We start from the raw sequence: 115,343 nt of genomic DNA, 5'->3' as shown, positions 1-115,343 counted from the left end.
TTTAAAGAAAGCGGCTGATGATCCATTGCAATGACAGGAAGAGAACGATCCGTTTCACTCGCTAAATCGAAAAAGCTGTATCGGTTTTTGTCCGTCTTGTCTTTTCTGCCTATTAAATACAAGCTATCACCTATGTTTAACACTTCATCCATTAAAATAGGGATGTTCATTTCTTTCATTCTTTCCACAAACTGAGGGATCTTCCCGCCGTAATACTCATGGTTTCCCAAAATTCCATACGTGCCTAAAGGCGCTTTGAGCTGCTTCATCATAGAATCCATTTCTTTCTTAAAGAATACATGGGGATCATCGTCAATAATATCTCCAGGAAGTAAAATAAGATCCGGCTGTATCTTTTGTACATGAGTGATTAACCGCTGCAAATGTTTTTTGCCGGACAATGTGCCAAAGTGCATATCAGATGCTACAGCAATGCGAAGGTTTTTCCGATTCGTCTTTTTAGCAAGCGAAATCGTGTATTTTCTTACCACAGGACTGTAAGCATTATACGTACCGTAAGCAAAAATGAATAAAAAAGCGGCAATTATGAAAAATCCAATTGAATCGATAGCTGTAGAAAGCGAAGCGCCTAGAAGAGTAAGAATATATACGGCTAGATTACTTATAGGAAGCAAAAGCACCGAATATTGAATAAATCCTAACCAGTACGATCCCACAATTTTAAATATGCTCACTTGTTGAAACGCACGACTGATGATAAAGGAATAAGCAAAAAAGACAACGATTACCGTAAGAATCCATTTGTTTTCCACTTCAAACATTGTGTGAAGCCACATCCAAGCGTTCCATCCGATGTACAAAACGAATAAATTATATAAAATAACAACTAAAATAGACCTTACTAACACACTTACTTTCATACGCTAACCTCTTTTCTTTCATCCGTAATTCCACTATAGCTCATTTTTATTGCTTCAACAAAATTTTATCTCTTCTTCTTATCAATAAAATTTTTGCTTGTCACACAAACGAAAAAACACACCTATAAAACAAGGTGTGTTTTTTATATTAATGATGGTGATGCGCGTGGTGAAGGCTGCTAATCACAAATTCAGGCTCTGGAACGTGGAAATATTGAATCCATACGCCTTCTAAAAATTTCTCGCGTTTATCTAAAACGATATCGATATCTTTATCTGTTTTTACGATTTCATCATGTTCAGTCGGCTTATCGAATTTCCAATCATAATGCGCGTGATCACCGTGGTCGATAGTTACATATACACGAATCATTTTTCCTTGACCTTCTGGGCTAGCCAATGCATTTTTTAACACTTTTGCTGCGTTTCGATTAATTTTTACTTCCATTTTGAAAACTCCATTCTGTAACTTGGTATGTAACGTATTTTCGCAAACTTAAACGAAAAAGAGAAATTTTTTGCCTGACGCTCCGGATAGAGTTGCTTCATTCCAACGTAATACGCTACACTACATAAATGAGCGAAAAAGGAGCGTATGATGAATGAGGATCGTTATTTTAGGTGACACTCATATTCCAAAAAGAGCGAAACATTTTCCGAAAAGACTCCTAGCCGAACTGAAAACAGCTGATGCTATTATTCATACGGGAGATTTTCAAACGATAGATGTATACAATGACCTGCGTGTGTTTGCTCCTGTACACGGCGTGATTGGAAATGTAGACAGTGAAGAGCTTCAGCAAATACTTCCATCTTCGTTACTTCTTTCGTTTGGCGACGTTACGATTGGCGTAGTCCACGGTCATGGCAAAGGAAAAACGACTGAAAAACGTGCACTTTTGGCATTTGAACATGAACAAGTAGACGCAGTGATTTTTGGTCATTCTCACATTCCTGTTCATAAACAAATTGGTGATATTACGTTGTTTAATCCAGGTTCCGCTACTGACAAACGGCGGGAAAAGCAATTTTCGTTTGGACTTCTGTACATACAAAAAAACACGCTGCGTTTTGAACATGTTTTTTACGATTCTAAAGACTAAAACAAGAGAGGACTCTTGTTTTAGTCTTTTTACGTTGTATGGTCTAAATGAGCAATATACTCGTGAAGCTTATTTTCTTCGTAATCATTTAAGTCATGCATCGGAATAACCTGCTGAGTTTGAGGATTCGTTCCTCTTACTTCCGCAATTTTTACTCCTTCTTTATAGATATTAAAAATATCTTTTTCTTCCCCGCGCTGAACCTTTTCTGTTTCAAACATTGAAAAAGACTTGCTGTTTTTACTTTCTTCCATTAAAATCACCTACTTTTTTTATCGTACTCTTATCTTTTCACACCCATTGTTAATTATGTATACACTCGATGACTAAAGGAATATGAAGTCTTGCCGATAGAAAGAAAGTGCACGATCACTTTTAACTACGGAGAGAGAGGCTACATAGCATGGAGAGAGTAAGAAAAAAAAGGTCCCTTAATAACTTTAAGACAAAGCTGGGGCTAGCATTTGCAGCGATCTTATTAGTGCCATCTGTTACGATAGGTGTATCAGCTTACATAACAGCGAAACATGAAATTGAAAACCAAATTATTAACACAGCACAGCAAAATGTACAGTCCATTAATTCAGTGATTGACGATACCATTGGACCAAAAATTCATGATGTAGAGTTTTTTGCATCAGTGGTAAACAACGAGCGCTACAATGAAAAAGATATGGCTACTTTAAGCAAAGATTTTAACTTATATGCTTCGCTTCATCCAGAAGCCGTCAGCATTTTTACAGGAAATCAGCAGGGGAAGTTTATTCAATCGCCTAAAAAAGTGCTACAAGCAGGCTATGATCCTAGAAAACGAGATTGGTACAAGCTAGCCATACAAAACAAAGGAAAAACAGTTGTCACTGAACCTTATCCATCAGCCTCTACAGGTCAGACCGTTATTACTGTAGCGAAAACATCGGCGGATGGCACAGGGGTTATTGCTTTGAATTTAGATATTAGCCGCATTAATAAAGCTGTCAGCAAAGTAAAAATCGGAGAAAAAGGATATCCATTTCTTTTAGATGGAGAAAGAAAATATATTGTTCACCCTACGGAAAAAGCAGGTACAAAAGCGACAGATTCTCTTTTTGACAAGCTTTATGCAAAGAGCTCTGGGTCTTTTGAATATACCTTTAACGGGGATGAAAAAAAGATGGTCTTTACGACAAATAAAACAACAAACTGGAAAGTTGCAGGCACTATGTATTCATCAGAAGTTAGTGAAGCTGCACAGCCTATCTTTTACAAAACACTATTTATTATTGTAGCTTGTCTGATAATCGGGAGTCTTACCATTTTTATGGTGTTACAATCGATTATTAAACCGCTCAAACAGCTTAAGAATCAGGCTCTGAGCGTTAGTGAAGGAGATCTGACAACAGCGATTACCGTCAATTCAAAAGATGAAATCGGCGAGTTAGGGTATGCTTTTAGTCAGATGCAAAACAATCTTCGCACATTAATTCAAAATGTTGAAATGAGTGCAGAGCAAGTGGCCGCTTCTTCAGAAGAGCTAACGGCCAGCTCACAGCAAACGAGCGCTGCGACTGAACAAGTATCAGTTGCGATACAAGAAGTGGCTTCTAGCGCGGAAAAACAAACGGCTGTTATTGACCAAAATGCAGCTTCTTTAGATGAGATTGTTCAAGGAGTTTCTACCATTGCCAAGCGTACAGAAATTGTTTCTCAGCTATCAAATCACACAACGTCTGAAGCTGTAGAAGGGGGAAAAGCCGTGAGAGAAACGGTCGAACAAATGGAATCCATTTCTCAATCCGTCGAGCTGTCTAATACAACAATTCGTACTTTGTTTCAACGTTCAAAAGAAGTTGGAACCATTTTAGAAGTAATCAGCGGCATTGCTGCTCAAACAAATTTACTAGCCTTAAATGCTGCAATCGAAGCGGCACGAGCTGGAGAACATGGAAAAGGATTTTCCGTTGTAGCAGCGGAAGTGAGAAAGCTGGCAGAACAATCACAAGTGTCCGCGTCTCAAATTTCTGAGCTTATTCAAGCTATTCAACAAGATACTCAGGAATCTGTACATACAATGGAGCAAGTTACAAACAAAGTTGAAGAAGGACGAACAATATCACAAACGGCTATTCAAAAATTCGAACAAATTCTAAGCAGCATGAATGAAACGACTCCGCAAGTTGAAGAAGTGGCTGCGACTGCTCAGCAAATTTCAGCAGCGGTTGAAGAAGTGGCTCGTACAGCAGGTGAAATGGCGATCCTTGCTAAAGGAAATGCAGCTACATCTGAAGAAGTGGCCGCATCAACTGAAGAACAGCTGGCTTCAATGGAGGAAATTGCCGTTTCCGCACAATCTCTGTCTCAAATGGCAGAACAATTAACAGCGCTCATTAGCAAATTTAATTTGTAAACTTTCGTCAAATCGTCATAGACCTCTTTTATATTGGAAAAAGTAGAACATACACATATGAAAGAGGTGACAGTATGATGGAGCAAACAAAAATGACCTTTGAGCCAGCTTCAATTAACGATGATATGCATGCGAAGCTGAAACAGCTAGAAGAGCAGTTTCAACAAACGTTAGGAAAAAGAGTAGCTTTAGTTGCATACGAAGCTGAAAAATAAAGAAACAAAAAAAGAAAAGACATTAGGTCTTTTCTTTTTTTGTTTCAATAAGGTTAACATACATTAAATTACAAGTTTTTTTCATATACTTTCTCAAAATGAACTATAACTAAGTGTAAAATTACACTTTTTTAGTGTTATTTCACTTTTAATATGGTATAATTTCACAGAAATAAAGAAAGGAGCTTACAGTTTAGAATGAAGAAAAACGTGTTGTTAGGAACTTTTTTATCTTTTTATCTAGTAGGTTCATATGCCTCCTATCATATTTATAAACAGCAGCAAAGCCATCCTGTAACGGGGGATGTTGCTCGGCTTCTTCCTACAAAAGTCAAAGAAATAAAGCATGGAACAACTGAAAAACAGCTGAAAGATTGGGTGAAAACCGCTTCACAGCATCATGAAAAAATAGCGATTGCAGGCATGCAGCACAGTCAAGGAGGGCAGACGTACTATCCGAATGCTATTTTACTTGATATGAAGCAGTACAATAAAATTATAGATTACAAGCCACGTCAAAAAGAAATTACGGTTCAAAGCGGGACAACGTGGAATGATATTCAGCAATATATACACAAAGACGGTCTTGCTCTTAAAGTTATGCAATCACAAAATATTTTTACCGTTGGAGGTTCTATTAGCGTGAACGTACACGGCAGAGATATTCGATACGGTTCTTTAATGGATACGGTAAAATCTATGCGTCTTTTGCAGGCCGACGGATCTATTATCGAAATTAGCCGAACAAAACATCCTGAGCTATTTTCTTTAGTAAACGGAGGCTACGGGTTATTTGGAGTCATTTTAGATGTGACGCTTCGTTTAACGGACGATGAATGGTACGAAGATGAAATTATCCGCTTAGATTATAGACAGTATACAGCGTATTTTAAAAACTACGTACAGCATAACCCAGACGTTCGTATGCATATGGCGCGTATTTCTATTTCTCCTAATCAATTGCTAACAGATATGTACGCCACAAACTATCGCTTATCTTCTCAAAATACTTCTACTGTAAACGAACCGCTCAAAACAGAAAAAATAGTGGCGCTTCCTAAATTTATGCTAGGGCTATCTCGTTACAGTGACTGGGGAAAAGATATGCTGTGGGAAACGCAAAAGGCTTATTTCTTAAGACAAAATGGCCGGCTTGAAACAAGAAATAATGTTATGCGTTCTGAAAGTGATTTTATGGAATACGAAAGTGTTAGCCGGACGGAAGTTTTACAGGAATACTTCGTTCCGGTTGATGAATTTGCTTCTTACATCGATGATTTACGCGAAGTGTTAGCAACAGAGAAATTAAATTTACTGAACATTACGGTTCGCTATGTAGAAAAAGACAATAAAGCCGTCATGTCTTATGCAAAAGACGACATGTTTGCTCTCGTTTTACTTATTAACCAGAAAAAAGATCATCAAGGCATGGATGATTCACAAAGAGTTGTCAGAAAAATGGTGGATGTAACGCTGCAGCATCAGGGAAGCTATTACTTGCCTTACTACAGCTACCCAAGCAAGAAGCAATTAGAAGAGGCTTACCCTCATACAACCGCCTTTTTTAATTTAAAAAGAAAATATGATCGGAACGAAACGTTCGTTAATTTATTTTATAAGGAGTATGGAAAATGACGTACAAACAACTCTTACACTCACAAAGCCTGATGATTACCGCAAGTAGTATTGTTTTTCCTTTTTACCTGTTACTGCTTCGAAATCTTGGCGATAGTTATTCACAATTTGGCTTAGCTTACGGAATTTTCGCTTTAACCGCAGCTTTGAGTCACCCTTTAATCGGTTCATGGAGTGACAGAGTAGGAGAAAAGCGCTTGCTCATTTTATATACGTTTGGGATGGCGGTTGTTATGCTTGTGATTCCCGTTCTATCAACTATTACGCAGGTGTATATCATTCAAGTTATAATGGGTCTACTTGGAGCTCTTCAAAAAACAGCAGAAAAAATAGCGTTATCTAGGCAGACAGATCGTGCTCATACGGGAAAACAAGTAGGACACTATCATTTATGGACCTCTATATGGGCAGCTTTAGCCGTGATTGCAACAGGGTATATCATTGATTTTCTTACAATCGGTAGCCTTTTTTACATCACTTCGTTTATGTATGTAGCGGCAGGGGTATTAATATGGCAAAAACCAAAAACAGTCGAGCTTGAACGCCACCATTCGCTGTAAAAGCGTAGCAGGTCACTTGAATTTTTTAGTTCGTATTATAAGATACTATAAAAAATTTATGTTCTCCCGATATAAGTACTGAAAGGAGAAACGTTTATGCAAGGTATAAGTATATCAGGGCAAGATGCATGGTCTTCTATTATAGTATCGTTCGCTATTTTCATCATTATATGGGGTCTGATTCCAGGCTTAACTATAAAGTATGTATGCAAAAGTCAAACGCTAGGTATAGCCAGTTTTTTTGTTGGTATTGCCTATGGGGTTAAAGCAGGTCATTTCCTTATTTAAATACGATTTGGTGTAAGTAAGGAAGCTTGGACCGCTATTAGCTAAGTGGGAATCCCTTTTGTTTCCTGTTATTTTTTTAGAGCAATTCTCCATAATAACGGTTAAAAAGGTGAATCCGATGACAGATAACAATGTTGGGTTTGGAGTTAGCGGAGGCGAAGAGACGAGAAAAAAATCTACTGTTTCTAGTGAAGCTCCTATATCTAATGATGTACAACAAAATCAGAAACAAGATAACTACGAAAAGCTTAGCCACCAACTAAATTCATTATCTGATGATGAATTTAGAGCAGATCGTGATGAAGATTAAGGGTTTCCTATCAAAAAAGAATATTTAAATTAAATAAAGTATTATGAAAGTAAACTAATTGGATTCCATGACTTTAACGTGATAGCATTAACTACTGGTACAAACATACCACTTGACTATTTTGACATGCTATTTTGTCAAAGTTCTTAGTTATTTCTTTGATAACTGAGAATCCATTTGTAACCTTTAAGTAGAGATATAAAGGTAATCCTTCACTTTAATAAGTGAAGGATTTTTTTTATCCTTTCGTAATGGTTTTGCGATTGCTTGGATTAATGAGGATAAAGCAGATACATTGTATACAATGTAAACGTCGTCATGTATAATGTAATTTATTCTTAGTTGAAAACTTGAATAAGCAGGGGAGACATACTCGAGATAAGCGGAGGCATACACCAGTGTCTAAGAAAATACATGATTTTAATGATATTATCCGAAAGCTGCGCAAAAAACTTTTTGGAAAAGGTCCAGAACGAATTCATACTGTATTTGTTCAAAATATGGCTATTTCAACTTTGTACGGCAACTTAACGCCAGCTGAACAATTTATCGCGAGAACAACCGAAGGTAAAGAGACAGTACATATGGCAAGAACGAAGCTTATTCAAAACCTTTATGCTTCATCTCCTCCAGAAGGACTTGAAGACTTGTTAGGAGCTAAGCTGGAGTACTTATTTTCTGATATCAAAGTAGAAGAAGATATCGCTGTTTCTGTGTTTGTGTTTAAAACCAATATTCAGTAGAACAACGTAAAATACATAATTTAATTAAATGAAAGAGAAGTAGGATCTGCTTGTTTTTTATTTGATTTTATTATAGATAATGATGACTGATATACTGTAAAGAAAGTGCAGGATTATTAGGCAGCATTCAAAAACCTTGTGTAAAAGGTGTTTTTGAGTGCTGCCTTTTTTAGTTAAGGAGGAGTTTTATGGCATTTCACAAGCCGGATAAAATGTTAAACATCGCTTTAGAAGCGGGGATTTCAAAAACGAAGCTATCTCTTTCTTCCATTCTCATGCTTGGGTTTTTAGGAGGCGCGTTTATTGCGTTTGGTTTTTTACTAGATGTGCGCGTGATTGGTAATTTACCAGCTGAATGGGGAAGTTTATCGAATCTTTTAGGAGGGGCCGTCTTTCCTGTAGGTCTTATGCTGGTCGTACTTGGGGGAGCGGAGCTTATTACAGGGAATATGATGTCTGTTTCCATTGCCCTGTATGCAAGAAAAATTTCACTTCGTCACTTGCTTCATAACTGGTTTTTGGTCACGCTTGCTAACTTTTTAGGTGCCGCATTTATTGCATATTTCTTTGGACATATTGTAGGTTTAACAGAAACAGGGCCTTTTTTAGATAAAACGGTAGCCATTGCTCAAGCTAAAATTGATGATTCGTTTTTTAAAACGCTTATTTCTGCTGTAGGCTGCAACTGGCTTGTATGTTTAGCTATTTGGCTTTCATACGGCGCTGACGATGTTACGGGGAAAATTCTTGGGATTTGGTTTCCGATTATGGCATTTGTTGCGATTGGCTTTCAGCACGTTGTAGCCAATATGTTTATTATTCCCGCCGCTATTTTTGCAGGTCATTTTACATGGATTGATTTTATTGCAAATATTATCCCTACCTTTATTGGAAATATGATAGGAGGAGCTGTATTTGTAGGTCTTATTTATTTTTCTTCTTATCAACAGAAACAAAAAGAACAATTAAAAAAAGCTTCTTAAGCGGTTTTATCAGTTGTCATTTAAAAAAAGCAGTCTCTTAGTAAAGAGGCTGCTTTTTTGATAATGAAAGGTGAAAAAATATACTTTTAACAATTTATGTATTATAACATATAAAACAATTAAGGTTCGGTAAATGTTCAAGTTCGCTTTTCTATTTTCATAATAATATTATGGTTAACTAGATGGCAATGAATACATTCGCAAGGGAGAGAAAGAAAGAGTGAATATTGGTATAGGATTGATTCTGCTATCTGTTGCACTACTATTTCTTATATCAGGAATGTTTTTACGCAAAAAGAGAAAAAAGGTATGTAGCAACGGTTTGTTAATCGCAGGAACATTGATTTTATCAGCAGGTCTATTATTAATCACTGGTTTATATGATCCGTATGCAAATCATATTTAATAACTTACTAACGGAGAGTGAAGAAATTGAAGTTCATGTTTGCTGTTTTATTGATTATACTTGGCAGCATTTTAGTTGGGTTGACTAGTAACAGCTTAGGCGCGACAGGTAATAACATCATGCATTTAGCTGGAATTGGGTGCCTTATAGCAGCTATTTTTATAGTAAAAGGCAAAAAAGATACTAAACGCCGTACAAAAATGGAATGCGATGTTTAATCACGTATTCTTTTTTTGATGTGAGCAGTTTTAGACCTTTGTCGTCCACTTTTTCTTACAATTATTATAAAATAGAAAGTAACAGCGATACATACAGCAGTAAGGTGGTATTTAACAATGAAACACTCGAACAAAACAATCGGTATCGTAGCGCATGTCGATGCAGGAAAGACAACGTTTTCCGAACAGCTTCTTTATCATACAAAAAGTATTAAACAGCGAGGAAGAGTTGACCACAAAGACTCCTTTCTTGATACTCATACGATTGAAAAAGAACGAGGAATTACGGTATTTGCCGATCAAGGAACTTTTTCTTATAACGGTTCTACTTATTATTTAATTGATACGCCGGGCCACGTCGATTTCTCACCTGAAATGGAACGTTCTATTCAAGTGATGGACTATGCGATTGTTATCTTAAGTGCAGTAGAAGGAGTCGAAGGCCATACAGAAACCGTTTGGCAGCTGCTTCAAAAACATCGTGTGCCCGTATTCTTTTTCATCAATAAAATCGATCGTGTAGGAGCAGATCCTGAACGTGTTATAAACGATATTAAACATAACTTAACCCCCGATGTTTTTGACATAACGTCAGAGCTTATAGATGGCTCGTTAAGTGAGGAACTTATTGAATTTATAGCTGAAAAAGATGAAGAGCTTCTAGATGCATTTATGGAAGGTAAGAATGATCAAGCTTATTGGAGAGCCGCTATGCAAAAGCTTATTCAAACCAATCAGCTTTTCCCGTCTGCGAGTGGTTCAGCTTTACAAGACATCGGCATTGAAAGTTTTTTAGAGAAAGTTGATTTGCTAACGGAAACGCGCTACTCGAAGGAAGAAGCATTTTCAGGTCGTGTATATAAAATTCGGCACGATGAAAACGGCATGCGCATCACGTTTATCAAAGCTCTAAGCGGGACAATGCAGGTGCGTGATGAAGTCGCCTATGAAAAAAACGGAGAGCTATACGAAGAAAAAATCACTCAAATTCGTGCTTATAACGGACGTCCATTTAAAAACGTAAATGAAGGTTCAGCTGGCGAACTTTTTGCGGTTACAGGGTTGTCTTCAGCATCGATTGGAGACGGTCTTGGAACATTAAAAGAAAGCCCCTCCTACGAACTTTTGCCTACGTTAAAATCAAAAGTTGTTTTTGAGCCTTCTGTTCATCCAAAAGAAGGAATTAAACTTTTTCAATTATTAGATGCTGAAGACCCTTCTTTACATGTGACGTGGGAAGAAAGGACTCAAGAGCTTCATATTCATGTGATGGGAGCAATTCAGCTAGAAGTCCTCGAAAAACTGATAAAAGAACGTTTTAATATAAACGTACAGTTTGAAGAACCAGAAATTTTGTACAAAGAATCCATTCAAAATACAGTGATGGGCTACGGACATTTTGAACCGTTGAAACACTATGCAGAAGTTCATTTGAAAATAGAAGCAGCGGAACGAAACAGCGGAATTACTTTTGAAAATGCTTGTCACACCGACGATTTATCCGCGGGGTATCAAAATCTAGTCCGTCAGCATATATTTGAAAAGCCGCATCATGGTTTGTTAACGGGTTCACCTATTACTGATATAAAAGTGACATTATGTACCGGACGAGCTCACAACAAGCATACAAGCGGAGGAGATTTTAGAGAAGCAACGTACCGTGCACTGCGACAAGGGTTAGAAAAAGCAGAAAATATTGTGCTAGAACCGTATTATGATTTCAAAATTAAAGTGGATATTGATCAAATGGGAAGGGTATTAGCTGATGTTCAAAGCGCACACGGTCGTTTTGATTCTCCTGTAACAACCGAAAACAAAGCGATTATTACAGGAAAAGTTCCTGTTGCTACTTTTATGAACTACGGTTCGACGCTAGCATCTTTTACGCATGGAAAAGGAGCGATGTCTCTATTATTTGGAGGGTATGAACGCTGTCATAATGAAGCAGAAGTGATTGAACAAATCCGCTACAATAAAGAGGCGGATCCCGAATACAGTTCATCGTCCGTCTTTTGCGCAAAAGGACAGGGCTATACGGTTCCTTGGAAAGAAGCAAAAGAAAAAATGAACTGTTTATAAAAAGCACTGTAGCGATTGCTACAGTGCTTTTTTCGTAGCAATCTTTCAACAGCTGTTTTCTCCATACCTTTACAATAAAAACCACATTATAGTATAGTTTACTTATATTTCTAAAAACGGGGTGACAGAAACGTGGATGCTACTGTTAAAACAACTAAAAGCGGGGTAATAGGAGGGATTCTCGGAGGAATTTCACTTTTATATGTCATTATTAATACTTTATTGATCCTTAACTTTTTTACAGGACTTATTGCGGCTGAAAAGCTTCAAGGACTGCCTATTATCGCACCTATCTTTTTAGTTCCGCTCATGATTGTTCCTGCAATTATTGGTTTTTTTATAAAAAAAGACAACCTCTGTCTATGGGCGATTATTTTAAATATCATCTTGTTTCTTGTACCAATTGGCTACCATGTCATCGGTACGTTAGTATTCGGCCCTTAATTAAAAAACGAACAAACTTTATATTGAAGTTTGTTCGTTTTTTTATATCATATAACCTTCTATAACCACTATTGAGCGGGAGCAGTAGCTGTACTGCTGTTTTCGTCTTTCACCATCATCCTTACGCCTTGTACAACCGCAATTCCTTCCCACTTATCAAGATCAGGTTCGAGAAATTCTAAAGCAAACGTGTGGGGACGTAATGACAGAAAAGAAGAGAGTGTGCGGACTTGAATAATAGGAACGCCGGAACGCAAAACGTCGAATTTGCGATCTGTTATATTCCCCGTAATTTCATATGTATCGCCATCGTTTCTGATATAAAGATACTTCTTTTTAAAAAAAGTAAATTTTCGTTGAATCATGCCAACTTCATTTCCATGGTGATCAGAAATAATCAGCTTCGGCATAAGGGCAAACATTTTAGATTTACCTGTAAATATAATTTCTTCGTCCTTTAAAATATCAAATTTATTAGCAATAGATAACTTATATGCGACATTTCCAATAACGTCTTGTGATTCATTATAAATAGGAGATTCGCCTAACTCGAAAAACTTGTCTTGCAAGATAATCCCTTGTTTCTCCATTTAAAAACCTCCTTTTACAATATATTACCATATTTTACACCTTTTGAGTTTGGTAAGACCATTTTCATGGGTATTATTAAATAAAGTTCGTCCTTACGTGCTACGGATAATGGAAAGAATGAAAATAGTCTTCAAAGCTCATAATGTGTAAAGGAGACCTGCTTGTTATAACACCGGGTGAACGTAAAGCAATTTGTTAGATATACATAAGGAGATGATACTTTATGCCTCAATGGCATCCGCATCGTGAACAAAAAAATTTACCTGATGAATTTCCTGTTAATCCGCTTTTTTCTCGACAAGGAGAAGTGACGATTCCAAGGCTGCGTATCAGTGATCAAGGTATGCTTCCAGAAACAGCTTATCAAATCATTCATGATGAAATTGCTTTAGACGGAAATGCCCGTTTAAATTTAGCTACGTTTGTTACTACTTGGATGGAACCTGATGCAAAGCGTTTGTACGGAGAGTCTTTTGATAAAAATATGATTGATAAAGACGAGTATCCGCAGACAGCGGCTATTGAAGAGAGATGCGTACGTATTTTAGCGGACCTTTGGAATTCACCTAATCCTGATACAACGATGGGCGTTTCTACTACAGGTTCATCTGAAGCATGTATGCTTGGCGGACTAGCGTTAAAAAGACGCTGGCAAAAACTGCGTAAAAGTAAAGGTCTATCAACGGACCGCCCTAATATTGTATTTAGTTCATCCGTTCAAGTAGTGTGGGAGAAGTTCGCAAACTATTGGGACGTAGAGCCTCGTTATGTGAACATTAATGCAGATCATCCTTATTTAGATCCAGAAGGCGTCATTAATGCGGTTGACGAAAATACAATTGGTGTCGTACCGATTCTTGGAGTGACGTATACAGGAGTTTATGAACCAATTGCTGCTATCGCAAAAGCATTAGATGAGCTACAGGAAAAAACAGGGTTGGATATTCCTATTCATGTAGATGCTGCTTCTGGAGGTTTTATCGCTCCATTTCTTCAACCGGACCTTATCTGGGATTTCCGCTTGCCGCGAGTAAAGTCCATTAACGTGTCAGGACACAAGTATGGTTTAGTTTATCCTGGTTTAGGGTGGGTGATTTGGAGAGAAAAAGAAGACTTGCCTGAAGATCTTATTTTTCGCGTTTCTTATTTAGGGGGCAACATGCCAACTTTCGCGCTCAACTTCTCTAGACCAGGAGCACAAGTTCTTTTACAGTACTACAATTTCTTGCGTTTAGGTAAAGACGGCTATTATGCTGTGCAAAAAACCTCCCAAGAAAACGCGCTGTTTCTTAGCAAAGAAATTGGAGAAATGGAAGCATTCGAAATTATCGCGGATGGTTCAGATATCCCCGTTCTTGCTTGGAAACTGAAAGAAGGATATACACCAAACTGGACGCTTTATGATTTGTCTAGACAACTGCGTACGTACGGATGGCAAGTTCCTGCTTATCCGCTGCCTGCAGACATGGAAGAAATAACAATCATGCGCATTGTTGTTAGAAATGGATTTTCAAGAGACCTTGCTCATTTATTTATGGTTAATTTCAAACAAGCCGTTGAATTTCTTAACTCGTTGGATAGACCTGTTCTTAAAGACACGAAATACGACAATGGATTTCATCATTAACATCTGTCATAAAAACACAAAGCCGTGTTATGAAAAATTGCATGGCTTTGTGTTTTTTTATGTATAAAAAGATAATTTTTCAAAAAATTCCATGAACAACACAAGAAAATATTCTTATATTTTCTTAATTTTGGTATAATAACCCCTAAGGTTTTATAGTTCTTTAGAATTACGAAAAACCTAAAAAAAGATAAAAAAAGGGGATAATAGTCTATGAAAATGTTGAAAGTTGCTTTTGGTATTCCATTATTAGCTATATTGCTAGCAGCCTGTAGCGATGAGTCCAGTGAAACTGTATCGCAAAAAGAAGAGCCTACAGAGAAATCAACAGCGGTTCATACGAAAGAAAATGGCAATAAAACGGCTGTAAAAGAATCATCGCCGAATACATTACAAACAAAAGCATCAACCATTAAAAAAGCAGTTAATTCTAAAGAAGCTGATCGCGATTATTTATTAAACGTAATGAATGGTTATCAGTATATCCAAGTAGGTGACAATCAGTATATTTACTATGGCATTAATCAAGAGCAAAATGTTTTTTGTATGATGGAAGTTAATTTTGACGCCAGTGGTGATTATGTAGAAAACATCAATTTTGTTGATAATGCTTCAGAAGAACAAATTGCTTTGCTTCAAAATCAAATACAAGAACAACAAAAGCAATTATCAGACCTTGAACAGCAGCAAATGGAAAAGGAATTAGATGATTACTATGCGCAGCTAGAAGAAGACCGACAAAAAGAAGAGGAGGCACAGGCCAAGGCTGATGCAGAAGCTGAAGCTCAGGCAGAAGCAGATCGTAAAGCGGAGGAAGAACGTTTAGCAGAAGAAGAAAAGAAACAGCAAGAGGAAGAGGAAGCTCAGGCAAAAGCGGATGAGGAAGAAGCTTTTGCTGATTCAGAAGATGAGGCCCAAACGGACTCGGACTCGGAATCAGAACCAGATCAAGAAGAAGATACAGAAGGAATTGAGGAAGAGGAACCAGCCGAACAAACAGTTTCCCAAGAGCAAGCTATCCAGCTAGTTCGTGATCAGCAAGGCATATCTGAAGATTCACCTCTCCTTGTAACATATGATCACGTTGACGACTCAGGAAACTATATTATCCATGTTTATGAAAATGTTGTGGATAATGAAGAAACAGGAGAGGAACATACAGCTACACAAGGTTGGTATCAAGTAAGTCCTAGTGATGGGTCCATTACTGATGTTACGGTAGATGGTTACTAATAGAAAGAAAAAAGTTTATTAAAAGAAGCGTTCCTAAAAAGGAATGGCTTCTTTTTTTAAGGTATAATTTTTATTTTATAGGAATCCCCTGAAAAATGGAGCGATGATATAGATGAAATTGAAAGTTGTTACTGCTTTGCTATTAGTAAATATTTTATTAGACTTGGAGGACCACTTTTGCACAAATTAAAATACATTTCGTTATTTATGTTTACTTTTTTATTTTTACAAGGATGCGAAGAAAAATCGAATTCTATGATTCGAAGTGAATCAGCTAGACCTGAAGTAATAAAAGAAGCAAAAAAAGAGAAGGAAAATATGACAGTGGTTTATGATAAAGCAAAATGGCATTATGAGGGAGACTTTCCAGAAGGGTTAGATGATAAACAAGGTTTTGTACATACGGGAATGTATCTGGGGTGGATTATTGAGAACCATTTATATAGCAAAGAATTTAAAGAAGCGGCTGCTAATGAAATCATCAAATTTAAACAAAAGAAAATGACAGGAACTGAAATATACATGAACTGGGATGGTGTATTTGTAAGTGATATGTTAAATGAGGAGGGTAATGCTTTTACAAAAGCCTATTTTGACTTTAAAGACGGTGTTTATTTGGATGATTATGAAGAAGTATTTCCTCATGTGAAATCTCTTTACGAAGTGAAAGACACATGGGGAAATTATGAAACGTTAAAACCGAAACTTAATGAGCGGTTTAATAGCTGGAAACATAAAAAAACAACGACCAAGGGGAATACGATGTTTACAATTGACGATTATATTAGTTCCTTAAAAGAAAGTCTTCAAAAAAATGAACATGTATTGATTGCAAACATAAAAGAGATACAGACTTTTCATTATTATGAAGGAATTGATTTGCTGGACTTTGAGATTTTTATGCAACCGTTTGATTTGTCTATTATGATGTTTTCTATGGATGATGAAGCGAATGAAGTTTTTTATGAAGGAAATGACAGAAAGATTTTTTCAGGTAGTCATCCTTTATTTGACGAGACTCAATACTATAATCTTCCTGCTGAAAACTCGGATGCTTTTTGGGAGTTTTATGAGCAAAATGAAGAATCCATCTCTGCTGCTGAAGAAGAAACTATTGTAAGGTGGTTTGTTTCCTGCTGGAATAAAGCGGGTGGTAAAAGCTTTGAATTGCCTGTCTATTTAGACTTCCATGATGATATAAAATCTTTTGATTTACACAAGAACAAGTGGATAGATAGTGAAGAAAAATGGGCTAAGTAGCTGAGTAAAAGTAGATTTACTTACCCACTAAACCTAGTGAAAATAAATAAGATCAAAGCAAGCGGGAAGTTTTTATTCATTTCTAATTTTAAATTAAGTTTATTTTCCGCTTTCTTATAATATAAGGGGTGACTAGCTTTGAGGATTGTAGAGACGACTATTTTTACCATCGAACCTGATGATAATTGTTTAAATATCATTGATGCAGATTACAAAGATGAATATGGACTGGTCTTAGTTCAAAAACGCCATAATAGATTCGAATTGTCTGTAAACGGTACTACTCTTTATCCACGTTTAAAAATAAACTATCCTTTTGTCAGATGGATTGATTATAAGCATTTTTTGATAATGAATCCTAGAACTAAGGGAGAAAAGCACAATTTGTTTATTATGAATATCGATGGAGAAGTCATACGGTCATTCTATTGTGGAGATGCTGTGCAAGACGTAGCGGTTAGTAAAGAAGGAATATGGTGCAGCTATTTCGACGAAGGCGTTTTTGGTGAAGGGATATCAACAGAAGGGTTAGTATTATTTGATAATACAGGTTCACCAACTTTTCAATATCACACTCATTTACCAGATGCTCCATCCATTGCAGATTGTTATGCAATTTGCAGAGGTAAAAATACGACACTTTGGTTATATCCATATACAGATTTTGAGTTAATTGAAGTAAATCCCGAGAAGAATTCTTTTATTGCACATCAAACTCCTGAAACGTTACATGGATCACAAGCAATAAGTATTAGAGGAGAATATAGCTATTTTTACAGCCCATACAACAAGGAAGGAACTTTATACAGTTGGAAAGCAGAAGACAGTGGTGCTAAAAAAATAGGTAAGTTAAGCGGAACCCTTAGAGGACTAGATACAAGGCAAAAAGCTCATTTTATAGGGATTGAGGAAAAGAGCATAAAAGTTTACACCATCATCAACCCGAAAGAGTATTAAAACATAAAATCCGACTTACACAGATGCGTTTATTCAAGGGTTAGAATCTATTTTAACTCAGTATCCAATTAAAGAAATTTAAATTATATAAATCAAAGAGGTAATGTATTTTATGAAAAGTTGGTTCAAAAAACATTCTACTAATAAAAAACATAAGGATAGCAATACATATTGGCAATTAGATAATGTTTATGAAAGAAACAAAGAATCTCCTTATACATTTTACAAGCCAAGCAAAGCGGTGACGGATAAATTAAAAGCGGGAGACCTGGTGAAGTTAGTTTTCTTTAGTGATTCAGATACAGCTGGTTACAAAGGAGAAAGAATGTGGGTGGAAATTACGGATAGAAACAAAGAGAACTTTGTTGGAAAGCTTGATAATGAACCTTATCATTTAAAGGGCTTAAAACTTGGTCAAATCCTGCATTTTGGCACTGAACATATTTGTGATACTGAATATGAAGACGATGAAGTTGCAAAGATGGACTATTACTTTAATACCCTCGTAACAGTTAGCAATGATGTTTTAGAAAGAAACGAGTTTAATTTTCTGTTAAAAGATAAACCAAATGAACCAAATGATTCAGGATGGGTTATCTTTAGCGGATACGAAGAAGATGAATTTACTAGTAATCCAAAAAATAATTTTCAAATTGTAGCTCTAGGAGTTGCTTTAAATGTTGATGACTCAATTTTAGCTTTTATAAATGAATCACCGCTATGTGCTTACGAAAGAAATGAGTTTGGGAAATTTGATAGAATTCATGACTACGATTGGGAAACATACCTTAGTGAGTGAAGGCTTGAAACTAGTAACTTGAAAAGTTTGTATGATAAGCAGATGGAGGGGAAGAAGTTATTCTTTTTCCTTTTTTTTGCGCTTCTACATTAAATCAACTACTATCACACTGATTCATAGCTACTTTAAACTTGGGATGCAAAATTGTAAAGTTCTAGGATAAACCATAAGGAATTACTTAATTACATATAAAATGATACGTACTGGAGTATTCAGGCGATTGTGATTAAGTGAGCGGCTATTTTAACGATTTCTAAGATATAATCTATCCATAGCTTGTACATAATTTAATTCATTTGACCTTAAGCGCGTCATTCAGTCGATCTTTTCGAGTTCTGTTCACAACTCGAAAATTAAAATCCCGAAAGCAAAAACAGCTGATTTAAAAGGAACCTACACATTTTAAAGGAAAAGCAAAGTATTCCAAGGTTCTAAGAGCAAGGGAGACCCTAACGATTTTATTTCTTTTTCTAGTTTACATAATATATATTCTAGGAACCAATAGATGAAACGCAAATTCTGTCTCATTGAAAAAGTATACTTATGATAGTGAGACAGAATTTAAAAAATGAGATAGGGTTTGTGTTTATATGATTTAACTCACTAAACTAATTATCAGCAATATTTGTTCAATTAGAACAAATGCGGATATGATTTTATAGAATGCATATTGATTTCACCAGATTGTTTTTAAGTTTGATCAGTTCGATTTATATTTATAGATTTTGAAAAATAAATGAATTTACTTGTAGGATTTAGATTTTATACTCATTTATTTTTCTCATCGTATTCTCAATGAACTCTTTGTAAATCAATAAAATCTGTTTACGTTTAATCTTTTAAGGATTTATTTGCTACAGAACGTATATTTTTCATTTAGTACATATGTTTGCATTAAATGGATTTTTATTCATTAAAGAAAGTTAAAACCTCGTATTTTCTGTAATAAAATACATCAATCAGTATTTTTATTCCGTGTGATTTCTTGTTAAAATCACTGAAAACCCCTTTCTTATCAGCTTTTTAGTGATTTTAGTTGTAGTTTCCTTTTTCATCGGGTATAATATTAAACAAATAGATGACGGTATAAATTGGATGTCATTATCCAGTTTTAAAGGAGCGATACTCATGAACATTACAATTTATTATGGAAATCATGAAGATAAAACAATTCATACAATGGATTGTCACGTAGATATCGATTTAGATGATGAAGATATGGTAGCTTTAACAGAAGCTCGTTAATGAATATATAAAAGGCTGTGGATGCTTTTCATCTGCAGCCTTTTATTTTTTGCTTCCCCTCTCCTCTTTAACTTCTACTAACCGCTACGTTTTACAAATCTTAGTTACTTTTATTATAAAATTTCAAATTCTCCGTTAACTTCTCTTTACTTTTCGACACATTTTTTGTATCATTAGATAAGAACGTATGTTCGTTTTATTTTTATCGTATTGATGATCACAAGGAGTGTTTTTGAATGACGGTACGAAAAAGAAAAAGAAAGAAGCTCCCTCCTACCCTATCCAATACAGGCTTTATTGGAGCAACGTTTGCTGATACAGATGAATTAGCACGCAATGAATATCACTTTCCTCGTAAGCAAATGAAAATTACCCATCATGTCTTAGATGCCTTGCTTCAAGGGGCAACGCACTTATTTCAACAGCATAAAGTTGAAGCCGCTATCTCATGCGTGTACCTTCCTAAGTACAAGAAGATTGGTTTAGTCCTTTCTAAACAGCCTTTTGGCCGCAATGAAGGCATTGGGTATTTTATTAATTACTTAAAGGAAATCGGACATATTGAGTGGGATGAAAAAACGAAAGACTACGAAATACATAATACGAGTTTTATCGGCGTGGTATTTGCAGATCTAGAAAAAATTGCTAAGTACACCTTCGACTTTGAGCTGGAATTACTGTCGAAATTCGTTAAAGATTTAATTATTCCTGCCAAAGAGCTGTTCTTGCAGCATAATGTAAAAGCGTATCTCTCCGGCGTTGAAAATGAAGATCAGCATAAAGTAGGGTTTGTTTTATCGATCAAACCTTATGATGAACGTAAGGAAGCAGACTTATATTTTGTGGAGTATTTAAAAGAACGTGGTTTATACGAAGAGGACGAGTCTGAAGAAGAGCTAGTACCTATTCATACAAAATGGAGCTTATTTAAATAACATACGTTATACCCGCTGTCTTAATAAGATAAGCGGGTCTTTTTTTGCTTTTTTACTAAAACCCAAAACAAATTAGTAGCAAGTACTAATAGTTAGTAATATAATAATAGTAATGATAAAAATCATTGATATCTATAATATAAGGAGTCGTTTTTTATGATTCAACTAAAAGATTTAGTTCCAAGTGAACATTACAACTTAACAGAGGAAATTGAAAAACATGCATCCGATCAGCTTGCGTTAAAGTGGCAGGACGCTGACGGTGTGCGTGAAGAAATTACATATAATCAGCTGTTAGCAAAAGCCAATAAAGTGGCAAACGGGTTAACAGAGCTAGGATTAACAAAAGGCGATCACGTTTTAGTTATTGCGCCTCGCCTTATTGAATCGTACGCTATTTACTTAGCATGCTTAAAAGCAGGTATTATTGTAATTCCTTCTTCAGAACTATTACGCGCAAAAGATATCCAATATCGTTTACATCACGCTGAAGCAAAAGCGATTATTTCTTACCATCCTTTCTGCAATGAGATCGATAAGATTGAAAACTTCCCTACTTCTCTACAACATAAAATTACGTTTGGTGCTGATGTTACGTCATGGACGCGCTTAGAGTCACTTACGGCTGATGCATCAGAACAGTTCCAAGCAGCTAAAACAACTAAGGATGATACAGCATTCCTTCCTTATACATCTGGTACAACAGGACAGCCAAAAGGCGTTGTTCATACTCATGGATGGGCTTATGCTCACCTTCGTATCGCAGCTGCTGAATGGTTAGATATTAAAAAAGGCGATACGGTCTGGGCAACAGCAGGTCCTGGTTGGCAGAAATGGATTTGGACTCCGTTTTTATCTGTACTTGGAAAAGGTGCAACAGGCATTATCTATAACGGACGTTTTGAACCTAAAAAGTTTTTAGAAATTTTACAGGATGAAAAAGTAAACGTACTGTGCTGCACGCCAACAGAGTACCGCTTTATGGCTAAAATTGATGAGCTTGAACGTTTTGACCTGTCTCACCTTCATAGCGCTGTATCTGCCGGAGAACCGCTAAATGAAGAAGTGATTAATGTGTTTAAAAAATATTTTAATATCCAAGTACGTGATGGATACGGTCAAACGGAGAATACTCTTTTAATCGGTACATTAAAAGGTGTAAAAACAAAGATTGGTTCAATGGGTAAACCGATGCTTGAAGGGTTTGTAGAAATCATTAATGAAGACGGCCAACCTTGTGAGCCTGGAGAAGTAGGAGACATTGCCGTTCGTAGAGACCTCCCTTCTCTTTTCAAGCACTACTATAAAGACATGGAGCGCACTGAGAAAACGTATAAAGGAAACTACTATTTAACAGGTGACCGCGCTTCTAAAGATGAAGATAACTATTACTGGTTCCAAGGACGCGGAGATGATATCATTATCAGTTCCGGCTATACAATTGGGCCATTTGAAGTTGAAGATGCGTTAATTAAGCATCCAGCGGTGAAAGAATGTGCCGTTATAGCTAGCCCAGATGCTGATCGCGGCCATGTTGTAAAAGCATATGTTGTTCTTGTCGATCATGTAAAAACAACAGATGCAGGGTTTATTAAAGAGCTGCAAAATCACGTAAAGACTCTAACTGCACCTTACAAGTATCCTCGCGTAATTGAATTTATTGATGAATTGCCAAAAACTAATTCAGGTAAAATTCGACGTGTGGAACTTCGTGAACGCGAGCAACAAAAAGCATAATAAATGAAAAAAAGACGTATCTGTTAGGATACGTCTTTTTTTATTAGATAGCATGCTGTGAAGTACGAACATCTACCGTTAAAACACCCGTATTTACGTTTGCATATGCTTTAATGATGACAGGGTAATCTTTGTTATTTGTAAACTTAAAATCAGGTCCTCCCCACGATACGGTTGCATCTCTTCCTGCAGGTACATAACCTACATGTTTTGAATGGTGAGACCTAGCAGTCACTTGAAGACCAGCGCCGTCAATAGCATTAAATAGCGTAGAAGATGTTTGGCAGATCCCTCCGCCAATTCCCATCACCAGCTGTTTGTTGATGATTTCAGGAGCAGGCTGATAGCCTCTTTCTGCTGTGCGCTCCCCAACTGTTTGATTATAAGAAAATGAATCTCCAGGACCTAATACAACGTTGTTAATGGCTTCTGCGGATAGCTGAACATTTCTGTTTCGACTTGTATCACTTGGACGAAACCGTGTAGAATACGAAGCTAGCGATACATCAGCGACCCCTTGAGCAGATGCTGCCGTTACATTTGGAGCGGTTTCGTAAATTGGAACCTTTACATCCAATTGTTTCGTATTTAAGTTCTGCAGATTTTTAACAAGCTCTGCTTCTTTTAAAATGATTTGTTTGGACCCGCCGGTTAATGATCCGTTTGCATCCATTTTTATGTTTTGCATAGGCGTGTCGATCCCTTTTGCCAGTTCAGACGCTAATTGCTTAATTTCTTGGTCGTATACGTCTTTATCCTTGTAATGAACAGGCTTGAATTCTTTCATTACTTGTCCTGTACGGGAATCTTTCAGCTGATACGTCAGGTCTTCGACTTTAAGGACTGGTTTTTTCTTTTTCTCAGTCTTTTTTTCTGCTTTTTTCGCTGCTTGTTTTTGTTCTATCGCGGCTGTTTGCTTTGCAGAATGATTGGTATACATGCTGTACGCAATAAACGCACTGACAATTGTCGCGCCAAGCAAAAGCGCCCCTAAGACTTTCTTCATGTAATTGAATCCCCCCATATCTCGGCTTTACCTCAATATGTTTTTTCTATAAAAATATGTATACATTCATTTTATCCAAACATCTTATAAAAGACGATCTGCCAAAGTGAATAATCACCATTTTTTATATTTTTTTCTTTGTTCAACACATGAGGTAAAGCGGAATGATGTTCATAGCCCCCATTTTTTCTTATGAACTCAATAGAAAACAAATGTTGTATGCGTTTCCTGTTATTACTATTCTTATATATAATAGCACGAAAACAAGGATTTTTTAACGAATTATGGTAATTATTTTAAAATTTTTCTGACAATTTTCGCGGTGTTGTTCATTTTTCTATAGGCATTATACATGGTATAATGGTAAAAATGGAATTTGTTTTATGAGGAGGATTTACGCTTGACTGAACGTTATAGCAAAGAAGAGATTAGTCATCAGCTAGAAAGTATAGATCATGTAAAAGAAGCTCTTTTAAAATATAAAAACACCGTAATCGGTGAGAAATATGATTTGCTTCCCTACCATTTAACTTCAACAAAAGAGGCAATCTTAAAGACCATTCACGATAAAAAAAGCTGTATTGTTAGCGATATCACAAAAGTACTTGGGCTCTCACCTGGTGCTATCACCATTGTATTAAATCAATTAGAAGATGATGAGCTTGTGAATCGTATTTATAAAAAGCAAAACCGCCGAAGCGTGTGGGTAGAGTTGACGGAAAAAGGCGAAAAAGTTGTCGAAATATTGCAAGCTACTCGTGTCGATTTTTGGTCAGATTTACTTTCACACTTATCAGAAGAAGAAAGAGATCAATACTTTCACATTATGAAAAAAATATCTCAAAAATTACAGCAATAAATATAAAAAAAGCGGCTATAAAGGCCGCTTTTTTTATTATGCGTGTGCTAAGGCTTGTTTTTTCACTTCGTTTTTCAACACTTTTCCTACGCTGTTTTTAGGAAGTGATGAAACAAATACAACAGTTGGTACTTTATATGGTGCTAATCGTTCTTTACAGAAGTTCACTACATCTTCTTCAGTTAAAGCAGATGCTTCTTGTTTAACAACAAATGCATATGGAACTTCGCCGTACACATCATCAGGCATGCCGACAACTGTCGCTTCTAACACACCATCTGCTGCTAGGACAACTTCTTCTACTTGATCTGGGTAGATGTTGTCTCCTCCATATACAATTACATCTTTATAGCGTCCTTCAATGTAAAGAAATCCGTCTTCATCTAATCGACCTGCATCACCCATCGCTAACCAGCCATCTTGTAAGACAGCGTTTGTTGCTTCTTCGTTTTGCCAGTAGCCTTTGAAAAGATAAGGGCTTCGTACGAGTACTTCACCTTTTTCTCCAGTTGAAACTTCTTGACGTGTTTCGGGGTCTACAATTTTAACTTCCACATGTGGAGCAGGTTTTCCAGCAGAGCTTACTTTCTTCCATCCCATTTGAGGATGCCATGAACTGATAATCCAAGCTTCTGTGCTTCCGTACCCTTGAGCTAAAATCATTCCGTTACGATCATATTGTTCAATTAAAGACTCAGATACTTTTGTTCCGCCTGACACAGCAAGTTTTAGAGGGAAATCATAGTGATCTCCTTTTTCAAGCTCTTCTACAATGTATTTTAATGCCGGTGGTAGTGCAAACAGCATTTTAATGTTTTCTTTTTCAATTACTTCAATTACTTTAGCTGAATCTGTTTCTTCAGAACATACCATTGTGTTTCCTGTGTTGATGCACATAAATAAAATGCTCATCGAACTCATGTGGAAGAAGGGATGAACAAACAAATAACGCATGTTTTTATCAATATTTGCACGTTCTTCCTGTCCGCCAGAATTTAAAAAGGCACTTACCGATTCGTGTGCAATCATACATCCTTTTGACTTACCTGTTGTACCAGATGTGAACATCATCAATGCTAGATCTTCAGGAAGTACTTCAGGAAGTGCTTCTGGTGTGTTTGTGTTATACGCTGAGAATTGAGTTGTAAATTCTTTTGCATCCTCAATTTTTAACGTAAAGCTAAGTCCATCCGTTTGTTCCGCTTTTTCTAATACAGACGTAAATTCATTGTGGTGGATAATCGCTTTTAACTGTCCGCTCGTAATAATGCTATCAAGCTCATAAGGTGTCATGCTCTTACTTAATGGCACAACGACTGCTCCCACTTGTAAAATCCCCATTGTAACGACTGGGTAAGCAATGCTTGTATGAGCTAAAATACCAATGCGATCTCCTTTTTGAATTCCTTTCTCTAAGAAGTAATGAGACAATTGATTTACTTTTTCATGAAATTCATTAAATGTATAACGTTCATTATGTTCAACTAGTGCTTCATGTTGAGGAGAAATCTCTGCACGTTCTGCGACTAAGTATTGTAATGTGTTCATTTTATCCTCTCCTTTGTCCGCTCGGACTAAATATTTCGTTCGTGAATATTTTAATGACTAAAACATAATAACAAAAAAATTTTCCGAAGTAAAAGTTTAAAATTATCAAAATGTGTTTATATAGGTTGTATCGGGAAATGTTAAAAGAGATACTGTTTTTAAGAAATGTTGTATTACCAAGGGTTTGATAAAATTTTACAAAATTCAAATAGTTCGGACACTGGGTTTAACGAACTATTTTTTTCCTTTTTTTGTTTGTAAATTAGTTTTTATTTCTTGTTTTTCATTTTTTTTATATTTTTTCTTACTTTCCCCTTATTCACCGGATTTTGAGCTCATTTATTGAATGAAAACGGTGAATATGAAACAATAATATATAAGTATTTGGATTTGAAAGGAGCAAATTTAGACATGAAAGTTCTTGTAATTGGTGCGAATGGTCAGGTAGGCAAACATATTGTAAACATTTTGAATGAAAGTGATGTGCACACTGTACGTGCGATGGTTCGTAAAGAAGAACAAGCAAAAGAACTTGAGGCAAGAGGTATCGAAACGGCTTTTGCAAGCTTAGAAGGCACTGTACATGAAATTAAGGAAGTAATGAAAGGCTGTGACGCCGTTATCTTTAGCGCAGGATCAGGCGGAAATACAGGCCATGATAAGACACTTTTAATTGATTTAGACGGTGCGGTAAAAGCGATGGAAGCTGCAGAAGATTTAGGTATTAAACGATTTGTGATGGTAAGCGCACTTCAAGCACATCACCGTGAAAACTGGAATAGTTCACTCATTCCTTACTATGTAGCCAAACATTATGCAGATAAAATCTTAGAAGCAAGCGGATTAACATATACAATTGTTCGACCAGGCGGATTGTTAAACGAACCAGGAACAGGACGTGTAGATGCTGGGGAGAACAAAGAGCGCGGATCCATTCCTCGTGAAGATGTAGCGCGTGTTGTAGTAGAAGCGTTAAGTGAAGATCATACATTCGGACGTTCTTTTGATTTAGTTTCAGGCGATACGCCTATCACAGAAGCTATTCAATCTATTTAATATAAAAAAAGCAGCGAATACGTATTCGCTGCTTTTTATTTATTATTTAATACATGTACTAAATGATAAATCACTTTTGCTGTCAGTCCCCATATGACTCGATCTTCATAGTAATAAAAATGTTCTTCCATCTCTCTTGTTTGCCAATTATAATTTTCACCACCAATAATCGCGTCATAAGGAAAATTATGTTCAGGTTCTACTCTAAAATGGATATTGTGTATATCAGGTTCGGTACGCTGAAAAAAAGAAAGAGGCACGGTAAATACTTCTGCTACTTCCGAAGGATTCGGTCGAAGTTCAAGCGACTCATCAATAAAACCTACATAAGGATAAATGATTGTTCTGAATTGAGAAACGATATAATCTAAAGCTTGTACTTGCTGAATAGATTCAGGCGTAATCCCTAACTCCTCAGATGTTTCACGGATAGCCGTTTCTTTTTCGTCTGCATCCGTCTTCTCGACACGCCCTCCTGGAAAACAAATTTCTCCGGGCTGTCTTCGCAAATCGAGCGCTCTTACCTCAAATAAAACATGTAGTTCCCCTTTTTTTTCAATAAGCGGAACAAGAATACCGAAGCGAGAAAACTGCTCCATTCCAAGAATTGTCGGTATCCGATTTTCTAACTTAGCTATAATACGGGATGCATCCATACGTCCACTTCCTTTCACAAAATGAATTATCAAAAGAATAGCGAGTTATAAGCTACGATGTCAACTAACCTGCAAAAGAAAGCTGTTATCTTTAGTATATGAAGAGATCCATTCAATTGACACTGCAATTGATAAAAATATATAACATAGATATAAATAAAAACAGATAGCACCGGCTACCTGTCTTTTTGTTTTGTTTTTAACAACCCATAAATAAGTAAAAAGAATGCAACCACACTGATAAGCAATCCTCCTACTTGCTTATCAGTGAGTCCAAAACGAAGCTGAAGCCAAAAGATAACCAAGCAAATCAAAATGACGCTAGTAGCTAAATAAAAGTAAATGCTGTAGAAAAACGGATTCGTTCTTTTCCGTTTGTAAACAAGTAGTGAGATGCCTATATACGTACCCAATAGTGTGAGTAATACAACAACTTCCGTTAATGTTCTCACCGCATTCTCCCCTCTCCCTTTTTTCTTCTATACCCCGTTTCTTCTTTCATCAAAAGGAAGTTTGACTAAGGTATTTACAAAAAACCGCCTTATAGCATAAGGCGGTTTCCTTCAATACGCTTTATCCTGGTTTGTATTATATATCAAGAGCAAAGGTAATGACCGCTTCACAAGCTAACTCGCTGTCTACAAATGCTTTTCCTTTTCCTCTTACAATCTTTCCGCGCTGCTTGAAAACCTCAAATTCTAAACGCAGTGTATCTCCTGGCCTTACTTGACGCTTAAAACGACATTCGTCTATTCCCGCTAAAAAGGCAAGTCTTCCTTTTTGTTGGTCATCCGCAGCCATAGCAAACCCACCGAGCTGGGCAAGAGCTTCGACAATAAGTACCCCTGGCATTACCATATAGTCCGGGAAGTGGCCTTGGAAAAAAGGTTCATTTGCTGTTACTTGTTTAATCCCTATCGAAAGCTTTCCTTCTTCTTGCTCTAAGATGCGATCAACAAGTAAAAAAGGATAGCGGTGTTGAATGGTATGTTTTATTTGTTTTATATCTTTCATATGTATCGCTCCTTTTTCTTATAATAAGGGGTCCTTGCCGTCAAATGCAGGAAACGTATCTGGATGAAGAAGCGCCGCGAGTTTTTTTAACCCTAACAGCAGCCTAGGTGAAGGACGACAATACAGCCATTCTTCTAGTGCATGTACGCGATGTTCTTTAATGGCACACATATCGGACCAATCGGGTCTTTTATGTAAAATAGTCGGATTTACTTTGTTTGTCTGCACGCCTACCCAAGCCAGACAAATATGTTGTGGATTTCGTTTGAACACTTCTTCCCAATTACTCTGTACATTTGCTTCTTTATGATCAGCAAATATATTTTCTCCTCCCGCTAACTCACTAATTTCAGTCAGCCAGTTTGCTTTGCCAGGAGTAAAGACAGGTTTTGGCCACCATTCCCAGTATACAGTGGCTTTTTCATCAATTTGATTTGCAATCCCTTTATATGTAGAAAGAAACTGATCATAACGCTTTAACAGTTCAGCTGCTTTTGTTGCAATGTTTAATCGCTGACCTAAATCCTGTAGATTTTGACGGATATCTTCTAGCGAATTAGGATTATATACGACATAAGGAAGCTTTCGTTTTTTAAGTTCTTCAATATTTCGCTCCATTCCAGGAACGCTTAGTGATGCTAGGACTAAATCGGGTTTAGCTTCTTCCACCGCATCCATATTAATAGATAAATCGGGACCTAAACGCGGCAGACCTTGAATAGACTGCGGCCAATCGGAATAATCATCAATTGCTACGAGCAAATGCTCACATTTTAAATACGCTATTAGTTCTGTATTGCTTGGACAAAGCGAAACAATTCGCATAGTTCCCCTCCTGCATTCATTTCTTTTTTTCTATTATACAATAGATCCAAATATAAAAAGCAGAGACTTTCACTGAAGTCCCTGCTTTTGGTGCTCTTTATCCGCCCATCGCGTGATAAAAGAAGTAAAAGAAACCTAAACAGCCAAGTGAACTAATGCTTGTAGTTAAAATACCGATTGAAAGCAACACCTGTCCGTCTTTTTTTGGTTTATATCGCAGCATATAATAAAAAGCTAAACAGGTGCCAAGAAGTAAATAAATAGCCCATATGTAAGGTAGATTCTTTAGCTGAAAGATGTATCCTTGATTAAATAATAAACAGTAAATAAAAAAAAGATTTACGATAAAAAATATAGGAAGTACACTTTTCTTCATCTATTAAACCCTCTTCTACTCTTTATTTTCTGCTATAGTTGCTCTGTTTTGATTTCTCAGTTCATCCCGTATTTCACGTAAATATTGATTTCTCTCCTTCATTCGCTTTAACACTATAACGATAACAGCTATAATACCAGCAATGATTCCTATATAAAGAACTCCAAACACTAAGATAGGTACTACACCCGAAAGCTCCATCTCATTCCTCCTATTTTTTGGTTATTACCTTATTTTACCGTATTTTGTAAGGATGTCACGTCTTTTATCCATGAAAAAGGGAGTTTGAATATACATTCAAACTCCCTAAAAAGATAATAAAAAATAATATTTATTATAGCGCTTTGCTTTTGACACTCGCTCCCGTTCCGAAGAACTTATCAAAAATTTGATAAAGAGCAGACAGGCCAACTAACCAATAAATCGTTGTTACTAACCAATCCCAAGAGCCAAATAGCTCTTCTACTACATTCACGCCTAATGCTACAGCTAACCAATTCAAACCGCCTAAAATCACAAGAAGAGTTGTTAAACCTGAAAGAAATTTCACGTTGTCACCTCCTTGCGAACTGCATTAGGAAAAGCAGCTCATGTTACATCTTATGCGCTGTATAGATCAGTATATGCATAGGCGCTATGTAAAATAGTTATAAAGAATATGTGATTTATTCTTTTTTATTTTCTTATTGTGCAGCTGCAGCTTTCCCGATTTGTTTAATCGTTTCTACATGCATCGCTTCGTGATAGAAGCTGAATAAAAACGTTTCACCAACTGTTGTAAAGTTGATGCCGGCTTTGTTTGTAAAAGGTGTGATTAACTGCTTATCAAACTGCTGGGGCATGAACTCTTTAATACGATGTGCTTGATCTTTCAACACATTCGCAATTTCTTCAAGAGAAGGAGCAGCCTCCGTCCAATCGGCAGGTTTTGTTCCTGCGCCGAAAAAGCTTTCATAACTCTCTGGCGTTTGCATCGGTTCACCAGCTAAGCCAAACACAAGCTTTTCTTGAATAAAAGCAATGTGCCCAAGATTCCAGCGGATATTGTTATTGAATCCTTTTGGTGTGATGTCCGCTGCCTCTTCTGTTGTTTTTTCAAGGATACTAATCGTAATTCCTCTTACAACGTCCATATGTTTTAAAATCATGTTTTCCATCGTCTAATCTCTCCTTACGTTGTCGTATTAGATAAACTATTCAATGTCTATTGTGCACAAATTATCCCTTAAATGCCACTCATAACATTTAAACCTTAAAATAAAAGAAAATTCAAAAGAAACATCCCCCTATATAAAAACTAGGGGGATGTTTTAAGCAGAAGACTTCAAATTTGAGACAGGTCCTTTATTTGGCTTCGGTTTTAGCTGACCTAGCTTATTTTTTAGATAATCTTTTAATGCGCCGCGTTTTCTCTTGCGTCTTTTATCACGATTTTTAATGGTAATCTCCTCCTTTCCTTTTAGTTTTAAGACCTGTGTATTAAATGGATTCTTCTTTTATACATAAAATCCTTTTGAATTCTTAAATTTACCTTCATGTAATTCTTTCCTTTTTACAAAAAAAGACCAAAGTATCAAAACTTTGATCAATCAAGCTACATACGTAATCGACCCAATAGTGGAAATAATAGCGCTGTTTCTGTCGTACCAAACAACAGGTTCGTACCTAACTGCAAAATAACTGAGGTGAGCGGTGTGAAGCCTGACAATTTCATCTGACAGGTAAGCTGATTGCTTTGCGTTGTCTTTTCTCTTTAAATTTAACACTTCAATAATTCTTTCCCGCGTTGTAATTCCAATTCCATGACCAAAATATAAAGTTTCATCTAATACAATGGTGTTTTCACCTTTCCACTGGGGAGTCTCAGGATTATAATCAGGGTTTTTAAAATACGCACAGTCTCCGGGCAAGTAGTCAGATCCTTTATAACCGTGAAGCTCAAGATCTTCATCATATTGCCAATCGTGTAAGTAAAGATCAGCAAAAAGCCTGTTAAAGTTTGCTTTTCCAATATTATTTAATACAGCTTTGTAAAAGATGATGATAACAGCCGTCGCGCACTCAAACGCGTATTCGTGTCCGTTGTAAAAAATATCATCGATGGCCTGATGAGGAGAAACGGTAGGCAATAGCTGAAACCCTCCGTTATCGGTTCGTTTCCAATACTTTTCGTTGCACCTAGAACGGGCGAATGTAGCAAACCTAGCGCCGCTTTTGCGCAACAACACAGACGATTCAATAATTTGTAATTTAACAGATACATCAAAATCAAGCTGGTCAAATGTAGCATACTCATACACTTCCCTATAGGCATCCATTTGTTTTAAAATGTCTGCTTTTTCTTTTGTTAACGAACTATTATTTAAATCGCTTATTTTCACAATTTGTTGATTAACTTTAATCATAGACGTTCTCTCCTTTACAGAAAATGATATCAATCACCTTCTCTAACAGGATATTGATAAAAATTTTTTTTGTGTATCTTCATTTATTTAAAATCGTGAAGATTAAAAAAAACGATGAAAGAAAGTAATTTAACCAATAATCTTTTCTTTTGTTCCTTTTTGTCCTTTTGTAACCTTTTTAAATATAAAGCGAGCAACTAACACGTACAGTGGTAACACAATAATGACGGCAATAACATTTAAAATCCAAGGTATTGTCCCCATAAAAACGTTTGAAGATGCTTTATCATACCAGTTCACAATAAGTATTAAAAAGAAAACACTGGATATAAAAGTACTTATGTATCCCTTCTTATAGTTTGTACTTCTCACAGAAACAACAAAGCCAATTACCGATGAAATGCCTGCTGCAATTAAGACAAAAATCAAAAATAAGTTTGCTACCTTTTGAACGTCCATTACTTCCCTCTTTCCTATAAAATTTTCACTCCAGAATCTTCGTTACCTCACCTATAAAAAAAGTGAATTTAAGTACTTTAAACTCCCTAAAACAATTAATGCATTTTTCTAGATGCAATTCCTACAGTTAAAATTACAGTCATACCTACACCATATAGCGTTATGAAAGTATAAAGTGATTTTATGTAGCCAGCTGGATAAAGCGTAGCGCTCATTATTAATAAAAGTCCTAATATGTTTAATAACTTTGTTTTTTAAATTTTTATTTCAATCTCTTCCTTTCAATCTCGATAGCCCTTTTACTTATATAGAATCTAGAAGCTAAAATTTCTTGGCAATCTACTAGGTAAATGTTTATACTTCTTTTCGAAATGTCCCTCTTCATTAAATTTTGCTTAAAATGAACTTGTTCTCCACGAGACTTTTAGTTAGTTCTGTTCTTTATTTTGATTAACCGCTTCATTTTGTTTTTGATCAAAAGTTACTATTAAATTGTATATAAAAATTAACAAACCACACCCAACCATAATCCAACGCATACTTCCTTGGAATGCAGAATTAAAAATGTTTGCTAAAGCTATTATAAGTCCTGTTGACATGTTAAAATAATTCCAAAACAAGCAAATCGCCCCTCCTTAACCATTGCTTCTTCTTTTCTTAGGCCTTAATATAAATTCGTAGATGAACCAATAAATTAGAGGAAACAAAACAATAACGAGAAATCCGTTTTCAGCCGGTATATATTTGTAGATTAATAGCATAATAATTGCAAACACAAGGTAAGTTATCCAAAACCCTTTATCTCTTTTACGCATAATTACCACCTCTCTCTGAACTGAAATAGCATCCTAACGTCTAACGTACTTTCTATATACACAACCAAATCCTTTCTTAAAAAGTACGTTATTAGCGAACGCCATACCAAGATAAGCCTAATTTTTAAGTCTAGGCTTATCTTGGTACTACCTATTTAGCAAGAAATACTTCTTCATTTACATTTTCAAAAAACGACTTCAACCTAGAAAAGTCCTCCTTGTTTCCCCGTGTAGAGAAAATTTCTTGATCATTATGAACAACAACCATCGTAAGAGTTGATTTGAAAATTGTAAGGATTTGCTTTCCAGTTTTTATTTCTCTGATTTTATTGAATGGGATATGTAATATAATAGGCAGCTTAGAGAAAACTTCTCCGTAAAAAAGTAGGCTTTTTTCTGTATAAGCTAAAACACCTCGAATAGGTACAGAATTTCCATTTGGTACACCTACAAGTCCCGAAAATCCACTTTCACATTCATAGTAAGTTAAAATAGATTCTCTAATTTCTTCGTCGCTATCTATCTTTTCTTTAAACTCTTTAGTTGCTCTTTCTTTTAAACTCATACTATCCCCCCTATAGAAATCACTTCTTTTTAAATTACAGCTAACTAAATTTTATAATAATTACACTTTTTTGTAAATTTCAGGTATCTGCCACCTGATTAATCTTTCTAGTTAAAATAATTCATACAAAAAAGTGCTTGGATATTTAAATACACAAGCACTTTTTGTTAATCTCCCCAAACTCCAAAAACTTTATAGGAAGGATACGTTTTTGGAGTTTGGGGAGGTTTACTAAACGTGTAATCTTCTTCAATTTTTATATTAACAAATTATCACATTTTTATTTTACTTTTTTTTCTAAATATGTTTTAATTATACACTAGTAACTTCTTAATTTGATGCGTAAGAACTCTACCAATTACACTTGGTTATTTCTGTAACTACGCTCTTATAATTAAGAGAAAGGAAAATGCTAATGGCCTTCGTTAAAAAAATAAACATCTCGTCCGAAGCTAAATCAATGGGTATAGACTTCTATGTACCTTTTTTAATTATTTTAATTGCAATACTTTATACATGCTTTTCCCCTGATCTAGAAAGTCTTCAATATATATCAAGAATAATAGAATTTGTTGTATGTCCTATAGCCGGTTGGTGGTCCGTATACTTATTTTTAAATCACTCTGCTGATAAAGATAAAACAGCTGAGTTAACACCTAACTCCTCGAAACCTATTTTATCTTACGGCCTTATTAGAGTGACATCTTTCTTTCTTATTTTTCTAGCGGCATTTTTTGTATTACTGATTTCTATTACATTAAGGTACCCTTATCCTTACATATCATTATTTAATTTAACTATTATTTATGTTCCTCAAACTGTGTTGTACTGTTACTTAGGATTTTTCCTTATGGTATTATCACGAGACATTGCTATTCCGCTATTTATTTTATTAACATATATAGCGGTCAAATATTGGACGACTAGGGACATTCCGATATATAACGTAATGTCATTCTCTATAGATATGCAGTTGTATCCAAGGATTATCCTGTTAGCTGTAAAGAATATTGCATTAGCTATTGCTTTAGCGGTTGCAGGACATTTCATTTTGGTCAGACGAAAGAAGATATAAATATTAGTTTATACTAAAAAAGCTGAGCTCCTATTTACACTAGGTCTCAGCTTTTTTATTTCTTGAATGGGCTGAATTACAACATCGAAAGACTTAAAAATCATTAAAATGCAATTAACATTTTTTTATGCTTTTTCATAGTTGTCCTCCATTTCATACGTTTTTAATACTCAGGCTTAGCAACACCTAAATTCGATTCAAAATCAGTATTGATTCTTTTGAGGTACACCCCATTAAACTAAAAGCAACAATTAGAACAGCTGCTGCTGCTATCTTTCTTGAATTCTTCATTGTGAAACTCCATTTCTTTGTTGTTTAACTTTTACATACTGAACAACTATATCACGTAAATGGATTATTTTAACTATTTATATTAAGATTAAAATTAAAGAAATTAATAAAATGGAGGTTTGTATGAAAAAGGTATATTCTGCATTACTCGCATCTCTACTGTCAGCCAGTATACTAACGGCTTGTTCAGCAACGAACGTACACAGTAAAAAAGACGTGGAATTCTATTCTAGTGAAGATGAAGCTTTTGAAAATGCAAAAAAAGAGTCTACAGGAATACAAGATATTATCGGTGAAAGCAAATATGTAGATAACGAAAAGATTGTTATCTATACAATTAAAGAAAAATCGAATGTAGGTATAGGAACAGCTACATTAACTCAAAAGGATCAAAAAATCCGTTGGTATTTTAATGGGAATCCAGCTATTATTAAACAATCAAAGGGAAATACAGATATCACTAGTGAAATAACGACTCCAAAAGGTGTAAAGTACGATTTTTATGCCGGTACCCCAACAAAATCAAATATGACAATTGAAACCCGTACCGATACTGAAGTGGTCCCTCATATTGATAAAGAATATGATATTTATTATTACCTCTCCCCTGTTCCAAGCAATTAAGCAGCAATTTTTTTATTAGTCGCAACTAACTAAGGGGGAGATTATATATGAAAGGGTTTATAAAATTATCTCTGTTTATGTTTATTATCGTTGGATTATCAGGGTGTATAGGCGAGGAATATGACTTCTCTCCCCCTACGGTTACATTATCGGCCAATGATGTTGTGGATGTTGAACTGAAAGAAACTAATGTAGATTGGCGCGGTGAAGAAGGAAAACAGTACAGAAAGGAAACAAATACAAGGAATAGTATAAATAGAGCTAAAAAGCAACAACAGCTAGCTGTAGCCCCTGAAACACCAGGAAATTTAAGGTTTGACAGCGAAGATTTTCTTGTTAATGACATTAGTTCTTATACAATAAGTACTAGTAATGCGAAGCTAGATATTAGTATAAACGAACAAGATAGAACTTTTACGTTCCCAAAGAAAAAAGGGAATTATGTTTATGTGCTAGAACTTCAAACTGATAGAGGCTACGCACAATATGTAGGGAACGTTGTTGTTAAATAAATAACATAGAAACTAATAAGACCCAACCTCTACAAAGAGATTGGGTCTTATTAATATTATAATATATCTACATGAGAAGTCACCTATTATCATTAGTAAGCTCTATAGAAAGATCTTGTCCAGATATTTTTCGACTTACGTATGAGAATAAAAAAGTGCTAACTACAAGCATTGATACTACTACAGAAAGAATCGTTTTATAAGCTATAACAAACTTCCCTGGATCCATTAATAGCAGAATTAATGTCACTAAAAGTCCCATTACAATTCCACATATTACTCCAATCGTAATATATAAATTCACCTGTGAAAGAATGACTTTACGAATGGATTTTGGCGTCATGCCCATCGCGCGTAAAACAGCAAATTCTTTTCGTTTTGAGTAAATATTATTTGCCAATGAATTAAATACTCCTACCATGGTAGAAACAACCAACGTGGCAATAACAACTATAAAAATTCCCCAGCGCTGATAAAACATTTCGTTTGCTTCTTTAACAGATTGATCATAGCTGCTTACCTTTAATTCGGGATACTGGCTTTTTAAACCTTCAATTTCTTTTACAGCGGCCTTTACATCCGTAGCATCTATGTATAGGCGGTAAAAATCTACATCTTTAAACTTGTTGCTTTTCCAATCTAAAAATGCTTCATTATTGTCAAGAAGGTGATTAGGTATAGCTGTTACCACATAATCTCCCTTAGGTATTATATTTCCCTCTACCATTGATTCATCTTGATTTTCAACATACATACCTAAATGGAGTACCTGACCTACTTTTAAATCATGACTTTCAGCAAATTTTTCAGACACTATTATACTATTCTCTTTATTACTTCCTTTTACATACGAGAAGTGCTCTAGAAGTCCTTGCTTCTGCAATCTTTTCAAGTCAACCACATTGCAACGAATATCCGCAACCTTTTTTGAATTTAAAATCTCTCCTAAGCCCTGATTACTCATGTTGCTAACGCTTTTTACGTTAGGTAATTGTTCAGCCTTTCTAGTTAGTTCTTCTACATCTATTTTTGAATCATCAAGGCGAGTTTCCACAATAATAGGCATTACATATTCTTTTTTTAAGTAGGTTAGTCCATTAATTTGTATGGTTCTAAATGTAATTGACCCAAATACAGTAATGATCATTAATCCGCATATTATTAAGATAATCATTGTGTTTTTTTTAACTTGGGGAATTAGGTTTTTTACCGCAATATAAAATTCTTTGCCAAATATTTTTTGTCCATATGGCAAAAACCATTTTAATCCTTTAGTCACTATGATAGGAAAGATTAGTATAAAGGCAAGCAAAACTAAAATAACTGTAATTAGCAACATCCCAGGTCCGTATGTGCCTCTTGTAGGAAATACTTGGCTTCCTATAACTAAAAATAAGGACAGTGCTAATAGTACCTTAAAAACTACTACTCTTGTCTTGGAAAAACCATAGTTAATTTTCTCGTTCGTCTGCATTGTTTTTAGGGGCAATACTTTTGTACTTCGATAAGCTGGAACGAGTAAAAAGAATTGAATAATAACAAACATTACAACTGTAAGGGTAATGGCAGTACCTACGTTAAAGTCAGATGGAAAGGAAGGTATTTCTGACACTTTTCCTAACCAGCTATATAAGTACCTTTGACTGCAAAAGGTTAGCAAAAATCCTACACCTGTACCTACGGTGTTTATAACGGTGCTTTGAAGTATGATAATCTTGCTAATCTGTTTAGCACTGGCTCCTATTGAACGCATGATGGCGAACTGATTTCTCATCTTGTAAAGCAAAAGCTCAAAGTTTGAAATGAGAATAAGAGACGTGATAATTAACACCAATGCCGATAAAACAATAATAAATGTATGTAAGGATTGTAAATTATTTTGCACGCCTGCATCTTGTTCAGCTATATCAATACGTAAGTTCTTGTTATAAGATTTTATACGATCGGCCAACTTTAAGGCGCTCTCATTCTTGTGTGCCTTTATTAATAAATAAGTTGCTTCTGCGCTGCTTTTTTCTTTTGCTTGAATATAGCCTTTTACGTTTTTTTGATTAAGTATTAGCATATCTGGAGCTACCCCAGTAGCGGATAAATCTTTTACCGTTTCTGCTAATGTATATGTTTTGTTTTCTATAAGAACTTTATCTCCTACTTTTGCGTGTAAATCTTTAGCTAGTCCTTTGTTCATTGCGACAGAATTCTTATTCAACGGTTTGGAAAAGTGATACCGACTTTTAGCTAAATAATCATTTTCGACACCTACTGTATAGATAGAGGTATTTAGTTTATTTAGATTCAAATGAGCAATAGATACTTTTGATACCTTATCTACCATTTTATCCTGGTGAATTTCTTCCACTAAAGTCGATGTCAAAATTTTGCCTTGATCCATCTCAAACCCTACAGACAAATCCATCTCACCGTAAGTTTGTTTTAATTGACTTTTTAATGTCTCCTGCGCATTAAAAGAGAATAAAACCATACTAAGTACAAGCATCGTAGAAATAGCTATACTTACAATAGATGAAAACACTATAAATTTATTGGACTTAAATAAACGAAAAGCTAAACCTTGTAGTGTTTTCATATCTTAGGACTCTCGACTTTCGTAATAAGCTTAAACTTCTCTAGTATATGATCCAAATCACTATTTCCGCTACAGATATATGTATCGACAATAGAGCCATCATGAAAGAATAGAACGCGATCTGCATAAGTAGCTACATTAGGGTCGTGAGTAACAAGAAGTATGCTTTGGCTAAGTTCGTTTTTTGTGGTTACCAGTGTGTCTAGTATGACTTCGGAAGTATTAAAATCAAGGTTACCTGTAGGCTCGTCTGCCAGAATAATAGGTGGTTCAGTTATAATTGCCCTTCCTATAGCTACGCGCTGCTGTTGTCCACCTGACAGTTGTACAGGACGGTGTTTTTTCCAAGCTGTTAAGCCCAAGAGCTCAACAACGTTATTTACTTTTAAATCAATTACATCCGATGTAAGTCCCTTTAAAACGAGCGGCAGAGCTATGTTTTCTTCTACAGATAAATCCTTTAATAAGTGGAATGATTGAAAGATAAATCCAATATTATCTCTTCTGTACGCTGAAGCTTGAGGTTCTTGGAACATATCTTTTGAAAGCATTCCTTTTAATTTAATCGTTCCACTAGTTGGTTCATCCAGTGCTCCTAAAATGTTCAGCAGTGTGCTTTTTCCTGAACCACTTGTTCCCATAACAGCAACCATTTCACCTACCCTTAACTGAAAGGATATATCATTTAGTGCAGTAACTTCATAGCCCTCTCCTTTATAAACTTTAGTTAAATTTTTCACCTCTAAAATATGTTTATTTTTCACGTCTTCACCTCGAAGTAAGTTTCTTTTTTGTAGTAGCAAAGGTAGTTCACGCTTTTATTACATCTACCTCGTAAATCCCCACTATATCTAGTACGTTTCAAAACAGGAATAGTTTTACATTTTGTTAAAAAAGGAAAAATTTTTAGTTGTTTATAAGAAACACAAAAAAGTAGAAGTTTATTAGATAAGCTGCTACATTCAAATTCAAACAAAAACAGTGTTGTATTTGACTCTGTTTTCTTGCTTAAATTCACTTGAACTCACATAAAACATTTCTACTTTTACCCTTATGTCTTGTAGTCCCACACGTAAACAATTATACTTATTTTAGTAAATATTCATAAAAAAGGAAGGGGAGAAACGTCATGCCGCCAAATCCATCACACCATCCTATTATTCTATTTGATGGTGTTTGCAACCTTTGCAACGGATGGGTACAGTTTGTTATCAAACGAGATCCACGTGCTCTATTTCGTTTTGCGTCGCTTCAATCTGATACTGCGGGAACCTTGCTGCGTAAGCATAACCATGAGCATCCACCACTTCACTCGGTTATTCTTCTTATGAACGGGAATCTTTACACAGAGTCTACGGCTATTCTACATATTGTCCGCCAGCTTCGAGGACCCATTCAACTAATGGCGTGTTTCCAAGTGGTTCCCTCGTTCATTCGAAACCTGCTCTATCGTTTCATTGCACGTAATCGGTATAAGTGGTTTGGAAAACAAACGTCATGTATGTTGCCGACCCCTGAAGCCAAAATGCGATTTTTGGACTAAGCATACAAATGGAGGAAAACAATGCGTTTATCAACAAAAGAGAAATTTCGTTTAAGTGTTCTTGCGACCCTAAGGTGGACCATGGCTATTACGTTTCTTATTTATGGAATGGCCAAAATCTATCCAGGACAATTTATAACAGGCGATTTTGTGTTCGATTCAACAAAAGATTCTGCGATGAAACTGGCGTGGTATTTCTTTGGGTATTCCGATTTCTACAACTATTTTATTGCCGCTGGCGAATTATTAGCTGCGTTGTTATTGGTGATTCCGCGTACCGCGACACTAGGGAACATTATTTTTCTCCCCATTATTGCCAACATCACCGTCCTTAACTATTGTTTCAACATTCCTGCCAAAGTGGTGTGTGTTCCGCTTCTTGCGATGAGTTTGCTATTAGTATTGATGGAATACTCAAAGTTAAAAGGCATCTTCTTTGTCAACACTGCTACCCCAACGCAGAAAGTAGACGTTCAATCATCCGAAAGGAAGGTGACCGTTAAATGATCGTCTTTCTTTTGCCGCCCATTATCTTCGGTTTGGCGTGTACTTATTATTTTGGTCTTCGCAAAGAAGACTGAACACAGACAATTCCTATTTTGCTTTGACTAGTAGTTACGGAAACCAGAGAAGTTCGCGATAAGATACTAAAAAGAACTGCTGCAGGTAAACCCATAAAAGTGCAAATTGATGCCGCTGCATGGTGGCATTAAATTTCTTTATGCTACTTTTCAAAAACAATAAAAAAGGCAGCAGCTCATAAGTTGAGCTGCTGCCTTTTATTTATAGAAACATGGGAATAACCTTTTAACGATACCAAATCGTTTTATCTTGATATGGAATACGTTTTGATGAAGCTTCTTTATTAGGGTGGCCGACGTAAATTAAGCCTAAGAGCTTATCTCCGTCTTCTAGAGATAAAAAGTCATTCAGTTCTGACTGATAGACAATTTCACCGGTTCTCCAAATTGTAGCCAGACCTTGTTCTTCCGCTACTAATAGCATATTTTGTATGCTTGCCGCTACGGCAGAGATTTCTTCAATTTCAGGCACTTTTCCAGAAGGGCTTACTGCTACAGCAATAATGACAGGAGCGCGAAGCGGTCCTTTTTTTGCTTTTGTTGTTTTTTTCAACGCTTCTTCTTCACTTAAGTGAGCAGTTTTTTGCTTCATAATACGTTCCATTTCGTCTCCTAAACGAACGCGTGAATCCCCTGTAAACACGCGGAACTTCCAAGGCTCTGTCTTTTTATGATTAGGAGCCCAAGTGCCGGCTTCTAACATAAAGTTAATAGCATCTTCTGATACGTCTTTGTCTTGCATGGCCCCAATCGTTCTTCTGGCTTTAATAATATCTAATACGCTCATGCTTTCTATCTCCTTTTCTACATTTAATTTATTAGTATAGGTATGTATATATCTTATATATAGAATAATTGAAAATCATTCTCACTGTCAATTGTTTTGCCCTTATTCGGGTCGCGATAAATATGCCAATTTTTTAAGCGTGTTTGTTTTTTTAGCAGGTTTTCTTTTAATTATTTGGCAGTTACGGAAGATAAAAAAAACGATTTGGAACATAGAGCCCAAATCGTTTTTTTATCTTATACCCAGCCGCGGAAACGGGAAGCTTCAGCTGATTTTTTGATTCCTGCCATGTAAGCAGCAAGTCTCATGTCTACGTTATTTTCTTGAGAGATTTGATAGACCGTTTCAAATGAATCCACCATTACCTTGCGTAACTTGTAAGCCACTTCTTCTTCAGACCAGTAGTAGCCTTGATTATTTTGCACCCATTCGAAGTATGAAACCGTTACGCCTCCAGCACTCGCTAAAATATCTGGCACTAAAAGTACGCCTTTTTCATCTAAAATGCGCGTAGCTTCAAGCGTAGTCGGTCCGTTCGCTGCTTCTACTACAATAGAAGCTTTAATGCGATGAGCGTTGCGAACCGTAATTTGATTCGAAATGGCTGCGGGCACTAAAATATCACATTCTTTTTCTAATAGCTCTTCGTTTGTCATCACATTGGTAAATAAATTCGTTACCGTACCAAAACTATCGCGTCGATCAAGCAGGTAATCAATATCAAGACCAAGCGGATCATAAAGAGCTCCGTATGCATCTGAAATGCCAATTACTTTTGCTCCTGCATCATGCATGAACTTAGCGAGAAAACTGCCGGCATTTCCGAAGCCTTGAATAATAATCCGCGCTTCTTGCAAGTTAAGGTTTTTCTTTTTAACAGCTTCTTCTATACAAATGGTTACTCCTTTAGCTGTTGCAGTTTCACGTCCTTGAGATCCTCCGAGTACGATAGGTTTTCCGGTAATAAAACCAGGAGAATCGAACTCACGCAGTCGGCTATATTCATCCATCATCCACGCCATGATTTGAGAATTTGTATAGACATCCGGTGCAGGAATATCTTTAGTAGGCCCAACTATTTGACTGATGGCTCTTACATAGCCGCGGCTGAGTCGTTCTAGTTCACCAAAAGACATGTTTCTTGGGTCACATACAATTCCGCCTTTACCGCCGCCATACGGAAGATCGACAATCCCGCATTTTAAACTCATCCAAATGGATAGTGCCTTCACTTCTTCTTCATTGACTTCAGGATGAAAGCGTACGCCTCCTTTAGTAGGCCCGACAGCATCATTATGCTGAGAGCGGTAGCCGGTGAATACTTTTACCGATCCGTTATCCATTTTAACCGGAATGCGAACCGTCATCATGCGCAGCGGTTCTTTCAATAAATGGTACACTTCTTCACCATAGCCCAGCTTTTGAAGCGCTTCTTGAATAACTGTTTGAGTAGATAAAAATAAATTAAGTGATTCCTGTTCTTGCTGCTGTTCTTTTTTTAATTCACTAGCTGTTTTCGTAATAGACATTCTGTTCACCCCATATTAATCATTGAATTTCCTCAACGATTTAACATGCAATTCCTGTGCCAATTTCCGCTCCTTTACAACGCTTTTATATTATAAATAATCTGCATTAGCAAGCCTTATATTCCCTGCATAGGCTGATATTAGTATATACTTAAAGAAATAAGACAAACTATTTATACTACAAAGGAGGAAAGTGCTATGTTACATGAAAGAAAAGAACAAGAACCAAACAATCACTGTATAGAATGCTGTTCCATCTGCGGAGAAAGGCTAACATCTTTTCAAGAAAAAGAAATCTTCACATGCGACAGCTGCTTTGAACAGAAAATCAACGATGTGCTTTCTGAGCTGTAATCAGGTACTTTATTTTTTAGAAACAGGTGTCACAATATTAAAGTTTGGATCGATAGAATCCTGACAAGACAAAAAGAAATCCCATTTCGATTTATCTCCTTGAACAAATAGGACCGAGCTATAAGAGTGATCATTTGTAGTTGTGAGTCGATATAAGGTATCTTGCCACATCGTTACCGTCACCTCAGCTTTCCTTCGCGTATCTCCAAGATACCTAAAGATTCCATGCTTAAGTTCTGTAAGAGCTACTTCATTACGATCGGGTATCACAAACAATATACGATAGTTACATGCACCTGCTTTTAATCCATCTACGCGAATGCTAAATAGTTCTAAAATATTTTTTAAAGGAAGTGTATCCCATACTTCTTTTGTGATAATGTTGGCAGGAAGCGGTATATTACCTAAACGAAGTTCTTTGGCTCCTGTTAAATATTCATTTCGCCAAGGGCCAGATTCAGCTGTATACCCTAACTGTTCAAGCGCGTCTGCACATAAAAGTTTTGCCTTCACATGGTGAGGATCAGCATAAATAACTTGTTTGGTCACTTCAGCTACCCATTGGTAGTCGCCTTGTTGAAAACAGCACTGCGCTTTTTTGACAATATTGTCCGCTCCGCCCATATACTCTACATACTTCTTAGCTGACTCTTCAGGAAACAGTTTATTTAAATCTACAGGATTGCTGTTATACCAGCCCATATAGCGCTGATAAACCGCTTTTGCGTTGTGGTTAACCGTTCCATAAAAACCGTTGGTATACCACTCGTGAGATAGGATTTCTGGCAGCTTCATCATTCGGCCGACGTGATCAATGGTATATCCTTGATTCATGAGCCTTAATGTCTGATCATGAATATATTGATAAACATCTCGTTGGTTTTCGATATAGGTAATACACGACTCGTTTCCGAACCTTGGCCAATTATGTACCCCAAATACAGTTGTTAGCTCTTGGCCAAATAAATCGATTGCTTGCTGCAAGTATCTTGACCATGCTGCTGCGTCTCTTACTTTTGCTCCTCTGAGCGTATAGAGGTTGTGCTGAGTGGCCGTACAGTTTTCTGCAATACACAGAGACTTTTCACTAGGAATATAGATGTTCATTTCAGCAGGCGCTTCCGTTCCTGGCGTAAGCTGAAACCGAAATGAGACGCCGTCAATTTTCTTACTTACATAAGAATGAGGTTCGGAAGGACGAATTTCTTCTATTCCTTTAATAAGCGTGATTGTTCCAAATGAAATTTCTTTTCCGATACCGTTGTCAATTAGGCCTTTTTCATCGCGTCGCAGTTGAATACCGTACATATATTGACTTCTTCGTGTCATTGCTGTGGCTGCCGTGACGTTTTCATCGATAACCGCATCCATAAACCCAGCAGGAGCATAAACTTTACTAGTTTTATTTTGTGTTGAGTCAGGTAATACTCCTAAAACTCCACCGTAATGGTCTATATGTGAATGTGAGAAGATAACGGCTCTAACAGGACGCTTCCCGCAGTGCTGGTTTACTAGTTTAAGTGCTTCTTCTGCTGTTTCTTTTGACGTCAAGCAATCAATAACAATCCATCCCGTTTTTCCTTTAACAAATGTAATATTAGCCATATCAAAGCCTCTGACTTGAAAGATATTTTCAGTTACTTGATATAAGCCGGCTTGTACATTTAATTTTCCTTGTTCCCACAGTTTAGGGTGGACAGTAGCAGGTGTAGATTGTTCAAATAAAAAAGCGTACTTTCTTAAATCCCATACAGGATACAGCTGATTTTTTTTGAAAATCAGAGGAAAAGGTACGCGTACAACAGCTTGGTAATCCGCAAGATTTTGTTCTAATTTCACTTGTTCCCAGTCTATGTTTTTATAAGTATCAGCATTAGTCGCTGCAGTCTTTTGAGTAGCATCTTTTCGGTGAATCGTTAACTCCTGTTCATAATCACACAGCATAACCCCCTCCTTTTTATTACTTTATGCGTAAAAATGAGACGAAGTACAAAAAAGGAGGGAAAATAGAGTTAACAAAAAAGAAGATGCGCTTAGTACGCATCTTCTTTTTTATACTGAATGTTATGTTTGAATAGTCGAGTATTCTGTCTGAATTAGACAGCCTAGCACTTAGTATAACGATTGTTTACCAATGTGCCTTTTGTAATCAAAACAAATCTTCCTTCTAAGGTGCTCAATACGTTTCTTGAAGTCGCTGTAAAACAATGCATGTGTACAGTCTCTCCTTTCTTGTATTGGCCTTACATAGAATGTATACCCGAAAAAAAATAAACAAAACACGATTTGGTTATTTTTTCAAAAATAATAATAAATCCACTCTGGGGTGTTTTTTAGAGAACGTTCCCATTTAGGTATTCATCTATTACTCTTTTGGTTAATCTACGGCTATTTGTTTTATCTTCATTAATTTCTCGTTCTACGTGCGTAATCATCTCGCGATCATAAATGATACAGCTCGTTTCATCATTCTAATACGTATAGGCTTTGGAGGTTTGTTTTATTTTATATGAGGAAATGCATGAAAATATAGAATATGTAACACAAAAGCTTAATCATTTTTGATTAAGCTTTTGTGTACTTCGCTAGCATTTAGTAAATATAGTCCCTATATAAGTCGGACTGAGTGACCTTTTTATAAGCGAGTCCGTGTTTTTTAGCAAGAACTTTTACTTCATCTACGCAGCTTTGAGCGCTTCTTGGTGATACGTAAATTTCATTGATCAGCTGATGTAAATTACATGTAAGGAGGTTACCATGCTCGTGAGAAAAATCATACGATCTTTTTTCAAGTATATCCATTCGTTTTTGCCATTGATTTGCGGAAATACCTTGAATTTCGAACAGCTTTTGCAGCTTCCAAGCGTGTATGCGACTTGCTACAATAACAAGCCTCAATTCATTTTCATGCTGATAGGATTTGCGCTTATAAAATAATGTGTCATATACAGAGTGGCTGATCATTTCTTTTTGAAAGTCTATGTACTGCACTTTGCCAGAGAAGATTTTATAGCGTAAATCTTTAATACTGCACAATAAATTTTCATAGGTGGTTTTAATAGCTACGCCATCATTCCCCTTTAAATATAGATCCCACATTCCAGCGGCTTCGTAATCATTGATATGCCAGGATGAAACAGCAGAAAATTCATGGATTTTTCTTATATAGGTTCTAGAGGTACGGTTATGACGTTCGCCTTTTTTTCTTAACTCTTCTATGTTCCACATTGAAGAGCATCCTTCAAGGGGGTCGGAAAATGCATCAGGTTTTGCGAAAAAAAGCGCATTGGTTTCCAGTAAATCTTGAAAATCAGACAGGGGCATAAATCGCCACACCGTCGGATTATTGTGCACCTTATAGCGTTCATCATAATCGTCATAGCTAGATTCGAATCTTTTGGCATATTCGTAAGCTTTATCTCTATAAGCTAAATCCATCGGTTTTCCTCCTCTGAATGCATATTCATACTTGAATTATAGCACTTAATTGTTGTAATTTTCAAAATTATCCACCTGTATTAAGAGAGTTCTGTTATCAGAAAAGAAGACACGCCTCAACATCTGCAGCGTGTCTTCTTATTTAATGAAATGAATGTTTTGCTTAACACTTTCACTTTCTGGCTGATTTAATTCCAATAAATAAATTTTATCCGCTCGAAAATCAGTATTCTTCATTTCTTTTTTTAAGGTACGAATAAAGGCAGCTGAACTTTTTCCGCAGGCTTCAAAATAATGAAATGTGTGTACAACAAATAGAATGGATGCTCCACTGTAATCTTTTTTGCTCTTTTTTTGGATGTTTTCTAGCACTTTTTCTATATACTCTTCTACAGAACCTTCCGTCTGGATACGAGGTAGAGCAAAATTTCCTGAATTCACCCTCTGTGCATCTTCAAATTCCAGTTTCCCATCTTTGTAAGAAGTAATTTCAATTCGTTTTTCAGTACCATCCGGCTGAAGAATTAATCCGTCGTATCCTTGACTTCCAATAATAAGCTTCAATTTTGAATTCCTCGGACAATAGGAAGATTGGCTGAAGCAATAAAGCGGATAAAACTCTTCAAAAAACTTTTTGAAACGCCCTTTTTTAAGTCGGGCTAATTTTATATATTCTCTGTTTTGATGAATCATTTGCTGCGTATGTTCAAAATACTGCTTCATTTCTTCTTGCGTTCTGTACACATCAAGATCTTTAAATAATTCATCCATCTTTTTCACCTTCAATCCCACCAACTAAAAAAATCTTCTTACTTAGTAGATACATATTCATAAATGTGTGTGACAATTTTCTTTTTTTTAGATATAGCCTTTTTTAAAACAAAACGTGCACACTTTTCATTTTTTTGCATATCCTGTTATTCGTGCATTCAATTATGAGCGTACGTTTCAGCCTTTAGTTGTAAAAGATGAACCGCAAAGTTACAGCTGATGGCGGATGATATGCGTCTGATTATTTCATAAACTATAACAAACAGGAAACTTAACAATAATTGAGGTGTTGGAAATGTTTGATAATGATTACGTAGTTAAAACCATTCATGATTTACATGTAAAACGCACAGAAAGCAAATTAAAAGTCTTCTTAACTTATTTTTATCATAAAAAATAACATAGATTTATAGACGGTAATATATAGTCAGTTGTTACTTGGAGTTTTTTATAGGAAGAAGAGTTTGATACAAGTAAAAAGGAATAGCAAATAATCCGCTATTCCTTTTTACTGTACTTGCAATTCCCGAATAAGTCCAGCAAGAATTTTAATGCTTCTATCGATATCTGGTAAAGAGGCATAGGCGTAAGAAAGCCGGAGATAACTGCCGGTTTCTTGCGCATAGATACTTCCGGAATTAAGCAATATCCCTCTTTTCAAAGCACGAGAGTATAAAGATTTCATTGAAATAGAAGGTTGAATATGCACCCATATAAAAAAGCCTCCTTCAGGATTCGTCCATGTCGCTACATCTCCTGCATATGTTTCTAAAGCATTCAGCATAACTTTTCTTCTTGTTCGCAATTCGGTTCGTACCGTTTCCATATGCTGTTGATATAAGCCATTTTTAAACCATTCTGCTGCCACTCTTTGAGACAATGAGCTAGATCCATAATCCGTTTGCATTTTAATATCCGCCAAACGCTCAATGACTGGTTCTGGGCCGACTATCCATCCGATACGTAATCCCGGGCTTAATGTTTTAGAAAGACTGCTAACATATAACACGTGTCCATTTCTATCTAAAGCCTTTAATGGCAACGGAGGCTGTTTATTTAGCCATAATTCGCGGTATAAATCATCTTCAATAATAGGAAGCTGATGTTCCTCACATTCTTTCAGCAAATCGTAACGCCTTTTTTGTGACATTAATGTTCCCGTTGGGTTATGAAAACATGGATTTGTATATAAAATAGCTTGCCCTTCTTGAGGGTCGGCGCGTTTTATAGCTGTTACTTTTATTCCTTCCTCATCCATAGAAAGACCTTTGAGTTTCATTCCCGCTGATTGAAATACATGTAAGGAGTATAGATAAGAAGGTTTTTCTAGCAAAACCGAAGAGCTCTTTTGCAGCAGTCCAATTGAAATAAGCTGAAGAGCTTGAAGAGCGCCGGAAACAATTAAAATAGAATCTGGAGAAGATTCAATCCCCATTGTTTTCATATACGCACTTAACTCTTTTCGTAAAGGAAAATACCCCTTTGGTTCTTCGTATCCCAGAACCTCCATGTTTTTTGCTACTTTTTCCATAGCGTATTTCATTTTATCTTTAGGGAATATGTCAGGTGAAAGCTCTCCTTTGCTTAATTGAATAAGGTTTGAGTTAAATTCAGATTCATTGATATCTTGTACCATTGCTTGACTCGGACGATGCATACCTGACTTCACATGAACATTCCAATCGGGCGGAGTCGTAGCCAAGAGTGTCCATGTATTATTTATAACGATTGTTCCCTTTCCCATCTTACCTTCAATTAAACCGTCCGCTGTTAATTCCTCTAATGCCGTGATGACCGTACTTCGGTTAACATCTAACATAGCAGCAAGCTTTCGCTGACTAGGAATTTTACTTCCAATCGGCCATTCTCCACGCGCAATTTTCTCTTTCATAAAATCAATGATGTGTTTGTATTTTGGATAACTTGAACTGTTTCCTTGATTCATACATTTACTCCTGTTTTTAAAGTGGTTGGGTTAATTGCTTTTAAACTGGTTGAAGACATTTTATCAAATGTTTATTAACATGGGAACCACAATAGATACTGGTTGGATTCAAAATGAAAAATGGAGATGAATAGGCATGAAATTAACGTTTAGTCTGGTGTTCTTACATATACTGATGATTAGCTTATGGGCTTCAGCATTTCCAGTTATTCAAATAGGGCTGGAATCGTTTTCTCCTCAGCACCTTGCTTTTGTTCGGTTAAGTATTGCTTCTTTAGTACTGTTAGTTATTGCAATAGGTACACGCATGCGCTTGCCTCATATAAAAGATATTCCACTTCTTTTAGCACTCGGTTTTTTAGGTTTTACCGTATATCACACGGCATTAAACATTGGAGAAAAAACGGTGAGTGCGGGTATTGCGAGTTTACTGGTCTCGACTACTCCTATTTTTTCTTCGCTTTTAGCTATTTTTCTTTTTCAGGAGGAGTTCGGAAAAAGAAAATGGATTGGATCTGCAGTAAGCTTTGCAGGTATTGCACTTTTAACCTTCAGCAAAGAGAACTTTGTACACTCAATTAATGGAATCTTACTGATTCTGCTAGCTGCCCTTGCAGAAAGCATCTATATAGTATGTCAAAAAAATTTATTAAAAAAGTATGGTTTTCTTTCTTTTGTGACGTACAGTATTTGGGGGGCTACAATTTCTATGCTTGTTTTTTTACCTGGGTTAGAAACAGAACTTGCACATATCTCTGTCAGATCAGCGATAAGCGTGATATATTTAGGATTATTTCCAACCGTTATTCCCTATATGGTACTCGCTTATCTGACATCGCGTATAGGTTCTGCTGAGGCTGCCCTTTCTCTTTACTTAACTCCTGCGCTGTCCTTTTTCTTAGCGTGGCTGCTTTTAAAAGATATCCCGAGTGCAACTTCCATTGTGGGAAGCATCATTACGTTATGCGGCGTGTTGCTTACACATAGTAAAAGAAAAGTAGTGGTAAAAGAGACAAAGTTCACAATGCAAAGATAATGTGTATGCTTTAAGGAATTGTCTTAGAGGCTATGTTTTTTATTTATATATTTTATTTAGAACATACTTTAACTTCTTCTTTTTGCAGTTTAATTAACAATTAATAAAAAAGCGCCTTTCTTTAAATCTTAAACTAAGATTTAAAGAAAGGCGCTTTTTTATGTAGTTTCTAATTCCGCTTTTATTTTCCCAGCCACTGCGTGAGTCAGCTGCTGAAGATCGTAAATCTCTTCTCCTGAAAGTACTACATGTCCATTTAAAACATGGTTATGTTTATATGCTCGATACGTCACTTCGATACTTTTTATCGCACGCTCTACTTCATCATTCACCATAATACTTTCATAGTGATAGGATAGTGTTTCAATTCGAATCTGCGTATTTTTCATATTCATTCACCCTCCATGAGCCGTTGACTAAAAATATGACTGTTAGAGGTGAACTATACATAGAAACTTTTTTGTTATCACCTACTTTGTTATTTAGAACATATTTTAATTACTTAATTCATCTCTGCTATTCTTTTTTTTACAAAATACCAAAATAAACCCCCGCTCTTCGGAACGGGAGTTTATTGCTTGTAGTACCAGCCTTTTTTATCTAAAAACTGTTTAAGTTTTACAAAATCCAGCCCAGCTGCGGTAAGTTCAGCGGACGGATTACCTATTGCATGTACGTGTAATTCACTGTCGATTCCTTCATTTTTTAAGAAAGCACGAAACTCTGTTTCCATGTCTTTACTTAATCCGCCTGTTTTAATTGTAATTGGGATAGGTTCTACGTCTTTCATTTGCACAAATCCGCCTGGAACAGCCCATGCTGCATTCGTATAGCCATATACACTAAATACCGTTCCTTTTTTTATAGTTCTAAAATTCTCTGTTATATTCGCATATTTGTAGACTCCAATATCCTTCTTCGCTTTTACTTGAAAAGAATATTTATCTCCGAGTGAAGTAACCTTTGGTAATGATTCTTCGACAGAATTGCTTACACCCTTAAGCAATTCCATTATTTTAGCTAATGTTTTCTCATCAGCTTTTCCAGTTGACGTTAATCCATACTTTTCTTGAAGAGCTTTAACAGCTGCAACAGTTTCGCTGCCATATTGACCATCGGTTCCTTGCTGGGAAAGTTCAAATCCTAATTTAATTAAGTTTTGCTGCAGTTCTTTTACAGCTAGTCCGCTATCACCTTGCTGCAATTGTGCTGACGGCTTATTATTTTCCACCACCGTCACGCCCGTATTAATACTATTAAAGAAATCCAGGTCCATTTCATTGATATCAACATTGCCTTTAATCCCGTTTACTTTTCCTTGATCTGTATATTGAAACATAGACCATCTATCCCAAATCGCCGTATCACCTGGGTTAGCAAATCCCTTAGAACGGTTACTTCCACTGTAACGAGCTATCCATAGCGGATATCTTGCCACAGCGCTTGTAAAATTGGATTTAATAAAACTATACCCCGTGTAAAGAATAGGCGTAATGCTTGTTTTCCTTTCAATATACTCCATCCATCTAACTGCAAAGGCTGTGACCTGCGCTTTTGTTTTCCCTTTATTTTCTTCCAAATCTAAGCAATGAGGCAAATCAACCTTCATGCTGCCTAATTTATTTAAAAAGAAATTAACTTCTGCAATGGGATCATTATCAGCATGAGCAAAGTGATAAAAGCCTACACGTAGACCTGCATTTTTTGCACCTATATAATTATCATATGATTTTTTATCTAAGAAGGTTGTACCTTCTGTTAATTTAATATACGCGCCTTTTACACCATCCGACGCCACTTTTGCCCAATCAATTGTTCCGTTGTGATGAGAAACATCAATGACCTTAATATTTTGATTATTACGGTTTTGCATTGCTATCACTCCTTCATACAAACTATGAATAAAAAAGGAAATGGCAACTGATACAGGCCTATTAAATAGATATTAGGCTTTATAAAAAAACTACAATATGAAGGGATTTTGGTAGCCTTCCCTTATTATAAGAAATGAATTTGTGCAATTTTATAAAGTGAGGAAAGCTATATTCGTTTATACTAATAATATGAAGATATACTGAATAAAAAGTGGAGGAATATGATGTCTTTAATAAAAGAAGCACGTAGATATGCAGAACACGCTCATAGCGGCCAAATGCGCAAGTTGTCCGATACACCTTATATTGTTCACCCTATTAACGTAGGTAATATTTTAGAAAAAGCGGGTTTTAGTGAAGAAGTAATTGCAGCAGCTTATCTGCATGATGCTGTAGAAGATACAAGTGTAACCCTCGAAGAAATTGTACAAAGATTTGGTTTAGAGGTAGCGGGGATTGTTGAAGCTCATACAGAAAACAAATCAAAAAGCTGGGAAGAGCGTAAACAGCATACAATTCAAATTGTGAAAACTGGTTCTCTTGAAGTGAAATCTTTAATTGTAGCAGATAAATTAGACAATTTACGGTCTTTCAAAGAAAGCTACGATCAGCAAGGAGATACGATTTGGAATAGCTTTAAAAGAGGATTCGAAAAGCAGAAATGGTACTACGAATCCATCAGCAAATATGCTGCACAAGGATTGGAACCAAACCAAATTCCAAGTTTTTTTTATACGTACAAACAAGAAGTAAATGATTTTTTTAGAAGTTAATATTCACATGAAGAAATTAGAAAACACTGAAAATAACTATTGCGAACGCGCGGTATACGTATTAAAATATAGTAGAGTCAACACGCAATAAAGACTCTACATAATCGGGACTGTAGTTCAGTGGGAGAATACTTGTCTGGCAGACAAGGGGTCGTGGGTTCGAATCCCATCAGTTCCATAAAACCAGTCGTATCAAGAGTTTAAAACACTTTAACACTCTGCAGGGTGGAATGGTTGCAATACTATTTCATCTGACCTCTTCATGATTTCCATGAAGAGGTTTTTTATTTTCTTTTTACGATTGATCCTCATGGTTTTTATGATTATTTTTTTCACTGCTCCTGCTTACAATTTCTCTAAGTTCGCCCTCGTCGCCTTTTGCATTGATGATTTCAAAAAGCTGATTCAGCCCTTCACTTGTTTCATCATTTGGTTCTTTGCCCATTCTATCCCCTCCTTTTGCTTCTAGGATGCCCATTTTTTTCACATTGTTTCACGAAAAAAGCAATTCATCAATATTAATTCGCCGTAAAAGTATACCTTTACGACCCTTGTACAATTACTGGTTATACAGATATACTCAATCAATTCTTTCAATTTTGCAGCGTTTTATAGGGCTTCTAATACTCATCTATAATGAAATGATCATCACAAACTTCGTTAAAATCGTTCTCTTCGTGGAGATCTACTTCTTTATCTTTAGATATCTCGGTTTCTATTGTAAATAGTTTAAAAAGCTTGTTTAACATTGTTCCACCTCATATCTTTTATTAATACATTCAGTATGATTAATTTATATGAAGCCAGTATGAATTGAAACTTAAGATAATGTGAATGTAGACATTAACGTGAGATGTTAAGTATGCTTATACCCTGGACAGAAAAGTTATTTCATTCTACAAAGAAGTGATTAGTATATCAGCTGTATGTGGCATTCGTTCTATAACAGTCGTTTTTGTTATTCGTTTTGCCATTGTACTAGGTAGCTTAGTTTTATGTATTATCGCTTTAATCCTTTGGTTATCAACATCCTTAAATACCATTCAAATGGCTTGTGTAGTTGGAATTATCCTTTTGCTTGCTTTGTTTTTCTTTAGTTATATCCACAATTGAACGAAAAAACGCAAGCTATAAAAAAAGAACTTTGTATGTTGCTACAAAGTTCTTTTCATAGACACTTACTGTTTGTTAAGAACTGTATGAAATATGAAATAGCTCATACACTGCTTATACAATCGTTAAGACCTATTTAGTTAACAGTCCTTCTTACGTTTTTTCTCGAACCATCCATATGCAATTTCAGCTTCAATTTCTTTGTTTCCCGGAGAAACTAAGAAAATAACGTATGAACCGTTGTTTGGAAAGATAAATTTGCCGTCTTCATCACTTACCAATGTACTTTTCGGCGGAACAACACGGTTAAATACGTTTACCCCTTTAGTAGGAAAGCCTTTTACCATTTCTGCAAATTTAATTTTCCCTTTTGGTTTTGAACGTATTGTAGCATTTGCTGGACTCACATTATCTGAAGTTGTTCCTTTTCCAGGCGGGATAGAGTTAAACCAAATTTCAGCAGTAAAAGGTTCGTTGGAATAGTTAGTGATAGTAAAAGCATTCACAAATAAATCTACTCCGGATCCGGAAGGGTTAACTAACCCGCCCCAAGCATTTCTATTTCCACCAAAACGAATAGGCTCAGTTTGTCCAACAAAATAGTCTCCTTTTAAAGATTGATATAAAGGATTAGGTATATTAACAGCTTTAATATAAGGTTTACTCGACTCGTAATTTGACATACCATCATCTCCTTTCTGTACTATATTTTTGGACACATGCATATATAAATATATTTACTCTTTATATAAACGCAAAAAGATAGACCCGGTACTGAGCCTATCTTTTCCTATCGCTTTTACAAAATAAAATTTCCTCTTGGCCTTTACCTTACTAATGTCCTCGTTAACTGCTGGTGTATAAACGGATTGTTTTTTACTTTGTATTCCGATGCTTTTTTAATACTTCTACTATCACTTCTTAAATAACCACCTATTCTTTTGTAGTCATAAAATGAAGAATTCTTACTTTTTTTTCACAATATTCAACAATTTCATAACAGGCTGTGAGAATATCATGTCTAGACAGTTCTATTTCATCCAATGCAAACTTTGAAAGCTGCTTCTGCAGAACCTCCAGCTTTTTGCTGTCTTCTTCATCGATCCATAGCCCTTCCGTAATACACACATCTGCTAGTTTGTTAATAGATTGAGCCGTCCAGTTTAATCCGGCTGAAGAAATAGTTTTTGTAAGTAAATCGTTTTTTATAGCTAGAATAACTTGACACACATGGGTATAGGCATCAACTTTCTTTTGGATAAATGCTTTGCGAAGCTCTTGCTTGTATTGCTCTTTCGACATCACTATGGCTACGACAGACGTAATGAATGTTCCTGACAGCGCGATGAGCGACCCTATCAAAATTCCGATCAGTTCTCCTGACAAAACGTTCACCTCTTTAAAGGTATTTCTATATGCTATGGGAATGAAGGAAATGATATGAAGATAAACACTATGTAAAAACAGCCCTAACTTTTCTAAGTTAGGGCTGCAACACTAGAATATGATGGTAACCAAATTAGATAATACGACTTGTAATAATTCCTTCAATTTGACCAATTTTTTCTTCTAGCTCAGGCACAATCTCGTCACTTACTTGATTGTCAATATCGATCATTGTATACGCATATTCACCGCGGCTTCTGTTCACCATATCTGCGATGTTTAAATTGTAGTTTGAGAAAACTTGCGTAAGTTGTCCTACCATATTCGGCACGTTGTGATGGAAAGCAGCTACGCGTTTTTTCCCAGTGTAAGGAAGAGATGCATTCGGGAAGTTTACTGAGTTTTTAACGTTTCCTGTTTCTAAGAAATTTTTCACTTGACGTGCTGCCATTACCGCACAGTTTTCTTCTGATTCTTGAGTTGATGCCCCTAGATGAGGAATTGGCACAACATTTTTCATGTTCAAGACATTTTGATTTGGGAAATCTGTAATGTATCGTCCAACTTTTCCACTTTCAAGAGCAGCTTTCATATCTTCTTCGTTTACAAGCTCACCGCGTGAGAAGTTCAAAATATGAACATCCGGTTTCATGATGCTAAACGTTTCTTTATTGAAAACACCTTTTGTATCGTCGGTTAATGGAACGTGAACCGTAATATAGTCAGATGCTGCAAATAGTTCTTCTAGAGACATTGCACGCTGTACGTTGCGAGACAAATTCCAAGCTGTATTAACAGAAATGAATGGATCAAAACCAATTACGTCCATATCTAAATCAAGCGCATCGTTTGCTACAAGAGCACCAATTGCACCTAAACCAATAACGCCTAACGTTTTACCTTTGATTTCTTTTCCAACAAACTGTTTTTTACCTGCTTCAACTAATTTAGGAATTTGATCACCTTGGCCATCTAATCCTTTTGTCCATTCAACTCCAGCAAATAAGTTACGAGAAGAAGCCATAATTGTAGTTAAAACCATTTCTTTTACTGCGTTTGCATTAGCTCCTGGCGTATTAAATACAACGATACCTTGCTCCGTGCAAGCGTCCACCGGTATATTATTAACCCCTGCTCCAGCTCGTGCAATAGCTTTTAAATTTTGGTCAAATGCCATGCTGTGCATGTTAAAGCTACGCACGACAATCGCATCTGGATTTTCGCTGTCGTTGTCAATTTGATAACCTTCTTGATTAAAAACATTTAGACCTTTTTGCGCAATGTTGTTTAATGTTTTGATTGTTTGTACTTTTTCTAATGTTAATGTGCTCATTTTGTACTCTCCTCTGATTATCATCGTAGTTTTACATGTTTTTACCTTTGGATAAAGGAACTTCATTTTTAATTTTTTTAAAAGTCTGGTTTTTTAGCCTACATGTGTGATAACTTCTATATCCTCTCCCCCTAAACAGAAAGAGGTAAGAGATATGTATTAATCCCTTACCTCTGCCCAGGCGAACGGCTACGTCACTATATGCTTCCTCACGGTTATCCGCGTTTCGCCAGTCACATATAGTCTTTGAAATTAAGTATATTCTAGCAAACTCTTTCAGAACGTTCAACCTTTTTTTAAAAGTTTGCTTTTTTCAGTCTAATTTTTACTCTCTTTAGCGAATCTCCTAATATATTGACAAATATCCTAATACATGTTAAATAAGAAGAGTGATTAGCACTCTATTCACCCAAGTGCTAATTATTTTATAAGCCCCATTTGGAAAGGAGAATTTCTTATGTCAAAAAAAGAATTCAAAGCCGAATCAAAGCGATTATTAGAGATGATGATTAATTCTATCTATTCTCAAAAAGAAGTATTTTTGAGAGAACTTCTATCAAATTCAAGCGATGCAATCGATAAAATTTATTACAAAGCCTTAACAGACGACTCCTTGCGTTTTAACAAAGAAAGCTATTACATAAAAGTAAAACCAGATAAAACTAACCGTACCTTAACCATTACGGATACTGGAATTGGCATGACGCAAGAAGAGCTTGAAAGCAGCTTGGGCACAATTGCGCGAAGCGGTTCCCTTGCGTTTAAAAACGAAAATGAAACAAAGGACGGGCACACGATTATCGGCCAATTCGGCGTTGGGTTTTACGCAGCGTTCATGGTGGCAGATGTCGTGACGGTGATTAGTAAAGCGTTAGGCAGCGATGAAGCCCATAAATGGGAATCTACCGGTGCTGATGGTTATACAATCGAGCCTTGCAAAAAAGAAACGGTTGGGACTCAAATTATTTTAAAAATTAAAGAAAATACAGAAGATGAAACATATGATGAGTATCTAGAAGAGTATCGTTTAAAAGAGATCATTAAAAAGTATTCAGACTTTATCCGCTACCCGATTAAAATGGACATAACGGAAAAACGTCCTAAAGAAGGTTCTGATAACGAGCTAGAAGATTATACAGAAGAGCAAGTTATCAACAGTATGGTACCTATCTGGAAGAAAAATAAAAATGAATTGACTTCAGAAGACTATGAGCAGTTTTATTCAGAAAAGCGCTACGGATTTGATAAACCGCTCACTCACCTTCATATTAATGTGGATGGAACGATTCGCTACAATGCCATTTTATTTATCCCAGAAAATAGTCCGTTTGACTACTACTCAAAAGAATTTGAAAAAGGGCTTGAACTGTATTCAAACGGCGTCTTAATTATGAATAAATGTGCAGATCTTCTTCCAGATTACTTTAGCTTTGTAAAAGGTATGGTAGATTCTGAAGATTTATCTCTTAATATTTCACGTGAAATTTTGCAGCAAGACCGCCAGCTTCAGCTGATTGCCAAAAACATCGGAAAGAAAATCAAAAATGAATTAAAAAGCTTGCTTAAAAACGAACGTGAAAAGTACGAGAAGTTTTATGAATCATTTGGCCGCCAGTTGAAGTACGGCGTTTACAGTGACTTTGGCAGCAACAAAGACGTATTAAAAGACCTGCTTTTATTCTATTCTTCTACAGAGAAAAAGCTCGTAACACTAGATGAGTATGTATCGCGCATGCCTGAAGATCAAAAGTATATCTATTATGCATCAGGTGAATCGTATGACCGAATTGAAAAGCTTCCTCAAGCAGAATTGGTTGCAGATAAAGGGTACGAAATTCTGTATTTTACAGAAGATATCGATGAATTTGCAATTAAAATGTTAATGACGTACGAAGAAAAAGAATTTAAATCTGTTTCAAGCAGTGACTTAGGGATTGAAGCAGAAGAAGAAGAGCTCAATGAATCTGAGGAAAGAGAAAATAAAGAGCTATTTGACTATATGAAAAAAGCTTTGGCGGGAAAAGTAGGAGATGTGCGCGCGTCTAAACGTTTAAAAACACATCCCGTTTGCTTATCAGCTGATGGTGAAGTAACGATTGAAATGGAGAAAATTTTAAGTGCTATGCCTGATAATCAGCATGTAAAAGCAGAAAAAGTGTTAGAAATTAACGTACATCATGATGTATTCGCTTCTTTAAAAGATGCATTTGAAAATGATAAAGGGAAATTAGACCTTTATACAAATTTATTATATAACCAAGCTCTTCTAATTGAAGGTTTATCTATTAGTGATCCCGTTGAATTCACAAATGATATTTGTAAAATCATGATATAAAAATCAGGCGCAGAATGATTCTGCGCCTGATTATATGTATGGCATAATAAAAGTACTTATATAGTAAGAAGCGATAAAAATGGGTACGGGCAGTTCTTCTGTTACTCTTATTGAGTGTTTGCCTTCTTTAAAATGAAAAAGGTCTGATTTAAACTCTGCGACTTTTTCTCTTTTTTGATTAAAAATACACGCTTCCTCTACAGCTTCATGACTGCTTAACATGTAGACGTTATTTCCCCATCTAATTTCTTGTGCTCCTTCGTTGTTAATTATTCCTTTACCTAATAGATCTCCCACTGTTTTTCCATTTTCTTTTATCACCCACCGGTGTTTTTTTACGTGATCAATAAACACCGTTCTTCCTTCCCATTGAACTTGTAAATGTACCTTTAAGCCGCAGGAAAAGATAGGAAACCAAGAAATAGAATCTAACACTGGAAGTCCATCACGAGTTAAAAAATCAATACTTTTCGTCCACATATTTTTATGCATTCTCTTAAGCTGTCCGACGTTTTCTCCATTTTCATTTGTAACTGCTATGGTCTTCCCCGCTGATTTAAAATAGGGAAGATAAAAAATATATTCTTGCATATAAGCCTCCAAAGGTTCTGCACTTCATATTAACAGCGTGTACATAGTTATGTTTCTATCTTTCATATATTTTGTTTGTTTCTTTTGATTTCTTTCTTTGTTTAAATTGGCTTTGATTTTCTTTTAAATGCTTTAGTAAAGCAACAATCAAGAAACTAACAATCACAAGAAGAAGCCAAGAGCTAATTTTACTTATATGAACCATTGTCCACTGCTGCTGTTGATCTGGATACTGCCATGCTCCGAAAAATGTTGCGATATTTTCAGCGATCCAAATGAAAAAGCCAATCAGTACAAAAGACAATACTAAAGGCATGCGATATGTACGTTTGTTAACCGTAAAATATACAAAAGTTCGATAGAAAATAAGTAAAGTAAAAAGTTTTAAAAACCAGCGGAAGTCGTAAATAAAATGATGCGTGAAAAAGTTAAGGTAAATAGCCGCACTTAGTATACTGACAACCCATGTAGAAGGCCAGTTCGTAAGCTTTAATTCAAGCCTTCTCCACACTTGGCACATGTAGCTGGCTACACTAGCATACATAAATCCGCTGTACAGCGGAACTCCCCAGACTTTAGTGAAAGCTTTTTCCGGATAGCTCCATGAGCCCATATGAACTTTGTAGAGTTCTAACGCTAGTCCAATTAAATGAAATACTGCGATGACTTTTACTTCATCAAGCGTTTCTCGTTTAAACATTACCATTAAAACTTGAGTTCCTAGACAGACTAATAGAATAAGGTCATATCTAGAAATAAACGGTACTTCAATTATTTTTGTCATAGCCAACGTAAGAAAAATGATAACAGGAAAAACACAAGATTTTGCTTGTTCTAAACCAAAATAGATTAATTGCTTCATTGTCACATCCTACCTTTATAGTATTCCTTAGTATTTTCACAGAAATGATTCCTTGAAAATTATTGCAGATTTTTAAAATTTATTCAATAAGCATCTCCGCTGTTTTGGTAACTAAACTATCATACCCAGCGGAGATTCGTTTTCTCCGTTAACTTTTCAAAAAATCGGTTACTCTCTGTACATAGCGCTCTTTATCATAAGATAAGTACAGATAACTGGTTAACTGTACAGGCTCTCCAAAGAAAAAACGTTCATACAGTGTTTCTCTTGTGCCAAACGGACTCATCGTTAAATCCCACGCTAGTCGAAAAAGCTTAATTCGATCTTCTGCCCCTCTCGATTTAGCTTGTAAATAACGCGTAATATCTTCTTTAACCAATGAGCGGCACGTATTTTCTGTTGGTATTGCCATTAGTCCGCTTGCACCTAAAAGCTGGATAATCTCTGTAAAGGTAGGATATGTTTTTGAAAATATATTTGCGGCAATACGAAGTGTAGTTTCATTCGGACGCATGTATCCCCATGGATCAATTTCCGCTTCTTCTTCTGCTTTCATCACGAGAGCTTTCATTGTTTCTAAAGCAATAATAAGCTCCGTTGCTTTTTCTCGCACATGCGGATAATCCGTAATGTTAATGGTTTCAATCAGAGATTGTACAATCCCTAATACAAACTCTGTTTTGACAATTCTCCTTGAAGTTACCTGATGCAGAGCAAAAGCTGAAAAGGAACTAGAAGCAAGGAATGTATTTGATACGTCTACATTTTCATAGAAAAAAACGCGGTTCCACGGTACTAATACATGGTCAAAGACAACAACTGTATCCATTTCTTCAAATCTAGAACTTAATGGATAATCAAACGTCGATTCTTTTCCTGCAAATGATTCTCTACAAATAAATTTAATTCCTTTTGTATTACTTGGAATCGAAAAAGCAAATCCTTTTTCTTTTCCTTGAATGCCCGCTGAAGACAGTACGAGCAGCTCATCCGTCATTCCGCCCTGTGTAGCAAGCAGTTTCGCGCCTTGGATAACGATTCCCTCATTGTTTTTATCAAATATTTTTGCTGCTATCGGTTCGTCGTTTTGCTCGTAATAAAATTGGGTTCGATTGACTTGAGGATCGATGAATGTATGAGTGAGCGATAAATCTTGCTCTCTCACATATTCATAATAAGAAAGGATGTTTTCAGGAAAGCAGTTTTCCGTTCCTCTCAGGAGTTCTGCAGAAGATGCAAAAGCCATTAATACGGTATTCATATAATCTGGACTTCTTCCCATCATACCATGGGTTAATTGCGCCCATTGCTGGGTCATCTCTCGTCTTTTTTTTAACTCTTCTTTTGTTTTAGGCTGTAAATAAGATGTACCGACAAATTCTTTAGAAGCCGGAGATTGATATGTCATGATATCTTTAATTTTTTTATCATGCTGAAGATCATAAAGCTTAGCTTGACTGTTAATGGCTCCTTTAAAAGCCGGATGTTCTGATATATTGCCTGTTACGAGCTTGCCATCAACCCATACATTTGCTTTTAATTGATTAATTCTCTCTACGTATTGCTTCCCATTAATTGCTGACATACTCCCACTCCCAGACTTTCGATAAATATTTTCACCTATTGCATTTTTATCATATTACGATGTCTTTTCCATGTTTCCTTCATACATCACAGCTTTGAGCACAAAAAAAGAAGGTCACAGTAACCTTCTTTTTTATAATTTATTTATATTGAATATCATTTCTTAAGGATTCAACTTTATTTAATGCTTGGTCAATATCCGGCTCTTCAACATTAAAGTGAGCAAGTGCATCGTGAAGATGCTTAGCAATTGCATTAAAATGTTCGGGTTGAATATTCATATTTGCATGTGCTTTGGCCATCGACTTTCCTGAATATTGATTCGGGCCACCTAAGGCAAAACTTATAAACTTAGCTTGATGCCGACGCTGTTTATCCATGTCCGTATGCTCGAAAAAGTGACTGACCGTTTCGTCTTTTAATACGAGTTCAGAATAAAAATAATCAACTACTTTTTCAATAGCTTCTTGTCCGCCCACTTTTTCATACAATGTTTGTTCCAAAACAATTCCTCCTTTTGTACCTTTTCCCATTATTACCCAATAGAAGTGTTCATATTCTTTAAAAGGCTTCTTTATGGAAATTCGTTGTCCCCATATTTTATTCCTCTTCCACATAAAGAATAAAATGTAAAGAAGTGAACACAATGTAAAGGAATTGTAGAAGCTGCATGTAACATCTCTCGTTACTGGGCTTAGGAATCATTACATTTTTACAAGCGCTTATCTAATATACGTAAGTATAAGCAGGGACGCCTTTCACTCCTACTCGGCATGAAAAAAGAGAGCCGGCAGCTTCTTCGTATTTTTCTTCTTCCTTAGCTGTGGTGATAAATAAGGTTTGTAAATCGTCTCCTCCAAATGTACAGCAGGTTACATTGGAAACAGGAAGATGAATAGATTCTATAATTTCTCCTTTATCTGGATCTACACAAATGACTTTCGAACCTCCCCAAAGTGCTACCCATAATCGATCATGTTCATCAATTGTCATTCCATCGGGAAACCCGTCCATATCCGAAAGGTCAATCACCACTTTTTCATCTTCGAGCCTTGTTGTTTCTTTCGAAAATGAATAAGACATAATTTTATTTTTCGGTGAATCAACCAGAAAGAATTTGTCTCCTGTTCGATTCCAAGCTAGCCCGTTTGACACGCTTAATCCTTCTTTAGCGCTCTTAATGACACCTTTTTCATCTACTACGTACAGCTGGGCTTTTCCTTCTTCATCTTCTTCACTCATCGTTCCAATCCAAAAGCGATTATATGGATCACATTTCCCGTCATTAAAACGCATGGTTTTTTCAAGAGTATCTAAACGGATATACTCTTCATGATTCTTTTTGTTTTTATCAACTAAAAGCAGCTGATTACGGGTAGAGACAATCAATTTTGAATGATTGGTTTTAGAAACGCTTGTAACGACTGAAGGAAGAGCAATATCTTCTAAGGTTGTCGTTTTTGGATCGTACGTAAGAAGCTTTTTATCTAAGATGTCTACTAACACTAATTTTTGATTTTCTTCATCCCATAGGGGTCCTTCAAGCAAACGGCCATCGTACTTTTTTTCAATTTTTGCTTCCATTTTCAAGCTCCTTTTTCATTTTTATGTACAATCATTTTTTTATAATCGCTTTCTCAAAAAAACATTCTTTTAAACAAATAGAAAAAGTTAGGAATATCTTTCCTTTTTCATAAATACCCGTTGTATGACATTCTTTAAACACCAGGTTCTAAGAGAATCTTTTCATAAAAAAAGCAGCACGCTTTGTATAGCGTGCTGCTTTTTTTATTATAAAGTTACGTGTTCTTTTTCAAGCTCTTTAACACGTGCTGCAAACTCTTCTTCTGTTAACCCGTGTTCTTTTACATAGCGGTTACGAGGACTCACTCGGCATTCATGTGAACAAGCGCGTAAATATTTGTGTTCATTTTCTTCAGAAGCTAAGATTTTCTTATTGCATTCTGGGTTTGCGCAGTTAACATAACGTTCACAAGGCTCGCCGGTAAAGTGGTCTTTTCCGACAATCACATGCTCTTTTTGGTTAACTGGTACACTGATGCGCTCATCAAATACATAGCACTGACCGTCCCATAGTTCACCTTGTACTTCAGGATCTTTTCCGTATGTTACAATACCTCCGTGAAGCTGGCTTACGTCTTCGAAACCTTCTTCAACAAGCCACCCAGAGAATTTTTCACAGCGAATACCGCCTGTGCAGTAAGTTAAGATTTTTTTATCTTCAAACTGATCTTTGTTGTCGCGAATCCATTCAGGAAGCTCACGGAAGTTTCGAATATCCGGACGAACAGCTCCTCGGAAATGACCTAAATCGTATTCATAATCGTTTCGTGCATCAATTACGACCGTATTCTCATCTTGCATCGCTTGATAAAATTCTTTTGGGCTTAAGTAATTACCCGTTACGCGAAGAGGATTCACATCTTCTTCTAATCGAAGAGTTACTAATTCTTTGCGGTGACGCACGTGCATTTTTTTGAACGCATGTTCATCTGCTTCGTCTATTTTAAATACAATACCTTCAAAACGAGGATCATTTTTCATCGTTTCCATGTATTTATCTGTTTGTTCAACTGTTCCTGATACCGTTCCATTGATCCCTTCAGCCGCAATTAAAATGCGTCCTTTTAATTCAAGCTCTTTACAAAATGCCAAGTGCTCAGCTGTGAACTCTTCAGGATTTTCAATTGGAGTGTATAAATAATATAGTAGTACTTGATATGGTTTTCTTTCAGTCATGTTGCTTCTTCCACCTATCTGTTTATATTTGCAAGATATAATGCATGTAGGTCGGTTATTGTGAACCGAATTAATGGTAACAATTCATTACTTAAAGGTACATTACGACAAAAACAACATCCTTTCTATAAGGATGCTTCTATCTAAAAAGTAGTATAGTGAATGATTGTTTCAAAAACATACAGTATTTAAGCCTGTAATAGTATAACATATCAAAGCTCTCACTTCTAGGATTTGTTTTTTAATAAAATTTTATTGACGTGATACGTTCTATATGAACGTTTGTGCTCATACATGATGAGATATGAATCTTTTAGATTGGGGGCGAAAATGATGCCTTTTTATACATTAAAAGACGGTGCAACTTTATACTATGAACAACAAGGAGAAGGAGCACCTGTTATTTTTATTCACGGAGTTTGGATGAGCAGTCGTTTTTTTCATAACCAGCTTTCTTTTTTTTCGAAACAGTATCAAACTATTCTTTTGGATTTAAGAGGACATGGAAATTCAAGTCATACTCCATACGGCCATACAATTTCCACTTATGCTCGTGATGTGCATGAGTTTATAACCACTCATCAATTAAAAGACGTCATATTAGCAGGCTGGTCGATGGGTGCTTTTGTTGTGTGGGAATATTTGAAACAATTTGGTCAAGAAAATGTAAAAGGGAATGTTATTGTAGATGAAATGGCTTCAGACTTTAAGTGGCCAGACTTCCCAATCGGTGCATTTGATTTAACTGCGCTTATTTCGCTCATGCAAGGTATTCAACTTGATCGAGCAAGTACATTAGAAAGTTTTATTCCGCTTATGTTTAAGGATGAGTTAACGGAAGAAAATAAACATTGGATTATGAAAGAAGTAACGAAAATGCCTGAGTCGATAGCCAGTGCTATTTTGTTTGATCAATCCATTGTGGACTATCGAGATTTTCTCCCGTTTATTACAATCCCTACCTTACTGTGCTTTGGAAAAGAAGAAAAGCTCATTCCTGTAGCGGCTGGAAGACATATTCAAAAGCTGGTTTCAGGTTCTGTACTTGAAGTTTTTGAGAACAGCTGCCACTGCCCTTTTCTTGAAGAAAGCGATCGATTTAACAAAGTTGTAAGTGATTTTATCGAGCATATCTAATTGACAAACCTAAAAAAGGATCGCCTTATCTCTAGCGGATTCGGTTCATGTGGAGAAGCATACGTTAGAACTACAAATCAGCAATATAAATGATAAGTAAAAGCGCTCGAAAAAAATCCGAGCGCTTTTACACTTAATGTTCTTCCCCCTCATTAAACTTAACTCTTTTACAGTTTAAGGCAATAACTTATAAGAATATCTTTTACTTCAAAACCAACTTTCATATATACTCGATTTGCTTGACTATTCGGCCTATCAACAGTTAGTTTAATTTCATTAATTGCCGGGAATGAAAACATCTCGGTTAAAACTTCTTTTAACAACATCGTTCCTAGACCTTGACTCTGAGCATTCTTCGAAATACAAATATACTCCAATGAGGCCTCTCCCATTTCAGTATCGACTTCAAAGTACGCATAACCTTGCAACTCGTTAGAAATATTTTTGAGTATCTTTAACATATTTCTATCGTTAAGTCTCTCAATAATTGTTTTTCCATTGTAATAAGTATTTTGAAACATTGCATTGTGTAGTGTTTCAAATGCTTGAAAATCACTATGTTTAAATGACTCACTTTTCATTTCAGTAACTTTATCAAAATTTTGTTCTTTAATTTCTAAGATCAAGTGTTCACCAGTCTTTTTTGCTTTTATTTCATTCATAAATACTTGTTGCAGCTCATTTTCTTCATTGATAAAAAAATGAAATTTTTGAATCAAAGGGTTTTCATTAACTAACTGTTTCCATAATTGAGATTGCAAATAAATAGAAGATGTTTTATTAAAAGGTCCCCACACTTCTGCTACCGTTTCTTCGATATCAAATCCAATAGCAGCTAAAATTTCCCCTGTCTTATCTCTGGCGATTAGAAACTTGATACCTCCATCACTACTAATAAACTCTTCTTTTAATGTCTGGTGGATTTCTTCTTCTTTTTTACCACAATAACCAATGTGTGATGTTTTCTTTCTATTTATTTCTGATAGAAATCGAGATAATTCACCAACGTTAGTAGCTTTTTCTATAATACTCTCCATAACACTATCCCTTCTTTAAATCCAATTTAGTGTCATGTTCGTTCCTACTGCAAGATATTCCTGCATCCCAACCTCTTCTGCCTCGTTAGTTTGGAATTATTCTTCTACAATATATAAAAAATCCTTTCTGTGCATCACTATACTTAAGGTAATAAAATCTCGCGTCCGTCATAGGCAAAGCTTACGTTTTCATCTGAGAGCATCTCGGCGTGCTTTCGGATATCGATATCATGTGATAAATGAGTAAATACCATGTTTTTGGCCTGCAGCTTCGCTTTGATCTCCACTGCCTCTGTCACGTCATATACGGATCTTTTTTCTTTTTGAAGATATTCTTTCCAGAAAGATGTACCAAATATCAGTAAATCTAAGTGGTAAAAGGGCTGCCACTGTTCTTTTGTCACATTAAAAGAATCGGATACATACGCCCAGCGTTCGCCTTGTTTTTGATGAACCACAATACCGTAGGAATGACCGTTAAATCCGTGATTTACTTTATGAAACGTAATCGTTGTTTCTCCACTATCCCATTTTAACGTTCCTTTAAAGGTAAGCCCTTTTCTTTTTGCGAGATAAGGAAATCTTTCGGTTAACTCGCTGATGACTTCAGGCGCTCCTACGACTTCTGTATTTACATTATTCCAATAGCATAAGTCAGCTAAATCTCCTAAACCAGCCACATGATCATTGTGAGGATGCGTAATAAATACAGTAGAAGGGATTTTTTTGTTATTGTATAAATGAAATTGATGTTTAAAATCAGGTGATACGTCAATCAAAAACACGTTACCGTCCATTGTAAACTGTGCACTGGGCCTTGTGCGCTGATTTAATTGATCTTTTTGTGTACATACTTTACAGTCACATAATAATCGAGGCACTCCTTGAGCATCGCTCGTCCCGTAAAATAAAAGCTTGTTCATTGCTCTGTTTCCCCCTTTTTTTCTTCTAAAGGTCTATCTTTTTGTTTCAAGAAATGTCCTATGTTGTTCTGCATCGTTCTTTTATTTGTCCTTCTAGAATAAAACCAGCTTTTATGTAAAACAGCCAGTCTTTTTAACGACTGGCTTTGCTATATTCCCTATAAAAAACGTTTTTATGCTTTTTCTATTGATTTCTTTCTTCATCTCTTTCAACAATATGCTGAAGAATAGATAATTTGTTCGTCCAAAATTGCTCGTAGTAAGAAAGCCAATCTTGTACTTCTTTTAAAGGCTCTGGCTGAAGATGATACACTTTTTCTCTGCCTTTTTTTTGTCCATGGACTAAGTCTGCTTCTGAAAGTATATGAAGATGCTTGACAATAGCGGTACGGCTTATTGAAAAATGAGACGTTATTTCTGATATAGGCAATTCTTTTTCAGAAAGCAGCTCAAGTACTTTTCTTCGAGTAGGATCAGCAATGGCTTGAAAGATATCATGCTTGGCAGCTGATGAAGTCATTTAGTTTTCAACAACCTTTCGAAGTTTTTCATTTACGAGACTAATCCACCCGTAGCTCATTCTATCTCGTACCACTGAACTCTTTTCGTTTGCTTTTTCAAGAAGTGTTTCAGCTTCTTTCCACCCGCTATGAATAAGCGTAAATTCAGTTTGATTACCCATTTCTTTTAAGGTAAACGAAACGACCCATCCATCCTTATCCCAAGAGAAAGAAAGATAGTTTGGTGCATCTATTTCTAATACTTTACACGGAGATGGTCCAAAAGGCGATTGTAAATGAAATTCATATCCTACCTGAGGCTGAAAATCATTAGGCATGAACCATTGTTGGAGCCCTTCTGCGGTTGCTACTTTATCCCAAACTTTTTGAATCGGCGCGTTAAATATTATCGTCTGTTTTACATCTTCTACTACACTTTTATCATTCATCGTTATCTTCATTCTCCTTTTTAAAAAATAACACTAAAAGGTTTTATATAAAAATAATATAACACCTTTTAGTGTTATGTCAATTCCTCTTTTGAAAAATGAAATCCTTCAATACATTTCCAGTCTTTGATAAAGAGATTTGTTATGATGCTGAATGAGTGCATTTTGTTATATTTCAAATATATCTTTTAAACGATGCTTCGTCCGCTTTGTGCCAATGCATAATGAATGCCGTGCTGCAATGTTTGAAAACAATCATATTTTGATAAATCAATATGGGTCTCTGATATAACTAAGCCTAAGTCGGCAGAAATCCCTACTAAAATTGTTTTCGTACCAATCAGGGACGCTGCTGCACCTAATTTTTCAATAAGACTTGCCGTATATTCAGTAAGTTCTTTATCCAATCCGGTTAAATCCAGCACAAGATAATTAGCCTGATGTTTTGGAAGGTTATTTAATGTATTGACAATCAAATCTTCCGTTCGATCCTCGTCGTATTTGCCAATCAAAGGAACGACGACTATGCCTTCCAAAACCGGAATAATAGGAGAAGAAAGCTTTTTAATAAGATCTTTTAACTCTGCTGTTTTTTCTGCTACAATGTTTTGCAAATGTTCTATTTTCTGCGCTTCTTTTCTTCTGGCTAATTGATGAATATTTTGAGTGATATCAATGTTAGAAGGGAAGTATTCTACTGTAGTGCATTCATGCCCTTCTATTTGATGTTGAATCACCTTGTACCAAATATTTGTTCCGAATAGTCCTGTAAAAATCCCTGCATAATGGGCCGGAAGAAAATTTCCTCCCTTTGTTTTCTTTTGCGCGACGTTAATTTTATGTTCCCAACTGTCTTTTAATTCAGCAGATAGAGTTTTACTTTCAGGATTTAAATATTTGATAGTAGTTTTTCCCCATCCAGCCGAAGCGTATGTATTGGTAATTAACTCAGCCGCTTCAAAAACCGTTACGCCTTTCATATTCTGAAAGTACTCTCCTACTACTAATCCCTGTCGGAAACCAGTGGTTTCCAGTACTACAGAAGCTGCCTCTTCTCCAGATATTTCTTCGATTGTGTCAAACAATGTTTTCATCGCAGAAGAAATCCAAAAAAGGATCGCATCTTCTCCTTCAAAGCTAAATTGTCCTTTTTCTAAATCCCAAGCAAAACTAAGACCACCTATATCAATATTCTTTTTTTCACCCATGGCGGAATCTCCTTTTTATAAAGTTCTTACCTTCTTTATATTTTATCTTATGTTGAAGAAGCTGGTAATAAAAATTGTTGCATATTTTCTATTGCTTGTCTAACCATTACCCATGTTTTCAATTAATAGAAAAGAAAGGTGAATGCTATAGAACTTTGAATTCGCCAACTTTTCTTTCTTTTGTATCAAACATATATGATAAAAAGGAAGAAAAGCAAATTGTAATATAACATCACATTACGTTATAATATAATTATATTCAAAAGAAAGTATTTAGGAAAGAGGAGGAAAAAGATGAAGCTAAATACTCATAGCTCTACGCCTTTATATATGCAGTTAAAACAGGCTATTACAGAAGATATTAATAAAGGAGTTTATACTCCGGGTGAAAAACTTCCAATTGAAACGGATTTGTGCGATATATACGGAGTAAGTCGGATTACGGTAAGAAAAGCCGTATTAGATTTAGTAGAAGAAGGCCTTCTGATACGTCAGCAAGGAAAAGGAACTTTTGTTCAATATCCAAAAGCTAAGAGAGAGCTGTTTGCCGTTAATGGACATACAGAGTATATGTCGGAATTAGGTAAAGTACCGCAGACTAAAATTTTGTCTTTTGGTATAAAACCTGTAAAAGCTCATGTGGCAAAGATGTTATCCATCCCTCCAGAAAGTGAAATCCTTGAACTGCAGCGCATCCTGTATTATGACGACCAGCCTCTTACCTTAGAAATTTCTCACTACTCCTTAGAATTGTTACCACACTTAGATCAGCACGTCCATAATTCAGTTTCAATGTACGATACTATAAAAAACAAGTACAATATTGCTCCGGTTCATAATAAAAAATTATTGAACATGGTATTTGCAAATGTGGATGAAGCAAAACATTTAGAATGTGAAGTCGGAGAGCCGCTGTTTAAAGTGGAAAAAGTGGCGTATGATGCACAAAAAAGACCGATTCATTCATCTTTTCTACACTATCCTGCGAATCGCGTTACGTTCACTATAGACAGTTCTAATTCTTAATAAAATAGCGCCTTGCTTCAAAAGCAAAGGCGCTATTTTATTCATTTTAAAACCATCGCACAGTCTGTATGATATTCTTTTCCATATCCAAAAGCTCCGTAATTTTGACAAGTTTGTGATGCCACTAATGCTCCATTATGGAGAGCTTTTGCTATGTTTTTTTCTAGTAGATAAGAAGAAAGAAAATCGGCGATGAAAGAATCTCCAGCACCCAATGTATCGACCACTTTTGTAGAGATTATAGGCTGTTTAAATAATTGGTTTTCGACTGATAATAAAGCTCCATCTTCTCCTCTTGTCACGCATACGACACTGGTTCCTAACAGGTGTACTCGCTTTATTAAATCCATACACTCTTCTTCTGGCAGGCTGCTTCCTGAGAAAAATGCATAGCTGATATATGGACATACTTGCTGTAAATATTCCTCATCGTATCTTGTAGAAAAATCAAAGGAAATATCAATGATTTTATGTAGCAACGGAAGGTCAGATTCTAAATGACTAAAAACGCTCGTATGAAGAAGATCGTGCTGGCGGATATAGGTTAAATCCGATTCATTCAGCATTAGTTTTAATCTAGATTGAACGCCCCCTTTATTTGATCCTACAAAAATTCGATCACCTTGTTCATCAAGTGTTACAACCGCCATTCCATTCTCTCCTACAGCTCTTCTTACTCTGCTAATCTCCATCTTTTCTTGCTGCAGAGTATTTACTACATGTTCTGCCGATTCGTCATTCCCCATGATTCCCATATAGGAAGACTGATTATGACTCAATCTATTACAAAATACGGCCACATTTAGCGCGTTGCCGCCTGGATAGATCTTTCCTTGATCTTTATAGTAATCTACTACATTATCCCCTACTCCAATTAGTTTCATCTGCTTGTCCTCCTATTATTTAACACTTCCGTTAGCAATGCCACGGATAAAATATTTTTGCATAAACAAAAACAACATAACAATCGGTGCTGCTGAAATGGTCAGTCCAGCTAGTAATACCCCCCAATCTGTTTGCAAAGCGTCTCTAAATTGCATTAATCCTGCTGGGATTGTACGCAAACTGTCATCGTCGATAAAGATAATGGCAAACATAAATTCATTCCATGTGTAGTAAGCTGTCAAAATTGTCGTTGTTAATAAAATGGGCGTGCTCATTGGAATGAAAATTCGAAATAAAATCCCCAAGCTTGTACATCCATCTAACCGAGCCGCTTCCTCCAGTTCTTTTGGAATCGAAAGAAAATAAGCTCGAATTAACAAGATGGTTAAAGGAATTCGATAAGCAACATAAGGCAGAATCAGTGCCAAGTGTGTATTATAGATTCCAAGTTTTTGAATAATGCTATACAAAGGAATTAAACTTACCTGAGGAGAAAGCATAAGCCCTCCAAGACATATAATGAGGACAAAAGCTTTTCCTTGAAACTCAAAGCGTGATAGTCCATAAGCTCCTAATGCACTGACCAGGACCGTCAAAAAACAAGACGCGCCCGTGACGATCACACTGTTTAAAAAGTAAGAAGATATTCCACTTTTCCACGCTGTCACGTAATTTTCAATTAGCCAATTATGCGGCATAGACCAGCTGTGAGTAAAGATTTCATCCGTGCTTTTAAAAGAACTTATAATCATCCAAAGCAAAGGATACGCAATGACGATAAAATAGACGATCAATCCGACATATACTATCGTTACACCTGTGTACCTCTTCTTTTTTCTTTCTCTAGTGGCTGTATTGACAACATTAGGTAAGGTGACATTTGTTTTAGGCATCTGCATCAAGCGTCTTCCTTTCCTGTTTTAAATGCTTTCATTTGAACAAGAGAAATCAGCAGTGTAATAATTAAAATGACAGTAGCAATTGAGGAAGCGTAGCCCATCATATCTTTCGAAAAGGCTGTTTTGTATAAATACGTACTTAGTACTTCAGATGATGTACCCGGTCCGCCTCCTGTTAAAATATAAGGTTCATTAAATACTGTAAAAGCACCAGTAAGCGTTAAAATAACAGCAACAAATGTCATTTCTTTTGTTTGCGGTACAGTAATATGAAAGAACATTTTAAATTTATTAGCGCCGTCTATTTCAGCTGCTTCATACAATTCAGGTGAGATTTTTTGTATCGCTACAATATACAGCATGGCGATATAGCCGATAGATTGCCACTGAGATACAGCAATAACTGCATAAATAGCCGTATTACTATCTCCTAGCCAAGGTTTTGCCAATGAGTCTAATCCGATCATTTTGAGCATTTGATTTAAAAGCCCTACTTCAGGATTGTAAAAAAAAGTAAACAACAAGGCAATAACGGTCATCGAAACGACTACTGGTAAAAAATAAACCGTTCGAAAAAAAGGAGAAAACCTTCGAATAAGTTTATCTTCTAAAACGGCAGCCACAATTAGACCGCCACCTACTTGAAAAATAATTGAAATGACCGCATAAAGAATATTATTTTTGAGTGCCTGATAAAAGACAGGGTCTTTAAATAAGTGCACATAATTATCTATTCCTACAAAAACTTTGTCTGGTGAAAATGTACTCCACTCATAAAAACTATCCCAAATATTCTGAAAAATAGGGATGTACACGAGTAGTAAAAAAGCAAAAGCAGGAAGAAGATATAAATAAGGGGTTAGCTTATTGCGTTTTAACATCGCTTTTTCACTTCCTTACTTTTTAGATTCAGCACGAACACTCGCTGCAGCTTTTTGCACATCTTTCATTACTTCTTTAGGTGTTTTATCACCATTTAGCATCAGCTGAGCCCCTGTTAAATAAGCATCTGCAATTCGAGCATCGATTGCCATATCAAACCATGGAGCCATCTCTTTGGCTTGTAAAATATTATCTACTGCTTCTAATTGCTCCGGTGTTGAATTACTGCTGTTCGCTGTATCATTTACTGCACTGTATTTCCCTACTTCTTTTACTAGCTTTTCACCCATTTGTTTTGATGTTAAAAATTCAAGAAATTCCATCGCTTCTTTTGGATGCTTGGTTTTAGAAGAAATCATAAACCCTTCAGGTGATCCAGTTAAATTAGTAGCATTTCCTTTTCCATCCTCCACTTTAGGAAAATTAAACATGCCAATCTTAAATTTCGTTGGACCGAAAAGCTTAATTTCAGCAGTTTCAGCATAAAACATAGCTGCTTTTCCATTTGAAAATTGTTGTCTTGCATATTCATGATCAATCGAGTTTGTATTTTTATTAAAGTAAGGAACTAATTCTTCTAATTTTTCTAGAGCTTTTACATAGCCTTTATCCGTGAATGTCCCAGTTTTTGAATTATAGTCTTTTGAAAGAACGTCGGGCTTTACCATGCGCTGATTTAAGGTTCCTACGTAGTGAGAAATGGTCCACGTATCCTGGCTTCCAAATTCTAAAGCTGTATAATGCTTCTTTTTTAACACGCTTAAAATATTTAGTAGCTCGTTCCAGTTTGTAGGCGCTTTTAATCCTAATTTATCGAAGATATCTTTGTTGTAAAAAAACATTTTCCCGTCCATTGTGACAGGAACACCGTAAATTTTCTTATTAACGGTATATGGTTTAATTTGAGATTGAACAAGCTTGGAAGACCACGCTGAATCCTTCTTATAATAAGAGGTTAAATCTAAGGCTTTGTTTCCTCTGACAAATTGTCTAGCAAACTCATCGCTCCAAGAAAAGTACACATCAGGAGGGGTATTAGTGCCTGTCATAACTTTAATTTTGTCTTTATATGAATCGTTTAAGACGGCTTCTGTTTTAATATCAATATCAGGGTGCTGTTTTTCAAATTCTTTTACAACTTCTTCAAAGTAGCTTTTTTCAGGTTCTTTTGGCCATCTGTGAAAGAATGTTAATATTGTCTTTCCTGTGTCTGAGTCTGAAGACGTTTGTTTTCCAGCACACCCCCCGAGCATTAAAGAACAACTTAAAAGTGAGGCTAAGATTAAATTTGTCTTTTTCATATAGAAACCCCCTTATTGTAAGTGCTTTCATATATAAGTTATACTATAATGTTTTATAACATTATAGTATAACTCGTAAGGAAAATATACAGATTTCTATCTTTATTAGGAGATTATTAATATTCTACTTTCCACATGTAGCGTCTTTTACTTAAAGGGTGATTGCGTGCTTCGGCTAATTCTTCGGCAAACTGACGCAGTACACGATTTAATACAAGAGGAGCGATATACCCTTGCACATCTTTATCAATTCCTTCGAAGTCATATGCTTTTGCATCTAGAACAGTTAATTTCTTTCCATATCGTTTAGAGAATGATAAGGCGCGTTCTTCTAAAGGTCTTGTTTCATCTAGTCCAGCTAGGATGATAAACGGTACGTTTTCATCAATAATTTCGAATGGACCGTGGAAATACTCTCCAGCGTGAATAGCGTGAGAATGAATCCATTGCATTTCCATCAAGATACAGATGCTGAATGAATAGGCTGCTCCATAGTTCGAACCGCTGGCCATTGTATAAATAACCGGTTCAGACTTATGTGATTCAGCAAATTTTCTTGCGTTGCTCGCTTCGTATTCTAGAGCTTTTTCATAAACAGACTGTAGATTTTCTAAGCTAGTAACTAACTTTGCAAATTTATCATTTTTTTCTGCTACGTATAAGAGACCAAATACAAGCTGATATAAAACGCCTAAGTTTGTTTCAAAAGCATCGATGTCATTGCCCCACTCATACTTAATAAAAATATCTGCGCTGTGTGCTAAAGGTGAAGTAGGTTCATTTGTTAAGGCTACAGCATAAGCGCCTTTGCTTTTAGCGAACTTAGCTGCTTCTGTAGTCTCAGGAGTTGTTCCTGACATGGAACATAGAATAACTAAGGAGTCTTTTCCTAGCTGCTGCGGATTGCGGTGGATAAATTCGTTCGAGCTATACAAATCGGATGTAATATGTTGAGCTTCTCGATCTAGTACATACTTAGCTGGATACATGATCGCAGAAGATCCTCCACATGCGACGAAAAACACATTACGAATTTGCTTGCTTTTTAATTCGTTTAATACGGCTTGCACATCACTTTTTACATTCACTACTGTTCTGCTCATTTTCCCCACTCCTTAAATAAAATATGATATACAACATTATGTAATGTTATATATTGTTATATTAAACTGTTAACATTAATTAGTCAATACATTTATCAGAATATTTAACTTTTTTATCTATATTTGTAGAAATGCGCTCTTCTGTTTTTCCATCAAAAAAATGAACGTAGGTTAAATTCAACGAAAAAACGCCTTTGTCCCTTGCTTCAAACTCACATAAAAGAGGCACTCGAGCCACAAACGTTTGCTTTTCTAAACTAGCATATAAAATTGTTTCAGCACCTAGTACCTCTATCATATCTAGTGTCGTAGTGAAGCAAAACTCATCGTTCAACTCTCTCTTACTATCCTCTTTATGATATATAATGTGTTCAGGACGCGCACCCATTATGACTTCTTTCTCATTATGACCTTGAGAATGTAAAGCGTGTAGTAGAAAATCAGGAAGCTGTATTTTAGTTTCTCCCATTATAAAATAAGTGCCTTGGAGATATCCCCGAAAAAAATTCATTGCGGGTGATCCAATAAAACTGCCTACAAATACATTCCTAGGATGTTTGTAAATATCTTGAGGAGTTCCGATTTGTTGAATAATCCCGTCTTTCATAACCACTAGGCGAGTAGCCATTGTCATAGCTTCCACTTGATCATGGGTCACATATATTGTTGTTGTTTGCAGCCTTTGATGCAGTTTAATAATCTCAGCACGCATCTGTACTCGCAGCTTCGCATCCAAATTAGATAATGGTTCATCCATTAAGAAAACTTTTGCTTCCCGAACAATAGCACGACCTAAAGCAACTCGCTGACGCTGCCCTCCGGATAAAGCTTTTGGCTTTCTATCTAAATATGTTTCTAGACCTAATGTTTTGGCTGCTTCATTTACCCGTCTATCAATTTCGTCTTTCTTTATTTTTTTTAATTTCAAACCAAATGCCATATTTTCTCGAACAGTCATATGAGGGTAAAGAGCATAGCAATGTCACGATCTTTTGGAGCTACTTCGTTCATATGATCTCCATCAATGTAAAAATCACCTTTTGAAATCGTTTCTAGACCTGCAATCATTCGCAGCGTAGTAGATTTACCACAGCCTGAAGGTCCAACAAATACAACAAACTCTTTCTCTCCAATCTGAAGGTTAAAATCATTTACGGCGATATTTTTTTTATCATATATTTTATATACTTTATCTAAATGTAACATTGTCATCTCACCTCAGCTCCTTATATTTAAAGTTTGAGATACATGATTGCAAGTTACGCGTCTCTTTTTCCTTAATCCTTAATTCTTTCCTCCTTTTTATTTAAATTGTTAACTTGAGACATTAAAGTAACTTAATGACTATACTAATCGAATCTAGTTAGACAGAAAATAAATATGTAAAGGTTGCTAACACAAAACATACAAGCAACTGTTCACCTTCAAAAAAATAAAAACCTTCTCTAAAATTAAGAAGGTTTCACATCATAATCTGCATAGAGACTGCCTTTGCCTTATTTCTGAAGATTTTATTACATATCTTCTTTGCCTTGACAGCTTGGACACTCATAAACATGCACAAAATAAAGTCCAATATGGTGGAATCGTTTCCCTAAGCAATCTGGACATGTTTCTGCTTCGCGCATTTGTTCCCGTCGTTTGTCTCGCTGATTAGCTAAGAAATTTACAAATTTCATAAAAAAACCTCCCTCATGTTTTTGACTATAGGTTTCCCTGATGAGAGGTCTTTTATTCGACTGGGCGTGTTTATGGCCACTCCTGAACATTGTTTTTTTGTAGCACAAAAAAAGATAGAAAGAGCAGCCCGATGACGCTCTTTCTATCCTTCAGTTTTATCCTATATACTGTGTCAATAGTACTCTTCCTAAGACATATCTAATTTTCGACCTAGCGTATACAAGTTATTCTTCTACTTTGTACTTTTCTTTTTTTCGAAGAAACGGCCACCAGTTTCCTTCTCCAAGCGTTACGACAATCGCTGGCATAAGAAGCGGAAGAATAACAAGACCATAAAGTAAAAGACCAATAATAACAACCGTTGCTACATGAACAAGTGTTAATACACCCGATGGGATCATAGCCCCAAACGTTCCAGCTAAGATAATAGCAGCAGTAATAATAACCGATCCCATCTTACTCATAGACGTAACCATTCCTTCTGCGACACCGCTTTTTACTTCTTCGTTAAAACGGTCTAACAAGAAAATAGAATAGTCAATTCCAAGGGCAACTAAAATAACAAAACTAAAAAATGGCACGGCCCAGCTGATTCCATCATTACCCATTATGTCCACGAATAGAAGCTCTGAGATTCCCATTGCTGTATAATAGGTAAGCAGCAGTGAAGCAATCATGTATACAGGCATGATCATTGAACGGAATAAAATGGTCAGCACAATAAACAGCCCAATCATCATAATAACCATTGTGCGTGAAAGATCGGTTGTAGATAAATCTTTTAAATCCGCATTTGAGCTCGATACCCCTCCGTACACAATTTCTGTATGCTCAAACGGCGTATCAACGACTTCGCTTGCCACCGCTTTTTCAATATTTTTTACGGTTGAAATGGCTTCTTCAGAATATGGATTTTGATCGAGCACTACACTGAGCTTAACTCCTTTTCCATCTGCAAAAGAATAGTTATCGATGGATTGTTTAAACCCTTTATCTTTCATCACTTCTGCTGGAAGGTAAATACTAGTATCTCTAACTGTTGAGCTGTCACTCATGTTATCAAGCATATCTGTTGCTTTTGTTAAGCCATCTGAGATCTTCGTCAGTCCGTCATTCGCACTTTTAACTCCTTTTGCTAACTGATTGATACTGTCTGATAACGTTCCAACTTGACCTTGCTGAGCTGAAAGATTCTCATTTGCTTGTTGGAGACCGGTTTGAATGGTAGTAAGCTGTTTACTGATTGCAACAAGCTGCGGAACCGCTTGCTGCACAGTTCCTGTTGTAGAGAGCTGAGTGCTGACAAGCTGCAGCTGTTGATTAATTTGAGCTAATCCGTCTGCAGCAGGTGCAAGTGACCCTCCAGATTTCTCTTTAGAAGCAGAACCCGTTTGGTCAGCTATTTGATTTAGCCCTTTTTCAACATCACTTAATCCTTTTTCTACATCTCCGATTCCTTTAACAGCATCTTTGATTCCGTCTGATACGGAGCCTAGCTGTGAATTAACGTATAAATCATCAATCTTTTCTCCGGTAGGCTGTGTGATAGTCATAACAGAATCTACGTGATCCACTTTTTCAATTGCTTTGCTTATATTTCCTAAATAAGGAATAACATCTGCCTTTGTTAACTCTTTATCTCCTTTAATAATAACATTGACAGGAAACGCTTTTCCTTCTCCGAGTGCATCACTGATAGCGTTTAGTCCTTTTATAGATTTATAATCACTGCTTATTTCAGCAGTAGAATCAAACGATACTTTTGAGTCGTACGTTACAATAAAAGGCACGGTAATAATCGCTGTAATGACTAAAAACACGAACGGTCGCGCCACTGCCTTTTTCCCTAAAAAGCCCCACAGCTTATTATCGCTATGAGAAGCCACTTTTTTAGACGGCCAAAATAATTTTTCTCCAAGCGTAACCATAAAAAGTGGAAGCAGAGTAAATAAAATGACTAGCAGTACACCTACCCCCACTGCTACTCCGACAGCCGACTGGAAAATGGCAAACTTGGCAAATCCAATGGCTGCAAACCCAATAAATACAGCAATTCCACTGATAAATAACGTTCTTCCTGCTGTACGATAAGCCGTGATCGTGGCCTCTACTTTATCATGTCCGTTTGCCAATTCTTCACGGAAACGATTAAGTAAAAGGATGCAGTAATCCGTACCAATTCCAAACAAAATAGCTACTAAGAACGTTTGCGTGAACGTTGAGATTGGAAAATCGACATTTTTAACTAAAATCCCTAGTAACGATTGACTGATTAAGTATGTGATTCCCACAATTAAAATAGGAATAAACGGCGTCACGACTGAACGGAAAACGAGTAAAAGCAAACCTAAAATCAAAAAGATAGTAATAAACTCAGTTTTCTTTAACCCTTCTTCTGAACTATGTGCAAAATCCTGATTAATAAGAGATGCACCCGTTACATATGCCGTAGTGTCTTTTGGCACGCTATCATAAATCTGATTTGCTATTTTTTCAACTTTTTCATCCGATCCACTGACAGTAACCGGAACTAAAACGGTTTTTTTGTCTTTAGACATTAATTGATTACGAACATCTTGATCATCTGTTAAAGGCGTTGTGACATCTTTTACACCTTTAATTTTCTCTGTCTTATCAATGATTTTCTGTATTTGTTTCTCACTATCTTTATCTAATGCGTTATCTAACTTGATAACCATGCTGATGGTATTACTGTCTTCTCCAGCATTTTTTAGAATTTGGCTGGCTCTGGATGAAACGGCATCGTCGGGAAGCTGAGACTGTCCTTTTTCACTTGCGAGCTTTGTTAAATTTGGTGACGTTAGCATCAATATAACTGTTAAAGCTAAAATAAAGGCAGCAATCACCCACTTAAATTTTACGATAAATTTCATTCTTTGCTTTCCCCTTTTGTAGTTAACTTTTCTTTTGCCATTGTAAGAATTTCGATAAATGTATCTATTTTTTCTTCTTCTACATCATCAAACAAATTTTCAATGATACTAAAACACGCGGCATTTCCGTCATTTATTACTTTTTCTCCTTCAGCCGTAATCTTAATAAGCTTAGAACGTTTATCGCTCTCTAGTTCATTAGTGTCCCACTCCACAAGCCCTTTTTCGAGCAGCTTTTTGATTCGATTCGAAATAGCACTTTTATGAACACCTTGCAAGACAGCAAGACTGCCAGGTGAAGATGGACCTTTAATCATTAAACTATTTAACAAATCAAACTGCTGCCTAGAGACATGTTCAAAGAGGTTATGGCTGAGCTCTCTATGAATTACTTCTGTTCCTACAAACAGCACTTCTTCAAAAAGTTCTACAGCTTGATATAACTTGCTTTTTGTCACTTCTTTCCCTCCTTTGCTCATTTAGTTTATAGGTATAAACTATTCGACTTTAAAAATAGTTTATAGGACTAAACTTTATTCTGTCAATAAATTTATGTCTGACTGTCTTCATATATGATAAAGATAAATAGAAATCTCGAAAGATACCGCTTACATCAGCTTTTTTGGTTGTCAAAGCCCCCTCACTTAAGTATTATTAGTAATTGACTTCTTTTCAAGGAGATATAAATTTTATACACAGAAAGGGTGATCACACATGAATACAATGCATGCTAATAAGCAGGTCAGTAAGAAAGATTCCTTTCCAATTGCTCTCATCTCATTGACTCTTGGAGCTTTTGCTATTGGAATGACGGAATTTGTTATTATGGGGATACTGCCTAACGTTGCGGAAGACCTTCATGTTAGCATTTCGACTGCTGGACAGCTAATTACAAGCTATGCTTTAGGAGTAGCAATCGGCGCGCCAATTTTAACCATTTTTACTCATCGACTTCCTCAAAAGCTTCTGCTTTGTTTACTTATGCTTTTATTTATTCTCGGAAATGCAATTGCTATTATTGCACCCAGCTATGGAATTTTAATGGGAGCTCGTTTAGTTACGGCATTATGTCACGGTACTTTCTTTGGAGTAGGCGCTGTTATTGCTTCACGGCTCGTAAAACCTCATAAACGTGCAAGTGCTGTCGCAACGATGATGGCAGGTTTAACCATTGCAAATATCATTGGCGTTCCTGTGGGAACATTCATTGGCCAACACTTAGGCTGGAGAGCTTCGTTTGGGGCTATTACGATCATGGGGATTATTGCATTTATCGGTATTATTCTGTTTATCCCAAAGCTTGGTCAAGACAAATTAACGGGTCTAAAACAGCAGTTTGCTGCTTTTACTCAACCAAAACTTCTTGTGATGCTTCTTTTAAGCGCGATAGGATGCGGCAGTTTATTTACTGTATTTACGTACATTACACCGCTTCTTGAAGACGTTACAGGAGTAAGTGAACATAGTGTTACGTGGATACTTGTATTATATGGATGCGGCGTTACGCTCGGAAATGTTGTTGGAGGGAAGCTAGCAGACTGGAAGTTAATGCCTTCGGTTGTAGGTATATTTGCTTTTCTTTGTATTGTGCTGACTATTTTTACGTTTACCGTTAAAAGCCCAACAGCAGCTATTATCACGCTGTTTTTCTGGGGAGCAGCAGCATTTGCTGTAATGCCTGGTATTCAAGTGAAAATTATGAACTTAGCACAGGAAGCACCTGCTTTAGCTTCTACTTCGAATCACTCATTTGCTAACTTAGGAAATGCTTTTGGCGCCTTTTTCGGAGGCGTAATTATTAACCATATGGGACTTACTTCACTTCCTTGGGTTGGCGCCATTTTTATAGGAACGGCTTTTGTTATTAGCACTTGTCTTTTTATTGTGGAAACACGCAAAAAACATAGTGAACAATCGTCCTGACTGTCTAACAACTGAACAAAAAGCAAAAAAAGAGCCTTTCTTGGATGAAAGGCTCTTTTTTTGCTAGCTCGCTTTTTTCATTTCTTTACTTGTTAATCGACTGTGTTTACGAGAATAACCTATATACACAAATATACCAAGCACAATCCATATGCTAAAATACAGCCATGTTGTTTTAGGAAGATTAATCATTAAAAATAAACAAGATAATACAGATAAAATTGGTAAAATCGGGACAAACGGCATTGTAAATCCGCGTTTTAAAGTTGGATGCGTTTTACGTAAGATGATAATGCTGACGCCCACCATGCCGAAAGTTAAAAGAGCACCGATATTTGCTAAATTCGCAAGTTCTTTTAGATCAATAAACCCTGAAATTAACGCTCCGATAATCCCTACTAGCCAAGTGGAAAGAGTCGGAACTCCTGTTTTCTCATTTGTTTTAGCAAATGCTTTTGGCAGCAAGCCGTCGCGGCTCATTGAGAATAAAATGCGTGTTGCTGCATAAATGTAGGCGAAAATAACAGCCATGATTCCAATGACAGCTCCTGCAGCAATAATTCCTGCCACTGCATTTTGTCCTACTGAATGAAGAACATAGGCCATTGCTTCTGGAACGTTCAGTTCCTTATAAGAAACAACCCCTGTCATAACAAGGCATACTGCTACATAAATAATCGTGCAGATCACGAGTGAACTAATAATTCCAATGGGCAAATTACGCTGCGGATTCTTTACTTCTTCTGCTGATGTAGATAAGGCATCAAAACCTAAGAAAGCAAAAAATACGGCCGCACCCCCTGTCACAACACCTTCAATTCCATAAGGCATAAAAGGTGTCCAATTAGACGGTTTTACATAAAAAGCTCCTACAATAATAAAAAGAAGGATAATAAACAATTTAACAAGCACCATAAAGTTGTTCACTTTTTTACTTTCTTTTGTTCCTCTTGAAAGCAGCCATGTAATAAGAAGCGTAATACAAATAGCAGGAAGGTTTACTAGACCTCCATTTGCAGGGATTGTAATCAATTCTTTTGGCAGTGAAAAACCAAATCCTTCTAAAAAGTTGTTAAAATAAGAAGACCAGCCGTTTGCTACTGCTGACATTGTTAACAAGTAGACCGAAAGCAACGTCCAGCCCATTAAGTGTGCTACCACTTCGCCGATGGTTGCATATGTATAGGTGTAAACGCTACCAGATACAGGTATAGTTGAAGCAAATTCTGCATAGCACAGCGCTGCAAAACCGCATACAATAGAAGCCAATATAAAAGAAAAAATAACGGCTGGTCCAGCATCGTTAGCAGCTACTAAGCCTGTTAATACCAAAACCCCCGTTCCGATTACGGCTCCAATACCAAGAAGAGTCAAATCGAATGCTCCTAATGTTTTGACTAGAGATTTGTTTTGACTTTGTTCTAATAATTGCTCGATTGACTTCTTTTTAAATAGTTTTCCCATTGCACTCTCTCCTCTCTGTTGCCACTCATCCATTAAAACTTGAAAATAACTTCTTTTCCCATTGGGCTGCGCGTTTTCACTTCAGATACAGAAGTAATTATATAGAAATAATTACTAACTTGTCTATTAGTATACTAATATCATTATATATATTTCAAGAGTTTTTGTAAGCGATTTCTTAGTATTGCTCTGTTTTGGATTTATAAACTAAATAAAGAGATTATCATTGTGCGTACGTATAATAAGTTTGAATAAAAATAATATTCTAAAAATTTTTTTTAGATATTTTTAGATATTTTTTTACTAACTATCTTCAGATATAAATTCCTGACATAGAGATTATTTACAGAACGATGAATGTTTTATCTTACCGGGTGTTATAATGATGAAAACTGAAGTGTATGAAGGGCGGAGAAAGATGATTAACTTACTTATTGGCTGTATTTTACTAGCATTAGGAGTATACTTTATGTTTAAATTTCTTTTTTACTCTCCTTCTAAAAAGAAGCGAGAGCAGCAAAACATGAACAAACCATCAGGTGAGGATTCAGCTTCATCCCGTACAAACGATTCGAATGGAATAAGATAAATTTTTTTATAAAATACCGGCGTTTGTCTAAGGCAAAAGTTATACTGCTGATATATATTATCTTATACCCTTCTAGTTCAATATTCCCTTCATTTTGGTGTGAGACAAAATGAAGGGAATCACTATCCGACTTAAAAAATCGGATTTTTCTATTTAGTAAGGTAAATAGCTTCAATACACTCTGTTTGAATTCTTTTCTTTATTCAAGTGTACAGCTGCCTCTTCCACACTTACTGTTCCTATATTTTTCTTCCCGTGCTTTCGCATAGCAAGCGATTCATTTTCCACTTCTTTATCTCCTATCACAGCCATATAAGGAACTTTTAGCATTTCTGCTTCTCGAATTTTCAGCCCTGTTTTTTCAATGCGATCATCTACTTCAACACGATACCCTTTTAACTCCAACTCGTGTTTCACTTTATATGCATATTCCACGTGCGGCGGTGCAATAGGCAAAAGCTTAAATTGAACAGGAGCCAGCCAAAGAGGAAATTGACCTTCGTAATGTTCAATCAAGATGGCCATAAATCGTTCAACGGAACCGTATATAGCGCGGTGAATCATTACGGGACGATGCGGTTTATTGTCTTCTCCAATATACATACAGTCAAACTTCTCCGGCATTAAGAAATCAAGCTGAACTGTTCCGCACTGCCAGCTGCGACCTAAGGAATCTAAAATATGAAAATCGATTTTCGGCCCATAAAAAGCTCCGTCTCCTTCATTTACCTGATAGTCTAAGCCTTTTTCACTTAACACAGATTGAAGCGCCTTTTCTGCTTGGTTCCATGTTTCAATATCTCCCATGAATTTTTCAGGTCGTGTGGATAGCTCCACTTTGTAATCGAAGCCAAAATGTGAGTAAAAGTCATGGATAAACGCTAGAATGCGGCTAATTTCAGCTTGGATCTGACTGAGCTTTACGAATAAATGAGCGTCGTCCTGTGTGAATGAACGGACTCTTAGCAAGCCGTTTAAAGACCCAGAAAGCTCGTGACGATGAACTAATCCAAGCTCTGCGTATCGAATCGGAAGTTCTCGGTAGCTTCTTCGCTTGCTGTTAAACAATAAAATGGCTCCCGGACAATTCATCGGTTTAATCGCATAGTTTTGTTTGTCAACATTTGAAAAATATATATTCTCATGATAGTGCTCCCAGTGCCCTGATTGTTCCCAGAGCTCCTGTTTCATCATGATGGGTGTTTTTATTTCTTGATAGCCTGCTTTATAATGCTTTTGTTTCCAGTAATTTTCTAACTCATTTCGAACAATCATTCCGTTAGTTAAGAAAAACGGCATACCAGGAGCTTCTTCCATTGACATAAACAGCTCCAGTTCTTGACCTAACTTTTGATGATTTCGCTTTTCTGCTTCCATTTGTTTTGACATGTTCATTCCTCCAATATGTTTTTATTCAACAAAAAAAACCGCATTCATCCCTAGTAAAGGGACGAATGCGGCCGTGGTACCACCCTAATTTCGTAAAATACTTATACGTATTTTACGCTTAAAAAGATAACGGTTTTACCGGGTGCGGTTTCAGTGTATACACATTCCCCGCCGCAGCTCCAAGGTGGTAAATTCATTTCGTTTTCTAAGGGTTCTCAGCCAGTGACCCTACTCTCTGTAAAGAAAATTCAAAAATGATTCATGTCCTTTTCATTGCTTGTATATTCTTTTTTCTACAAAAAAACCGCACTCATCCCTAGTGAAGGGACGAATGCGGCCGTGGTACCACCCTAATTCCGTAAAATACCCATACGTATTTTACGCTTAAAAAGATAACGGTTTTACCGATTGCAGTTTCAGTTATGCACGTTCCCTGCAATAGCTCTAAGGTGGTAAATTAGATGATTTCTTAAGGGCTCTCAGCCAGTGGCCCTATTCTCTGCGAAGAAAACAGCATCTAATTCGTGTCCTTTTCATTGCCAAATACTGTTTATTAGTTGTTAAAAGCGATTATAGTGTATAAATTTAACAAAAGTCAAGAAGTAATTTTTATTTTTCAAATGGTATAGAATTACTTTATGCTTGAATTTTTGAAAAGTTACTTAAGAATACACGGACTGAAAAAGTTTTTTATTATACTATTAACGACTACATTCCATTCTTATTTTTACCTCTATTTTCACAGCAATAAAGGCGAAAAAGAAAGATGCTATAAGTCCTTATTTGTTTTATCTAAGCAGAATTAATGAAGTGAAACCAATACTACCCCAAACCAGAACAAGTAACCTAACACAAGTATCATCAAGTTTTTAATTTATATACTAAAATATTAAATACACCTTTTTCTGCTCACACAAATATTTAACTTGAATCCATAGAAACTATTTTTTATCTATCTTTAGACAAAAGCTCATTATGCATGCTTCCACTTTGCGGAAAAATCCGTTTTTTCCTAACTTGTTCTTTAAGAATAACATCAAGCTGCCGCTGAATTTTCCTTGTTTCATTTGTCGAAAAATACGGGTGAGCCAGATTTACTGTTTCTAACGGATCCTTGGTCAAATTGTACATTTCAATTTGATCAGGAACACGGGTTGTTTTAAGGGTAGTAAAACTTACAGGGTAATCTTCATATTGCTCTCCGTGAATGAATTCATCTTTTTCGTCAGCTGCTGACCAAAATTGCGGATTATCATGATAGCGAGCGTATTTCCAAATTTCCTTTCCTGCCGCTGACGAAAACTCGACAATGACCGCTTGAATGTGATTAGGCTGAACAACTGACGGGTAGCTTTCTCCTAAAAAATTTGTTTGGTGAAGTCCTTTTGTCGGGTCATCATCCGTCATGAAGAAAATCGGTGTTTGCTCTTGCTCAAGAGACGATTCTCCTCGAAGTATACCTGACAGGTCTCGCCCAACAAATGGATGTACTTCCGTATGACTTTTTTGTAATTGCTTTTGAACAGCGGAAGCATCGATATTAGCTAAACTAAGCATTGTCGGGATCAAGTCAACGTGACTAGTCATCAGGTCTGTACGTTGATAATTGGTAAACAAACATTTGTTGTGAATGAGAAGCGGAACGTGAATAGATTCTTCATACATGTTGTACCATTTTTGATGTAGTCCCCCGTGAGCTCCGAGCAAATCACCGTGATCAGACGTAAAAATAATAATTGTATTTTCATAGAACGAAGATTGTTCCATGGTCCGAAGAATTTTTAAAATTTGTGTATCAACATTTTTTTGCAGCTGATAATACAAGCGCCGGTAGAAGCTAGAATTTGGCGTTGGCTGCAGCGCTTTTGGATAGATGTATTTATAGCTGCTTTGAGCACTAGGCTTTGTTTGTAAAGATTCTCTAATGGTAGGCGGCGGATCGATGTTCGGAATCGTCTCATCAATAGAAAACTGAAACATAGGAAGGTGTTTGGTAATCGCTCCAAACAGCGCAATGTCATGCGGGTTCACAAACGAAGCTACCATGAGCCAAGGCTGCTCAGTCGCTTGATGTTCTAATCGTTGAAAAAGCTCTATGATTTCCTCTGCATATATTTCGTCTCGTCCGCTCACTCCAACGGCCGCAGATGAACCAGAATTGTGCGGGTTTCTCCCTTCCGGTTCTGGACCAATCCACCCTGAAAAACCAAACTTTTCAAGCTTATTAGCGCGTTGATAGAGGCATTCTTTTTCCGGATCCGGTATTCCTGTTTGCATCTGGTAGCTGGAAAAAACATTATGTGTTCCTGGAATTAAGATGTTCTCATCGGAAATGTGCCATTTTCCTTTATAAAAGGTTTGATACCCAGCCTGCTTAAAATAATCTCCCATCGTCGGGACGGTATTAGGCTGCAGCCAAAACATATCAGGATCTTGTGACTTCTTTGCGATACCTTGCGTTTGCGTAACTCCATGCAAGGAAGGATACTGCCCTGTAAACAATGTAGCTCGACTTGGTGAACAAGCTGTAGAGCCGACGTAGTGACGGGTAAATTCCATTCCATGCTGTTTTAAAAATTCATGTGCTTTTAAATGTTTTTTTCGCCACTTTTTTAGTTCTTTACTTTCATATAAGGGTGGAAACCGCTCCTCGTCCACGATAATCAACAAAAAATTAGGCTGTTTCTGCATGTTTACTCCTCCGCATGTTTATCAAATTTTCTGTATTGATAAACTATGTAAAAAGCACTTTTTTTAGAAGAACGGAGTACGGTTCATATCTTTTTATACCCAAACAAAAAAAGACTTGGAGGATTTCTCTAAGTCTTTCATAACTCGTTTCAATACGATATTCCTTATTTCTTGTAAGCTTTTAGCTGCTGATTTCGTTTATAGGTGCCAATGATACTAGGTATACCTACAATTATACTTATCATAAAACTCCACATCATGTAGCGCCAATCCCCTGTAAAAAGCGCTACTCCCATAAAAAAACGAGCTGACCAGCAAGAGCTAACCATGAAGCTATCCAAGCAAACATCATATTCTCTTTCACGTTATCACCTCATATTTTTAATTACAAATAACTTTTTATATTTTACCATAAAATTCTAATTTTAAAGGTTGTTCTACTGTTTATTTTATGTACATAACTAAAAAAGCTAATAGCAGCGCGCAGCTAGCCATTAGCTTTTTTATTATTTTGCAAATACATGATTTCCTATTTTAATTGTTTCTTGTTTTTGGCGCAGCCATTGATCTCCCGTTTTATCAGGATTAAAGAAGAATAATGAACCTTTTCCTTGACCTTGGAAGTTAATTGCTTCTTCTACAGCTTTTTTTGAATCTTTGTCTGCAGGGTTATTAATTTGACCGTTGCTGACCGGACTATACTGACCTTTTTGATAAATAACGCCTTTTACAGTGTCCGGGAATTTGCTGCTGTCGACTCTATTTAATACAACTGTCGCCACGGCTACTTTGCCTGCATAAGGCTCTCCTTTGGCTTCGGCTGATACGAGACGAGCTAATAATTCTTTATCATTTTTATTTACTTGAACGTGCTGTTCATGAGCGGGCGCTGCAGCAAATGCTGAGTAACCTGCACCAAAACTTGGGATAAGCATCGCTATAGCGATTACTAGTTTCTTTATCATAAAAATAAAAAGCCTCCTTGCTATTTCTTGACGTGGTTCATATGCTAGCAGAAATATAGGAGTCTTTCATTGCAAAAAATTATCCAATTCCAAAAGAAATTGGATGTTATTGTCTTCTTTAAACAATCTTTAGCTTATAAAGAATCCTTTATGATTACGTATGAGTTGCACTTCTAAATCTTAAAGAAATTCTATTTTTTCTGTTTAAAATATAAAGTTTGAACTGTATATTTCCTTAACTACTGAAGAAAGAATATCAATTCCTTTCTTTAACTCCTCATCTGTAGCAGTAAGACTTATACGAATGCACTCCCGGTTGTGAGAAGAAGATTGGCTGCCGTGAAAGAATGAGCCGCCTGGTACTACAATCAAGTTTTCTGCTTTTAATCTATTGTATAGATCGCTATCACTGAAAGGCAAACCTTCTAACCAAAGCCAGCCAAATAACGAACCTTCCGCTTTGTGCAAATACCAAGGAATATTATCCGGCATACGTGTAGTTAAAAGATTTTTTAAATAGTCATGTTTTTGTTTATAATGAGTTCTTATATAGTCAGCTGAAATTCCGGCTAACTGCCCGCTCTTTAAGGTGCTAGCCACCATTCGCTGACCTAACCTAGAAGAGTGAATCAAAATATTTGATTGAAATGCTTCCATTACTTTTATGAACTCACTTTTTCCTATAGCAATTCCTATTCTCTCTCCAGGCAATCCGGCTTTAGAAAGACTCATGCAGTGAATGATATTATCCTGTATGATTGGATCCATTTCAATAAAATTAATAGCAGGAAAAGGCGGTGCGTAAGCTGAATCAATTAGCAATGGAATGTGATAGTCCTTGCAAACTTGGGATATAAGCTGTACGGCTTCTTCAGAAAGGATGTTGCCGCTTGGGTTATTAGGTCTTGATAATACAACAGCTCCGATGTCTGGGTCCTGAGCTATTTTATCTTTAAATGCTTGTTTGTTAAATTCATAGCGAAACGTATGACGATCAAGCTTTGAAAGGATAGGAGGAATTCCTTCTATTACACCTTCCTCGAGCGCGACTCCACTATACCCAGCGTAATCTGGCAGCATAGGTATTAATGCTTTTTTTACTCTTCCTTCTTTACTTGTACCGCAAAACGAATTTAAAGCTAAAAAAAAGAGATTTTGACTTCCCGACGTGATCAAGACTTGTTCTCTGTCCAGTTTAATACGATAATTCGTAAAGAAGTATTCTCTTATGCAATCAATTAATTCATGCGTACCGTAACTAGAACCATATTGGCTAATCAAATTTTTTAATTGTTTGTCGTTCACAATATCTCTTAAAGCTTCTTCCCACATTTCATAAACTTGAGGGAGGATGGCGGGGTTGCCAGCGCTTAAATTCATATATTGATTGAGATTGGAATTGAGCACTTCTTGGATGTCATGCATAATAGCGCGAACGCCTACTTTATTAGTCATTTTGTTTCCTATTTTACTTAAATGCAAAGCAGTCACTAGTGCACCTTCTCCTTAAAGATTATGGTCATTGAATAGTAAGTATGGAACTTCAATCTTTTTATTTTGCTGATTAATAAAGTAATTGTCCGGGATAATAAATTTATCATCGTTCTCACTAGGTAATAAGTATTTTCGAACATAATGTTCAGCTTCTTCTTTATAGTCAAGGTCACTTTGAATCGTTTCAAGTTCTTCAATTTCTTTTACTAAAAGATCCAGTTCTTTTAAGCATATGTGTAAATCTAAGTAAGCATGGTCTCCTTTTCGGGATATTGAACGCCCGTTTGCAACTAGCCAGCTAAAAAGAAAAAAACCTGTTCCAGAATCAAAGTTTCGAGGTGCATTATGCTGACTAGGGTATCTTAAAAGTCGTTCAAAGAGAACAAATTCCGTTATCTCTTCCCAAAAAGGATATTTTTTTTTATGAAGAGTCAGCACCGTCTGGCAATCTACTTTAACTTCTTCTAGTATGCCTGCAAAAAAATTCATTTTCGCCTGTATATGTTGGTCAAAAGGTTTATTTCCGCAGTGATGGTAATAATCATGCAAATATCCCCAGATTACCCTTGCCTGATAAGTGTCTTCTCTATTCATAGTATGAGATTTAAAGTTGAAATCAGGAAAGATAGAAGACGCTCTTTTTAATGTATCCTCATTGTATATGCTGTGAAATTTATTAAAGAAAAATATCGCGAAGTTTTGACTTGTTACCTTTTCTTTTGTTTTTACATTCTCAGGGAAAAACACAATACACTTCCCTTCCATAAATCCTTGAGTACCAGCCAACAGCTTTAAAGATTCACATCCATTTTTAGGATGAGGAAGGTCTGCTTCGATGGATTTCATGATTTCAGGTTCATCGCGAACAGCGATAAAGGCTTCTAAATAAAAGCCTCTTTTTGTAGGGCCATTAGGCGTTACAATCGGTCCTAAAAAGAACGTCGCCTCCCCGTTTGCAGGCGGGCTATAAGCAATTAAAGTTTGATCAAAATAAGGAGCTTGATCGAGTCCTCTTTCAATCCAATCACATACGTCATTTTTTAATGCATTCCACACTTCAGGTAAATTTAAAGAGTTATATATTGTTTCAGTTTCAGCAACTACTTTTAATAAGAGCTCTCTAGCTTTTTCGTAATTTCTTTTGACCTCTCCATTTGGGCCCTGATATTTTCTTATCTCATATAGAGCAGGTACTATTTTATCGTTTAATAACTCCACTAAACTTTGAGTATGATTTTTTGTTAACATGATTAAAACACTCCTTTTTTAGAACAGCTACTTAGCAGAAAAATTTTTAGATGATGTAAGAGTAGAGTTATTTGTGTTTTTCTCTATTTGCTTTTTCAAGTTAATAAATATAACCCCTGCTATTACAAACGCTGTACCTATATAGACCTGTTTGTTTAATGTTTCACCTAAAAAGACAAATCCTACATATAAGGCGATAACCGGTGAAATAAATAAATGCGCTGTTGCTTTTGATATATGCCATTTTTTTAATAAATAAATATTAATAGAAAACCCTACGACCGACCCTATAATGGCCAAGTATAATAATGAGATAAGGCTAATCCCCGAGAAAGTGCGATTTCCATTTTCCACAAATAAACTAACGATCAGTAAACAAGCGCCTCCACTTAGCATCGAAAAAGAATTAAAGGTCATAATAGGCAAGGATTTTATGCGAGATTGAACTTGAACAGTTATAAAAGCAGAACCTAGCATAGCCATTAAAATGACGATCATGGCTACTATTTGAATCGCATTTCCCTGTATAAACAGCTGATTTCCAAATACAACGCTCATACCAATTAAGCACATAACTACACCTAGCTTTTGTCCTTTTGTAGCTGGTGTTCCTTTAAATAAGCGATTAAATAAAAGAGCAAACACTGAAATGCTGGCAGCTAAAACGGAAACAAGCCCGCTTGGCAAATAGACGGATGCCCAATAAACAGAACCAAACGGTAGAGCAAAATACAAAATTCCGTTTAATGCTGAAATGATTACTACTTCTTTTGAAACGGCCATTTTTTTTGTGAGTAAGAGGTAGAGGGCAATTATTAAACTAGCAATTAAAAACCTCATACCTGCTGACCATAGAGGCAAGCTATCTTTTAATCCAGTCTTTTGAAAAGCCCATGTCGTTCCTCCGATGACAGCTAATAGACAAAACAAAAGATGGACATGAATACGGGTTAATTTAGAAATCACTGTTTCACCTTATTTCTTTTTTTAAGTTGTGCCTATTTTCTTCCGTGGAGCGTAAAACACATCGGCACTTCTCCAAAATCTTTTACAACTGTTAACCCCTGCTCGTTAGCGGCTTTACTTGTTGTAATACATGCGTCTACCTTTCCTTCTAAGCAATCAATCGCCGCTTGAGCATTACTATTTACTAACTGAACATTAGGACTGATGGAATGAGCTAAATTAACAGGGGCAGGATGTGAAGCAATTAACAGGTTGTTGTTTGTTATCACCTCTTCTTTTGAGGCAAGCACCATGTTATACGTTGGCATAATAAAGCTATCTACTAGCTCTAAACTAGTTAAATTTTTGAACACAATATCATGTAAGCAAGGATATACAGCGCAGCCTAGAAGAGCAGAACTCTCTGTTTCTTTCACATGAACTAAAGCTTCTTCCAACGTTTGGTGCAAAAAGACCTGACCTTGTATGCTTTGGCGTTCAAACCACAGATAGCCTGCTTTTTCACAATTTGTTCCTTCAGGCCCTAAGGTATGGATAATGCTAATTTTTTGAAGCTGCTTATTTTTCTTACTAGACGACTCTGCAACTATCATAGCCTTTGATACCCCCTATGCGTTTACTTTATTTTTATAAACGATTTTTACTTTGTTATCTAAATAGCTGTAATACTGCTCACAGTCGGAATAAGAGTCATGAGTGGTTAAAATAAATCCAGGGTACCCTGAAAAGTGCGGATATGGTAAAATGTCTGTCCCTTTAGTTATAAATTGAATAACCCTTTTTACTTCAGTATCTCTACGCACGTCTTCTAAGCCTCGAATTTCTTTGAAAATCCCATGACCTTGCACAGGGATAATGTAGTTGCCCACCACTTTCTTTCGTTTTTTTTCATTTTTTAATACAGAAGGCTTTTCTCCTAATACATAGTAAAAAACTAGCTCCATATAGTTAATACCTGTACTTTCCTTTACGATATAATGAGAAATCCCAGATCCTCCAATGCGCGCTCCTATTTCAATTACATAAGGTTTTCCTGCTGGGTCTAGGCGTAATTCAATATGAGCCGGGCCATTCTCAATTCCTAAAGCATTTGCTGCTCTAGCTGCTTCTTGTGCAATAGATTGCCAAACGTTTTCTTCTAGCTGAGCTGGAGCTATATAAACACCTTCTTCAAAGAAAGGTCCTTTGGAATTTCCTTTATAACCTATAGAAAGTACATAAACTTCTCCTTCTACAGAAAACGTCTCAATAGCAAACTCTGGTCCGTCTATAAATTGTTCAATTACCATGCCCGTTTTATTTTTTGTGAATTTACTTAGGTCTTCTTCATTTACACGTCTCACTTTTTCTACGCTGTCAATTAGTTCTTTTTTATTATTCGCTCGTGATACACCTTGACTGGAAAATCCGTTAGAAGGTTTTACTACGACAGGATAAGGCAGTGAAAGATTCTTTAATTCCTCCGTATTTTCAACCTCTTTAAAATACGGAGTGTTAAGATCATTATCTTTTAAAACCTCTCTCATCTTCTGTTTGTTGCGACAGTTACTAATCACAAACGGTGATAAGCCCGGTAAGTTTAACTCTTCTGTCAGCTGAGATACAAACTCTAATGCAGGCTCATATAATGTCATAATGCCGTCAAAAGGATTTTTATGATGCTCTGCTTTAATAATCTCAAGAGCTTTGTCTGGGGTGTGAAATAAATCGATAGGTATGAAATTTTGTACGTTTTTAAGATGCTTAGGTTCTACTTCTTCTTGGTTATAAAAAAACGTCACGTTAATTCCGAGAGCTTCTGCTTCTTCAAAAATAAACGGTAAATATGTATTTTGTAACACAACTGCTAGATGCTTATTTTGTAACGGCATTTACTTCCCCCCTACTTTTAAACAGCTCTTCACTGTTCGATGACTAAATTCTAATGACCGCTTCATATATTTGTCAATTTAATTTTATATAACATTAGGAATATATAGAATATTTAATATATTAGTAAAAAGTAAAGAAAAGAATGGTTTATAGGGTTAATACTAAAGCGAAACTAAAAGCAGGAATTTTGCTATTTGATTATAAAGATATTGTTAGAAAAAATTTAATGAGAATTTTTCTAAAAAAAAGAAAGGTCGACATAGATTCAACCTTTCTTTTTTTATTTTTTATTAAAATAGATATTAACCATTTATAAAGTTACATCTTTTTCAGCCATCTCATTTAGTATTCTTTTTAATGCAACGTCGGGGTTTAATGCGGGATCCTTTATATGCTGAACTAAGCCTTCCGCACTTTCACTAATCTCTTTTTCGGTAGCTACAACCGAATTGTATTGAACAAAGTGAGTAAGAAACTTCATGCCCGTTAAGTTAGCCGTTTGTTGCAGCGGTTTTGTTAACTCACTGATCGTATAGTTATTATAACCTCCTGCTCTGTATGACTTTTGCGGACCCCCCACTGAAATTGCCAACACAAATTCTTTTCCGTGCAGTTGAGTACCATTCGTACCGTAGGCCCAGCCGAAAGTTAACACATCGTCCAACCATTTCTTCATTAACGGAGGTGTACTATACCAGTAAAAAGGAAATTGAAAAACGATGCGGTCATGCTTTAATAAAAGCTCTTGTTCTTTTTCTACATCAATTTCCCAATTTGGATAGCGCTCATAGATATTATTAACTGTGACATCTTCCTTCTCTAATCGCTTCATCCACGCTTTATTAACGTTAGATTCTGCTAAATTAGGGTGAAATATATTTACTAATACTTTCATTATGATCTCTCCTATACTGTGTATGATCTTTATAGTACGGAGATGATTTTCACTTAAACATCTCCTCTTAAATCGCTTTACACGTTTATTTTAGGAGATATTCAAGTCGTTTTCTTGTACAAAATTCGGTTATTTTTGTACAAAATTTTGTTTCCACTTAAGCGGGGACATTCCGGTTATTTTCTTAAAGTGCCTTGAGAAATGGCTTTGATCTGTAAAGCCTAATTCATAAGCAATTTCACTAAGCGGCAAACTAGAACTTTGCAATTTTTCTTTTGCTCTTTCGATCCGAATCTTAAGCAAGTATTGATGGGGCGTTACGCCTAGCGTTTGTTTAAAGCTGTTAATGAAATGAGAGGGACTTAAATTAGACAAACGAGTTAACTTATCTAATGTAATTGATTCAGCATAGTGGTCTTGCATGTATTCCATCGCTATTTTTAAATGCTCAAGTCCCGGATTCTTACCAAGGAAATTGGGCTGACTATCGTTATGCTGTTTTAAAATCTGATAAATAATTAAATTTGTAACTGAGTCAATGTACAGTTTTCCTTGGGGATTCCCCTGTTCGACTTCTTCGCTAAGCCATAAAAGCAGCTGCTGCATTTTATAATCTTGATTTCTAAGGTAATAGCTTAAATCAAGCCTAGAAGATAAGTTTTCTTTATCAGCTATTTCTTTAACGGTTTGAGGATCTAACTCAACACGCAAAAAAGATAGCGGTTCTTTCCATTCGCAAGTGCTGTCAGCTCCAGCAGGAATAAAGTTAATATCATTTCTAAAAGCTACTCCTCCATGAAAGCTATCTGCTACTGTTTCTTGAATCGCAACAGGCTTAGCGGTACGGTGAAGAAGAAGCAAATGTTTATCCAACGTTTCACGTGCTTGTTGAGGCTGCACGTTTTCTGCTTTTATAATTTGAACATTTTCTTGTTTTTGACTCAAGGTGTCCTTTGAGTTAAACTTCACTTCTTTCATATTGCGCTCCTTTTTCATAGATATATCCATTTTTTACTTTCTTGTTTGAATTTATGTGAACCCTTTTTGTTTACTATAACGAAAGAGAAAAGAAAAAGAAGTGAACTTATAATTCACTTCTTTTTTTGACGTAGCATTTATTTCATAGGCTGCAAATGATTATTAGCTTTTTGTTTGGCATCACGCTGAGCGAAAAAAATGATGCAAAGCGCCAGAAGATATAAACATGCAAAAGCTGTTATGTGCCAAAGTGCTGAGGTAATTCCGCTTACATCCATAGTAAAGCCAATAAGTGCAGGGAAAACAGCTCCTCCAAGCCCTGAAAAACCAGTAATTAAACTTGTTACAATACGAGCAGATCCAGTAAACGTATGGTTAGCATATACCATCGTTATCGAATAGATACCTGACATTGCAAGCCCTAAAAACCCTAATAAAATATAGCCTGCTACTGCTTCTTTTAACACAATAAACAGCACTAAACTCACAATTGTTCCTCCAATGCTGCCAAAAAGATAACGTTCGTATGTAACAATTCGAATAATCCATCCAGTAGCCACTCGTCCTATTAGCATAGCCACCCAAAAAACGCTTATGCTCAAAGTAGCCTGTGACGGAATTACATCTAGATACGCGATAAAAATAGACGAAAGAAAATTATTCATACTGCTTTCTACTCCAGCGTACATAAAAATCATCACACTAAAAAGAGCAAGTATTTTCCATCTTTGATTTTTAGCAAGCACAGGCGCAGGTTCTGAGTTGGCGTCTGAAGCATCGCTTTCTGAAGTTAGAACAGTCTCTTTTTTAAAAGGAATCATTTTACAAACCACAACCATTAGTAAAGCTAGTACACTCGTTATAAAAAATGAAAACCTCCAGCTGTTCTGTGAAATCAATAAGCTAGCTACTAACGGCATCAACAGCGCACCTAGACCAAATGATACTTCTAAATAGCTCATAACAATAGCTCTTCTACCGATAAATACTTCCATCATTAAAGTAGCTACAACTACTTCCAATGCGGCTACACCAATACCGTTTAAAAAATTGAATGCAATAATCCACTCAAATGGCGGCAATAAAAGCATGCCTATTTGTGATAACGCTATCATTAGTGCAGAAACTGTAAGTAAATTCATTTCGCTGAAGCGTCCTAATAGAAAAGAAGATAGCGGAACTCCTATCAAAAATCCTAAAGAACCTAATAATACAAGCTGCCCGCCAACTGTATAGGACACATGATAATATGTTAACAATTGCGGTAAGACGGACCCTACGGCTGTAATGACTAATCCGCCCAGCAAATAAAGCGCATATGAAGCTAGCGCAAACTTTTTCATCTCCCCACTCCCTTAAATTCTCTAAAACTTTCTTTCTGTACTTAATTATAAGGCTTTTCCTTTAGTTGTTAACTGAAATTTGAGAAAAAAACCATTCTTCCTGCTCTACTTAATTTTCAGTCATTTATAAGATAAAACAAAAAAGAAGAAGACAGATGTCTCCTTCTTTTTTGTTTTTCACTTTACAGTGACGCTTTTAAAATAGCTAAAATATCATCTTTATTTAGTTTTTTAAAGTTACCGAAACCTCCGTACTCCATTTCACGAGCAGCAATTCCAGCAATTTCGTCTAGTCTCTCTTCTCCGATATCGTAATCTGCTAAGCGAGAAGGTGCACCAAGGCTTGACCAAAAAGCGCTTAGTTTATCGATTCCTTCTAATGCGATTTCTTTGTCGCTTTTACCTGCAGTTTCAATATCGAACATGCTTGTCATTACACGCTTCATACGCGTTACATCTTGATCTACAACGTGTCGCATCCAATTTGGAAATAGGATTGCTAAACCGCCTGCATGAGGAATGTCATATACCGCTGATACTGCGTGTTCAATTGTATGTGAAGCCCAATCGCCAAAGTAGCCCATTTGAAGTGTTCCGTTTAATGCGATTGTTCCGGAATATAAAATCGTTTCGCGGTGCTCGTAGCTTTGCAGATCTTCTAGTAATTTCGGTGCTGTTTCAATTACTGTTTGTAATACAGAATAGCACATACGATCTTGTAAAGGCGTATTTTTCACGTTATGGAAATATTGTTCGAACACATGGCTCATCATGTCTACCATGCCGTAGATAGTTTGATCTCTAGGAACAGACATCGTGTTTACAGGATCTAATATCGAAAATACAGGATGCGTAACGGCACTTCCCCAAACGTATTTTTCATTTGTTTCCCAATTCGTAATAACAGAATCAGGATTCATTTCAGAACCTGTTGCTGCCAATGTTAATACCGTTCCAAACGGCAGTGCTTTTGTAGCCGTTACTTTTTTGTTAATAATATCCCAAACGTCTCCTTCATACTCAGCTCCGGCAGCGATTGCTTTTGTGCAGTCAATCACGCTTCCACCGCCGACTGCTAACATGAAGTCAATGTTTTCATTTCGGCAAATTTCAATTCCTTTTCGTACCGTAGATAGTCGAGGATTTGGCTCTACGCCCGCTAACTCATGTATATTTACGTTTAACTCTTTTAACAGCGTAAGAACTTGATCGTATAAACCATTTTTCTTAATGCTTCCTCCGCCGTAAACAAGCAAAATATTTTTTCCGTATTTCGGGAGCTCTTCTGATAATGCTTGAAGCTGATCTTTTCCGAAGATTAATTTTGTGGGATTATGATAAATGAAATTTTCCATACTATCTGTATACCTCCTAGTTGAATATAAAGTGAGTTGTCGCATTACGCGAACAAGAATGTAAGTATAAATGTAAAACAAAAATTTTTCAAGAGTTAAGTTCTCAAATCGCGTACTTTATTTTATTGAGTAATTAAAATGAAGAAAATGGCTTCTTAGATATAAAAAAGAGAGCAAGTAAATGCTCTCTTTAAAGTTCTTTATAAGCCATTTTTCTATACGTAACAAATCCTTCTTTTTCGTAAAAGCTCTCGGCAATCGTATTGTCACTCCAGTAATCTAACTCAATTGTAGTAATCTCTTTTTCACGAGCAATGCTATAAATTTCTTTCATCAAACTCGAACCAAACCCTTTGTTTTTGTAGGGTTCTGCGATGTTTATTTGATGAACATAAATTGACTTGTAAGTCTTTTTAAACATTGTCTCTGAATACTGCTTTATTTCCAGCCAAGCGAATCCCACATGCTGACCTTCGTTTTCTCCTAAAAGAAAGATAAATCTATCGTCTTTCATCACGTTCTTAAAAAATTCATGTATCTTCTGAAAATCATATGTTTGAAAGTGCTCGGGGTATAATTCTACATGCAGTTGATGAACAGACTGATTAAGCTTGGCAATTGTATCAGCATCGAAAGTACGGCTAATCTTCAATTTTTTCTCTCCTATATATCTCGTATTTAGTAATGGTCGTTATGAATTTATTTCGTTTAATATAGCCGGTGCGTTTGAGGTAAATAACAGATAGTTTTTATTGGTCGTTTTTATAAAGATGCGGTCAGTCGTTCCGTACGGAGGGCCAATTCGAATGGCGCTTACTTCTTTGCCTCCGTACGTGTCATCTTCCGTTACTTCAAGAATGTCTTCTAACGGAATCGTAAAGTGTGAAAGCTGCCATTTTATAATGAGATTATCATTTATTTTTCGGACACTGATAGTTGGTGTAAACATTTTATACCTCCCCTTTAATTAACATTTCTTTTCATCATTATAGAATAATTTTCTTTATTTGTAATTTAATTAACATTTTGTCTTTCTTTTTTATATACCCTTTATTGTTAAGATTGACATAAATTTTTTGTAACTTCTACTCAAAAAAGGTGAACCTTGTTGTCCGAGGTTCACCTTTTTTTGCTTATTGTTAGCCGTATAGCTTTTTTATTTCTTATCTTCTCTTTGGATACACTCATGCAAAGGTACAACTTTGGTTTTCTTTGCTATTTTATATGCCCACCACGTCGCTAAAAAGAGAGGCAGGCCGATGTATGAGACCGTTAAGCCGTACCAATCAATTTTGTCAGAAAGTACCGCTTGATAGTTTTGTCCTAAAATAACGACGAGACACATTCCAAATGCAAGAACCGGGCCTAAAGGAAACCATTTTGCTTTATAAGCCAGTTCATTTATATCCCGTCCTGAAGCAACATATGCTTTTCGGAAACGATAGTGGCTGACGGCAATACCAATCCACGCAATAAATCCGCTCATGCCTGAAGCGTTTAAAAGCCACATATACATTTGATCGCCAAAAATTGATGTTAAAAAGGCAAGACCGCCAATGATAGTGGTTAAAACAAGCGCGTTTACTGGAATTCCTCGACGATTAATTTTTCGAAGCGCTTTAGGCGCTTGCCCTTCATTGGCCATGGACCATAACATTCGCGTAGAAGCATATAAGCCAGAAGTTCCGGCTGATAAAACCGACGTAAGAATAACAGCATTCATCACTGAAGCAGCTGCAGCAATTCCTGCTTTTTCAAAAACAAGCGTAAATGGACTAACAGCAATGTTATCCACATCTCCTCCTAGAAGAGATGGACTTGTGTAAGGAATGATAAGCCCAATTACAGCAATGGCTGCAATATAAAATAGAAGAATGCGCCAAAAGACTTGGCGAATGGCTTTTGGGATATTTTTTTGAGGGTTTTCACTTTCCCCCGCCGCAATGCCGACTAGCTCTGTACCTTGAAAAGAAAATCCCGCGATAAAGAAAATGCTTAGTACGGACAGAAATCCGCCGTTGACCGGCGCTTCTTCTAATGTAAAGTTTTTAAAACCGATATATTCACCGCCGAAAATGCCAAATATGGTCAGAAGGCCCACTCCGATAAACACAATGATGGTTACTACTTTTACGAGAGCAAACCAATATTCAGATTCTCCATAGCTTTTTACAGATAGGAAATTAAGTAAAAAAATTAAGCCTAAAAACAAAGCGCTCCAGATAATACTTGGCACATCAGGGAACCAAAACTTCATGATAATAGCAGAAGCAGCTATTTCTACAGCGAGCGTAACAGCCCAGTTAAACCAGTAGTTCCAGCCGAGCGCAAAGCCGAGAGCTGGGTCTACATAATGACTGGCGTACGTTGAAAAAGAACCTGATACCGGCATAAACGTGGCCATTTCTCCAAGACTAGTCATGAGAAAGTAAACCATAATTCCAATAGCCCCGTAAGCAATCAGCGCTCCTCCAGGTCCAGCAGTTTGGATGGATGATCCGGTAGCTAGAAATAAGCCCGTTCCGATTGACCCTCCAATGGCAATCATGGTCATATGACGCGCTTTTAAATGGCGTTTTATATGCTTATCGTCCTGCTTCTTTTCTTCTTCATTACGATTTATATCGACCGCTTCCATACTTATCCCACCTTTATAAATGAACTATGCGCACATGTTTAATGTAAAGCGTATAAGAATATCCATCTCCCACAAAAAGCAGGAGATGGACTCTTCATTGCTTACTTTGAAAAATCAAAGTAGTTTCGTTTTAATAGACGAGGCAGGCTCATAAGCTGTTCGTACGTTACACTTTTTTCTAAGGCAGAGGTGTTAATTAAAAACAGTTGATCTTCAATGTGCCCAACCGTTTCATCTGTTTGATACGTAATCCCGCATTCTGAACATGTAATGGAAGGCGTCTCTTTAATTTCTATAGCTTTTGTGCCGTCAGGAAGCTCCCAATAAACCGTTGCATCCGTCTCTTTCGCTTCATATGATTCGCACCATTGGCATTTCAACATTATTCCTCCTTCGCTCCCGCCGTTTCGTATTTTTTCATTTGCGTTTCAAATTTTTTCTCTTTTAATTGATCGCGCTTTTCACGCTTGTCTTTTAAAGAGCTATGCTCTGGATTTTGGTCATACGTTTTCCGGCGGTCAAGACGGTTTAGACCTTCCGGCGTTAAGTTGAACTTTGTATCATCAATAATCGAAAGAACACCGTTGCTTTCAAATTTTTCAAACACTTCAGGATATACTTTTTTATAAAATTCTTCTGCGCTGCCACTTTGGTAATTTTGCGGCTCCGGATAAGACGTAATAACACCTTCAAAGTTTCGAAGCACAACTTTATTGGAGCTTTGAGAAATAATGTAGTTTGGCTGCAGCGGAATTTTACCGCCTCCTCCAGGAGCATCCACGATAAACGTAGGAACTGCATAGCCGGACGTATGGCCGCGAAGTCCTTCCATAATTTCTAGTCCTTTACTGATTGGCGCACGGAAATGGCCGATTCCTTCTGATAAATCACATTGATAAATGTAGTAAGGTCTCACGCGAATTTTTACTAAATCATGCATAAGCTGCTTCATGATTGGCACGCTGTCGTTAATTCCGGCTAAAATAACCGCTTGGTTTCCAACTGGAACTCCTGCGTTGGAAAGCATTTCACAAGCACGCTTTGATTCTTCTGTAATTTCAATTGATGTGTTGAAGTGCGTATTCAGCCAAACCGGATGATATTTCTTTAAGATGTTGCAAAGATTTTCTGTAATGCGCTGCGGGAACACCACAGGTGCTCTTGTACCGATACGAATAATTTCTACGTGCGGAATATCGCGCAAATTTTTCAAAATATATTCTAAAATATTATCATTGATTAATAGGCCGTCTCCTCCGGAAATTAATACATCACGGATTTGAGGGTTGGCAGCAATGTAATTAATAGCTGTATCCAGCTGTTTTTTTGGAACGCCCATGCCAATTTGTCCTGAAAAACGTCTTCTTGTACAGTAGCGGCAGTACATAGAGCACTGATTTGTAACTAAAAACAGCACGCGGTCTGGATAGCGGTGCGTTAAGCCAGGAACCGGTGAATCTTCATCTTCATGAAGCGGATCTTCTAAATCATACCTTGTCTTATGCAGTTCTTCTGAAATAGGAACGGACTGCATTCTGATTGGACATTTCGGATCGTTCTCATCCATTAACCATGCGTAATAAGGAGTGATGTTTAACGGAATCGTTTTGGTTGCAATTTTAACGCCTTCTTCTTCTTGAGGTGTTAAATTGATCACTTTCTTCAAATCTTCCAATGTTTTAATCGTGTTTGTCAGCTGCCATACCCAGTCGTTCCACTGCTCGTCCGTTACATCTTTCCAAAGCTCAATTTCCTTCCAATGTCTGCTTGCTTTATATAATGTATTTTTCATTTTATATTCCCTCCAAAGTTCATTTTTTGAATAGATGTTCTATTAAGAAATTGACCGCACCATATAATAGCGATCTTCTCCTTCGCCAAACTCTCCTGCTCGCGTTTCTTTAATCGTAAAGCCCATTTTTTTATACAGCTTCACAGCACCTTCATTTTTTACATTCACAGTCAAACAAACGCTTTCAAAACTATCTTTTTGTAGAATCGAAAATATTTCTTCTAAGAACAGCTGTCCAATTCCGCTTCCTTGTTTATCAGAGCGGACGTAGAACCCAAAGATATAAGCTTTTGTGACATCTTTGTAATCTCGAAGCAGCTCGCAAATGGCAATTGGCCTTGCGTCATTTTCCTGGAAATATTGAATGAGCTTTCCGTAGCGCGCTAAAGGTACAAGCGTCTGTTCATCCACGGCTCCCATGCCCGGAAACGCATCTTTTTCAAGTTCGATCATCATCTTTTGCTGTTCAGGAGTTAACGATTCCGGCACTTCGATATGATACTGCTCTTTTAATGCATCCATTTTTCTTTCCTCCTTTTTTCACTTTCATACTTGACATCTTGCAGCGGCCATATTGGTTTTGGAATGTGCTGATACTTAAAGGTCGTTAAGCGATTTGACGCTACGCCTGGCGCATCCACATAGATGATAGATCCTACAAGCGGTTCAAAAGCGGCTCTGAAATGATTTTTAGCTTTTAAACCAATGATTTTTTTCGTCGCTGGCTCAATGCCAATATGGCGAAAAAGTTCAGGATCATTGGCTGATACCGGCCTTCCAATCAGCAAAATGTCTAATTCTCCTACTTGAATGTGAGCTGCACCTTTTACATTTACTTTTAAATGCTGATTAAACGGTCCCGAATTGTAAAACTCACCTTCCGACAAAGCAACGACCTTCGCCTCAACTTCAACGGGCTTTCCGAACTCAGGAGAAACTTTTCCTCCTAAGGAAAGAGAGATGTAGTTCCCAACTCCTGCTTGCACGCATTGTTTAATAGATTCAGGGTCATAAAGACCTCCAAACAGTGTCCCTGGCATATTTAGCTTCAGCATGTATTCCAAAAGCTCTGTTGTGTCGCCGCTTCCGCAGCTTAAAGGATTGTCCGCTATATCAGCAAGCACAATTGGCTGTTCGCTTGATAGTTTTAACGCTGTTTGCAGACCTTCTTCAACGGTAGGCAAATCCACGATAAACTCTTCTTTTATACTCCAAAACTGAGAAGCTAGTTTCTTTGCTGTTTTTTCTGCTGTTTCAGGATTCAAAGCTGTTACGAGCACGCTTGCTGCGGCAATTGGAATATCAGAATACGGAAAGCCTCCAAAAATGGAAACATTGTATACGTCTGCTTCTTGCTCAGCTTGCTTAGCAAGGTCAATCATTTTTTTCATAGGGCCTTCTGCTGTTCGCATATTAATCGACGGCAAAAGCATAGGCAATTTTTTAAAAGACGCATAATAGATAGCGCTTTCTTTTACTTGTGTTAAAAGTGCTCGCGCAGCGTTCACTCCTTGTTCGTACATATCAACATGAGGATATGTTTTAAAACCGAAATGAAGCGGCGTGTACGTAAGCATATCTTCACTGATATTTGCGTGCATATCGAGCGTAGTAGCAATGGGAACGTCGCTTCCTATAAAGCTTCTTATTTGACTTAACAAATGAGCTTCAGGATCGAAAAGATGCTCTACTACCATTGCGCCGTGCAAAGCGATTAACAAACCATCTAGCGGCCCTGCATGAGTAAGCGAATGCAGCATTTGCTTTTCAATTGTGTGATAAGCTTCAGAAGATACGATCCCAGATGGAACCGCAGCTGCACAAACAAGGGGAACGATTTCTACTTGCTTCTCTTGCTTTAATACATCTAAAAATCCCCCTACTTCTGTTTTGGTTCCTGAGTATGCTTTATATATTTCTGCTCCAACAAAATAGCCTTCTTGTACAAAGTGTTCTATTTCTGTTTTTAATGGACTAAAGCTGTGAGATTCATGATAAAAAAAGGCAATGCCAATGCGATATGAAGACATGTGCTCCTCCTTTTCGCTAAGGTGCGAGATTAATAGTTGGTATAGACAGACTTCCATTCTGTCATCACATCAAACGCATGATGAGAAACTTCCCTGTGGCCGTTGCCAGACATTTTCATTCCTCCGAACGCTACCCCCATTTCAGCATTAGATGTTCCGTTATTGATATAGACTAATCCGCTAACAGCGTCTTTTGCAGCTCGGCTGGCATAGTGCAAGCTGCTTGTATAAATAGAAGTGGAGAGCCCATACATTGTTCCATTATTGACGCTCATTGCTTCTTGGTAGCCATCTACTTCAATAAAAGCAAGCACGGGACCAAAAATTTCTTCTTGAGCAATCGTGTGGTTCGAACTGACGTTATCAATAATTGTAGGCATGTAATAACAAGTTCCTAACTCTGATAAAGCATGACCTCCGAGAGCAATATTTCCGCCTTCTTCCACCGCTTTTTGTACGTAATTTTCTACTAAACGGCACTGCTGTTCATTAACAAGCGGACCTATCACAACTCCTTGTTCAAGGCCATTTCCAATCTTCATTTCTTTTGTAAGAGCTATTACTTTTTTCAAAAGCTCTTCTTTTACTGAACGCTCCACGATGACTCTGCTAGCTGCGGTACAGCGCTGCCCTGTGGTCGTAAATGCTGATTTAACAATTCCTTCTGCTGCTTTATCCAAATCGGCATCCTTTAATACAATAACAGCGTTTTTTCCTCCTAGCTCTAAAGAAATACGCTTTAAGGTTTTGCTGCTCATTTCTGCTAACTGCTGACCAACTTCCGTAGAACCTGTAAATGAGATGATTTTCACTTCAGAGTGCGTAGCAAGCTTTTGTCCAACGATTCTGCCCGATCCTGTAAGCAAGTTAATTGTTCCTTTTGGAAGCCCCGCAGCGTGCAATACTTCCATAAAAATCTTCGCTGAGAGCGCCACTTCTGAAGCCGGCTTCCAGACAACGGTATTGCCAGCGATTAAAGCGGCAAACATTTTATAAGAAGCGAGAGAAACAGGAAAGTTCCAAGGTGTAATACATGCCACAACTCCAAGCGGTTCGCGAATCATTTTTATATCTCGGTCAGGAAAGCCAGCGGGCACTATTTCGCCAAACAAACGTCTTCCTTCTCCCGCCATATACTGAGCTGTTGCAATGACAACACCAACTTCGCCTATGGATTCTGATAGCGGTTTTCCCATCTCTTTTGTCATCACTTGAGCTAGCTCTTCTTTTCGGTCTTCAAAAATCTCAGCTGCTTTTGTTAAAAATGCTGCACGTTCAGGAATAGATGTATTTTTCCAATGGCTGTAGGCTGTACTAGCCGCTCTTACCGCATCATCGACTTGACTAGCCGTAGCGGCTGCGCACGTTCCGACGAGCTCTTGTGTTGCAGGGTTTATACTTTCAAAATAGGTTTGCTCCTCTTCACTTACCCACTCGCCGTTAATATATAAATTTCCTTGTAACAGTTCAGTTTTAGTCTGACTCATATTGTTACCCTCCTTTTCATTTAAAAAGCTAGTTAATTGAAACTGCTTCTGTAATGGCTTCTTCTAGTAAAGACAGCCCTTGATCCAGCACGTCTTTATCAATATTTAGCGGCAGCATTAAACGAATGGTTTGCCCTTTGACTCCACAGTTCATAATTAGCAGTCTTTTTTCCAGCGCTTTTGATTTAATAACAGGGACATAAGCAGCTGCTGTTTCAACATGAAATTCAATACCAATCATCATACCAATTCCTCTAACTTCTTTAATGGCAGGTAAATGTCCGATAGAATGCTGAAGACGTTTCACGATATCCGCGCCTACTTTTTCGCTGCGCTCTACAAGCTTTTCTCCTTCAATGATTGAAATATTAGCTAAAGCAGCTGCGCACGATACTGGATTTCCTCCAAAAGTAGAACCATGTCCAGCTGTTGGCCATTTCTCATGCAGTTCTCGGCTTGCTACAATGGCTCCTAAAGGCATGCCGCCGGAAAGAGCTTTTGCTAAAACTAAAATATCTGGTGTGACTCCAGCATGTTCTGCGGCAAACATTTTTCCAGTGCGCCCAAATCCCGTTTGCACTTCATCAAAAATAAGCAGAATGCCGTAATCATTCGCTATGTCTCTCAGTGCGCGTAAAAAGCTAGAAGGAGCAGGGTAATAGCCTCCTTCGCCCATAACTGGCTCAATTACAATCGCTGATACGCGTGAAGGATCGACTCGCAGTTCAAACAGCTTTTGCAGTTGATTTAAGCAATATGCTTCTGCATCTTCCTCGTCAACATTAGGAAGCTGACTTGGATACGGATAAGGAACGTGATACACTTCTCCTAAAATCGGCTCGTAGTAGCTGCGGTATTTTGAGCTTGAAGCCGTAATAGCTGTAGCTCCTAGTGTACGACCGTGAAAAGAACCTTCAAAAGCAATGATTGCTGGCCTGCCAGTTGCTGCTTTTGCTAATTTGAGCGCACCATCAATGGCTTCTGCGCCTGAGTTTGAAAAAAACACCGTGTCTAAGTTTCCAGGCGTAATTTGCGCAAGTTTTTCCGCCAAATTCACTGCTGTTTCGTAATAGCCGTAGTTTAAGCCTAGATGAAGCAGCTGATCTGCTTGTTTTTTTATCGCTTCTACCATCTTTTCATGCGTATGACCCACTGCATTGACAGCTACTCCTGATACAAAATCAATATATTCCTTGCCATCAGCTGTCCAAAATTTTGCACCGTGCGCTTTTTCAATAACAAGCTCTGTTACTCTTGTCATCACCGGTGATAAATGTTTTTTTCCTTTGGTTTGAAGCTCTTCTGTTTTACTTTGCACTTTCATATGACTCATCCTTTCTTATGTGCTGATGAAAAATAGAAAACGCATGATCTAGCAATCTCACTATTTCATCAACTTCTGATTTCGTTATATTTAAAGGAGGACTGATAATGATATGCTCTCCTTTATGTCCATCTATAGATCCGGATCCTGGATAAAAGACGCCTCCAAGCTCCATACAAATTTCATTGAGCTTTTCGCTGGCTGCTTCACGTGGCTCGAAAAATATCTGTTGATTGGCATCTTTCATTAGTTCTAATCCAATTAAAAGTCCGCGGCCGCGAATATCTGAAATATAAGGATACTTGGGCTGCAGAGCTACTAAACATTCCATTAAATACGCGCCTTGAGTTTCAACGTTTTGAAGGATATTCATTTCTTCGTACATATCCAAAGCAGCAAGTCCTGCCGCTATTGAAACAGGATGTCCACTGTACGTATAGCCATGAAGAAATTTCCCGCTGCTATTTTCTAACAGACCTTGAATCAGGCGGTCATGGACAATCATTCCTCCTAAAGGAGCGTACCCAGCTGAAACTCCTTTACCAAACGTTAGGATATCCGGTTCGATTCCGAATTGTTCCACTGCAAAATCAGTTCCCGTTCTCCCGAAGCCTGTCATCACTTCATCAACAATCAAAAGAATGTCATAGCGGCTGCAGAGCTCACGTACTTTTTTGAAATAGTCAAGCGGAGGTACAACAGCTCCTTGCTGACTTCCTACAATGGGCTCTGCGATAAAAGCTGAAATATTTTCTGGACCAAGCTCTAAAATAGTTCGTTCAATATCGGTGATGCAGCTCCAGTTTTGATTTGCCACGCAGTCTTCTTGATTGCGATTATACGGACAGCGATGACAATACGGAGAATAGACGTGCGCAAAATGTAAAAGGTTGGGTGTATAAGGATATCGTCTTTTTACATCTCCTCCAGCTGATAGTGCCCCTATCGTATTTCCGTGATAGGACTGCCACCTTCCGATTACGATGTGTTTTTGCATCTTTCCGGCATCTCTGTGATATTGCCTTGCTAATTTTAATGCACTTTCATTAGCTTCTGATCCTCCTGATGTAAAATAGACTTTGTTTAAATGAAGTGGCGCCATTTTACCAATTTTTTCCGAAAGTTTATGCAAAACATTCGTTTCAAAACGCAATGTATGAACAAACGCCGCTTTTTTTGCTTGCTCCGCCATCGCCTCGGCTATTTGCGCAATGCCGTGCCCTAAATTTGCCGCCACGGCCCCGGAGCAGCCGTCTAAATACTTTTTGCCTTGTTCATCTATTAAGTAGCTTCCTTCACCGTGTGTAATCATTGGGTACTTTTTTGTTAAATCTCTATGAAACACATAGTCTCTTTTTATTTCGTCCATCTTTCCACCACCATCGCCATTCCTAATCCTCCTGCAACGCAAATAGTAGCCAGACCGTATCGTCTTTTTTGCTTTTGGAGCTCATGACACAGAGTTGTTATAATTCTTGCCCCGGAGCATCCTAAAGGGTGTCCAAGCGCAATCGCTCCTCCGTTTACATTCACTTTTTCTGATGTGATGTCCCATTCTCTTAAGCAAGCAATACTTTGAGCGGCAAATGCTTCGTTTAATTCAATCAAGTCCATATCACCTAAGCTTAAACCGACTTTATTTAAAGCAACTTGCGAAGCAGAAACAGGGCCAATTCCCATTTCCTTTGGAGAGACGCCCGCTGTGGCAAACGACACAATCTTTGCCATAGGCGTTAATCCAAGGTGCTCAGCTTTTTCTTCCGACATCAGCAGCAGCATCGAAGCGCCATCGTTTCTGCCGGATGAATTGCCGGCTGTAACCGTTCCATTCTTTTGAAAAACAGGCTTAAGCGCACCAAGCTTTTCTTTGCTAGTAAGACGAGGAAATTCATCTGTTGCAAAATGCCTCATACCTTTTTTTCCTTCTTTTACAGCTACCGGGATAATTTCTTCTTCAAACAAATCAAGTTCTATAGCCCGCCTAGCTTTTTCCTGACTATAAAAAGCAAACTCATCTTGTTCCGTGCGGCTAATACTATATTTTTCAGCGAGCCACTCGGCCGTCTGTCCCATCGTAAACGTTCCGTATAACGTTTCAGGCTGTGATTTTGGTTGACTTTCTGTATTAGAGTCATAGAGTGTTAAATCACCAACGTGAAAACCAAAACGAGTGCCTACCGTATAGTGCGGTGCTTGAGACATGCTTTCTACTCCTCCGGCTAATACCACTTCGGCTTGACCTGATAAAATGGACATAGCTCCATTCATTACAGCCTGCATGCCTGAACCGCACTGGCGGTGCACGGTATAAGCTGGAATACGTTCAGAGAATTGAGCTTTCAGCCCGGCTACTCTCGCTATATTAGGAGCATGAGCGCTTTGTTTCGTCTGTCCGACAATGATTTCATCAACAATCTCTGACGTATATCCCGCTGAAGACAAATTGTTTTTCATCACAAGAGAGACTAGTTCTTCTGGAAGCGTATCTGCAAGCGAACCGCCAAACTTTCCAATAGGCGTTCGAAATGCATTTACAATCACTGCCATTATGCTGTCACCTCATTGTTTTTATTAAATAATTTAGAAACGCGAAAAGAAGCCTGCGTTTTTTGTTGCACTGTCTCTAAAGAAACACCCGGAGCTGTTTCAAGAAGTTCAAGACCATGGTCTGTTACCGAAAAGACAGCTAATTCTGTAATAATCATATCGACTCGTCGCTCTGAAGTAAGCGGATAAGTTAACTCCTCAACCAGCTTTGACTCTCCTTGGCTGTTCGTATGAAGAGTCGTAACAATCACTTTTTTTGAGCCTTCTAATAAATCCATTGCTCCTCCTACGCCAAGAACACTTTTCCCCGGAACAGCCCAGTTCGCAATTCGGCCTACTTCATCTACTTGAAGCACTCCAAGAATCGATACATTCACATGGCCTCCGCGTATCATGGCAAAAGAATCAGCGCTGTTAAAAAATGAGGCACCTTCTAAAACCGTGACGGGCAGCTTTCCAGCATTCACAAGTTCTGGATCTATATAATCTTCTTCAGGACTAGGGCCAACGCCAAGAATCCCGTTTTCTGAATGTAAAAACACGTGAACATCGGGTGAAATATAATTAGCAACTAAAGTAGGAATGCCGATTCCTAAGTTCACTGTATCTCCGTGACAAAGCTCTTTTGCAGCACGCGCAGCAATATATTGTTTGACGTTCATCTTAATTTTCTCCTTTCACTACGATATAAGTAACGTATAAATGAGGAGTTACAATTTCTTCAGGAGAAATCTGTCCAACTTCAACAACTTCTTCTACTTCTGCAATCACGATATCAGCAGCCGTTGCCATCATTGGATTAAAGTTTCTTGCTGATTTGCTGTAAATAAGATTTCCGAGTCGATCTGCTTTTTTAGCTTTTATTAGAGCTACATCTGCGTGCAGCGATTCTTGCAAAACATATTTCTTTCCTTTTAATACTCGTTCTTCTTTTCCTTCCGCCAGCTGAGTCCCTACGCTCACAGGCGTGTAAAACCCTCCGATGCCCGCACCTCCTGCCCTAATAGCCTCTGACATTGTTCCTTGCGGGATGAGCTCCACTTGGAGTTCTTGTTGTTGATAAGCATGTACAACTTCAGGGTTGGAAGTAAAATAAGAACCTATTGCTTTTTTTACTTGTTTTTTTTGAACCAATACACCTAATCCTTTTCCAGGTTCACCGAGGTTATTACTAATAATCTCTAAATCTTTAAGGTTTGATTTGGCAATCGCTTCAATCAGACTAAGCGGGCTTCCAACGAGACCAAATCCACCTACCATAATGCGTGCGCCATCCGTTATTTTTTCTATTGCTTCTTCGCGCGTGATGATTTTGTTCATTTTGTTTCCTCCTTTTCTTTTTATATTTCACAGCGCTTTACGCGAAAAAAACCAAGCAGGACACAATGACTCCCCAAAGAAACAGGGATGTCCCCACTCTTTGTAAAGTGTGTGTGTCTGCTTGGTTTTAATAAGACCATGAAAAGAGGTTGTCTTCTCACTTTATTCTAACCAAACGCTATGTAATTTTTTGATTCACATTATCCCAGTAACGTTGGATTGCAGCCTGAAGCGCTACGATAATCGCCTGTTGAGATGGAGCAAAATAATAATTTTGAATACGTTCAATAAGAGGTTCAATTCCATCTGCAAGGCAGTAACCAATAAGCAGCTTTCGGAAAAAATTTTGCGTCAGCTCCGTAATAAACGTAAACTCAGCATTTACAATTTTATGCTCTGTCAGATCCACTTCTAGTACAATTCCCGCATGCTTATACATTTCATACATGGAAGTTCCCTGTGGAGCTTTTGCATATCCTGTCACAATGACTGTATTCAGTATTTGCATGCCCCTTAATCTCCTTTTAAAAACTATTTAATTACTCCGCACTTTTACACTAATAATTCTGAAAGGTCAAATGAGATTAACTCATATGCTTTTAGTTATGTAAGTGCTTTCATTTTTAAAAAGATATGTTCTTACACAACTAATATTTCGCCTTTTCTAGACAAAATCCTTCTTTTCTTTTAAAAAAACTTTCTATTTTTTTATTTATTCGGCTTTATTGAAATTTATTCGAGTCTCCATCAAACTTTTCATCTGCTATACGGATGGACTCTGTTGGACAGCCTTCAAACGCATCTATTAAATCGTCTTCCAGCTCTTGAGGCACTTCAGCCGTGCCTTGATTATCATCAAGTATAACGAACGCAATTCCTTCATCATCATAATCATAAATATCAGGTGCCGCAGCTCCGCATGCACCGCACGCAATACACGTTTCTTTATCGACTATCGTATATTTCCCCATGATCATTCTCCTAACTAAGTTTAAAAGTTATTACTCATTACCAGCCGCGTTCTTGCATACGATTTTCTGGTAATAATGATGAAATTTCAATCCCTTTCATTGCACTTCCTAACCCTTTTGATAGGCTTGCAATCAGTTTATAGTCTTGATAATGAGTAGTTGCTTCCACGATTGCTCGCGCAAATTTTTCAGGGTTGTCTGATTTGAAGATTCCTGATCCAACGAACACACCGTC

113 protein-coding genes, 1 tRNA gene, 3 pseudogenes, 1 riboswitch and 2 other annotated features (1 of these 120 running past the window's edge) are annotated in these 115,343 nt (G+C 36.8%); of the genes and pseudogenes, 36 read left to right on the top strand and 81 right to left on the bottom strand.

Translation table 11 applies throughout. The features are described 5' to 3' along the window. A protein-coding gene (locus AC3WJG_RS14135; protein ID WP_060745556.1) for a metallophosphoesterase crosses the window boundary here: on the bottom strand, positions 1–881 show its 5' portion. It extends 229 nt beyond the left edge of the window; 881 of the gene's 1,110 nt are visible here — the first part of the coding sequence; the start codon lies at positions 879–881; its stop codon lies beyond the left edge, outside the window. Between the two features lie 148 nt (positions 882–1,029). Beyond that, positions 1,030–1,329, bottom strand: coding sequence for a hypothetical protein (locus AC3WJG_RS14130; RefSeq protein WP_060745557.1), 300 nt, complete (start codon positions 1,327–1,329; stop codon positions 1,030–1,032). 154 nt (positions 1,330–1,483) lie between these two features. Between AC3WJG_RS14130 and AC3WJG_RS14125 the strand changes: the two genes are divergently transcribed. Further along, the gene (locus AC3WJG_RS14125; RefSeq protein WP_098525014.1) at positions 1,484–1,984 is read left to right on the top strand and encodes a metallophosphoesterase family protein; all 501 of its coding nucleotides are present in this window, start codon (positions 1,484–1,486) and stop codon (positions 1,982–1,984) included. A 29-nt stretch (positions 1,985–2,013) separates the two neighbouring features. On the opposite strand, the gene AC3WJG_RS14120 is transcribed toward AC3WJG_RS14125, so the two are convergent. After that, the gene (locus tag AC3WJG_RS14120) at positions 2,014–2,238 is read right to left on the bottom strand and encodes a hypothetical protein (protein ID WP_028408432.1); all 225 of its coding nucleotides are present in this window, start codon (positions 2,236–2,238) and stop codon (positions 2,014–2,016) included. Between the two features lie 149 nt (positions 2,239–2,387). Between AC3WJG_RS14120 and AC3WJG_RS14115 the strand changes: the two genes are divergently transcribed. The 12 genes from AC3WJG_RS14115 to AC3WJG_RS14060 all read left to right on the top strand — a co-directional run bounded on the left by AC3WJG_RS14115 (position 2,388) and on the right by AC3WJG_RS14060 (position 12,251). Beyond that, complete coding sequence (locus AC3WJG_RS14115; protein ID WP_336091928.1) at positions 2,388–4,370, top strand: methyl-accepting chemotaxis protein; 1,983 nt, start codon at positions 2,388–2,390, stop codon at positions 4,368–4,370. 74 nt (positions 4,371–4,444) lie between these two features. Further along, positions 4,445–4,585, top strand: coding sequence for a hypothetical protein (locus AC3WJG_RS14110; RefSeq protein WP_016764236.1), 141 nt, complete (start codon positions 4,445–4,447; stop codon positions 4,583–4,585). 198 nt (positions 4,586–4,783) lie between these two features. Continuing rightward, positions 4,784–6,220, top strand: a complete 1,437-nt coding sequence (locus AC3WJG_RS14105) for an FAD-binding oxidoreductase (RefSeq protein WP_337134338.1) — start codon at positions 4,784–4,786, stop codon at positions 6,218–6,220. Next, entirely contained in the window at positions 6,217–6,780 is a 564-nt protein-coding gene (locus tag AC3WJG_RS14100) for an MFS transporter (RefSeq protein WP_013083286.1), read from the top strand. Before AC3WJG_RS14105 ends, AC3WJG_RS14100 begins: the two co-directional genes overlap by 4 nt. Before the next feature lie 96 nt (positions 6,781–6,876). After that, positions 6,877–7,068 (top strand): hypothetical protein, encoded by a 192-nt coding sequence (locus tag AC3WJG_RS14095; RefSeq protein ID WP_025751820.1) that lies wholly within the window; start codon positions 6,877–6,879, stop codon positions 7,066–7,068. A 118-nt stretch (positions 7,069–7,186) separates the two neighbouring features. Continuing rightward, positions 7,187–7,378 carry a hypothetical protein gene (locus tag AC3WJG_RS14090; protein WP_028408436.1) on the top strand — a complete coding sequence of 64 codons (192 nt, stop codon included), beginning with the start codon at positions 7,187–7,189 and terminating at the stop codon, positions 7,376–7,378. A 398-nt stretch (positions 7,379–7,776) separates the two neighbouring features. Beyond that, entirely contained in the window at positions 7,777–8,121 is a 345-nt protein-coding gene (locus AC3WJG_RS14085; RefSeq protein ID WP_028408437.1) for a Na-translocating system protein MpsC family protein, read from the top strand. Between the two features lie 188 nt (positions 8,122–8,309). Beyond that, positions 8,310–9,104, top strand: coding sequence for a formate/nitrite transporter family protein (locus AC3WJG_RS14080; RefSeq protein ID WP_225049758.1), 795 nt, complete (start codon positions 8,310–8,312; stop codon positions 9,102–9,104). Between the two features lie 220 nt (positions 9,105–9,324). After that, positions 9,325–9,510 (top strand): hypothetical protein, encoded by a 186-nt coding sequence (locus tag AC3WJG_RS14075; protein WP_098249654.1) that lies wholly within the window; start codon positions 9,325–9,327, stop codon positions 9,508–9,510. 35 nt (positions 9,511–9,545) lie between these two features. Continuing rightward, complete coding sequence (locus tag AC3WJG_RS14070) at positions 9,546–9,728, top strand: hypothetical protein (RefSeq protein WP_225049781.1); 183 nt, start codon at positions 9,546–9,548, stop codon at positions 9,726–9,728. A gap of 117 nt (positions 9,729–9,845) precedes the next feature. After that, entirely contained in the window at positions 9,846–11,807 is a 1,962-nt protein-coding gene (locus tag AC3WJG_RS14065) for a GTP-binding protein (protein ID WP_492588327.1), read from the top strand. Positions 11,808–11,939: 132 nt separating this feature from the next. Further along, positions 11,940–12,251: a YnaG family membrane protein gene (locus AC3WJG_RS14060; RefSeq protein ID WP_060745565.1), complete on the top strand. Its 312-nt coding sequence runs from the start codon at positions 11,940–11,942 to the stop codon at positions 12,249–12,251. A 68-nt stretch (positions 12,252–12,319) separates the two neighbouring features. Here the strand turns inward: AC3WJG_RS14060 and AC3WJG_RS14055 are convergent, their stop codons facing one another. Next, positions 12,320–12,841, bottom strand: a complete 522-nt coding sequence (locus AC3WJG_RS14055; RefSeq protein WP_050690127.1) for an LURP-one-related family protein — start codon at positions 12,839–12,841, stop codon at positions 12,320–12,322. A 224-nt stretch (positions 12,842–13,065) separates the two neighbouring features. Here AC3WJG_RS14055 and gad point away from each other — a divergent pair, with 224 nt between their 5' ends. The 7 genes and pseudogenes from gad (at position 13,066) to mbcS (ending at position 22,635) form a co-directional block, all read left to right on the top strand. Next, positions 13,066–14,469 carry a glutamate decarboxylase gene (gene gad / locus AC3WJG_RS14050; protein WP_225049756.1) on the top strand — a complete coding sequence of 468 codons (1,404 nt, stop codon included), beginning with the start codon at positions 13,066–13,068 and terminating at the stop codon, positions 14,467–14,469. Between the two features lie 213 nt (positions 14,470–14,682). Next, on the top strand, positions 14,683–15,702 hold the full coding sequence (locus AC3WJG_RS14045) for a hypothetical protein (RefSeq protein ID WP_337134337.1): 1,020 nt from the start codon (positions 14,683–14,685) through the stop codon (positions 15,700–15,702). A 318-nt stretch (positions 15,703–16,020) separates the two neighbouring features. Further along, positions 16,021–16,443: pseudogene (locus tag AC3WJG_RS14040) on the top strand (DUF7832 domain-containing protein); the annotation flags it as partial. A gap of 657 nt (positions 16,444–17,100) precedes the next feature. Continuing rightward, positions 17,101–17,919: a TetR family transcriptional regulator gene (locus AC3WJG_RS14035; RefSeq protein WP_102812759.1), complete on the top strand. Its 819-nt coding sequence runs from the start codon at positions 17,101–17,103 to the stop codon at positions 17,917–17,919. 112 nt (positions 17,920–18,031) lie between these two features. Beyond that, positions 18,032–18,718 (top strand): immunity protein Imm33 domain-containing protein, encoded by a 687-nt coding sequence (locus tag AC3WJG_RS14030; RefSeq protein ID WP_492588325.1) that lies wholly within the window; start codon positions 18,032–18,034, stop codon positions 18,716–18,718. 1,481 nt (positions 18,719–20,199) lie between these two features. Then, positions 20,200–20,898 (top strand): hypothetical protein, encoded by a 699-nt coding sequence (locus AC3WJG_RS14025; RefSeq protein WP_060745570.1) that lies wholly within the window; start codon positions 20,200–20,202, stop codon positions 20,896–20,898. A gap of 156 nt (positions 20,899–21,054) precedes the next feature. Then, on the top strand, positions 21,055–22,635 hold the full coding sequence (gene mbcS, locus AC3WJG_RS14020; RefSeq protein WP_492588323.1) for an acyl-CoA synthetase MbcS: 1,581 nt from the start codon (positions 21,055–21,057) through the stop codon (positions 22,633–22,635). Between the two features lie 43 nt (positions 22,636–22,678). Here the strand turns inward: mbcS and AC3WJG_RS14015 are convergent, their stop codons facing one another. Continuing rightward, entirely contained in the window at positions 22,679–23,641 is a 963-nt protein-coding gene (locus tag AC3WJG_RS14015; RefSeq protein ID WP_225049752.1) for a VanW family protein, read from the bottom strand. Between the two features lie 400 nt (positions 23,642–24,041). On the opposite strand from AC3WJG_RS14015, the gene AC3WJG_RS14010 reads away from it, so the two are divergent. Further along, positions 24,042–24,500 carry a MarR family winged helix-turn-helix transcriptional regulator gene (locus AC3WJG_RS14010; RefSeq protein WP_013057155.1) on the top strand — a complete coding sequence of 153 codons (459 nt, stop codon included), beginning with the start codon at positions 24,042–24,044 and terminating at the stop codon, positions 24,498–24,500. Positions 24,501–24,536: 36 nt separating this feature from the next. Here AC3WJG_RS14010 and AC3WJG_RS14005 read toward each other — a convergent pair whose 3' ends face one another. Then, positions 24,537–26,048: a class I adenylate-forming enzyme family protein gene (locus AC3WJG_RS14005; protein ID WP_337134335.1), complete on the bottom strand. Its 1,512-nt coding sequence runs from the start codon at positions 26,046–26,048 to the stop codon at positions 24,537–24,539. Between the two features lie 411 nt (positions 26,049–26,459). Here AC3WJG_RS14005 and AC3WJG_RS14000 point away from each other — a divergent pair, with 411 nt between their 5' ends. Next, complete coding sequence (locus tag AC3WJG_RS14000; RefSeq protein WP_337134334.1) at positions 26,460–27,104, top strand: SDR family oxidoreductase; 645 nt, start codon at positions 26,460–26,462, stop codon at positions 27,102–27,104. A gap of 35 nt (positions 27,105–27,139) precedes the next feature. Here the strand turns inward: AC3WJG_RS14000 and AC3WJG_RS13995 are convergent, their stop codons facing one another. From AC3WJG_RS13995 to AC3WJG_RS13940, 12 genes are all read right to left on the bottom strand, one after another. Continuing rightward, positions 27,140–27,760 (bottom strand): NUDIX hydrolase, encoded by a 621-nt coding sequence (locus AC3WJG_RS13995; RefSeq protein WP_337134333.1) that lies wholly within the window; start codon positions 27,758–27,760, stop codon positions 27,140–27,142. A 176-nt stretch (positions 27,761–27,936) separates the two neighbouring features. After that, positions 27,937–28,212 carry a hypothetical protein gene (locus AC3WJG_RS13990; protein ID WP_016764214.1) on the bottom strand — a complete coding sequence of 92 codons (276 nt, stop codon included), beginning with the start codon at positions 28,210–28,212 and terminating at the stop codon, positions 27,937–27,939. Positions 28,213–28,348: 136 nt separating this feature from the next. Next, positions 28,349–28,774 (bottom strand): 3-hydroxyacyl-ACP dehydratase FabZ, encoded by a 426-nt coding sequence (fabZ, locus tag AC3WJG_RS13985; RefSeq protein ID WP_337134332.1) that lies wholly within the window; start codon positions 28,772–28,774, stop codon positions 28,349–28,351. 18 nt (positions 28,775–28,792) lie between these two features. Next, positions 28,793–29,599, bottom strand: a complete 807-nt coding sequence (locus AC3WJG_RS13980) for a cobalamin-binding protein (protein ID WP_337134331.1) — start codon at positions 29,597–29,599, stop codon at positions 28,793–28,795. A gap of 97 nt (positions 29,600–29,696) precedes the next feature. Beyond that, on the bottom strand, positions 29,697–29,975 hold the full coding sequence (locus AC3WJG_RS13975; protein WP_060745577.1) for a hypothetical protein: 279 nt from the start codon (positions 29,973–29,975) through the stop codon (positions 29,697–29,699). 15 nt (positions 29,976–29,990) lie between these two features. Further along, complete coding sequence (locus AC3WJG_RS13970) at positions 29,991–30,176, bottom strand: hypothetical protein (protein ID WP_176584552.1); 186 nt, start codon at positions 30,174–30,176, stop codon at positions 29,991–29,993. A 133-nt stretch (positions 30,177–30,309) separates the two neighbouring features. Beyond that, positions 30,310–30,525, bottom strand: a complete 216-nt coding sequence (locus AC3WJG_RS13965; RefSeq protein WP_013057146.1) for a DUF378 domain-containing protein — start codon at positions 30,523–30,525, stop codon at positions 30,310–30,312. Positions 30,526–30,658: 133 nt separating this feature from the next. Continuing rightward, complete coding sequence (locus AC3WJG_RS13960) at positions 30,659–31,132, bottom strand: DinB family protein (protein ID WP_098249668.1); 474 nt, start codon at positions 31,130–31,132, stop codon at positions 30,659–30,661. A 432-nt stretch (positions 31,133–31,564) separates the two neighbouring features. Beyond that, a complete protein-coding gene (locus tag AC3WJG_RS13955; protein WP_098249669.1) occupies positions 31,565–32,380 on the bottom strand; it encodes a protein-glutamine gamma-glutamyltransferase in 816 nt (271 codons plus the stop codon). A 129-nt stretch (positions 32,381–32,509) separates the two neighbouring features. Then, a complete protein-coding gene (locus AC3WJG_RS13950; protein WP_337134330.1) occupies positions 32,510–32,839 on the bottom strand; it encodes a hypothetical protein in 330 nt (109 codons plus the stop codon). 428 nt (positions 32,840–33,267) lie between these two features. Then, positions 33,268–33,459: a hypothetical protein gene (locus tag AC3WJG_RS13945; protein ID WP_336063737.1), complete on the bottom strand. Its 192-nt coding sequence runs from the start codon at positions 33,457–33,459 to the stop codon at positions 33,268–33,270. Positions 33,460–33,805: 346 nt separating this feature from the next. After that, a complete protein-coding gene (locus AC3WJG_RS13940; RefSeq protein WP_098792225.1) occupies positions 33,806–34,219 on the bottom strand; it encodes a GRAM domain-containing protein in 414 nt (137 codons plus the stop codon). 850 nt (positions 34,220–35,069) lie between these two features. Between AC3WJG_RS13940 and AC3WJG_RS13935 the strand changes: the two genes are divergently transcribed. The 3 genes from AC3WJG_RS13935 to AC3WJG_RS13925 all read left to right on the top strand — a co-directional run bounded on the left by AC3WJG_RS13935 (position 35,070) and on the right by AC3WJG_RS13925 (position 36,721). Beyond that, positions 35,070–35,294, top strand: a complete 225-nt coding sequence (locus AC3WJG_RS13935) for a hypothetical protein (RefSeq protein WP_263035762.1) — start codon at positions 35,070–35,072, stop codon at positions 35,292–35,294. Positions 35,295–35,708: 414 nt separating this feature from the next. Next, entirely contained in the window at positions 35,709–36,209 is a 501-nt protein-coding gene (locus tag AC3WJG_RS13930; RefSeq protein WP_337134329.1) for a hypothetical protein, read from the top strand. A 47-nt stretch (positions 36,210–36,256) separates the two neighbouring features. After that, the gene (locus tag AC3WJG_RS13925; protein ID WP_102812748.1) at positions 36,257–36,721 is read left to right on the top strand and encodes a hypothetical protein; all 465 of its coding nucleotides are present in this window, start codon (positions 36,257–36,259) and stop codon (positions 36,719–36,721) included. Positions 36,722–36,800: 79 nt separating this feature from the next. Here the strand turns inward: AC3WJG_RS13925 and AC3WJG_RS13920 are convergent, their stop codons facing one another. Both AC3WJG_RS13920 and AC3WJG_RS13915 read right to left on the bottom strand, forming a co-directional pair. Further along, positions 36,801–39,308 carry an ABC transporter permease gene (locus AC3WJG_RS13920; protein WP_102812747.1) on the bottom strand — a complete coding sequence of 836 codons (2,508 nt, stop codon included), beginning with the start codon at positions 39,306–39,308 and terminating at the stop codon, positions 36,801–36,803. Then, a complete protein-coding gene (locus AC3WJG_RS13915) occupies positions 39,305–40,072 on the bottom strand; it encodes an ABC transporter ATP-binding protein (RefSeq protein WP_337134328.1) in 768 nt (255 codons plus the stop codon). The genes AC3WJG_RS13920 and AC3WJG_RS13915 overlap by 4 nt, the downstream gene beginning before the upstream one ends. 365 nt (positions 40,073–40,437) lie before the next feature. Between AC3WJG_RS13915 and AC3WJG_RS13910 the strand changes: the two genes are divergently transcribed. Beyond that, a complete protein-coding gene (locus AC3WJG_RS13910) occupies positions 40,438–40,851 on the top strand; it encodes a thiol-disulfide oxidoreductase DCC family protein (protein ID WP_060745590.1) in 414 nt (137 codons plus the stop codon). A gap of 21 nt (positions 40,852–40,872) precedes the next feature. After that, on the top strand, positions 40,873–41,358 hold the full coding sequence (locus AC3WJG_RS13905) for a hypothetical protein (RefSeq protein ID WP_060745591.1): 486 nt from the start codon (positions 40,873–40,875) through the stop codon (positions 41,356–41,358). A gap of 300 nt (positions 41,359–41,658) precedes the next feature. Here AC3WJG_RS13905 and AC3WJG_RS13900 read toward each other — a convergent pair whose 3' ends face one another. Further along, complete coding sequence (locus AC3WJG_RS13900) at positions 41,659–42,219, bottom strand: nitroreductase family protein (protein ID WP_337134327.1); 561 nt, start codon at positions 42,217–42,219, stop codon at positions 41,659–41,661. Between the two features lie 236 nt (positions 42,220–42,455). Beyond that, positions 42,456–43,748, bottom strand: coding sequence for a Glu/Leu/Phe/Val family dehydrogenase (locus tag AC3WJG_RS13895; protein ID WP_102812744.1), 1,293 nt, complete (start codon positions 43,746–43,748; stop codon positions 42,456–42,458). Between the two features lie 198 nt (positions 43,749–43,946). On the opposite strand from AC3WJG_RS13895, the gene AC3WJG_RS13890 reads away from it, so the two are divergent. Continuing rightward, on the top strand, positions 43,947–44,102 hold the full coding sequence (locus AC3WJG_RS13890; protein ID WP_169305162.1) for a hypothetical protein: 156 nt from the start codon (positions 43,947–43,949) through the stop codon (positions 44,100–44,102). A gap of 9 nt (positions 44,103–44,111) precedes the next feature. Here AC3WJG_RS13890 and AC3WJG_RS13885 read toward each other — a convergent pair whose 3' ends face one another. From AC3WJG_RS13885 to pdxR, 4 genes are all read right to left on the bottom strand, one after another. Beyond that, on the bottom strand, positions 44,112–46,046 hold the full coding sequence (locus AC3WJG_RS13885; RefSeq protein WP_060745593.1) for an alkyl/aryl-sulfatase: 1,935 nt from the start codon (positions 46,044–46,046) through the stop codon (positions 44,112–44,114). 648 nt (positions 46,047–46,694) lie between these two features. Beyond that, a complete protein-coding gene (locus tag AC3WJG_RS13880; protein ID WP_098333154.1) occupies positions 46,695–47,540 on the bottom strand; it encodes a DUF2971 domain-containing protein in 846 nt (281 codons plus the stop codon). 138 nt (positions 47,541–47,678) lie between these two features. Beyond that, on the bottom strand, positions 47,679–48,311 hold the full coding sequence (locus AC3WJG_RS13875; RefSeq protein ID WP_098331728.1) for a hypothetical protein: 633 nt from the start codon (positions 48,309–48,311) through the stop codon (positions 47,679–47,681). Positions 48,312–48,819: 508 nt separating this feature from the next. Continuing rightward, positions 48,820–50,256, bottom strand: a complete 1,437-nt coding sequence (pdxR, locus tag AC3WJG_RS13870) for a MocR-like pyridoxine biosynthesis transcription factor PdxR (protein WP_337134326.1) — start codon at positions 50,254–50,256, stop codon at positions 48,820–48,822. A 136-nt stretch (positions 50,257–50,392) separates the two neighbouring features. Here pdxR and AC3WJG_RS13865 point away from each other — a divergent pair, with 136 nt between their 5' ends. After that, positions 50,393–51,292: a DMT family transporter gene (locus tag AC3WJG_RS13865; protein ID WP_225049738.1), complete on the top strand. Its 900-nt coding sequence runs from the start codon at positions 50,393–50,395 to the stop codon at positions 51,290–51,292. A 158-nt stretch (positions 51,293–51,450) separates the two neighbouring features. On the opposite strand, the gene AC3WJG_RS13860 is transcribed toward AC3WJG_RS13865, so the two are convergent. Both AC3WJG_RS13860 and AC3WJG_RS13855 read right to left on the bottom strand, forming a co-directional pair. After that, on the bottom strand, positions 51,451–51,681 hold the full coding sequence (locus tag AC3WJG_RS13860) for a hypothetical protein (RefSeq protein ID WP_016764194.1): 231 nt from the start codon (positions 51,679–51,681) through the stop codon (positions 51,451–51,453). Positions 51,682–51,863: 182 nt separating this feature from the next. Further along, positions 51,864–53,165, bottom strand: coding sequence for a GH25 family lysozyme (locus AC3WJG_RS13855; protein ID WP_337134325.1), 1,302 nt, complete (start codon positions 53,163–53,165; stop codon positions 51,864–51,866). A 225-nt stretch (positions 53,166–53,390) separates the two neighbouring features. Here AC3WJG_RS13855 and AC3WJG_RS13850 point away from each other — a divergent pair, with 225 nt between their 5' ends. Further along, positions 53,391–53,939 (top strand): HD domain-containing protein, encoded by a 549-nt coding sequence (locus AC3WJG_RS13850; RefSeq protein WP_102812739.1) that lies wholly within the window; start codon positions 53,391–53,393, stop codon positions 53,937–53,939. A gap of 106 nt (positions 53,940–54,045) precedes the next feature. Beyond that, positions 54,046–54,117, top strand: a tRNA-Ala gene (locus tag AC3WJG_RS13845). Between the two features lie 117 nt (positions 54,118–54,234). Here AC3WJG_RS13845 and AC3WJG_RS13840 read toward each other — a convergent pair. From AC3WJG_RS13840 to AC3WJG_RS13825, 4 genes are all read right to left on the bottom strand, one after another. After that, complete coding sequence (locus tag AC3WJG_RS13840; protein ID WP_013057122.1) at positions 54,235–54,384, bottom strand: hypothetical protein; 150 nt, start codon at positions 54,382–54,384, stop codon at positions 54,235–54,237. A gap of 808 nt (positions 54,385–55,192) precedes the next feature. Further along, positions 55,193–55,735: a DUF6143 family protein gene (locus tag AC3WJG_RS13835; protein ID WP_102812738.1), complete on the bottom strand. Its 543-nt coding sequence runs from the start codon at positions 55,733–55,735 to the stop codon at positions 55,193–55,195. 250 nt (positions 55,736–55,985) lie between these two features. Beyond that, on the bottom strand, positions 55,986–56,447 hold the full coding sequence (locus tag AC3WJG_RS13830) for a hypothetical protein (protein WP_337134324.1): 462 nt from the start codon (positions 56,445–56,447) through the stop codon (positions 55,986–55,988). A gap of 124 nt (positions 56,448–56,571) precedes the next feature. Continuing rightward, positions 56,572–57,771 (bottom strand): phosphoglycerate dehydrogenase, encoded by a 1,200-nt coding sequence (locus tag AC3WJG_RS13825; RefSeq protein WP_013057119.1) that lies wholly within the window; start codon positions 57,769–57,771, stop codon positions 56,572–56,574. A gap of 168 nt (positions 57,772–57,939) precedes the next feature. Then, positions 57,940–58,018: riboswitch (ZMP/ZTP riboswitch) on the bottom strand. A gap of 210 nt (positions 58,019–58,228) precedes the next feature. Here AC3WJG_RS13825 and htpG point away from each other — a divergent pair. Then, positions 58,229–60,106 (top strand): molecular chaperone HtpG, encoded by a 1,878-nt coding sequence (gene htpG, locus AC3WJG_RS13820; RefSeq protein ID WP_102812736.1) that lies wholly within the window; start codon positions 58,229–58,231, stop codon positions 60,104–60,106. 30 nt (positions 60,107–60,136) lie between these two features. Here htpG and AC3WJG_RS13815 read toward each other — a convergent pair whose 3' ends face one another. From AC3WJG_RS13815 to trhO, 6 genes are all read right to left on the bottom strand, one after another. Further along, positions 60,137–60,697 (bottom strand): tubby C-terminal domain-like protein, encoded by a 561-nt coding sequence (locus AC3WJG_RS13815; RefSeq protein ID WP_337134323.1) that lies wholly within the window; start codon positions 60,695–60,697, stop codon positions 60,137–60,139. A 55-nt stretch (positions 60,698–60,752) separates the two neighbouring features. After that, positions 60,753–61,559: a DUF817 domain-containing protein gene (locus AC3WJG_RS13810; protein WP_098432845.1), complete on the bottom strand. Its 807-nt coding sequence runs from the start codon at positions 61,557–61,559 to the stop codon at positions 60,753–60,755. Positions 61,560–61,707: 148 nt separating this feature from the next. Then, the gene (hpaB, locus tag AC3WJG_RS13805) at positions 61,708–63,144 is read right to left on the bottom strand and encodes a 4-hydroxyphenylacetate 3-monooxygenase, oxygenase component (protein WP_492588319.1); all 1,437 of its coding nucleotides are present in this window, start codon (positions 63,142–63,144) and stop codon (positions 61,708–61,710) included. Positions 63,145–63,283: 139 nt separating this feature from the next. Then, on the bottom strand, positions 63,284–63,646 hold the full coding sequence (locus AC3WJG_RS13800; protein WP_013083221.1) for a group I truncated hemoglobin: 363 nt from the start codon (positions 63,644–63,646) through the stop codon (positions 63,284–63,286). A 223-nt stretch (positions 63,647–63,869) separates the two neighbouring features. After that, positions 63,870–64,727: an SMP-30/gluconolactonase/LRE family protein gene (locus tag AC3WJG_RS13795; RefSeq protein WP_025751869.1), complete on the bottom strand. Its 858-nt coding sequence runs from the start codon at positions 64,725–64,727 to the stop codon at positions 63,870–63,872. A gap of 207 nt (positions 64,728–64,934) precedes the next feature. Continuing rightward, positions 64,935–65,903 carry an oxygen-dependent tRNA uridine(34) hydroxylase TrhO gene (trhO, locus tag AC3WJG_RS13790; RefSeq protein WP_050688899.1) on the bottom strand — a complete coding sequence of 323 codons (969 nt, stop codon included), beginning with the start codon at positions 65,901–65,903 and terminating at the stop codon, positions 64,935–64,937. 333 nt (positions 65,904–66,236) lie between these two features. Here trhO and AC3WJG_RS13785 point away from each other — a divergent pair, with 333 nt between their 5' ends. After that, on the top strand, positions 66,237–67,040 hold the full coding sequence (locus tag AC3WJG_RS13785; protein WP_337134412.1) for an alpha/beta fold hydrolase: 804 nt from the start codon (positions 66,237–66,239) through the stop codon (positions 67,038–67,040). A 167-nt stretch (positions 67,041–67,207) separates the two neighbouring features. Here the strand turns inward: AC3WJG_RS13785 and AC3WJG_RS13780 are convergent, their stop codons facing one another. The 5 genes from AC3WJG_RS13780 to AC3WJG_RS13760 all read right to left on the bottom strand — a co-directional run bounded on the left by AC3WJG_RS13780 (position 67,208) and on the right by AC3WJG_RS13760 (position 71,157). Next, positions 67,208–68,077, bottom strand: coding sequence for a GNAT family N-acetyltransferase (locus tag AC3WJG_RS13780; protein ID WP_098658374.1), 870 nt, complete (start codon positions 68,075–68,077; stop codon positions 67,208–67,210). Positions 68,078–68,220: 143 nt separating this feature from the next. Continuing rightward, positions 68,221–69,000 (bottom strand): MBL fold metallo-hydrolase, encoded by a 780-nt coding sequence (locus tag AC3WJG_RS13775; RefSeq protein WP_098249694.1) that lies wholly within the window; start codon positions 68,998–69,000, stop codon positions 68,221–68,223. Positions 69,001–69,184: 184 nt separating this feature from the next. Beyond that, the gene (locus AC3WJG_RS13770; RefSeq protein WP_060745603.1) at positions 69,185–69,520 is read right to left on the bottom strand and encodes an ArsR/SmtB family transcription factor; all 336 of its coding nucleotides are present in this window, start codon (positions 69,518–69,520) and stop codon (positions 69,185–69,187) included. Continuing rightward, a complete protein-coding gene (locus AC3WJG_RS13765; RefSeq protein ID WP_028408484.1) occupies positions 69,521–69,949 on the bottom strand; it encodes an SRPBCC family protein in 429 nt (142 codons plus the stop codon). Between the two features lie 188 nt (positions 69,950–70,137). After that, positions 70,138–71,157 carry an STAS domain-containing protein gene (locus tag AC3WJG_RS13760; protein ID WP_025751876.1) on the bottom strand — a complete coding sequence of 340 codons (1,020 nt, stop codon included), beginning with the start codon at positions 71,155–71,157 and terminating at the stop codon, positions 70,138–70,140. 294 nt (positions 71,158–71,451) lie between these two features. Here AC3WJG_RS13760 and AC3WJG_RS13755 point away from each other — a divergent pair, with 294 nt between their 5' ends. Then, positions 71,452–72,183, top strand: a complete 732-nt coding sequence (locus AC3WJG_RS13755) for a GntR family transcriptional regulator (RefSeq protein WP_028408486.1) — start codon at positions 71,452–71,454, stop codon at positions 72,181–72,183. A gap of 41 nt (positions 72,184–72,224) precedes the next feature. On the opposite strand, the gene AC3WJG_RS13750 is transcribed toward AC3WJG_RS13755, so the two are convergent. From AC3WJG_RS13750 to AC3WJG_RS13710, 9 genes and pseudogenes are all read right to left on the bottom strand, one after another. Beyond that, the gene (locus AC3WJG_RS13750) at positions 72,225–73,067 is read right to left on the bottom strand and encodes a PfkB family carbohydrate kinase (protein WP_492588317.1); all 843 of its coding nucleotides are present in this window, start codon (positions 73,065–73,067) and stop codon (positions 72,225–72,227) included. 15 nt (positions 73,068–73,082) lie between these two features. Further along, positions 73,083–73,967, bottom strand: a complete 885-nt coding sequence (locus tag AC3WJG_RS13745; protein WP_028408488.1) for a carbohydrate ABC transporter permease — start codon at positions 73,965–73,967, stop codon at positions 73,083–73,085. Beyond that, positions 73,967–74,848, bottom strand: a complete 882-nt coding sequence (locus tag AC3WJG_RS13740) for a carbohydrate ABC transporter permease (RefSeq protein ID WP_028408489.1) — start codon at positions 74,846–74,848, stop codon at positions 73,967–73,969. Before AC3WJG_RS13740 ends, AC3WJG_RS13745 begins: the two co-directional genes overlap by 1 nt. Positions 74,849–74,863: 15 nt before the next feature. After that, entirely contained in the window at positions 74,864–76,150 is a 1,287-nt protein-coding gene (locus tag AC3WJG_RS13735; RefSeq protein WP_337134321.1) for an ABC transporter substrate-binding protein, read from the bottom strand. A 116-nt stretch (positions 76,151–76,266) separates the two neighbouring features. Further along, complete coding sequence (locus AC3WJG_RS13730; protein ID WP_098249699.1) at positions 76,267–77,253, bottom strand: SIS domain-containing protein; 987 nt, start codon at positions 77,251–77,253, stop codon at positions 76,267–76,269. Positions 77,254–77,332: 79 nt separating this feature from the next. Next, positions 77,333–78,465: pseudogene (locus AC3WJG_RS13725) on the bottom strand (ABC transporter ATP-binding protein). 302 nt (positions 78,466–78,767) lie between these two features. Continuing rightward, complete coding sequence (locus tag AC3WJG_RS13720; RefSeq protein ID WP_180229485.1) at positions 78,768–78,932, bottom strand: hypothetical protein; 165 nt, start codon at positions 78,930–78,932, stop codon at positions 78,768–78,770. Positions 78,933–79,157: 225 nt separating this feature from the next. After that, positions 79,158–81,827, bottom strand: a complete 2,670-nt coding sequence (locus AC3WJG_RS13715) for an MMPL family transporter (RefSeq protein WP_221840537.1) — start codon at positions 81,825–81,827, stop codon at positions 79,158–79,160. Beyond that, positions 81,824–82,285, bottom strand: coding sequence for a MarR family winged helix-turn-helix transcriptional regulator (locus AC3WJG_RS13710; protein WP_028408494.1), 462 nt, complete (start codon positions 82,283–82,285; stop codon positions 81,824–81,826). Before AC3WJG_RS13710 ends, AC3WJG_RS13715 begins: the two co-directional genes overlap by 4 nt. Positions 82,286–82,541: 256 nt before the next feature. On the opposite strand from AC3WJG_RS13710, the gene AC3WJG_RS13705 reads away from it, so the two are divergent. After that, positions 82,542–83,750: an MFS transporter gene (locus AC3WJG_RS13705; RefSeq protein ID WP_492588315.1), complete on the top strand. Its 1,209-nt coding sequence runs from the start codon at positions 82,542–82,544 to the stop codon at positions 83,748–83,750. A 63-nt stretch (positions 83,751–83,813) separates the two neighbouring features. Here AC3WJG_RS13705 and AC3WJG_RS13700 read toward each other — a convergent pair whose 3' ends face one another. Further along, positions 83,814–85,214, bottom strand: coding sequence for an amino acid permease (locus tag AC3WJG_RS13700; protein ID WP_028408496.1), 1,401 nt, complete (start codon positions 85,212–85,214; stop codon positions 83,814–83,816). Positions 85,215–85,596: 382 nt separating this feature from the next. Between AC3WJG_RS13700 and AC3WJG_RS13695 the strand changes: the two genes are divergently transcribed. Further along, positions 85,597–85,803 carry a hypothetical protein gene (locus tag AC3WJG_RS13695; protein WP_098790647.1) on the top strand — a complete coding sequence of 69 codons (207 nt, stop codon included), beginning with the start codon at positions 85,597–85,599 and terminating at the stop codon, positions 85,801–85,803. 171 nt (positions 85,804–85,974) lie between these two features. Here AC3WJG_RS13695 and thrS read toward each other — a convergent pair whose 3' ends face one another. From thrS to AC3WJG_RS13555, 28 genes and pseudogenes are all read right to left on the bottom strand, one after another. Continuing rightward, a complete protein-coding gene (gene thrS / locus AC3WJG_RS13690) occupies positions 85,975–87,192 on the bottom strand; it encodes a threonine--tRNA ligase (protein WP_337134320.1) in 1,218 nt (405 codons plus the stop codon). 54 nt (positions 87,193–87,246) lie between these two features. Then, positions 87,247–87,475: a binding site (T-box leader), on the bottom strand. A 37-nt stretch (positions 87,476–87,512) separates the two neighbouring features. After that, positions 87,513–87,738, bottom strand: a binding site (T-box leader). A 402-nt stretch (positions 87,739–88,140) separates the two neighbouring features. Then, positions 88,141–89,883 (bottom strand): sulfatase family protein, encoded by a 1,743-nt coding sequence (locus AC3WJG_RS13685; RefSeq protein WP_337134319.1) that lies wholly within the window; start codon positions 89,881–89,883, stop codon positions 88,141–88,143. Positions 89,884–90,389: 506 nt separating this feature from the next. Then, a complete protein-coding gene (locus AC3WJG_RS13680; protein WP_337134318.1) occupies positions 90,390–90,848 on the bottom strand; it encodes a cell wall hydrolase in 459 nt (152 codons plus the stop codon). Positions 90,849–91,052: 204 nt separating this feature from the next. Further along, complete coding sequence (locus AC3WJG_RS13675; RefSeq protein ID WP_098249707.1) at positions 91,053–92,339, bottom strand: valine--pyruvate transaminase; 1,287 nt, start codon at positions 92,337–92,339, stop codon at positions 91,053–91,055. Between the two features lie 15 nt (positions 92,340–92,354). Further along, positions 92,355–93,590, bottom strand: coding sequence for a DUF6421 family protein (locus AC3WJG_RS13670; protein WP_337134317.1), 1,236 nt, complete (start codon positions 93,588–93,590; stop codon positions 92,355–92,357). A 27-nt stretch (positions 93,591–93,617) separates the two neighbouring features. Further along, positions 93,618–94,556 carry a DMT family transporter gene (locus AC3WJG_RS13665; protein ID WP_337134316.1) on the bottom strand — a complete coding sequence of 313 codons (939 nt, stop codon included), beginning with the start codon at positions 94,554–94,556 and terminating at the stop codon, positions 93,618–93,620. A gap of 32 nt (positions 94,557–94,588) precedes the next feature. Then, positions 94,589–95,149, bottom strand: coding sequence for a hypothetical protein (locus AC3WJG_RS13660; RefSeq protein ID WP_337134315.1), 561 nt, complete (start codon positions 95,147–95,149; stop codon positions 94,589–94,591). A gap of 15 nt (positions 95,150–95,164) precedes the next feature. Continuing rightward, the gene (locus AC3WJG_RS13655) at positions 95,165–96,427 is read right to left on the bottom strand and encodes an ATP-grasp domain-containing protein (RefSeq protein WP_028408504.1); all 1,263 of its coding nucleotides are present in this window, start codon (positions 96,425–96,427) and stop codon (positions 95,165–95,167) included. Positions 96,428–96,738: 311 nt separating this feature from the next. Beyond that, complete coding sequence (locus tag AC3WJG_RS13650; protein WP_028408505.1) at positions 96,739–97,323, bottom strand: NAD(P)H-dependent oxidoreductase; 585 nt, start codon at positions 97,321–97,323, stop codon at positions 96,739–96,741. A gap of 129 nt (positions 97,324–97,452) precedes the next feature. Next, positions 97,453–98,301, bottom strand: coding sequence for a helix-turn-helix domain-containing protein (locus tag AC3WJG_RS13645; protein WP_051421064.1), 849 nt, complete (start codon positions 98,299–98,301; stop codon positions 97,453–97,455). A gap of 137 nt (positions 98,302–98,438) precedes the next feature. Beyond that, on the bottom strand, positions 98,439–99,644 hold the full coding sequence (locus AC3WJG_RS13640) for an MFS transporter (protein WP_337134314.1): 1,206 nt from the start codon (positions 99,642–99,644) through the stop codon (positions 98,439–98,441). 182 nt (positions 99,645–99,826) lie between these two features. Then, on the bottom strand, positions 99,827–100,999 hold the full coding sequence (locus AC3WJG_RS13635; protein ID WP_098249711.1) for an iron-containing alcohol dehydrogenase: 1,173 nt from the start codon (positions 100,997–100,999) through the stop codon (positions 99,827–99,829). A 190-nt stretch (positions 101,000–101,189) separates the two neighbouring features. After that, a complete protein-coding gene (locus tag AC3WJG_RS13630) occupies positions 101,190–101,651 on the bottom strand; it encodes a GNAT family N-acetyltransferase (RefSeq protein ID WP_102812721.1) in 462 nt (153 codons plus the stop codon). Positions 101,652–101,690: 39 nt separating this feature from the next. Continuing rightward, on the bottom strand, positions 101,691–101,948 hold the full coding sequence (locus AC3WJG_RS13625) for a SunI/YnzG family protein (RefSeq protein ID WP_028408510.1): 258 nt from the start codon (positions 101,946–101,948) through the stop codon (positions 101,691–101,693). Positions 101,949–102,155: 207 nt separating this feature from the next. Further along, on the bottom strand, positions 102,156–103,637 hold the full coding sequence (locus AC3WJG_RS13620; protein WP_098658392.1) for an amino acid permease: 1,482 nt from the start codon (positions 103,635–103,637) through the stop codon (positions 102,156–102,158). Between the two features lie 101 nt (positions 103,638–103,738). After that, the gene (locus AC3WJG_RS13615) at positions 103,739–104,017 is read right to left on the bottom strand and encodes a YokU family protein (protein ID WP_013057076.1); all 279 of its coding nucleotides are present in this window, start codon (positions 104,015–104,017) and stop codon (positions 103,739–103,741) included. A 2-nt stretch (positions 104,018–104,019) separates the two neighbouring features. Next, positions 104,020–105,429: a lysine 2,3-aminomutase gene (kamA, locus tag AC3WJG_RS13610; protein ID WP_028408513.1), complete on the bottom strand. Its 1,410-nt coding sequence runs from the start codon at positions 105,427–105,429 to the stop codon at positions 104,020–104,022. 42 nt (positions 105,430–105,471) lie between these two features. Next, the gene (locus AC3WJG_RS13605; RefSeq protein ID WP_028408514.1) at positions 105,472–105,951 is read right to left on the bottom strand and encodes a GNAT family N-acetyltransferase; all 480 of its coding nucleotides are present in this window, start codon (positions 105,949–105,951) and stop codon (positions 105,472–105,474) included. Next, positions 105,939–107,459: a M81 family metallopeptidase gene (locus tag AC3WJG_RS13600; protein ID WP_337134313.1), complete on the bottom strand. Its 1,521-nt coding sequence runs from the start codon at positions 107,457–107,459 to the stop codon at positions 105,939–105,941. Before AC3WJG_RS13600 ends, AC3WJG_RS13605 begins: the two co-directional genes overlap by 13 nt. Positions 107,460–107,488: 29 nt before the next feature. After that, positions 107,489–108,946, bottom strand: coding sequence for an aldehyde dehydrogenase family protein (locus tag AC3WJG_RS13595; protein ID WP_102812717.1), 1,458 nt, complete (start codon positions 108,944–108,946; stop codon positions 107,489–107,491). Positions 108,947–108,974: 28 nt separating this feature from the next. Then, on the bottom strand, positions 108,975–110,270 hold the full coding sequence (locus tag AC3WJG_RS13590) for an aminotransferase class III-fold pyridoxal phosphate-dependent enzyme (protein WP_337134312.1): 1,296 nt from the start codon (positions 110,268–110,270) through the stop codon (positions 108,975–108,977). Beyond that, a complete protein-coding gene (locus tag AC3WJG_RS13585) occupies positions 110,254–111,639 on the bottom strand; it encodes an aminotransferase family protein (protein ID WP_028408518.1) in 1,386 nt (461 codons plus the stop codon). The genes AC3WJG_RS13590 and AC3WJG_RS13585 overlap by 17 nt, the downstream gene beginning before the upstream one ends. After that, a complete protein-coding gene (locus AC3WJG_RS13580) occupies positions 111,627–112,817 on the bottom strand; it encodes a thiolase family protein (protein WP_337134311.1) in 1,191 nt (396 codons plus the stop codon). The genes AC3WJG_RS13585 and AC3WJG_RS13580 overlap by 13 nt, the downstream gene beginning before the upstream one ends. After that, entirely contained in the window at positions 112,817–113,479 is a 663-nt protein-coding gene (locus AC3WJG_RS13575) for a 3-oxoacid CoA-transferase subunit B (RefSeq protein ID WP_060745635.1), read from the bottom strand. The genes AC3WJG_RS13580 and AC3WJG_RS13575 overlap by 1 nt, the downstream gene beginning before the upstream one ends. Before the next feature lies 1 nt (position 113,480). Beyond that, the gene (locus AC3WJG_RS13570; protein WP_013057067.1) at positions 113,481–114,137 is read right to left on the bottom strand and encodes a CoA transferase subunit A; all 657 of its coding nucleotides are present in this window, start codon (positions 114,135–114,137) and stop codon (positions 113,481–113,483) included. Positions 114,138–114,315: 178 nt separating this feature from the next. Then, positions 114,316–114,645, bottom strand: coding sequence for a DUF3870 domain-containing protein (locus tag AC3WJG_RS13565; RefSeq protein ID WP_013057066.1), 330 nt, complete (start codon positions 114,643–114,645; stop codon positions 114,316–114,318). A 214-nt stretch (positions 114,646–114,859) separates the two neighbouring features. Next, the gene (locus AC3WJG_RS13560; protein ID WP_013083172.1) at positions 114,860–115,108 is read right to left on the bottom strand and encodes a ferredoxin; all 249 of its coding nucleotides are present in this window, start codon (positions 115,106–115,108) and stop codon (positions 114,860–114,862) included. 37 nt (positions 115,109–115,145) lie between these two features. Next, positions 115,146–115,343, bottom strand: a pseudogene (locus tag AC3WJG_RS13555) (pyridoxal 5'-phosphate synthase lyase subunit PdxS); the annotation flags it as partial.

The sequence above is a fragment of the Priestia sp. FW507-14D1A genome, from assembly GCF_058781295.1.
Note: the sequence above shows the minus strand (reverse complement) of the source record. Positions and strands in the feature narration are given on the sequence as shown.

Bases quoted from the DNA above. Each gene is read 5' to 3' on its own strand.
- AC3WJG_RS13600 (WP_337134313.1), bottom strand. From the start codon at position 107,459: ATGTCTTCATATCGCATTGGCATTGCCTTTTTTTATCATGAATCTCAC.
- AC3WJG_RS13580 (WP_337134311.1), bottom strand. From the start codon at position 112,817: ATGGCAGTGATTGTAAATGCATTTCGAACGCCTATTGGAAAGTTTGGC.
- AC3WJG_RS14015 (WP_225049752.1), bottom strand. From the start codon at position 23,641: ATGAAGAAAGTCTTAGGGGCGCTTTTGCTTGGCGCGACAATTGTCAGT.
- AC3WJG_RS14080 (WP_225049758.1), top strand. From the start codon at position 8,310: ATGGCATTTCACAAGCCGGATAAAATGTTAAACATCGCTTTAGAAGCG.
- AC3WJG_RS13680 (WP_337134318.1), bottom strand. From the start codon at position 90,848: ATGATAAAGAAACTAGTAATCGCTATAGCGATGCTTATCCCAAGTTTT.
- AC3WJG_RS13720 (WP_180229485.1), bottom strand. From the start codon at position 78,932: ATGAAATTTGTAAATTTCTTAGCTAATCAGCGAGACAAACGACGGGAA.
- AC3WJG_RS13780 (WP_098658374.1), bottom strand. From the start codon at position 68,077: ATGGAGAGTATTATAGAAAAAGCTACTAACGTTGGTGAATTATCTCGA.
- AC3WJG_RS13850 (WP_102812739.1), top strand. From the start codon at position 53,391: ATGTCTTTAATAAAAGAAGCACGTAGATATGCAGAACACGCTCATAGC.
- AC3WJG_RS13880 (WP_098333154.1), bottom strand. From the start codon at position 47,540: ATGGATTTAGCTTATAGAGATAAAGCTTACGAATATGCCAAAAGATTC.
- AC3WJG_RS14065 (WP_492588327.1), top strand. From the start codon at position 9,846: ATGAAACACTCGAACAAAACAATCGGTATCGTAGCGCATGTCGATGCA.
- AC3WJG_RS13775 (WP_098249694.1), bottom strand. From the start codon at position 69,000: ATGAACAAGCTTTTATTTTACGGGACGAGCGATGCTCAAGGAGTGCCT.
- AC3WJG_RS13975 (WP_060745577.1), bottom strand. From the start codon at position 29,975: ATGAAGAAAAGTGTACTTCCTATATTTTTTATCGTAAATCTTTTTTTT.
- AC3WJG_RS14030 (WP_492588325.1), top strand. From the start codon at position 18,032: ATGAAAAGTTGGTTCAAAAAACATTCTACTAATAAAAAACATAAGGAT.
- AC3WJG_RS13770 (WP_060745603.1), bottom strand. From the start codon at position 69,520: ATGACTTCATCAGCTGCCAAGCATGATATCTTTCAAGCCATTGCTGAT.
- AC3WJG_RS13910 (WP_060745590.1), top strand. From the start codon at position 40,438: ATGCCGCCAAATCCATCACACCATCCTATTATTCTATTTGATGGTGTT.
- AC3WJG_RS14070 (WP_225049781.1), top strand. From the start codon at position 9,546: ATGTTTGCTGTTTTATTGATTATACTTGGCAGCATTTTAGTTGGGTTG.
- AC3WJG_RS13750 (WP_492588317.1), bottom strand. From the start codon at position 73,067: ATGAAACTAATTGGAGTAGGGGATAATGTAGTAGATTACTATAAAGAT.
- AC3WJG_RS13605 (WP_028408514.1), bottom strand. From the start codon at position 105,951: ATGGATGCATTAAAAGAGCAGTATCATATCGAAGTGCCGGAATCGTTA.
- AC3WJG_RS14130 (WP_060745557.1), bottom strand. From the start codon at position 1,329: ATGGAAGTAAAAATTAATCGAAACGCAGCAAAAGTGTTAAAAAATGCA.
- AC3WJG_RS13900 (WP_337134327.1), bottom strand. From the start codon at position 42,219: ATGAGCGTATTAGATATTATTAAAGCCAGAAGAACGATTGGGGCCATG.
- AC3WJG_RS13590 (WP_337134312.1), bottom strand. From the start codon at position 110,270: ATGAAAGTGCAAAGTAAAACAGAAGAGCTTCAAACCAAAGGAAAAAAA.
- AC3WJG_RS13825 (WP_013057119.1), bottom strand. From the start codon at position 57,771: ATGAGCACATTAACATTAGAAAAAGTACAAACAATCAAAACATTAAAC.
- AC3WJG_RS13740 (WP_028408489.1), bottom strand. From the start codon at position 74,848: ATGTTAAAACGCAATAAGCTAACCCCTTATTTATATCTTCTTCCTGCT.
- AC3WJG_RS13715 (WP_221840537.1), bottom strand. From the start codon at position 81,827: ATGAAATTTATCGTAAAATTTAAGTGGGTGATTGCTGCCTTTATTTTA.
- AC3WJG_RS13595 (WP_102812717.1), bottom strand. From the start codon at position 108,946: ATGAGTCAGACTAAAACTGAACTGTTACAAGGAAATTTATATATTAAC.
- AC3WJG_RS13980 (WP_337134331.1), bottom strand. From the start codon at position 29,599: ATGCGAATTGTTTCGCTTTGTCCAAGCAATACAGAACTAATAGCGTAT.
- AC3WJG_RS13840 (WP_013057122.1), bottom strand. From the start codon at position 54,384: ATGGGCAAAGAACCAAATGATGAAACAAGTGAAGGGCTGAATCAGCTT.
- mbcS (WP_492588323.1), top strand. From the start codon at position 21,055: ATGATTCAACTAAAAGATTTAGTTCCAAGTGAACATTACAACTTAACA.
- AC3WJG_RS13895 (WP_102812744.1), bottom strand. From the start codon at position 43,748: ATGTCTATTACGAAAACAGCTAGTGAATTAAAAAAAGAACAGCAGCAA.
- AC3WJG_RS13700 (WP_028408496.1), bottom strand. From the start codon at position 85,214: ATGGGAAAACTATTTAAAAAGAAGTCAATCGAGCAATTATTAGAACAA.
- AC3WJG_RS13950 (WP_337134330.1), bottom strand. From the start codon at position 32,839: ATGGACGTTCAAAAGGTAGCAAACTTATTTTTGATTTTTGTCTTAATT.
- AC3WJG_RS13885 (WP_060745593.1), bottom strand. From the start codon at position 46,046: ATGCTGTGTGATTATGAACAGGAGTTAACGATTCACCGAAAAGATGCT.
- AC3WJG_RS13570 (WP_013057067.1), bottom strand. From the start codon at position 114,137: ATGAACAAAATCATCACGCGCGAAGAAGCAATAGAAAAAATAACGGAT.
- AC3WJG_RS13995 (WP_337134333.1), bottom strand. From the start codon at position 27,760: ATGGATGCATCCCGTATTATAGCTAAGTTAGAAAATCGGATACCGACA.
- AC3WJG_RS13810 (WP_098432845.1), bottom strand. From the start codon at position 61,559: ATGAAGCAATTAATCTATTTTGGTTTAGAACAAGCAAAATCTTGTGTT.
- AC3WJG_RS13860 (WP_016764194.1), bottom strand. From the start codon at position 51,681: ATGAAAAATACGCAGATTCGAATTGAAACACTATCCTATCACTATGAA.
- AC3WJG_RS13620 (WP_098658392.1), bottom strand. From the start codon at position 103,637: ATGGAAGCGGTCGATATAAATCGTAATGAAGAAGAAAAGAAGCAGGAC.
- AC3WJG_RS14115 (WP_336091928.1), top strand. From the start codon at position 2,388: ATGGAGAGAGTAAGAAAAAAAAGGTCCCTTAATAACTTTAAGACAAAG.
- AC3WJG_RS14125 (WP_098525014.1), top strand. From the start codon at position 1,484: ATGAGGATCGTTATTTTAGGTGACACTCATATTCCAAAAAGAGCGAAA.
- AC3WJG_RS13730 (WP_098249699.1), bottom strand. From the start codon at position 77,253: ATGAGCAGAACAGTAGTGAATGTAAAAAGTGATGTGCAAGCCGTATTA.
- AC3WJG_RS13855 (WP_337134325.1), bottom strand. From the start codon at position 53,165: ATGCAAAACCGTAATAATCAAAATATTAAGGTCATTGATGTTTCTCAT.
- AC3WJG_RS13865 (WP_225049738.1), top strand. From the start codon at position 50,393: ATGAAATTAACGTTTAGTCTGGTGTTCTTACATATACTGATGATTAGC.
- AC3WJG_RS13650 (WP_028408505.1), bottom strand. From the start codon at position 97,323: ATGAAAGTATTAGTAAATATATTTCACCCTAATTTAGCAGAATCTAAC.
- AC3WJG_RS14095 (WP_025751820.1), top strand. From the start codon at position 6,877: ATGCAAGGTATAAGTATATCAGGGCAAGATGCATGGTCTTCTATTATA.
- gad (WP_225049756.1), top strand. From the start codon at position 13,066: ATGCCTCAATGGCATCCGCATCGTGAACAAAAAAATTTACCTGATGAA.
- AC3WJG_RS14025 (WP_060745570.1), top strand. From the start codon at position 20,200: ATGACGGTACGAAAAAGAAAAAGAAAGAAGCTCCCTCCTACCCTATCC.
- AC3WJG_RS13925 (WP_102812748.1), top strand. From the start codon at position 36,257: ATGAAAGGGTTTATAAAATTATCTCTGTTTATGTTTATTATCGTTGGA.
- thrS (WP_337134320.1), bottom strand. From the start codon at position 87,192: ATGTCAAAACAAATGGAAGCAGAAAAGCGAAATCATCAAAAGTTAGGT.
- AC3WJG_RS13645 (WP_051421064.1), bottom strand. From the start codon at position 98,301: ATGAAAGAAGTGAAGTTTAACTCAAAGGACACCTTGAGTCAAAAACAA.
- AC3WJG_RS13930 (WP_337134329.1), top strand. From the start codon at position 35,709: ATGAAAAAGGTATATTCTGCATTACTCGCATCTCTACTGTCAGCCAGT.
- AC3WJG_RS13575 (WP_060745635.1), bottom strand. From the start codon at position 113,479: ATGAACGTCAAACAATATATTGCTGCGCGTGCTGCAAAAGAGCTTTGT.
- AC3WJG_RS13565 (WP_013057066.1), bottom strand. From the start codon at position 114,645: ATGCAAATACTGAATACAGTCATTGTGACAGGATATGCAAAAGCTCCA.
- AC3WJG_RS14105 (WP_337134338.1), top strand. From the start codon at position 4,784: ATGAAGAAAAACGTGTTGTTAGGAACTTTTTTATCTTTTTATCTAGTA.
- AC3WJG_RS13735 (WP_337134321.1), bottom strand. From the start codon at position 76,150: ATGAAAAAGACAAATTTAATCTTAGCCTCACTTTTAAGTTGTTCTTTA.
- AC3WJG_RS13760 (WP_025751876.1), bottom strand. From the start codon at position 71,157: ATGGGTGAAAAAAAGAATATTGATATAGGTGGTCTTAGTTTTGCTTGG.
- AC3WJG_RS13875 (WP_098331728.1), bottom strand. From the start codon at position 48,311: ATGGATGAATTATTTAAAGATCTTGATGTGTACAGAACGCAAGAAGAA.
- AC3WJG_RS14055 (WP_050690127.1), bottom strand. From the start codon at position 12,841: ATGGAGAAACAAGGGATTATCTTGCAAGACAAGTTTTTCGAGTTAGGC.
- AC3WJG_RS13835 (WP_102812738.1), bottom strand. From the start codon at position 55,735: ATGTCAAATTACGAGTCGAGTAAACCTTATATTAAAGCTGTTAATATA.
- AC3WJG_RS13640 (WP_337134314.1), bottom strand. From the start codon at position 99,644: ATGAAAAAGTTTGCGCTAGCTTCATATGCGCTTTATTTGCTGGGCGGA.
- AC3WJG_RS13935 (WP_263035762.1), top strand. From the start codon at position 35,070: ATGGTATTATCACGAGACATTGCTATTCCGCTATTTATTTTATTAACA.
- AC3WJG_RS14100 (WP_013083286.1), top strand. From the start codon at position 6,217: ATGACGTACAAACAACTCTTACACTCACAAAGCCTGATGATTACCGCA.
- AC3WJG_RS13765 (WP_028408484.1), bottom strand. From the start codon at position 69,949: ATGAATGATAAAAGTGTAGTAGAAGATGTAAAACAGACGATAATATTT.
- AC3WJG_RS13785 (WP_337134412.1), top strand. From the start codon at position 66,237: ATGCCTTTTTATACATTAAAAGACGGTGCAACTTTATACTATGAACAA.
- AC3WJG_RS13940 (WP_098792225.1), bottom strand. From the start codon at position 34,219: ATGAGTTTAAAAGAAAGAGCAACTAAAGAGTTTAAAGAAAAGATAGAT.
- AC3WJG_RS13905 (WP_060745591.1), top strand. From the start codon at position 40,873: ATGCGTTTATCAACAAAAGAGAAATTTCGTTTAAGTGTTCTTGCGACC.
- pdxR (WP_337134326.1), bottom strand. From the start codon at position 50,256: ATGAATCAAGGAAACAGTTCAAGTTATCCAAAATACAAACACATCATT.
- AC3WJG_RS13795 (WP_025751869.1), bottom strand. From the start codon at position 64,727: ATGGAAGCAAAAATTGAAAAAAAGTACGATGGCCGTTTGCTTGAAGGA.
- AC3WJG_RS13920 (WP_102812747.1), bottom strand. From the start codon at position 39,308: ATGAAAACACTACAAGGTTTAGCTTTTCGTTTATTTAAGTCCAATAAA.
- AC3WJG_RS13560 (WP_013083172.1), bottom strand. From the start codon at position 115,108: ATGGGGAAATATACGATAGTCGATAAAGAAACGTGTATTGCGTGCGGT.
- AC3WJG_RS14045 (WP_337134337.1), top strand. From the start codon at position 14,683: ATGAAAATGTTGAAAGTTGCTTTTGGTATTCCATTATTAGCTATATTG.
- AC3WJG_RS13960 (WP_098249668.1), bottom strand. From the start codon at position 31,132: ATGGAAAACATGATTTTAAAACATATGGACGTTGTAAGAGGAATTACG.
- AC3WJG_RS13685 (WP_337134319.1), bottom strand. From the start codon at position 89,883: ATGCAGAAACAGCCTAATTTTTTGTTGATTATCGTGGACGAGGAGCGG.
- AC3WJG_RS13695 (WP_098790647.1), top strand. From the start codon at position 85,597: ATGATGAAAACTGAAGTGTATGAAGGGCGGAGAAAGATGATTAACTTA.
- AC3WJG_RS13970 (WP_176584552.1), bottom strand. From the start codon at position 30,176: ATGGAGCTTTCGGGTGTAGTACCTATCTTAGTGTTTGGAGTTCTTTAT.
- AC3WJG_RS13585 (WP_028408518.1), bottom strand. From the start codon at position 111,639: ATGGACGAAATAAAAAGAGACTATGTGTTTCATAGAGATTTAACAAAA.
- AC3WJG_RS14110 (WP_016764236.1), top strand. From the start codon at position 4,445: ATGATGGAGCAAACAAAAATGACCTTTGAGCCAGCTTCAATTAACGAT.
- AC3WJG_RS13625 (WP_028408510.1), bottom strand. From the start codon at position 101,948: ATGTTTACACCAACTATCAGTGTCCGAAAAATAAATGATAATCTCATT.
- AC3WJG_RS13890 (WP_169305162.1), top strand. From the start codon at position 43,947: ATGTTACATGAAAGAAAAGAACAAGAACCAAACAATCACTGTATAGAA.
- AC3WJG_RS13635 (WP_098249711.1), bottom strand. From the start codon at position 100,999: ATGGAAAATTTCATTTATCATAATCCCACAAAATTAATCTTCGGAAAA.
- htpG (WP_102812736.1), top strand. From the start codon at position 58,229: ATGTCAAAAAAAGAATTCAAAGCCGAATCAAAGCGATTATTAGAGATG.
- AC3WJG_RS14120 (WP_028408432.1), bottom strand. From the start codon at position 2,238: ATGGAAGAAAGTAAAAACAGCAAGTCTTTTTCAATGTTTGAAACAGAA.
- AC3WJG_RS13815 (WP_337134323.1), bottom strand. From the start codon at position 60,697: ATGCAAGAATATATTTTTTATCTTCCCTATTTTAAATCAGCGGGGAAG.
- AC3WJG_RS13745 (WP_028408488.1), bottom strand. From the start codon at position 73,967: ATGCAGATGCCTAAAACAAATGTCACCTTACCTAATGTTGTCAATACA.
- AC3WJG_RS13660 (WP_337134315.1), bottom strand. From the start codon at position 95,149: ATGATAGTTGCAGAGTCGTCTAGTAAGAAAAATAAGCAGCTTCAAAAA.
- AC3WJG_RS14005 (WP_337134335.1), bottom strand. From the start codon at position 26,048: ATGAACACATTACAATACTTAGTCGCAGAACGTGCAGAGATTTCTCCT.
- AC3WJG_RS13955 (WP_098249669.1), bottom strand. From the start codon at position 32,380: ATGATTAAAGTTAATCAACAAATTGTGAAAATAAGCGATTTAAATAAT.
- AC3WJG_RS13755 (WP_028408486.1), top strand. From the start codon at position 71,452: ATGAAGCTAAATACTCATAGCTCTACGCCTTTATATATGCAGTTAAAA.
- trhO (WP_050688899.1), bottom strand. From the start codon at position 65,903: ATGACTGAAAGAAAACCATATCAAGTACTACTATATTATTTATACACT.
- hpaB (WP_492588319.1), bottom strand. From the start codon at position 63,144: ATGTCAGCAATTAATGGGAAGCAATACGTAGAGAGAATTAATCAATTA.
- AC3WJG_RS13655 (WP_028408504.1), bottom strand. From the start codon at position 96,427: ATGCCGTTACAAAATAAGCATCTAGCAGTTGTGTTACAAAATACATAT.
- fabZ (WP_337134332.1), bottom strand. From the start codon at position 28,774: ATGAAAGATATAAAACAAATAAAACATACCATTCAACACCGCTATCCT.
- AC3WJG_RS13705 (WP_492588315.1), top strand. From the start codon at position 82,542: ATGAATACAATGCATGCTAATAAGCAGGTCAGTAAGAAAGATTCCTTT.
- AC3WJG_RS13670 (WP_337134317.1), bottom strand. From the start codon at position 93,590: ATGTTAACAAAAAATCATACTCAAAGTTTAGTGGAGTTATTAAACGAT.
- AC3WJG_RS14090 (WP_028408436.1), top strand. From the start codon at position 7,187: ATGACAGATAACAATGTTGGGTTTGGAGTTAGCGGAGGCGAAGAGACG.
- kamA (WP_028408513.1), bottom strand. From the start codon at position 105,429: ATGAAAAATACATTATATAAAGCAAGCAGACATTGGAAGGAAATTGAG.
- AC3WJG_RS14000 (WP_337134334.1), top strand. From the start codon at position 26,460: ATGAAAGTTCTTGTAATTGGTGCGAATGGTCAGGTAGGCAAACATATT.